The organism is Cedecea davisae, assembly GCF_044095835.1.
Classification (GTDB): Bacteria; Pseudomonadota; Gammaproteobacteria; order Enterobacterales; family Enterobacteriaceae; genus Cedecea; species Cedecea davisae.
Window position 1 is genome coordinate 3,886,561 of the sequence record NZ_CP172054.1, and the last position, 115,343, is coordinate 4,001,903.

Annotated in this window: 103 protein-coding genes, 4 tRNA genes and 3 rRNA genes (2 of these 110 only partly in view); 42 read left to right on the forward strand and 68 right to left on the reverse strand. The window is 55.2% G+C overall.

Going from position 1 to position 115,343, the window contains the following annotated elements; translation table 11 throughout:
• On the reverse strand, positions 1 to 748 hold the 5' portion of the coding sequence (gene proA, locus ACG1VR_RS18585; RefSeq protein WP_395489532.1) for a glutamate-5-semialdehyde dehydrogenase. 506 nt of this gene lie to the left of the window's left edge; only the first 748 of its 1,254 coding nucleotides appear in the window; it begins with the start codon at positions 746 to 748; its stop codon lies off the left edge, out of view.
• Between the two features lie 10 nt (positions 749 to 758).
• The gene (gene proB / locus ACG1VR_RS18590; RefSeq protein ID WP_016535032.1) at positions 759 to 1,862 is read right to left on the reverse strand and encodes a glutamate 5-kinase; all 1,104 of its coding nucleotides are present in this window, start codon (positions 1,860 to 1,862) and stop codon (positions 759 to 761) included.
• Between the two features lie 298 nt (positions 1,863 to 2,160).
• Here proB and ACG1VR_RS18595 point away from each other — a divergent pair, with 298 nt between their 5' ends.
• Positions 2,161 to 3,258, forward strand: a complete 1,098-nt coding sequence (locus tag ACG1VR_RS18595) for a porin (RefSeq protein WP_016535030.1) — start codon at positions 2,161 to 2,163, stop codon at positions 3,256 to 3,258.
• 47 nt (positions 3,259 to 3,305) lie between these two features.
• On the opposite strand, the gene crl is transcribed toward ACG1VR_RS18595, so the two are convergent.
• The 3 genes from crl to gpt form a co-directional block, all read right to left on the reverse strand.
• Positions 3,306 to 3,707: a sigma factor-binding protein Crl gene (crl, locus tag ACG1VR_RS18600; RefSeq protein WP_172568286.1), complete on the reverse strand. Its 402-nt coding sequence runs from the start codon at positions 3,705 to 3,707 to the stop codon at positions 3,306 to 3,308.
• 57 nt (positions 3,708 to 3,764) lie between these two features.
• Positions 3,765 to 5,012, reverse strand: a complete 1,248-nt coding sequence (gene frsA, locus ACG1VR_RS18605) for an esterase FrsA (protein WP_279051981.1) — start codon at positions 5,010 to 5,012, stop codon at positions 3,765 to 3,767.
• A 115-nt stretch (positions 5,013 to 5,127) separates the two neighbouring features.
• A complete protein-coding gene (gpt, locus tag ACG1VR_RS18610) occupies positions 5,128 to 5,586 on the reverse strand; it encodes a xanthine phosphoribosyltransferase (RefSeq protein WP_008457349.1) in 459 nt (152 codons plus the stop codon).
• 255 nt (positions 5,587 to 5,841) lie between these two features.
• Here gpt and pepD point away from each other — a divergent pair, with 255 nt between their 5' ends.
• On the forward strand, positions 5,842 to 7,299 hold the full coding sequence (pepD, locus tag ACG1VR_RS18615; protein WP_395489533.1) for a cytosol nonspecific dipeptidase: 1,458 nt from the start codon (positions 5,842 to 5,844) through the stop codon (positions 7,297 to 7,299).
• A 117-nt stretch (positions 7,300 to 7,416) separates the two neighbouring features.
• On the opposite strand, the gene dinB is transcribed toward pepD, so the two are convergent.
• Positions 7,417 to 8,472, reverse strand: coding sequence for a DNA polymerase IV (gene dinB / locus ACG1VR_RS18620; protein ID WP_395489534.1), 1,056 nt, complete (start codon positions 8,470 to 8,472; stop codon positions 7,417 to 7,419).
• A 231-nt stretch (positions 8,473 to 8,703) separates the two neighbouring features.
• Here dinB and dpaA point away from each other — a divergent pair, with 231 nt between their 5' ends.
• Positions 8,704 to 9,444, forward strand: a complete 741-nt coding sequence (gene dpaA / locus ACG1VR_RS18625) for a peptidoglycan meso-diaminopimelic acid protein amidase (protein WP_016535025.1) — start codon at positions 8,704 to 8,706, stop codon at positions 9,442 to 9,444.
• On the opposite strand, the gene ACG1VR_RS18630 is transcribed toward dpaA, so the two are convergent.
• Both ACG1VR_RS18630 and lpcA read right to left on the reverse strand, forming a co-directional pair.
• Positions 9,415 to 10,182, reverse strand: a complete 768-nt coding sequence (locus tag ACG1VR_RS18630; RefSeq protein ID WP_016535024.1) for a class II glutamine amidotransferase — start codon at positions 10,180 to 10,182, stop codon at positions 9,415 to 9,417. The genes dpaA and ACG1VR_RS18630 overlap by 30 nt on opposite strands.
• 52 nt (positions 10,183 to 10,234) lie before the next feature.
• Complete coding sequence (gene lpcA, locus ACG1VR_RS18635; protein ID WP_172568290.1) at positions 10,235 to 10,816, reverse strand: D-sedoheptulose 7-phosphate isomerase; 582 nt, start codon at positions 10,814 to 10,816, stop codon at positions 10,235 to 10,237.
• A 229-nt stretch (positions 10,817 to 11,045) separates the two neighbouring features.
• On the opposite strand from lpcA, the gene fadE reads away from it, so the two are divergent.
• Positions 11,046 to 13,490: an acyl-CoA dehydrogenase FadE gene (fadE, locus tag ACG1VR_RS18640; protein WP_016535022.1), complete on the forward strand. Its 2,445-nt coding sequence runs from the start codon at positions 11,046 to 11,048 to the stop codon at positions 13,488 to 13,490.
• A gap of 95 nt (positions 13,491 to 13,585) precedes the next feature.
• Positions 13,586 to 14,353: an amidohydrolase gene (locus ACG1VR_RS18645; RefSeq protein WP_039897943.1), complete on the forward strand. Its 768-nt coding sequence runs from the start codon at positions 13,586 to 13,588 to the stop codon at positions 14,351 to 14,353.
• Positions 14,354 to 14,411: 58 nt separating this feature from the next.
• Here the strand turns inward: ACG1VR_RS18645 and hpxK are convergent, their stop codons facing one another.
• The 3 genes from hpxK to ACG1VR_RS18660 all read right to left on the reverse strand — a co-directional run bounded on the left by hpxK (position 14,412) and on the right by ACG1VR_RS18660 (position 17,934).
• Positions 14,412 to 15,668 carry an allantoate amidohydrolase gene (gene hpxK / locus ACG1VR_RS18650; protein WP_395489535.1) on the reverse strand — a complete coding sequence of 419 codons (1,257 nt, stop codon included), beginning with the start codon at positions 15,666 to 15,668 and terminating at the stop codon, positions 14,412 to 14,414.
• Positions 15,668 to 16,909: a pyridoxal-phosphate-dependent aminotransferase family protein gene (locus ACG1VR_RS18655; RefSeq protein ID WP_395489536.1), complete on the reverse strand. Its 1,242-nt coding sequence runs from the start codon at positions 16,907 to 16,909 to the stop codon at positions 15,668 to 15,670. The genes hpxK and ACG1VR_RS18655 overlap by 1 nt, the downstream gene beginning before the upstream one ends.
• Positions 16,910 to 17,094: 185 nt before the next feature.
• Positions 17,095 to 17,934 (reverse strand): MurR/RpiR family transcriptional regulator, encoded by an 840-nt coding sequence (locus ACG1VR_RS18660; RefSeq protein WP_395489537.1) that lies wholly within the window; start codon positions 17,932 to 17,934, stop codon positions 17,095 to 17,097.
• Positions 17,935 to 18,056: 122 nt separating this feature from the next.
• On the opposite strand from ACG1VR_RS18660, the gene ACG1VR_RS18665 reads away from it, so the two are divergent.
• The 4 genes from ACG1VR_RS18665 to hpxZ are packed head-to-tail and all read left to right on the forward strand — an operon-like array spanning position 18,057 to position 21,597.
• On the forward strand, positions 18,057 to 19,640 hold the full coding sequence (locus ACG1VR_RS18665; RefSeq protein ID WP_395489538.1) for a gamma-glutamyltransferase family protein: 1,584 nt from the start codon (positions 18,057 to 18,059) through the stop codon (positions 19,638 to 19,640).
• Positions 19,641 to 19,651: 11 nt separating this feature from the next.
• A complete protein-coding gene (gene hpxX / locus ACG1VR_RS18670; RefSeq protein WP_395491125.1) occupies positions 19,652 to 19,840 on the forward strand; it encodes an oxalurate catabolism protein HpxX in 189 nt (62 codons plus the stop codon).
• Complete coding sequence (locus ACG1VR_RS18675; RefSeq protein ID WP_395489539.1) at positions 19,837 to 21,213, forward strand: AtzE family amidohydrolase; 1,377 nt, start codon at positions 19,837 to 19,839, stop codon at positions 21,211 to 21,213. The genes hpxX and ACG1VR_RS18675 overlap by 4 nt, the downstream gene beginning before the upstream one ends.
• Positions 21,214 to 21,597 (forward strand): oxalurate catabolism protein HpxZ, encoded by a 384-nt coding sequence (hpxZ, locus tag ACG1VR_RS18680; protein WP_016535014.1) that lies wholly within the window; start codon positions 21,214 to 21,216, stop codon positions 21,595 to 21,597.
• 39 nt (positions 21,598 to 21,636) lie between these two features.
• On the opposite strand, the gene puuE is transcribed toward hpxZ, so the two are convergent.
• The 3 genes from puuE to ACG1VR_RS18695 are packed head-to-tail and all read right to left on the reverse strand — an operon-like array spanning position 21,637 to position 24,063.
• Positions 21,637 to 22,593 (reverse strand): allantoinase PuuE, encoded by a 957-nt coding sequence (gene puuE, locus ACG1VR_RS18685; RefSeq protein ID WP_395489540.1) that lies wholly within the window; start codon positions 22,591 to 22,593, stop codon positions 21,637 to 21,639.
• A 16-nt stretch (positions 22,594 to 22,609) separates the two neighbouring features.
• A complete protein-coding gene (gene hpxA / locus ACG1VR_RS18690) occupies positions 22,610 to 23,347 on the reverse strand; it encodes an allantoin racemase (RefSeq protein ID WP_395489541.1) in 738 nt (245 codons plus the stop codon).
• 2 nt (positions 23,348 to 23,349) lie between these two features.
• On the reverse strand, positions 23,350 to 24,063 hold the full coding sequence (locus tag ACG1VR_RS18695) for a GntR family transcriptional regulator (protein ID WP_016535011.1): 714 nt from the start codon (positions 24,061 to 24,063) through the stop codon (positions 23,350 to 23,352).
• Positions 24,064 to 24,205: 142 nt separating this feature from the next.
• Between ACG1VR_RS18695 and ACG1VR_RS18700 the strand changes: the two genes are divergently transcribed.
• Entirely contained in the window at positions 24,206 to 25,699 is a 1,494-nt protein-coding gene (locus ACG1VR_RS18700; protein ID WP_395489542.1) for an NCS1 family nucleobase:cation symporter-1, read from the forward strand.
• A gap of 166 nt (positions 25,700 to 25,865) precedes the next feature.
• Positions 25,866 to 26,789: a DMT family transporter gene (locus ACG1VR_RS18705; protein WP_395489543.1), complete on the forward strand. Its 924-nt coding sequence runs from the start codon at positions 25,866 to 25,868 to the stop codon at positions 26,787 to 26,789.
• Positions 26,790 to 26,907: 118 nt separating this feature from the next.
• Here ACG1VR_RS18705 and ACG1VR_RS18710 read toward each other — a convergent pair.
• Together ACG1VR_RS18710 and dnaQ are read right to left on the reverse strand one after the other, a co-directional pair.
• A tRNA-Asp gene (locus ACG1VR_RS18710) sits at positions 26,908 to 26,984 on the reverse strand.
• A gap of 134 nt (positions 26,985 to 27,118) precedes the next feature.
• Positions 27,119 to 27,850 (reverse strand): DNA polymerase III subunit epsilon, encoded by a 732-nt coding sequence (dnaQ, locus tag ACG1VR_RS18715; RefSeq protein WP_016535007.1) that lies wholly within the window; start codon positions 27,848 to 27,850, stop codon positions 27,119 to 27,121.
• A gap of 66 nt (positions 27,851 to 27,916) precedes the next feature.
• Here dnaQ and rnhA point away from each other — a divergent pair, with 66 nt between their 5' ends.
• A complete protein-coding gene (rnhA, locus tag ACG1VR_RS18720) occupies positions 27,917 to 28,393 on the forward strand; it encodes a ribonuclease HI (RefSeq protein ID WP_039897938.1) in 477 nt (158 codons plus the stop codon).
• On the opposite strand, the gene ACG1VR_RS18725 is transcribed toward rnhA, so the two are convergent.
• Positions 28,341 to 29,108 (reverse strand): class I SAM-dependent methyltransferase, encoded by a 768-nt coding sequence (locus tag ACG1VR_RS18725; RefSeq protein ID WP_395489544.1) that lies wholly within the window; start codon positions 29,106 to 29,108, stop codon positions 28,341 to 28,343. The two genes, rnhA and ACG1VR_RS18725, sit on opposite strands and share 53 nt — an antisense overlap.
• A gap of 36 nt (positions 29,109 to 29,144) precedes the next feature.
• Here ACG1VR_RS18725 and gloB point away from each other — a divergent pair, with 36 nt between their 5' ends.
• Both gloB and mltD read left to right on the forward strand, forming a co-directional pair.
• Entirely contained in the window at positions 29,145 to 29,900 is a 756-nt protein-coding gene (gene gloB / locus ACG1VR_RS18730; RefSeq protein ID WP_395489545.1) for a hydroxyacylglutathione hydrolase, read from the forward strand.
• A 70-nt stretch (positions 29,901 to 29,970) separates the two neighbouring features.
• Positions 29,971 to 31,344 (forward strand): murein transglycosylase D, encoded by a 1,374-nt coding sequence (gene mltD / locus ACG1VR_RS18735; RefSeq protein WP_016535003.1) that lies wholly within the window; start codon positions 29,971 to 29,973, stop codon positions 31,342 to 31,344.
• A 44-nt stretch (positions 31,345 to 31,388) separates the two neighbouring features.
• Here mltD and ACG1VR_RS18740 read toward each other — a convergent pair whose 3' ends face one another.
• From ACG1VR_RS18740 to ACG1VR_RS18750, 3 genes are all read right to left on the reverse strand, one after another.
• A complete protein-coding gene (locus tag ACG1VR_RS18740) occupies positions 31,389 to 32,156 on the reverse strand; it encodes a class I SAM-dependent methyltransferase (protein ID WP_016535002.1) in 768 nt (255 codons plus the stop codon).
• 71 nt (positions 32,157 to 32,227) lie between these two features.
• On the reverse strand, positions 32,228 to 33,031 hold the full coding sequence (locus ACG1VR_RS18745) for an endonuclease/exonuclease/phosphatase family protein (protein WP_039897937.1): 804 nt from the start codon (positions 33,029 to 33,031) through the stop codon (positions 32,228 to 32,230).
• A gap of 144 nt (positions 33,032 to 33,175) precedes the next feature.
• Positions 33,176 to 34,351, reverse strand: coding sequence for an MFS transporter (locus ACG1VR_RS18750; RefSeq protein WP_172568304.1), 1,176 nt, complete (start codon positions 34,349 to 34,351; stop codon positions 33,176 to 33,178).
• Positions 34,352 to 34,455: 104 nt separating this feature from the next.
• Between ACG1VR_RS18750 and yafC the strand changes: the two genes are divergently transcribed.
• Complete coding sequence (gene yafC / locus ACG1VR_RS18755; protein WP_016534999.1) at positions 34,456 to 35,358, forward strand: DNA-binding transcriptional regulator YafC; 903 nt, start codon at positions 34,456 to 34,458, stop codon at positions 35,356 to 35,358.
• Positions 35,359 to 35,364: 6 nt separating this feature from the next.
• Here the strand turns inward: yafC and dkgB are convergent, their stop codons facing one another.
• The 8 genes from dkgB to gmhB form a co-directional block, all read right to left on the reverse strand.
• The gene (gene dkgB, locus ACG1VR_RS18760; protein ID WP_016534998.1) at positions 35,365 to 36,171 is read right to left on the reverse strand and encodes a 2,5-didehydrogluconate reductase DkgB; all 807 of its coding nucleotides are present in this window, start codon (positions 36,169 to 36,171) and stop codon (positions 35,365 to 35,367) included.
• Between the two features lie 175 nt (positions 36,172 to 36,346).
• Positions 36,347 to 36,423, reverse strand: a tRNA-Asp gene (locus ACG1VR_RS18765).
• Between the two features lie 190 nt (positions 36,424 to 36,613).
• Positions 36,614 to 36,729, reverse strand: a 5S ribosomal RNA gene (gene rrf, locus ACG1VR_RS18770).
• Positions 36,730 to 36,824: 95 nt separating this feature from the next.
• A 23S ribosomal RNA gene (locus ACG1VR_RS18775) occupies positions 36,825 to 39,732 on the reverse strand.
• Positions 39,733 to 39,928: 196 nt separating this feature from the next.
• Positions 39,929 to 40,004 (reverse strand) — tRNA-Ala (locus tag ACG1VR_RS18780).
• Between the two features lie 113 nt (positions 40,005 to 40,117).
• Positions 40,118 to 40,194: transfer RNA gene (locus ACG1VR_RS18785), tRNA-Ile, on the reverse strand.
• A gap of 69 nt (positions 40,195 to 40,263) precedes the next feature.
• A 16S ribosomal RNA gene (locus ACG1VR_RS18790) occupies positions 40,264 to 41,805 on the reverse strand.
• The 16S, 23S and 5S rRNA genes sit together here with 3 tRNA genes alongside, the layout of an rRNA operon.
• 373 nt (positions 41,806 to 42,178) lie before the next feature.
• Complete coding sequence (gene gmhB, locus ACG1VR_RS18795) at positions 42,179 to 42,745, reverse strand: D-glycero-beta-D-manno-heptose 1,7-bisphosphate 7-phosphatase (protein ID WP_395489546.1); 567 nt, start codon at positions 42,743 to 42,745, stop codon at positions 42,179 to 42,181.
• Positions 42,746 to 42,933: 188 nt separating this feature from the next.
• Here gmhB and metN point away from each other — a divergent pair, with 188 nt between their 5' ends.
• The 6 genes from metN to proS all read left to right on the forward strand — a co-directional run bounded on the left by metN (position 42,934) and on the right by proS (position 48,509).
• Positions 42,934 to 43,965 (forward strand): methionine ABC transporter ATP-binding protein MetN, encoded by a 1,032-nt coding sequence (metN, locus tag ACG1VR_RS18800; RefSeq protein ID WP_016534995.1) that lies wholly within the window; start codon positions 42,934 to 42,936, stop codon positions 43,963 to 43,965.
• Entirely contained in the window at positions 43,958 to 44,611 is a 654-nt protein-coding gene (locus ACG1VR_RS18805) for a methionine ABC transporter permease MetI (RefSeq protein WP_016534994.1), read from the forward strand. The genes metN and ACG1VR_RS18805 overlap by 8 nt, the downstream gene beginning before the upstream one ends.
• Positions 44,612 to 44,641: 30 nt before the next feature.
• Positions 44,642 to 45,457, forward strand: a complete 816-nt coding sequence (locus ACG1VR_RS18810) for a MetQ/NlpA family lipoprotein (RefSeq protein ID WP_016534993.1) — start codon at positions 44,642 to 44,644, stop codon at positions 45,455 to 45,457.
• A gap of 113 nt (positions 45,458 to 45,570) precedes the next feature.
• Positions 45,571 to 45,975, forward strand: a complete 405-nt coding sequence (gene rcsF / locus ACG1VR_RS18815; protein WP_039897936.1) for an Rcs stress response system protein RcsF — start codon at positions 45,571 to 45,573, stop codon at positions 45,973 to 45,975.
• Positions 45,972 to 46,679 (forward strand): tRNA (N6-threonylcarbamoyladenosine(37)-N6)-methyltransferase TrmO, encoded by a 708-nt coding sequence (gene tsaA, locus ACG1VR_RS18820; protein WP_395489547.1) that lies wholly within the window; start codon positions 45,972 to 45,974, stop codon positions 46,677 to 46,679. Before rcsF ends, tsaA begins: the two co-directional genes overlap by 4 nt.
• A gap of 111 nt (positions 46,680 to 46,790) precedes the next feature.
• Positions 46,791 to 48,509 (forward strand): proline--tRNA ligase, encoded by a 1,719-nt coding sequence (gene proS, locus ACG1VR_RS18825; protein WP_395489548.1) that lies wholly within the window; start codon positions 46,791 to 46,793, stop codon positions 48,507 to 48,509.
• Between the two features lie 48 nt (positions 48,510 to 48,557).
• On the opposite strand, the gene nlpE is transcribed toward proS, so the two are convergent.
• The 3 genes from nlpE to ACG1VR_RS18840 are packed head-to-tail and all read right to left on the reverse strand — an operon-like array spanning position 48,558 to position 50,246.
• The gene (gene nlpE, locus ACG1VR_RS18830) at positions 48,558 to 49,247 is read right to left on the reverse strand and encodes an envelope stress response activation lipoprotein NlpE (RefSeq protein ID WP_016534989.1); all 690 of its coding nucleotides are present in this window, start codon (positions 49,245 to 49,247) and stop codon (positions 48,558 to 48,560) included.
• A 37-nt stretch (positions 49,248 to 49,284) separates the two neighbouring features.
• Positions 49,285 to 49,707, reverse strand: coding sequence for an alternative ribosome rescue aminoacyl-tRNA hydrolase ArfB (gene arfB / locus ACG1VR_RS18835; protein ID WP_016534988.1), 423 nt, complete (start codon positions 49,705 to 49,707; stop codon positions 49,285 to 49,287).
• Positions 49,704 to 50,246, reverse strand: a complete 543-nt coding sequence (locus ACG1VR_RS18840; protein ID WP_016534987.1) for a YaeQ family protein — start codon at positions 50,244 to 50,246, stop codon at positions 49,704 to 49,706. The genes arfB and ACG1VR_RS18840 overlap by 4 nt, the downstream gene beginning before the upstream one ends.
• Positions 50,247 to 50,448: 202 nt before the next feature.
• Between ACG1VR_RS18840 and ACG1VR_RS18845 the strand changes: the two genes are divergently transcribed.
• Positions 50,449 to 50,649, forward strand: a complete 201-nt coding sequence (locus tag ACG1VR_RS18845; protein WP_016534986.1) for a YaeP family protein — start codon at positions 50,449 to 50,451, stop codon at positions 50,647 to 50,649.
• Positions 50,636 to 50,896 carry a Rho-binding antiterminator gene (rof, locus tag ACG1VR_RS18850; protein ID WP_039897935.1) on the forward strand — a complete coding sequence of 87 codons (261 nt, stop codon included), beginning with the start codon at positions 50,636 to 50,638 and terminating at the stop codon, positions 50,894 to 50,896. The genes ACG1VR_RS18845 and rof overlap by 14 nt, the downstream gene beginning before the upstream one ends.
• Before the next feature lie 55 nt (positions 50,897 to 50,951).
• On the opposite strand, the gene ACG1VR_RS18855 is transcribed toward rof, so the two are convergent.
• From ACG1VR_RS18855 to rpsB, 21 genes are all read right to left on the reverse strand, one after another.
• Complete coding sequence (locus ACG1VR_RS18855; RefSeq protein WP_016534984.1) at positions 50,952 to 51,263, reverse strand: cytochrome c; 312 nt, start codon at positions 51,261 to 51,263, stop codon at positions 50,952 to 50,954.
• The gene (gene tilS, locus ACG1VR_RS18860) at positions 51,260 to 52,567 is read right to left on the reverse strand and encodes a tRNA lysidine(34) synthetase TilS (protein ID WP_395489549.1); all 1,308 of its coding nucleotides are present in this window, start codon (positions 52,565 to 52,567) and stop codon (positions 51,260 to 51,262) included. The genes ACG1VR_RS18855 and tilS overlap by 4 nt, the downstream gene beginning before the upstream one ends.
• Before the next feature lie 62 nt (positions 52,568 to 52,629).
• Entirely contained in the window at positions 52,630 to 53,019 is a 390-nt protein-coding gene (locus ACG1VR_RS18865; protein WP_016534982.1) for a VOC family protein, read from the reverse strand.
• Between the two features lie 57 nt (positions 53,020 to 53,076).
• Complete coding sequence (locus ACG1VR_RS18870) at positions 53,077 to 55,218, reverse strand: lysine decarboxylase LdcC (RefSeq protein WP_395489550.1); 2,142 nt, start codon at positions 55,216 to 55,218, stop codon at positions 53,077 to 53,079.
• Between the two features lie 117 nt (positions 55,219 to 55,335).
• A complete protein-coding gene (gene accA, locus ACG1VR_RS18875; protein WP_016534980.1) occupies positions 55,336 to 56,295 on the reverse strand; it encodes an acetyl-CoA carboxylase carboxyl transferase subunit alpha in 960 nt (319 codons plus the stop codon).
• A 12-nt stretch (positions 56,296 to 56,307) separates the two neighbouring features.
• Positions 56,308 to 59,790 (reverse strand): DNA polymerase III subunit alpha, encoded by a 3,483-nt coding sequence (gene dnaE, locus ACG1VR_RS18880; RefSeq protein ID WP_016534979.1) that lies wholly within the window; start codon positions 59,788 to 59,790, stop codon positions 56,308 to 56,310.
• Positions 59,791 to 59,825: 35 nt separating this feature from the next.
• Positions 59,826 to 60,422, reverse strand: coding sequence for a ribonuclease HII (gene rnhB / locus ACG1VR_RS18885; protein WP_395489551.1), 597 nt, complete (start codon positions 60,420 to 60,422; stop codon positions 59,826 to 59,828).
• Entirely contained in the window at positions 60,419 to 61,567 is a 1,149-nt protein-coding gene (gene lpxB, locus ACG1VR_RS18890) for a lipid-A-disaccharide synthase (RefSeq protein WP_395489552.1), read from the reverse strand. Before lpxB ends, rnhB begins: the two co-directional genes overlap by 4 nt.
• Complete coding sequence (gene lpxA / locus ACG1VR_RS18895; RefSeq protein WP_016534976.1) at positions 61,568 to 62,356, reverse strand: acyl-ACP--UDP-N-acetylglucosamine O-acyltransferase; 789 nt, start codon at positions 62,354 to 62,356, stop codon at positions 61,568 to 61,570. It abuts the gene before it with no gap.
• Between the two features lie 3 nt (positions 62,357 to 62,359).
• Complete coding sequence (gene fabZ / locus ACG1VR_RS18900) at positions 62,360 to 62,815, reverse strand: 3-hydroxyacyl-ACP dehydratase FabZ (RefSeq protein ID WP_016534975.1); 456 nt, start codon at positions 62,813 to 62,815, stop codon at positions 62,360 to 62,362.
• Between the two features lie 149 nt (positions 62,816 to 62,964).
• Entirely contained in the window at positions 62,965 to 63,990 is a 1,026-nt protein-coding gene (gene lpxD, locus ACG1VR_RS18905) for a UDP-3-O-(3-hydroxymyristoyl)glucosamine N-acyltransferase (RefSeq protein WP_016534974.1), read from the reverse strand.
• A 3-nt stretch (positions 63,991 to 63,993) separates the two neighbouring features.
• Positions 63,994 to 64,494 carry a molecular chaperone Skp gene (gene skp / locus ACG1VR_RS18910; RefSeq protein ID WP_039897933.1) on the reverse strand — a complete coding sequence of 167 codons (501 nt, stop codon included), beginning with the start codon at positions 64,492 to 64,494 and terminating at the stop codon, positions 63,994 to 63,996.
• 121 nt (positions 64,495 to 64,615) lie between these two features.
• A complete protein-coding gene (gene bamA, locus ACG1VR_RS18915) occupies positions 64,616 to 67,021 on the reverse strand; it encodes an outer membrane protein assembly factor BamA (RefSeq protein WP_016534972.1) in 2,406 nt (801 codons plus the stop codon).
• 33 nt (positions 67,022 to 67,054) lie between these two features.
• On the reverse strand, positions 67,055 to 68,407 hold the full coding sequence (gene rseP, locus ACG1VR_RS18920; RefSeq protein WP_016534971.1) for a sigma E protease regulator RseP: 1,353 nt from the start codon (positions 68,405 to 68,407) through the stop codon (positions 67,055 to 67,057).
• Between the two features lie 11 nt (positions 68,408 to 68,418).
• On the reverse strand, positions 68,419 to 69,276 hold the full coding sequence (gene cdsA / locus ACG1VR_RS18925; protein ID WP_279050129.1) for a phosphatidate cytidylyltransferase: 858 nt from the start codon (positions 69,274 to 69,276) through the stop codon (positions 68,419 to 68,421).
• 18 nt (positions 69,277 to 69,294) lie between these two features.
• On the reverse strand, positions 69,295 to 70,047 hold the full coding sequence (ispU, locus tag ACG1VR_RS18930; RefSeq protein WP_039897931.1) for a (2E,6E)-farnesyl-diphosphate-specific ditrans,polycis-undecaprenyl-diphosphate synthase: 753 nt from the start codon (positions 70,045 to 70,047) through the stop codon (positions 69,295 to 69,297).
• Positions 70,048 to 70,233: 186 nt separating this feature from the next.
• Positions 70,234 to 71,433 (reverse strand): 1-deoxy-D-xylulose-5-phosphate reductoisomerase, encoded by a 1,200-nt coding sequence (gene ispC, locus ACG1VR_RS18935; protein WP_016534968.1) that lies wholly within the window; start codon positions 71,431 to 71,433, stop codon positions 70,234 to 70,236.
• Positions 71,434 to 71,602: 169 nt separating this feature from the next.
• A complete protein-coding gene (frr, locus tag ACG1VR_RS18940; protein WP_039897930.1) occupies positions 71,603 to 72,160 on the reverse strand; it encodes a ribosome recycling factor in 558 nt (185 codons plus the stop codon).
• 139 nt (positions 72,161 to 72,299) lie between these two features.
• Positions 72,300 to 73,025, reverse strand: a complete 726-nt coding sequence (gene pyrH, locus ACG1VR_RS18945) for a UMP kinase (RefSeq protein ID WP_039897929.1) — start codon at positions 73,023 to 73,025, stop codon at positions 72,300 to 72,302.
• A 146-nt stretch (positions 73,026 to 73,171) separates the two neighbouring features.
• Positions 73,172 to 74,023 (reverse strand): translation elongation factor Ts, encoded by an 852-nt coding sequence (tsf, locus tag ACG1VR_RS18950; RefSeq protein ID WP_016534965.1) that lies wholly within the window; start codon positions 74,021 to 74,023, stop codon positions 73,172 to 73,174.
• A gap of 135 nt (positions 74,024 to 74,158) precedes the next feature.
• Entirely contained in the window at positions 74,159 to 74,884 is a 726-nt protein-coding gene (gene rpsB / locus ACG1VR_RS18955) for a 30S ribosomal protein S2 (RefSeq protein ID WP_016534964.1), read from the reverse strand.
• A 312-nt stretch (positions 74,885 to 75,196) separates the two neighbouring features.
• Here rpsB and map point away from each other — a divergent pair, with 312 nt between their 5' ends.
• The 4 genes from map to ACG1VR_RS18975 all read left to right on the forward strand — a co-directional run bounded on the left by map (position 75,197) and on the right by ACG1VR_RS18975 (position 80,147).
• A complete protein-coding gene (gene map / locus ACG1VR_RS18960) occupies positions 75,197 to 75,991 on the forward strand; it encodes a type I methionyl aminopeptidase (protein WP_016534963.1) in 795 nt (264 codons plus the stop codon).
• Between the two features lie 64 nt (positions 75,992 to 76,055).
• Positions 76,056 to 78,728: a bifunctional uridylyltransferase/uridylyl-removing protein GlnD gene (glnD, locus tag ACG1VR_RS18965; RefSeq protein ID WP_395489553.1), complete on the forward strand. Its 2,673-nt coding sequence runs from the start codon at positions 76,056 to 76,058 to the stop codon at positions 78,726 to 78,728.
• Between the two features lie 95 nt (positions 78,729 to 78,823).
• On the forward strand, positions 78,824 to 79,648 hold the full coding sequence (dapD, locus tag ACG1VR_RS18970) for a 2,3,4,5-tetrahydropyridine-2,6-dicarboxylate N-succinyltransferase (RefSeq protein ID WP_016534961.1): 825 nt from the start codon (positions 78,824 to 78,826) through the stop codon (positions 79,646 to 79,648).
• A 109-nt stretch (positions 79,649 to 79,757) separates the two neighbouring features.
• Positions 79,758 to 80,147: a DUF3461 family protein gene (locus ACG1VR_RS18975; protein ID WP_016534960.1), complete on the forward strand. Its 390-nt coding sequence runs from the start codon at positions 79,758 to 79,760 to the stop codon at positions 80,145 to 80,147.
• A gap of 57 nt (positions 80,148 to 80,204) precedes the next feature.
• On the opposite strand, the gene degP is transcribed toward ACG1VR_RS18975, so the two are convergent.
• The gene (gene degP / locus ACG1VR_RS18980; protein ID WP_016534959.1) at positions 80,205 to 81,650 is read right to left on the reverse strand and encodes a serine endoprotease DegP; all 1,446 of its coding nucleotides are present in this window, start codon (positions 81,648 to 81,650) and stop codon (positions 80,205 to 80,207) included.
• Positions 81,651 to 81,789: 139 nt separating this feature from the next.
• Positions 81,790 to 83,304 carry a dGTPase gene (gene dgt, locus ACG1VR_RS18985; protein ID WP_395489554.1) on the reverse strand — a complete coding sequence of 505 codons (1,515 nt, stop codon included), beginning with the start codon at positions 83,302 to 83,304 and terminating at the stop codon, positions 81,790 to 81,792.
• Positions 83,305 to 83,398: 94 nt separating this feature from the next.
• Between dgt and mtnN the strand changes: the two genes are divergently transcribed.
• The 3 genes from mtnN to ACG1VR_RS19000 are packed head-to-tail and all read left to right on the forward strand — an operon-like array spanning position 83,399 to position 85,533.
• A complete protein-coding gene (gene mtnN, locus ACG1VR_RS18990; protein WP_172570328.1) occupies positions 83,399 to 84,097 on the forward strand; it encodes a 5'-methylthioadenosine/S-adenosylhomocysteine nucleosidase in 699 nt (232 codons plus the stop codon).
• Positions 84,090 to 84,890 carry a vitamin B12 ABC transporter substrate-binding protein BtuF gene (btuF, locus tag ACG1VR_RS18995; protein ID WP_395489555.1) on the forward strand — a complete coding sequence of 267 codons (801 nt, stop codon included), beginning with the start codon at positions 84,090 to 84,092 and terminating at the stop codon, positions 84,888 to 84,890. The genes mtnN and btuF overlap by 8 nt, the downstream gene beginning before the upstream one ends.
• A gap of 22 nt (positions 84,891 to 84,912) precedes the next feature.
• Complete coding sequence (locus ACG1VR_RS19000) at positions 84,913 to 85,533, forward strand: TRIC cation channel family protein (protein ID WP_172568318.1); 621 nt, start codon at positions 84,913 to 84,915, stop codon at positions 85,531 to 85,533.
• Between the two features lie 50 nt (positions 85,534 to 85,583).
• On the opposite strand, the gene erpA is transcribed toward ACG1VR_RS19000, so the two are convergent.
• Both erpA and clcA read right to left on the reverse strand, forming a co-directional pair.
• Complete coding sequence (gene erpA / locus ACG1VR_RS19005) at positions 85,584 to 85,928, reverse strand: iron-sulfur cluster insertion protein ErpA (protein WP_016534954.1); 345 nt, start codon at positions 85,926 to 85,928, stop codon at positions 85,584 to 85,586.
• Positions 85,929 to 86,008: 80 nt separating this feature from the next.
• On the reverse strand, positions 86,009 to 87,433 hold the full coding sequence (gene clcA, locus ACG1VR_RS19010) for a H(+)/Cl(-) exchange transporter ClcA (RefSeq protein ID WP_395489556.1): 1,425 nt from the start codon (positions 87,431 to 87,433) through the stop codon (positions 86,009 to 86,011).
• 177 nt (positions 87,434 to 87,610) lie between these two features.
• Here clcA and hemL point away from each other — a divergent pair, with 177 nt between their 5' ends.
• Positions 87,611 to 88,891, forward strand: a complete 1,281-nt coding sequence (gene hemL, locus ACG1VR_RS19015; RefSeq protein ID WP_395489557.1) for a glutamate-1-semialdehyde 2,1-aminomutase — start codon at positions 87,611 to 87,613, stop codon at positions 88,889 to 88,891.
• A 54-nt stretch (positions 88,892 to 88,945) separates the two neighbouring features.
• Here hemL and fhuB read toward each other — a convergent pair whose 3' ends face one another.
• The 6 genes from fhuB to hrpB form a co-directional block, all read right to left on the reverse strand.
• The gene (gene fhuB / locus ACG1VR_RS19020; protein ID WP_395489558.1) at positions 88,946 to 90,925 is read right to left on the reverse strand and encodes a Fe(3+)-hydroxamate ABC transporter permease FhuB; all 1,980 of its coding nucleotides are present in this window, start codon (positions 90,923 to 90,925) and stop codon (positions 88,946 to 88,948) included.
• Positions 90,922 to 91,821, reverse strand: coding sequence for a Fe(3+)-hydroxamate ABC transporter substrate-binding protein FhuD (gene fhuD, locus ACG1VR_RS19025; protein WP_395489559.1), 900 nt, complete (start codon positions 91,819 to 91,821; stop codon positions 90,922 to 90,924). The genes fhuB and fhuD overlap by 4 nt, the downstream gene beginning before the upstream one ends.
• A complete protein-coding gene (fhuC, locus tag ACG1VR_RS19030; RefSeq protein ID WP_216375189.1) occupies positions 91,821 to 92,618 on the reverse strand; it encodes a Fe3+-hydroxamate ABC transporter ATP-binding protein FhuC in 798 nt (265 codons plus the stop codon). The genes fhuD and fhuC overlap by 1 nt, the downstream gene beginning before the upstream one ends.
• 48 nt (positions 92,619 to 92,666) lie before the next feature.
• Positions 92,667 to 94,874, reverse strand: a complete 2,208-nt coding sequence (gene fhuA, locus ACG1VR_RS19035; RefSeq protein WP_395489561.1) for a ferrichrome porin FhuA — start codon at positions 94,872 to 94,874, stop codon at positions 92,667 to 92,669.
• A 217-nt stretch (positions 94,875 to 95,091) separates the two neighbouring features.
• The gene (mrcB, locus tag ACG1VR_RS19040) at positions 95,092 to 97,650 is read right to left on the reverse strand and encodes a bifunctional glycosyl transferase/transpeptidase (protein WP_016534947.1); all 2,559 of its coding nucleotides are present in this window, start codon (positions 97,648 to 97,650) and stop codon (positions 95,092 to 95,094) included.
• 172 nt (positions 97,651 to 97,822) lie between these two features.
• On the reverse strand, positions 97,823 to 100,258 hold the full coding sequence (hrpB, locus tag ACG1VR_RS19045; RefSeq protein ID WP_395489562.1) for an ATP-dependent helicase HrpB: 2,436 nt from the start codon (positions 100,256 to 100,258) through the stop codon (positions 97,823 to 97,825).
• Positions 100,259 to 100,331: 73 nt separating this feature from the next.
• On the opposite strand from hrpB, the gene thpR reads away from it, so the two are divergent.
• From thpR to panD, 9 genes are all read left to right on the forward strand, one after another.
• Positions 100,332 to 100,871: an RNA 2',3'-cyclic phosphodiesterase gene (thpR, locus tag ACG1VR_RS19050; protein ID WP_172568331.1), complete on the forward strand. Its 540-nt coding sequence runs from the start codon at positions 100,332 to 100,334 to the stop codon at positions 100,869 to 100,871.
• A complete protein-coding gene (gene sfsA / locus ACG1VR_RS19055) occupies positions 100,872 to 101,576 on the forward strand; it encodes a DNA/RNA nuclease SfsA (RefSeq protein WP_227318281.1) in 705 nt (234 codons plus the stop codon).
• Positions 101,577 to 101,767: 191 nt separating this feature from the next.
• On the forward strand, positions 101,768 to 102,223 hold the full coding sequence (gene dksA / locus ACG1VR_RS19060; protein WP_016534943.1) for an RNA polymerase-binding protein DksA: 456 nt from the start codon (positions 101,768 to 101,770) through the stop codon (positions 102,221 to 102,223).
• 73 nt (positions 102,224 to 102,296) lie between these two features.
• Positions 102,297 to 103,181, forward strand: coding sequence for a tRNA glutamyl-Q(34) synthetase GluQRS (gene gluQRS, locus ACG1VR_RS19065; RefSeq protein WP_016534942.1), 885 nt, complete (start codon positions 102,297 to 102,299; stop codon positions 103,179 to 103,181).
• Positions 103,182 to 103,237: 56 nt separating this feature from the next.
• Positions 103,238 to 104,638 (forward strand): polynucleotide adenylyltransferase PcnB, encoded by a 1,401-nt coding sequence (pcnB, locus tag ACG1VR_RS19070; RefSeq protein ID WP_209420416.1) that lies wholly within the window; start codon positions 103,238 to 103,240, stop codon positions 104,636 to 104,638.
• A complete protein-coding gene (gene folK, locus ACG1VR_RS19075; RefSeq protein ID WP_016534939.1) occupies positions 104,635 to 105,114 on the forward strand; it encodes a 2-amino-4-hydroxy-6-hydroxymethyldihydropteridine diphosphokinase in 480 nt (159 codons plus the stop codon). Before pcnB ends, folK begins: the two co-directional genes overlap by 4 nt.
• 44 nt (positions 105,115 to 105,158) lie before the next feature.
• Positions 105,159 to 105,953, forward strand: coding sequence for a 3-methyl-2-oxobutanoate hydroxymethyltransferase (panB, locus tag ACG1VR_RS19080; protein WP_172568334.1), 795 nt, complete (start codon positions 105,159 to 105,161; stop codon positions 105,951 to 105,953).
• A gap of 13 nt (positions 105,954 to 105,966) precedes the next feature.
• A complete protein-coding gene (panC, locus tag ACG1VR_RS19085; protein ID WP_172568335.1) occupies positions 105,967 to 106,821 on the forward strand; it encodes a pantoate--beta-alanine ligase in 855 nt (284 codons plus the stop codon).
• A 91-nt stretch (positions 106,822 to 106,912) separates the two neighbouring features.
• Complete coding sequence (gene panD, locus ACG1VR_RS19090; RefSeq protein ID WP_004387652.1) at positions 106,913 to 107,293, forward strand: aspartate 1-decarboxylase; 381 nt, start codon at positions 106,913 to 106,915, stop codon at positions 107,291 to 107,293.
• A gap of 90 nt (positions 107,294 to 107,383) precedes the next feature.
• Here the strand turns inward: panD and ACG1VR_RS19095 are convergent, their stop codons facing one another.
• From ACG1VR_RS19095 to ACG1VR_RS19110, 4 genes are all read right to left on the reverse strand, one after another.
• Positions 107,384 to 108,634, reverse strand: a complete 1,251-nt coding sequence (locus ACG1VR_RS19095; protein WP_039897923.1) for a polysaccharide deacetylase family protein — start codon at positions 108,632 to 108,634, stop codon at positions 107,384 to 107,386.
• Positions 108,635 to 108,727: 93 nt separating this feature from the next.
• Positions 108,728 to 109,159, reverse strand: coding sequence for a PTS galactosamine/N-acetylgalactosamine transporter subunit IIA (gene agaF, locus ACG1VR_RS19100; protein ID WP_395489563.1), 432 nt, complete (start codon positions 109,157 to 109,159; stop codon positions 108,728 to 108,730).
• A 117-nt stretch (positions 109,160 to 109,276) separates the two neighbouring features.
• Entirely contained in the window at positions 109,277 to 110,047 is a 771-nt protein-coding gene (locus ACG1VR_RS19105; RefSeq protein ID WP_395489564.1) for an ABC transporter permease, read from the reverse strand.
• Complete coding sequence (locus tag ACG1VR_RS19110) at positions 110,044 to 110,970, reverse strand: ABC transporter ATP-binding protein (RefSeq protein ID WP_016534933.1); 927 nt, start codon at positions 110,968 to 110,970, stop codon at positions 110,044 to 110,046. Before ACG1VR_RS19110 ends, ACG1VR_RS19105 begins: the two co-directional genes overlap by 4 nt.
• Before the next feature lie 98 nt (positions 110,971 to 111,068).
• On the opposite strand from ACG1VR_RS19110, the gene can reads away from it, so the two are divergent.
• Positions 111,069 to 111,749 carry a carbonate dehydratase gene (can, locus tag ACG1VR_RS19115; RefSeq protein WP_039897921.1) on the forward strand — a complete coding sequence of 227 codons (681 nt, stop codon included), beginning with the start codon at positions 111,069 to 111,071 and terminating at the stop codon, positions 111,747 to 111,749.
• Positions 111,750 to 111,810: 61 nt separating this feature from the next.
• On the opposite strand, the gene hpt is transcribed toward can, so the two are convergent.
• Positions 111,811 to 112,347: a hypoxanthine phosphoribosyltransferase gene (hpt, locus tag ACG1VR_RS19120; protein ID WP_016534930.1), complete on the reverse strand. Its 537-nt coding sequence runs from the start codon at positions 112,345 to 112,347 to the stop codon at positions 111,811 to 111,813.
• Positions 112,348 to 112,531: 184 nt separating this feature from the next.
• Positions 112,532 to 113,086, reverse strand: a complete 555-nt coding sequence (locus ACG1VR_RS19125; protein WP_395489565.1) for a YceI family protein — start codon at positions 113,084 to 113,086, stop codon at positions 112,532 to 112,534.
• Positions 113,087 to 113,403: 317 nt separating this feature from the next.
• Between ACG1VR_RS19125 and ACG1VR_RS19130 the strand changes: the two genes are divergently transcribed.
• Positions 113,404 to 115,343: the 5' portion of a glucose/quinate/shikimate family membrane-bound PQQ-dependent dehydrogenase gene (locus ACG1VR_RS19130; RefSeq protein WP_167344785.1), read on the forward strand. 451 nt of this gene lie beyond the right edge of the window; 1,940 of the gene's 2,391 nt are visible here — the first part of the coding sequence; the start codon lies at positions 113,404 to 113,406; the stop codon falls past the right edge of the window.

Here is a 115,343-nt window from a genome sequence, read left to right on the forward strand (position 1 = left end):
GGCGCTGGGTTTTAGCGTTAACGATGATTTTCAGCGCCGGTTCAAACTCTGCGGTGTCATCCACCACGATGTGGCAAACGCCAATCCCGCCGGTGATAACCGGAATAGTCGACTGCTCGCGGCAAAGCTTGTGCAGGCCAGCGCCGCCCCGTGGAATGAGCATGTCGATGTAGCGGTCGAGGCGCAGCATCTCGTTAACCAGAGCGCGATCCGGGTTTTCAATCGCCTGAACTGCCGCCTTCGGCAGACCGCAAGCTTCCAGCGCATTCTGGATCACGGCGACCGTGGCGTTATTGGTGCGCCACGTTTCTTTCCCGCCGCGCAGAATAGCGGCGTTGCCGGTTTTCAGGCACAGGGAAGCTACATCTACTGTCACGTTCGGGCGCGCTTCATAAATCACGCCCACCACGCCGAGCGGCACGCGGCGGCGTTCAATACGCAGCCCGCTGTCCAGCAGCCCGCCGTCAATCACCTGCCCTACCGGGTCGGCGAGGTTACAGACCTGGCGCACGTCATCGGCGATGCCTTTCAGGCGTGCCGGAGTGAGCAGCAGGCGGTCGAGCATTGCTTCGCTAAGGCCGTTTTTACGCGCCTCTTCCACATCCTGCTGGTTAGCCGCCAGAATTTCTTCGGCCTGGGCTTCGAGAGAGTCGGCAATCTTTTCCAGCACGCGGTTTTTCTCGCGCCCGGAGAGCAGTGCCAGCTGGTAAGAGGCCTCTTTTGCCGCTTTACCCATTTGTTCAAGCATTGCCTGCTCCTTAGTTAACAATCATGTCGTCGCGATGAACGGCCACCGGGCCGTATTCATAGCCGAGGATTTCGTCAATTTGCTGGGAGTGATGCCCGGCGATGCGGCGCAGCGCGTCGCTGTTGTAGCGGCAAACGCCGTGGGCAATGTCGCGCCCTTCCAGGCTGCGAATGCGGATCACTTCCCCGCGAGAGAAATTGCCGCTCACGCTTTTAATGCCTTTTGGCAGCAGCGAGCTTCCGCGCTCGAGAATGGCAGACAGCGCGCCGTCATCCACGGTGATTTCACCCGCAGGCGGAGCGCCAAAGATCCAGCGTTTACGGTTTTCCAGCGGAGACTGCTGGGCGTGGAAACGTGTGCCAACCGGCGTCCCGGCCATCACGTCGCCAATTACGCCGGGCTTGCTGCCAGCGGCGATGATAACGTCTATGCCCGCGCGGCAGGCAACGTCCGCGGCCTGCAATTTGGTGCCCATACCGCCCGTTCCCAGGCCGGACACGCTGTCCCCGGCGATGGCGCGCAGCGCGTCGTCTATGCCGTGAACTTCTTTGATCAATTCCGCTTCCGGGTTATTACGCGGGTCGGCGGTGTACAGCCCCTGCTGGTCGGTCAGCAGCAGCAGTTTGTCGGCTCCGGCCAGAATAGCGGCCAGGGCAGAAAGGTTGTCGTTATCGCCTACTTTGATTTCCGCCGTCGCCACCGCGTCGTTTTCATTAATGACCGGCACAATGTTGTTGTCCAGCAAGGCTCTTAGCGTGTCGCGGGCATTAAGGAAACGTTCACGGTCTTCCATGTCGGCGCGGGTCAGCAGCATCTGCCCTACGTGAATGCCGTAAATAGAAAACAGCTGTTCCCAGAGCTGGATCAGGCGGCTTTGCCCCACCGCGGCCAGCAATTGCTTGGAGGCGATGGTTGCGGGGAGTTCGGGGTAACCCAAATGTTCGCGTCCGGCGGCAATCGCCCCGGAGGTAACAATAACAATACGATGCCCCGCCGCGTGCAACTGAGCACACTGGCGAACCAATTCAACAATATGGGCGCGGTTCAGGCGGCGGGAGCCACCGGTTAATACGCTGGTGCCTAGTTTTACCACCAGCGTCTGGCTGTCACTCATGATTCTCTGCCATTTTTACGAAAAGGGGGAAATTAAAAAGCCAGATGACGTTGTAACAGGAGTCACGCGGCTTGCCAACAGGCGGTGCGGGAAAAGGGCTAAGAAGGGAGAAAGGATCGCTGAATGTAGTCGATATATTTTACATTTTTATGACATACAAACTTTATTACGAATATTTAATCTTTCTCCTAAATTGTCATAAATCTTTAATCTCCGGACGATAAAACCCTTCCTGTTTTTAGCGGGAGCCCGACTCCTGGAATAATTTTGCAGGCTTTCACCATTCTTGGGATAACAAATGAAAAAGAGCACACTGGCATTAGTGGTAATGGGCATCGTTGCGGCTTCCGCGTCTCAGGCAGCCGAAGTTTACAACAAAAACGGTAACAAACTGGATCTCTACGGCCGCGTAAAAGCCGAGCACTATCTGAGCGACAACAACTCAGTAGACGGCGACGGCACCTATGCGCGTCTGGGCTTCAAAGGCGAAACTCAGATCAACAGCCAGCTGACCGGTTTTGGCCAGTGGGAATACCAGGTTGCCGCCAACAAAGTTGAAGGTGACCCAAATACCGCGAAAACCCGTCTGGCGTTTGCCGGCCTGAAAGCAGGTGACTACGGCTCATTCGACTACGGCCGTAACTACGGCGTGCTGTACAACATCGGTGCCTTCACCGATATGATGCCGGATTATGGTAACGACTCTTACACCAGAACCGACAACTTCATGACCGGCCGTACCAACGGCGTTGCGACTTACCGCAACAACAACTTCTTTGGTCTGGTAGATGGCCTGAAACTGGCTCTGCAATACCAGGGCAAAAACCAGAACGACGGCCGCGATGTGACTAAACAGAACGGCGACGGCTTCGGCACTTCTCTGACCTATGACATCGCCGATACCGGCCTGACCGTAGGCGGCGCATACGCTAACTCCGACCGTACTAACAAACAAGAATCCGGCGCTTACGGCCAGGGCACTAAAGCCGAAGCCTGGACCACCGGTATCAAGTACGACAAAAACAACGTTTACCTGGCAACAACCTACGCTGAAACACGCAACATGACGCCAATCAGCGTCCCGGGTTCTCTGGCGAACTCCGCCAGCAACGTTTCTGGTTTTGCTAATAAAAACCAGGCGTTTGAAGTGGTTGCTCAGTACCAGTTTGACTTCGGCCTGCGTCCGTCCATCGGCTACGTGCAGTCCAAAGCGAAAGATATTGAAGGCATTGGTGATGCGGACCTGACCAAATATATTGAGATCGGGACTTACTATTACTTCAACAAAAACATGTCTACCTACATCGACTACAAAATTAACCAGTTGAGCGATAGCAACAAGCTGAAGCTGAATAACGATAACGTCGTTGCTCTGGCGCTGACCTACCAGTTCTAAGTTTTAGATAAAAAAATCCCCGTTCGGTGAACGGGGATTTTTTATTTTCAGGCGGAGAGCTTTAGCTTCTTTTCAGCAAAGTTCTCGGCAGGCACCAGCCCAAGTTCGAGGCTGGCGAGTAAATCCTTCAGGCGCCCGTGGAACCCACGCAGGGTCTGCTCCAGCTTCTCATCGACTTCTTTGTCCTTCGCCGGGGTTGCCGTCCATTTGCCGTCTTTATCAAACAGGCCGAACTGCCAGGTGTAGGTAAACTGCTTTTCCTGAGCTTCCAGCACCATCCACCATCCCCAGAACTCGCGCTTCTCTGGCGCGGGCTTAACGTTAACGCAAACAGCCAGGCAATCGAAGAAGAAGCGGTTATCTTCACACTGCTCTTCCCGAATGTAAGGGCCAAGCGAGGCGAACTTTCTAATCAGTCTACTTTTCGGGTGTCCACTCGGTAACGTCATTACGATCTCCTGTTGTGAAGCATCTGTTTTAGCAAACCGCTGAGATTTAGCAAATCATTAACGTAATCTTTGTTTCATCCATCCGGTAATTTCTTGCAGCGCTTTGTCAAAGTTTCGATACACCGGGTTGAACGGGATCTCGAGTAATTTGCCGTCCGCAGATGACGAAGCGATTAAACGCGATTCTTCTTCCGGGCTGAAGGGGTCGTTGGCCCAAAAACCGGAAAGCATCGGCGTTGGGCAGCGGCGGCCAAGCAGGCCCTGGGTTTTGAGCGAGTAGCGGTTAAGCTCCACGCTCAATGCGCTGTCTGAGATGCTGGTCATGCCGAGGCGGCTGGCGAGCACGTCGATGTACATTTCCGGCACGTCGGCCTGGCGCTGTGGGTCGCTCAGCAGGCTGTGCACCACCGGTCCAAGGCAGGCCACGGCTTTAAGGCGGTTAGCTTCAAGGTAGGCAAGGCGTACCGCCACGTTGGCTCCGAAACGGAAGCCAAAGGCCGCCACGCGGGTGTGGTCGACCCACGGAATATTGGGTAACGCCCTGAGTACGTGCTGGTGCAGCAGGCTTGAGTCCTGGGTTAACTTCCACTTGGCGGAGAAGCCTACCGACGGCATGTCGATGGTTAGCATCGCAATGCCCTGGGGAGCGAAGTATTTCTCAAACAGGCTGTAATAGTCGCTTTGCAGAGCGTCCAGACCGCCGCACATCAATACCGTCGGGAACGGGCCTTCTCCCTGCTTAGGCAAATGCAGGAAGCCGCTGATGGTGCCGCCGCCTTCTACCGGGAACTCCAGCTCGCGCAGGCCGCCAGAAAGGCGTGGAGCCGCTTCCTCATAGGCGCGGTTAGCCAGGACCTGAGCCTGCTCGGCCAGTACGTCGCCCTTCAGGTGCGGGTAGGCCGCGATGCTGTAAAGATTGGCGGCCTGGAGCCAGTATTTACCGATTTTTTCTTCATCGGTTTCCTGGTTAGCACGCTGCTGCCAGAGCATCGCCTGCTTAGACCATTCGTAAATCCAGTTTCCACCGCGGTAGCCCACTACGGTATCAAACAGGTCGTCGTTGGTGCGCTCGGCTTCGGTACAGGCAATGCGCGCCTGTACTTCGAGGATTTCACGCGGGTCAACGCCTCGCCAAATCCACATCAGGCGATTGATCATGCGATACCAGTGAGGAACGTTTTTCCCGTCCAGCGCGGACTGGATTGACGGGGCCGCAGTATGCCGGGCGCGGCGCACCAGCGTCGAGGTTTCTGGGTGTTTGAATCTGGGCTTAAAGAGAGTTTCGCTTAGATTGGCCTGCGACATCGTTTCACTGCCTCCATGAATACGAGAAACGCCGCTATTGTAGCCCTGATGCCGCCTAAATAACACAAACGCCCGGCTAGCCGGGCGTAAAGGTACTCAAATAACTTATGGGGGATTAACGGCCTGCCAGAGGCGGCACAAATACCACACCCATATCCCACGGCTGCTCAATCCAGGTGTCCTGCGGGATGTCAATCACGTAGTCGTCCACCAGCGGCTGGCCAGCAGGCTTGGCGAAGATAGTGACAAAGTGAGCTTTCGGGTACATTTCACGGATAGCAACAGCGGTACCGCCGGTGTCGACCAGGTCATCAATAACGATGAAGCCTTCACCGTCACCTTCCGCACGTTTCAGTACGGTCAGCTCACGCTGGTTATCGTGGTCGTAGCTGGAGATACAAACGGTATCAACATGGCGAATTCCCAGTTCACGAGCCAGCAGCGCGCCCGGCACCAGGCCACCACGGCTAACGGCGATAATGCCTTTCCACTGTTCTGCTGGCAGCAGGCGCTGAGCCAGCTTGCGGGCGTGAATCTGCAACATGTCCCAGGTGACGACGTATTTTTCGCTCATGTGAAGTGTCCCGGCCTGTAAATAACGGCTTAAAAAGTATTCGAAGGGGTTTTGGTTGCGCGAGATTATAGAGATCTGACGCACTAAAAACCAGTGTTGCGGGCCAACGGCAGTGGTTTTTACTCGTATTCAGCCTTCACGCAACAAAAGAAAGTGGTATTCTCGGAAGATCGCGCAAGCAGAGCTTGTGATGTAAATGAACCCGGTCAAAACCGTGACCGGTATGTCAAAAAAATGACTCCAGGGAGACTCAACGTGTCTGAATTGTCTCAACTATCTCCGCAGCCGCTGTGGGATATTTTTGCCAAAATCTGTTCTATTCCGCACCCGTCCTATCATGAAGAAGAGCTGGCGGCACACATCCTGTCCTGGGCAAAAGAAAAAGGCCTGCACGTAGAGCGCGACCAGGTTGGCAACATCCTGATTCGTAAACCGGCCACCGCCGGAATGGAAAACCGCAAAGCCGTGGTTCTCCAGGCGCACCTCGACATGGTGCCGCAGAAAAACAACGACACCGTTCACGACTTCACCAAAGATCCTATCCAGCCGTACATCGACGGCGAGTGGATCAAAGCTCGCGGCACCACTCTGGGCGCGGACAACGGCATCGGCATGGCATCTGCCCTGGCGGTTCTGGCAGATGACAGCGTGGTTCACGGCCCGCTGGAAGTGCTGCTGACCATGACCGAAGAAGCCGGCATGGACGGTGCATTCGGCCTTCAGGCTGGCTGGCTGCAGGCGGATATCCTGATCAACACCGACTCCGAAGAAGAAGGTGAGATCTACATGGGCTGCGCAGGCGGCATCGACTTCATCACCACTCTGCCGCTGCAGCGCGAAGCGGTTCCGGCCGGGTTCGAAACCTTCAAGCTGACCATTAAAGGCCTGAAAGGCGGCCACTCCGGCGGAGATATTCACCTAGGCCTCGGCAACGCCAACAAGCTGCTGGCCCGCTTCCTGTTTGCCCACGTAGCAGAGCTGGACGCACGCCTGCTGGATCTGAACGGCGGTACTCTGCGCAACGCTATCCCGCGTGAAGCATTCGCTACCCTCGCGGTGCCTGCTGCTAAAGCGGCCGAGCTGAAGTCCCTGGCTAACGAGTATCTCGCTATCCTGAAAAACGAGCTGGCCGCGGTAGAGAAGAACCTGACCGTGCTGGTAGAGCCCGTAAGCTCTGACAAACAGGCGCTGACGGCAAAAAGCCGCACCAACTTCCTCGGCCTGCTGAACGCCACCCCGAACGGCGTTATTCGCAATTCCGACGAAGTAAAAGGCGTGGTAGAAACCTCCCTGAACGCGGGCGTAGTGACCATGAGCGACGACAGCGCGGAAATCATCTGCCTGATCCGCTCCCTGATCGACTCAGGTAAAGACCACGTTGTTGGCGTTCTGGAAGCGCTGGGCCAGCTGGCCGGGGCTAAAACCGAAGCGAAAGGCAGCTACCCTGGCTGGCAGCCGGACGCTAACTCTCCGGTGATGCATCTGGTGCGTGAAACCTACCAGAAGCTGTTCAACAAAACCCCGAACATTATGGTTATCCACGCAGGTCTGGAATGCGGTCTGTTCAAAAAACCGTACCCGGACATGGACATGGTTTCTATCGGGCCGACTATCACCGGGCCTCACTCTCCGGATGAGCAGGTTCACATTGAAAGCGTGGGCCAGTACTGGAAACTGCTGACCGAGTTGCTGAAAGCTATTCCGGCGAAGTAGTTTTTACCCTCACCCTAACCCTCTCCCTACAAGGGAGAAGAGGCTTTCTTTGCCTGCCTTGCCCTCATTCTTTTCCCCTTCTCCCTTCCAGGGAGAAGGCCGGGATGAGGGTTATCTTTACAGCCCCAGCAGCAGTTGCCTTTCCAGCTGCGGGTCCAGCAAAGTCACATGTAGCCCCACCAGCCGGACGCCACGTCCTCCCCTTCGCTCTTCCCAGGCTTTACGCGCGGTAGCAATCAGGTCTTCTTTATTCAGCTCCGGCCAGACGTGTTCCTGCGTGGTGAGCTGAAAGTCATTAAACTTGAGCTTTACCCCCTGGCGGGCAATGCGCAGGTCGGCACGCTCCTTAGCCAGCCTTCGCTCCAGCTCCGGGTAGAGCCGCTCGATAATGTCCTCGCACGCCTGCCATTCATGAATGTCTTCCGCCAGCGTGCGCTCCACGCCAACCGACTTTCTCTGGCGCTCGTTGCTGATTTCCCGCTCGTCTATGCCCTGGCTGCGCTCCCAAAGCACGCGACCAAACTTGCCAAAGCGCTTTAGCAGCAGCGCCAGGTCGGCTTTTTGCACGTCCGCACAGGTTCGCAGGCCTATCTCTTCCAGCCTTGCTACCGTTACCTTGCCGACGCCGGGGATTTTCCCCAGCGGCAGCGTTTCCAGGAAAGCGGGAATCTTCTCCGGGGTAATCACGTACTGCCCGTTCGGCTTATTAAGGTCGGAGGCTATTTTGGCCAGAAACTTGACCGGCGCGATGCCGGCGGAAGCCGTGAGGTTCAGCTCGTCGGAAATGGCCTGGCGAATTTCACGGGCGATGAGGGTTGCCGAGCCCTGGCAATGCTCGCTGTTGGTCACGTCCAGATAGGCTTCATCGAGAGACAACGGCTCAATCAGCGAGGTGTAGCGGGAGAAGATTTCGCGGATATGGTTTGAGGCTTCTTTATAAGCGTCGAATCTGCCCGGCAGCAGGGTGAGATGAGGGCAAAGCTTCAGCGCCATCGCCGTGGACATGGCGCTGTGCACGCCAAACTTGCGCGCGGGGTAGTTTGCGGTGCTTATCACGCCTCGCCGCTGGGCGCTGCCGCCGATAGCCAGCGGAACTTCGCGCAGGGCTGGATTATCACGCATCTCAACGGCGGCAAAAAAGCAGTCCATATCGACATGAATGATTTTGCGCATAATAACCCGCCCCGGAAAACAATACTGGATAAGTATACAGCTCATTTGGCAATGAGGAAATATCCCCTCTTTCCTGTTCATTCCAATAAAATTTGTAAACGCATCAGACTGCCGCTTGCGAAAAAAAACCACGATGCTAATGTGAGCGCAATCCTGTCCAGATTATTCTGATTTAGGGTCCCTTTAGCCGTCCTGGCTGTTAGTTGCAGGTTTATCAAGGAATCAAGCAGTATGCGTAAGATCGCACTAATGATTGCGATGCTCTCTATGCCGTTTTTCTCTTTCGCCAGCCTGCTGAATAGCAGCGGCGTCGCCGCCCCCATCGGCAAAGAAACCAGACAGCAGCTCATGGGCTCCCCGGTTTATATTCAAATCTTTAAAGAAGAGCGCACCCTTGAACTGTGGGTGAAGATGGGCGAGCAATATCAGATGCTCAACAGCTACCGCATCTGCAATTATTCAGGCGGTCTGGGGCCAAAACAGCGCCAGGGCGATTTTAAAAGTCCCGAAGGTTTTTATAGCGTTGATCGCAGTCAGCTAAAGCCGGACAGCCGCTTCTATAAAGCGATTAATATCGGCTTCCCGAACGAATTTGACCGCTCGCACGGCTATGAAGGGAAATACTTGATGATCCACGGTGCCTGCGTGTCCATTGGCTGCTACGCCATGACCGACTCCGGCATTGATGAGATTTTCCAGTTTGTGACCGGCGCTCTGATCTTCGGTCAGCCGCGCGTGCAGGTCAGTATTTTCCCGTTCCGCATGACGGACGCCAATATGGAACGCCACAAATACTCGACCTATATCAACTTCTGGAAAGGCCTGAAACCGGGCTATGACTACTTTGCTGCCAACCACCAGCCGCCAAACGTCGCGGTAGTGAGCGGCAACTATGTGATAAGCAAACCTGCGGTGGCCACGCCGGTGCAGCCACAGCTGGTCTCAAACTATAAGCTCACCGAGGCAAAATAACGCCGACTTGCCTGGCTCAATCTTGTGCCAGGTTTCGTTCGCCGTCAGCGGTTGAGTAGCAATAACAGTGACCACATCGTTCGGTGTGGTCTCTTCCTGAAAGTCGATTTCCACATCCCTGTCTAACAGCTTCGCCACGCCAAACGGTGCCCTTCGCGTTATCCAGAACAGGTTAGTCGAGCAAAACGCCATCACGTAGCGCCCGTCCGACAGCAGCATGTTAAACACGCCCTTCTCTCTCATCTGCCCTGCCAGCTCGGTAATGTAGCGGAATACCGCTTCCATATTGCCGGGCGTGCGCGGGTAGCGCTGGGTCAGCTTGTGCAGCAGCCAGCAAAACGCCTGCTCGCTGTCCGTTTCGCCTATCGGGCGGAAGCTGCCGGTCTCAAGCGAACGGTAGCCTTTCAACTGCCCGTTATGGGCGTAAGTCCAGTTGCGGCCCCACAGTTCGCGGGTAAACGGATGCGTGTTTTCCAGCGCCACCTGGCCACGGTTAGCCTGGCGAATGTGCGCCACCACCGAGCAGGATTTAATCGGGTATTCCTGCACCAGGCGGGCAATGGGCGAGTTGAAGCTCGGCTGAGGATCTTTAAACGTGCGGCAGCCTTTGCCTTCATAGAAGGTAATGCCCCAGCCGTCTTTATGGGGGCCAGTTCCGCCACCGCGCTGCACCAGACCGGTAAAACTAAAGCAGATATCCGTCGGTACGTTGGCACTCATCCCGAGCAGTTCACACATCTCATCTCTCCCACAACGAACCCTCCTGCCCGCCGGACAGGAGGATTTCGGGCTAAGCCTTGACCATTTCTTTTTCGATTAACTGAATCAGGATGTGGATCACTTTAATGTGGATCTCCTGAATGCGGTCCGCGTAGCCAAAATGCGGCACGCGAATTTCGATATCCGCCGTTCCCGCCATTTTGCCGCCGTCTTTACCGGTCAGCGTGATGACCTTCATGCCTTTAGCACGCGCGGCCTCAATCGCCTTGATGACGTTGCCGGAGTTGCCGGAAGTAGAGATACCCAGCAGCACGTCGCCTTCGCGGCCAACCGCTTCAACGTAGCGGGAGAACACGTAGTCATAACCAAAGTCGTTGCTGACGCAGGAGATGTGGCTCACGTCGGAAATCGCAATCGCCGGGTAGCCAGGGCGGTTCTCACGGTAGCGGCCTGTCAGCTCTTCAGCGAAGTGCATGGCGTCGCAGTGCGAGCCGCCGTTACCGCAGGACAGCACTTTGCCACCCGCTTTAAAACTGTCCGCCAGCAGCACGGCTGCGCGCTGGATGGAATGAATATTTGCTTCATCCTTCAGGAAGTTAGCCAGCGTTTCCGCCGCTTCATTTAACTCATTACGAATAAGATCCTGGTACATGAGGAAGTCCTTGAGGTTTGATTGAATTTCACCTCCGGCAGTGTACCGGATAGCGCCAGGCGCGAGAAGCGCAACCCCGCGAGTTTAGCCGGGCTTTTACGATTATGTGCCGCAACAATGTGAGCGAGGTTGTAATTATTTTGTGAATGCATTGCTAAAAAATGCAACATCCACTACAACCAATACATCACAAGTGGTCAGACCTCCTACAAGCCAGGGAGCTTTCTTTATGTTAATTTTAAGTATTGTTCTTACTCTCGTCCTGCTGGGTGTGCTGTTCTATCACCAGGCAAACCTGCTGCTCGCCAGCGTGATTTTACTGGCCTGGACCGCCGCCCTCGGTGCCGCCAATATCTGGTCTTACTGGGTGCTGGTGCCGCTGGCCGTTATCCTGGTGCCGCTGGTCTTTACTCCGCTGCGTAAATCACTGATTTCCGCGCCGGTGTTCCGTGGCTTCCGTAAAGTGATGCCGCCGATGTCGCGCACCGAAAAAGAAGCTATCGACGCCGGGACAACCTGGTGGGAAGGCGATCTGTTCCGCGGCAAACCAGACTGGGAAAAGCTGCACAACTATCCGCAGCCTAAGCTGACCGAGGAAGAGCAGGCCTTTATCGATGGCCCGGTTGAAGAAGCCTGCCGCATGGCAAATGACTTCCAGATAACCCATGAACTGGCCGACCTGCCTCCTGAACTGTGGGCCTACCTGAAAGAACATCGCTTCTTCGCGATGATCATTAAGAAAGAGTACGGCGGTCTTGAGTTCTCCGCCTACGCTCAGGCTCGCGTGCTGCAAAAACTGTCCGGCGTTTCCGGTATCCTGGCGATTACCGTCGGCGTGCCAAACTCCTTAGGGCCGGGCGAACTGCTGCAACATTACGGTACAGAAGAGCAAAAAGATCATTACCTGCCACGCCTGGCGCGCGGCCTGGAGATCCCTTGCTTCGCGCTGACCAGCCCGGAAGCGGGTTCCGATGCGGGCGCAATCCCGGACAGCGGCGTAGTCTGCATGGGTGAATGGCAGGGCGAACAGGTGCTGGGCATGCGCCTCACCTGGAACAAGCGCTACATTACGCTGGCGCCTATCGCCACCGTGCTTGGCCTGGCGTTTAAACTTTCCGACCCGGATCGTCTGCTGGGCGGCGAGGAAGATCTCGGCATTACCTGCGCCCTGATTCCAACCCATACTCCGGGCGTGGAAATCGGCAAGCGTCACTTCCCGCTGAACGTGCCGTTCCAGAACGGCCCAACCCGTGGGAAAGACATCTTCGTGCCAATCGACTTTATTATCGGTGGCCCGAAAATGGCCGGACAGGGCTGGCGTATGCTGGTTGAATGCCTGTCGGTTGGCCGCGGCATTACCCTGCCGTCCAACGCCACCGGCGGCCTGAAGTCCGTTGCAATGGCAACCGGCGCTTATGCGCATATTCGCCGCCAGTTCAAAATCTCTATCGGTAAAATGGAAGGGATTGAAGAGCCGCTGGCACGCATCGCCGGTAACGCCTACGTGATGGACGCCGCCGCGTCATTAATTACCTACGGAATTGTGCTCGGTGAAAAACCGGCGGTGCTGTCGGCGATTGTTAAATATCACTGTACCCACCGCGGCCAGCGCGCCATTCTCGATGCGATGGATATTGTCGGCGGGAAAGGCATCATGCTGGGAGACGGTAACTTCGTGGCCCGTGCTTACCAGGGCGCACCGATCGCTATCACCGTTGAAGGCGCAAACATTCTTACCCGCAGCATGATTATCTTCGGCCAGGGGGCGATTCGCTGCCATCCTTATGTGCTGGAAGAGATGGCCGCCGCGCAGAATAACGACGTTAACGCCTTCGACAAACTGCTGTTTAAACACATCGGCCACGTCGGCAGCAACAAGATGCGTAGCCTGTGGCTGGGTCTGACCAACGGCCTGGGAAGCAGCACTCCGGCTAAAGACGCGACCAAACGCTATTACCAGTACCTGAACCGCCTGAGCGCCAACCTCGCGCTGCTGTCGGACGTCTCCATGGCAGTGCTGGGCGGCAGCCTGAAACGCCGCGAACGCATCTCCGCTCGCCTGGGTGATGTGCTGAGCCAGCTGTATCTCGCCTCTGCGGTGCTGAAGCGCTATGAAGATGAAGGCCGTAATGAGGCGGATCTGCCGCTGGTGCACTGGGGCGTGCAGGATGCGCTGCATCAGGCCGAGCAGGCAATTGACGACCTGCTGCGCAACTTCCCGAACCGCTTTGTTGCCGGGGTGATGGGTCTGGTTATCTTCCCGCTGGGCCGCCGTTATAGCGCGCCGTCTGACGCCCTGGACCACAAGCTGGCGAAGATTATGCAGGTGCCGTCTGCAACCCGCTCCCGCATTGGCCGTGGTCAATACCTGACCCCGAGCGAGCATAACCCGGCGGGCCTGCTGGAAGCCGCTCTGCTGGATGTGATGGCAGCCGAGCCGATTCACGCTCGTATCTGCAAAGAGCTGGGGCGTAACTTGCCGTTCACCCGCCTGGATGAGCTGGCGAAGCAGTTGCTGAGCGAAGGGAAGATAACCGCCGATGAAGCGGCTATCCTGACCAAAGCCGAAGTCAGCCGCCTGCGCAGCATCAACGTTGACGAGTTTGATCCGGAGGCATTGGCGACCCAGCCGGTGAAGGTGCCGGAAAAGCACAGAAAGGTTGAAGCCGCTTAATCATCAACCCCGCGCAAGCGGGGTTTTTATTGCCAACAAAAGAGCGACTTGTCGTGCTACAGTGAAAGAATACTTCCCCTAAGAGGCTGCCGCTTGTGTCTGGTTTGAAAGTTTCCCTTCTGCAACAACCGCTGGTATGGATGGACGGTGCCGCAAACCTGCGTCACTTCGATGTGCTGCTGGAGGGCGTGCACGGGCGTAATTTAATTATTCTGCCGGAGATGTTCACCACCGGCTTTGCCATGGAAGCCGCCGTGCAGTCGATGCCAGAGCAAGAGGTGATTGACTGGATGCAGTTCAAGGCGCAGCAAACTCAGGCGATGATAGCCGGGAGCGCCGCGTTGCAAACCGAGCGCGGGCCGGTTAACCGCTTCCTGCTGGTGCAGCCGGACGGTAAAGTACATTTCTACGATAAGCGCCATCTGTTCCGCATGGCCGACGAACATCATCATTACCAGGCTGGTGAAGAGCGTGTGATTATCGAATGGCGCGGCTGGAGGATCCTGCCGCTGGTTTGCTACGATCTGCGCTTCCCGGTCTGGTCACGCAACCGCAACGATTACGATCTTGCGCTGTATGTCGCCAACTGGCCTGCCCCGCGCTCGCTTCACTGGCAAAGCCTGTTGCAGGCCCGTGCGATTGAAAATCAGGCTTACGTTGCGGGCTGTAACCGCGTCGGCACAGATGGCAACGGCCATCACTACCGCGGAGATAGCCGGATCATCAGCCCTCAGGGCGAAATTATGGCGAGCTGCGAACCGCATCAGGCGGCAAGGCTGGATGCAGATTTATCGCTGGTGGCGTTGCAGGAGTATCGGGAGAAATTCCCGGCGTGGCAGGATGCCGATCCGTTCAGCCTTTAACGGCAGGATCGTGACAGAGATAAGACCCGGCTTTTTATCGCCGGGTTTTCTTTATCTGCTATTCAGCAAGCAGGGCGACCGCGCGGGTAAAGGCCTGTACCGCCTGGGCAACATCCTGCCCGGTGACGGATTCCGCCGGGTGGTGGCTGATCCCCTTCTCACAGCGCACAAACAGCATGGCGCTCGGCCAGCGTTCGGCGATGGCGATAGCATCATGCCCCGCGCCGCTTGGCAGCAAAAGGCTCCGCCCCTGAACTTCGCTCACCGCCTGGCTCAGTTTGCTCTGGAGCTGGCTGTCGCAGGGCGTGGCCGGGATGGCGTAATAGGTTTGTGCCGCAAACTGCATGTCGCGCCTGGTGGCAATAGCCTGCCCTTCGGCCAGCAATTGATTAAGCAAACTTTCCAGAGCGCTATCCTGCGGGCTGCGAATATCCAGCGTCAGGTGAACTTCACCGGGGATAACGTTAACCGCGCCAGGCTCACAGCTCAGCGTGCCAACGGTAGCGACTAAATCCGGGCCATGCTGCCGGGTAGCCGACTCAATGTAATGCATCCACTCGGCGGCAGCGGCCAGCGCATCTTTACGCAGAGCCATTGGCACCGTCCCCGCGTGCCCTGCATGCCCGGTAAAGCGGCAGTTGAGGCGACGAGCACCGTTAATGGCCGTCACCACGCCCAGGGCCAGGTTTTCCTGTTCCAGCACCGGTCCCTGCTCGATGTGCAGCTCCAGATAGGCGCTAAAGTCCTCCGCCGGGCGCGCCGCGCTGGCAATGCGCGACGGATCAAGACCCGCAAGCGTCATCGCCTGCGCCACGCTCACGCCGCTGGCATCTTCACAGCCGAGCCAGTGTTCTGGCCAGCTACCGGTTACGCCCCGGCTGCCCAGCAGCGTCACGCCAAACCGCGTGCCTTCTTCATCGCCAAAGCCAACAATTTCTATCGCCTGCTCGAGCTGAATATCGTGCTGGTGCAGAAACGCCACCACTTCCAGGGCGCAGAGCACGCCGAGCATGCCGTCGTAGCGCCCGGCGTTGCGAACCGTATCGAGATGGGAACCCAGCAGAATCGCCTGCGCCCCTTCGTGTTTTCCCTCGTAACGCCCGCAAACATTGCCCACAGCATCCTGCCAGGTCGTCATGCTGAGCTGTTCCATCCAGCTGGCTACCAGCTGATTTGCCTGTAAGTGCTGAACGGAGAGATAGACGCGGGTCAGTTGCCCGGCGCTTTCGCTAATTGCCGCCAGCCTGTCTGCCCGGTCCATTACGCGCTGAGCGGCGACCCACGCATATTCAGCGTCCATCAGAGGGGCGGCCATTAGCTGGCTCCCTGAGCGTAAACGTTCCATGCCGCCTGCATCGCTTCACCCTGCACGGTTTTAAACCCAAGCCGGTTGAGCACCGCTTCCAGGGCGGTAAGCGTTTGCAGCACGCAGTCTTTACGGGCGTTATAGCCCATAGTGCCGATGCGCCAGATTTTGCCCTGAAGCGGGCCGAAAGAAGTGCCGATTTCGATGTGGAAGTCTTCCAGCAGCAGCTTGCGAACTTCTTCCCCATGAACCTGAGAAGGAATAGCTACGCCCAGCACGTTATTCATTTTGTGGTTTAAGTCGCCGAAGGTTTCCAGCCCCATACCCTGAATACCCGCGACCATCGCCCTGCCGTGCAGTTCGTGGCGAGCGATCCCGGTTTCCAGCCCTTCTTCCAGAATAATGCGAGCGCACTCTCGGGCGGCAAACAGCATGCTGGTGGCTTCGGTGTGGTGGTTAAGCCGCTCCGGCCCCCAGTAGTCCATCACCATGCCGAGATCGAAATAGTTGGAGTAGATCATCTCATCGTCGCCGTCCTGGTGCGCGGCGGTACGGATCCCTTCCTCTACGCATTTACGGCGGCGGATAACTTCTTCCATCTGCGGGCTAAGGGTTACCGGCGAGCTGCCGGACGGGCCGCCGAGGCATTTTTGCAGCCCAGCGGAAACCGCATCCAGCCCCCATGCATCGGTTAGCAGCTCGTTGCCGCCGAACGAAGCGGTAGCATCGGTATAGAACAGCACGCCGTGGCGACGGCAAATATCCCCCAGCTCCGCCAGCGGTTGCAGCATGGTGGTGGAAGTATCGCCCTGAACCGTCAGCAGCAGGCGAGGTTTCACCTTTTTGATGGCATCTTCAATTTGCTGCGGGCTGAAAACTTCTCCCCACGGCACTTCAATGGTGTGAACTTCGGCGCGGCAGCGGCGGGCAATCTCACACAGCAGATGGCCGAAGCGGCCAAAAACCGGCACCAGCACTTTGTCTCCGGGCCGAATAGCCGACAGCAAAATAGCCTCGATACCGGCGCGTGAAGTGCCATCTACCAGCATCGTCCATTTGTTTTCGGTACGGAAAAGCTCACGGTACAGCACCATCACTTCATTCATATAGCCCGTCATCACCGGGTCATACTGCCCGATAAGCTGGCTCGCCATGGCGCGCAATACTCGCGGATCGGCGTTGATCGGGCCAGGGCCCATCAGCAAACGGTGCGGCGGATTGATTTGTGGGAAGTGCTGAATATCAAACATGGCGGTTCCTTGAGTCTGAGATTGAAACAAAAGATTCTTATGCGTTTCTTTTGCAACTAATGTGCCAGCCGCAGGCAAATTTTTTTCCGGCTGATGCGTCGGGCCAGCGCGGAAAAAAAGAGTGAAGTAAGGATGATGAACCATTCTGGCTCACCCCGACCGTGCAACTGCACCAGGGTGGAGCATTAACGCTGTTCCAGCTCGTCCAGCTCTGTATACAATTCTGCGATATTATGGATACGCTGACGCCCGCTGGTCAATGACTCATGCAGCACCGCGTTCGCGAGTAAATTCACCAGGCTCATGGCGCTGCTATAGCTGTCGAAAGCGGAGACGCTGTCGAGCGGCGCGCTCAGGTGCCAGCGGGAATAAGCCGCCAGGCCGGAGGAAGAAGATTCGCTCAGCACCACCAGCGGTATACCGCGCTGCTGCAAACTGGCGAGCAGAGGCTTGATGATGCGCGGCCTGCGGCGAAATGCCACGGCAACCACGCAATCGTCCGGGCCGATATCCACCAGCTCTTCCGCCAGCGTCTGCCCCGGCTGCGGCAGGAGCAGCACCCCGCTGCGAATTTGCAGCAGCTGCTGGCGGAGGTGCATCGCCACCGGCCATGAATTTCGCATCCCGATGATAAACAAACGCTTTCCGCTGACCAGGGCATTAACCACCTCGGCAAACTGAGCCGAATCCAGCTGATTCACCAGATTGGTCAGATTGGCCATTTCCTGCTTGTAGTGCCTCGCCAGCAGCGTGTTGCCCTGCACCGCATCACGATTTTCCGTCAGCGGCATGCCGCTCTGGCGCAGGATTCGCAGCTCGTCGCGCATATCTTTATAACGCTCATAGCCCAAGCGTTTAAACAAGCGGCTTACGGTAGCCTTTGATACCCCGGAAAGCCGCGCCAGCTCGGCGCTGTTATAGCTAATCAGGTCGTCAAAATGATCGACAATGAACGAAGCTACGCGCTGCTCCTGCGGGGAAAATAGCGCCCATGAGGCCCGCAAACGCTCATCTAACTGTTTCATTCCGACTCCTGTAACTTTCGTTTCAGCGCAGCCTGACACAGTGAAACGATCTTCGTCAACCTGGAACATCTCTTGCTTCTGCTTTGCCTATCCGAGCGCAACATCTGCAAGAGAATAACAACATGCAAAGCAATATGGCCCCCAGCGGCATGGCGGTAGCGCCCCACCACCTGGCCAGCGAAAGCGCGCTGGCCGTTCTGCGCCAGGGCGGCGATGCCATAGAAGCTATGGTCGCCGCAGCCGCAACTATTACGGTGGTTTACCCCCATATGAACGGCATCGGCGGCGACGGCTTCTGGCTGATTGTCCCGCCGGAAGGGGACCCCATCACCCTCGACGCAAGCGGGGCGGCCGGCTCGCTGGCGACCCTGGACTTTTATGCCGGAGACACGGCAATTCCCCATCGTGGAAGCAAATCTGCATTAACGGTTCCCGGCACGCTCAGCGGCTGGGCGGAAGCATTAAAAGTTTCAGCGGAGCTTGGCGGCGGCCAGATACCGCTTTCGCGCCTGCTGGCGGATGCTATTCGCTATGCGGCAGACGGCATTCCGGTTACCGCCTCGCAGGCAAACGCGACCCAAAGCAAATACGCCGAGCTGGCCGATGTTCCCGGCTTCGCGCAAACCTTCCTGCAGCGCGGGGAGATTCCCGCCACCGGCAGCCGTTTTACGCAGCCAAAACTGGCAGAAACGCTCTCGCGCCTGACCGTAGAAGGCCTGGATAGTTTTTATCGCGGCCCGCTGGCGGCCCTGATAGCGGAGGAACTGGCGGCTTTGGGCATCCCGGTTACCGGGGAGGATCTGGCAAACCACCGGGCAAAACGCGGCAAGCCGCTTCGCCTTGAACACCAGGCCGGAGAGATTTTCAACCTCGCGCCACCCACGCAGGGGCTGGTCTCGCTGGCTATCCTCGGCATTACAGATCGCCTGCACATGGCCGAAGCCAGTGAGGCGCAAACCGTACACCGCATCGTCGAGGCGACCAAAAAAGCTTTTGCCCTGCGTGACCGCCATATTACCGATCCGCGCCATATACCCGATCCGGTTCAAAACCTGCTGGAGCCCGAGGCGCTTGATTTGCTGGCAGAGCAGGTCAGCGACCAGAGCGCTGCACCCTGGGGCAAAGGCAAAGGGCCGGGAGATACGGTCTGGATGGGCGTTATCGACGGGAACGGGCTGGCGGTGTCGTTTATTCAAAGTATTTATCACGAGTTCGGCAGCGGCGTGGTGCTGCCGAAAAGCGGCGTGCTGTGGCAAAACCGAGGCGCCTCTTTCAGCCTCGATCCGGCGCATTTACTGGCGCTGGCACCCGGCAAACAACCGTTCCATACCCTCAACCCGGCGGCGGCCCGGCTTGCCGACGGCAGAACGCTGGTTTACGGCTCGATGGGCGGCGACGGCCAGCCGCAGACCCAGGCCGCCATATTTACCCGCCACGTCATTCAGGGGGTGGATTTACAGGAAGCGGTAAGCGCCCCGCGCTGGCTGCTGGGCCGGACCTGGGGCCAGGCATCCGACAGCCTGAAACTGGAAAACCGCTTTAGCGAAGAAACCTTCGCCGCACTTCGTGCCCTCGGCCATGAAGTGGAAACCCTACCCGCTTTCAGTGAGGCCGTAGGCCACGCCGGGGCTATTGTTCGCCATACCAACGGCATGCTTGAAGGTGCGTGGGATCCGCGCAGCAACGGCAGCGCCGCAGGCTTTTGAGGAGAGGCATGATGAAACACCAACCGTTTAACTGGCCGGATTATATCGGGCTGATGGAGCAGCTGCTTGCCGTTCCGCTGGACGACGAGCGCCGCAGAGAGCTGGCGTTCCAGCTGGCACGTATTGCCGCGATGGCAGAGCCGCTGATGGCATTCCCTCTGCCCGACCGTCAGGAAGCCGCCGGAGTTTATAAATTATGACCGCACTTTCCATCCGCCAGATTCGCAAGGGGCTACAAGACAAAACGTTCTCGGCCACCGAGCTTGCTCAGCAAACGCTGGCGAAAGTTGAAGAGCTTAATCCGCAGGTTAATGCTTTTACCGGGATTACCCAGCCACGCCTGCTCGAAGAGGCCGCAGCGGTGGACCTCTCTATTTCCCGGGGAGAGACGCTACCCGCCCTTGCCGGCGTGCCCTACGCGGTAAAAAACATCTTTGATATTAAAGGGCTGACGACAATTTCCGGCGCGAGTCTGTTTGCTGAACAGGCACCAGCGCAGGAAGATGCGTTTGCCATCACCCGGTTGCAAAAGGCGGGCGGCCTGCTCGGCGGCGCGCTGAATATGGATGCTTACGCCTACGGTTTTACCACCGAAAATAGCCATTACGGCGCAACCAGAAATCCGCGCGACCTGACGCGTATTGCGGGAGGATCTTCGGGCGGCTCGGCGGCAGCCGTCGCGGCAGGTATGGTGAATTTCACCCTCGGCACCGACACTAACGGCTCCATTCGGGTGCCTTCATCGCTTAGCGGCATTGTGGGCCTGAAGCCGACGTTTGGCCGCCTGTCGCGCGGCGGCAGCCATCCGTTTGTCGCCAGTCTCGACCATATTGGGCCGATGGCCCGCAGCGTGGAAGATGTGGCGGCAGTTTACGATGTACTTCAGGGATATGACGGCAAAGATCCGTTCCAGGCGCGGCGAGACATTGAGCCCGTTTTCGACACGCTGGAAAGCACAACGGCGCTTCGCTGTGCGGTGCTGGACGGATTTTTTGAGCGCTGGTGCAATGACGATGCAAAAGAGGCGGTACTGCGCGTAGCCAAAGCGCTTCAGGCTACGGAGCATGCTTCTATGCCAGAGGCCGAACTGGCCCGCTCCTCGGCCTTTCTGCTGACGGCGGCGGAAGCAGGAAACCAATATCTTCCGGCCCTGCGAGCAAGCCCCGAGCGCTTTGAGCCTAACTCTCGTGAACGCCTGCTGGCCGGAGCCATGACGCCTTCCGTCTGGTACACCCAGGCCCAGCGCTTCCGCGCCTGGTTCCTGGAGCGCACGCTGCCGCTGTTCGACAAGTTTGATCTGCTTATCGCCCCGGCCACGCCTTGCAGCGCCACGCTTATCGGCCAGCAGACCATGAACATCAACGGCGTGGAGCTGCCGGTGAAAGCCAGTATGGGACTCTTAACTCAGCCGATTTCATTCCTCGGTTTCCCGGTGGCCAGCGTGCCGCTAGCCACAGCAGGCGGTTTGCCGATTGGCGTGCAGTTAATTGCCGCTCCATGGCGGGAAGATATTTGCCTGCAAGCCGCACGTCACCTGGAGCGCCAGGGTGTATTACAGATGAAGGTAAATTAAATGATGCGAGAAAATATTGACCGCCCGGCGATTCTGAATGAAGTCACCGCGGCCTTTTACCGCTATGAGCAGGCGCTGATAAGCAACGATGTGGCGGTGCTGGACGAGCTATTTTGGGAAGATGCCCGCACCGTACGCTTTGGCGCCACGGAGAATCTTTACGGCATCGACCAGATCCGCGCCTTCCGCAGCGGCCGCTCGCCACAGGGGCTGGATCGTCAGTTGAGAAACACCGTGATAACCACCTTCAGCGACGAACTTGCGGTGGCAAGCACCGAGTTCACCCGCGAAGGCAGCGATAAAATCGGCCGCCAGATGCAGACCTGGGTGCGCTTTCCCTCAGGCTGGAAGATTGTGGCCGCGCATGTAAGTTTGATGGGGTAGTTTTTCTCCTCCCGTCACGTCGGGAGGGGAATTAAATCACTAGCCAGCAAAAGGATGCATCTTCACCCAATGCTCGGCTATTTCCTGCCTTCTGCAAATCCACACGCCCTCGTGCTGCTGCACGTAGTCCAGAAAACGCTGTAGCGCCCGGAAGCGGCCGGGCCGCCCCAGCAGGCGGCAGTGCATGCCAATCGACATCATCTTCGGCGAGGTTTCCCCCTCTTCGTACAGCACGTCAAAGCTGTCTTTCAGGTAGGTGTAGAACTGCTCGGCGGTGTTAAAGCCCTGCGCGGTGGCGAAACGCATGTCGTTGGCGTCCAGAGTGTAGGGCACGATGAGATGCGGTTTTACGCTGCCGTCTTCGCAGGTAACTTTGCTCCAGAAAGGCAGATCATCGCCGTAGTAGTCGCTGTCGTAGAGAATGCCGCCGTGCTCCACCACCAGCCTGCGAGTGTTCGGGCTGTCGCGGCCGGTGTACCAGCCCAGCGGGCGCGAACCGAATAAGTCTTCAAGGATTTCCATCGCCTGGTGCAGGTGCTGCCGCTCGGCTGCCGGATCCATATTTTGATAGTGGATCCAGCGCCAGCCGTGGCTGACCACGTCGTAATCTGCCGCTTTAATGGCGGCGACGATTTCCGGGTTACGGGCCAGCGCCATAGCCACGCCAAATACCGTCAGGCTCAGACCACGTTTCTGAAACTCATTATGAATACGCCAGAACCCGGCGCGGGAGCCGTATTCGTAGAGCGAGTCCATCGACATATGGCGGTCGGGATAGCTGGCCGCCCCGACGATATCGGAAAGAAATTGTTCGGAACCGGGGTCGCCGTGCAGGACGTTGTTTTCCGCCCCTTCCTCAAAGTTGAGCACAAACTGAAGCGCAATACGTGCGCCATTGGGCCACTGCGCATGAGGCGGATTGCCCGCATAACCCGCGAGATCGCGCGGGTAGTTTTCGGTAAAGGGGTAACGCATAGGTTTAGCTTCGTGCTGCATATTTACTCCTTTAACCTTAGCTCAGGCGGGAAAAAGAGCCGGAAAGCGGCTTTGGGTTAGGGTATGCAAGATCGCCGAATTTGCTGGTACCGATACCGAGTGCGATAAGAGACTCCACCATTTTGACCGCAGCCGTCACGCCGTCGATAACCGGGATGCCGATTTCTTCGGTCAGCTCTTTCGCCAGGTTAGCCATGCCGCCGCAGCCCAGCACAATGGCTCCGCTGTTATCTTCTTTTTTAGCCTGAATGCAGCGCTCGCGTACCAGGCGTTGGGCAAGACCGGTGCCGTCTTCCAGCGCCAACACCGGCAAATCAATGGCGTGCAGCGCCGCACAATGGTGTTCAAAACCATACTGGCGCAATAAATGACGAGCGATGATTAGGGTGCGTGGCAGCGTGGTCACGATAGAAAAGCGCGTAGCCACCAGCGTTGCCATGTGCATGGCCGCCTCGGCAATCCCGATGACCGGACCGCTTGCCAGTTCACGCGCCGCCAGCAGCCCCGGATCGCCAAAGCAGGCAATAACATGGCCGTTTGCGCCCTGCTCTTTACCCCGTTTGATTTGCTCAAGCACGCCGATAGCCGCGATGGCTTCATCAAAATGCCCTTCAATGGACTCCACGCCTTGTTCCGGGCAAACGGCGAGAATTTTGGTGCCCGGCGCGGCCACGCTGCGGGCCGCCTCGCCAATTGTGTGGGTCATCGCCACGCTGGTATTCGGGTTGATCACTTGAATGATGGGCTGCTGCATGATTAGTCCTGTCTGGTGCCAAAGAGGCGTGCGAAGTCCGGAGTTGTTTCACCGCCGCGCTCAAAATGCAGGCTGGAAACGATATGTTCAAAGTGGTGCTGCATCGCAAGCGTTAGCGGCTCAAGCTCTTTATTGCGCAGCAGATCGATAAGGTTTTCATGATCGTCGCAGCGGCAGCCACGCTGCCACGGAGCGCCCCAGGCGGCGATCACCAAAGATGAACGGTGCGTTAACCCGGTGACCATCTCCGTCAAAACCGCGTTACCCGAAATAGCCTGGAGCTGAATATGGAATGCGGCCGAGAGGCGGATAGCCGCCGGACCGTCGCCTTCGCGGTGCGCTTTCTCTTCTTGTTGCGTTATTTTGCGCAGCGCGGCGAGGTGAGGCGCCTGAATATGTTCAAGAACATGAGGCAGGTTGGCGCATTCAATAACCGCCCGGGTCTGGAAGATAGCTTTCGACTCTTCGACGTCCGGCATGGCAACAAATGCACCACGCCCGGGCAGCATGGTGATCATTTGCACCGTTGCGAGGCGCGTGAGCACTTTGCGGATCCCGGTGCGGCTGATGCCAAAAACTTCTGCCAGCGCTTCTTCCGGCAGCTTACTGCCGGGCGGAAGTTGATGTTCAACCATCGCCGTCATCAACGATTGCCAGATAAATGCTTCTTTTTCCTGTAATTCCGCCGGGGCTGTGACCCCAAAATCACGTTTCATTCACGACTCCTGTTAGCACCCTGCCACCTCATTTTGTATACAATATCATTTATAATTGAATACAAGAAACGCAAACCTGGCCTGGTTCCTGCAATACCTTTGGCAGACATAATCCACCTTCTGTTTTATAGGAGCAGATCCCATGCCAGGTATAAAGAACAACGCAACAGCCACGAAAGAGAGTGCCAACGCAGGCTACAGCCCGCGCCTGTGCAACGATGACCTGGCCCCAACCCGCAACCAGACTTGGTCGTGGTACAACATCTTTTCGTTTTGGATGTCCGATGTACACAGCATGGGCGGCTATGTGGTTGCCGCCAGCTTCTTTACCCTCGGACTTGCCAGCTGGCAGGTGCTGATTTGCCTGCTGGCCGGGATCTGTATTGTGCAGGTGTGCGCTAACCTGGTAGCTAAACCAAGCCAGATGGCGGGCGTGCCGTATGCGGTCATTTGCCGTCAGGCGTTTGGCGTGTTTGGCGCGAATATTCCGGCGGTGATCCGCGGGCTTATCGCCTTCGCCTGGTACGGTATACAAACTTATCTGGCGGCCAACGCATTAATGCTGGTGCTGCTGAAGTTCTGGCCGACGCTTGCCCCGATGACCGGCGTTAGCTTCCTCGGCCTGTCCCAGCTTGGCTGGATTTGCTTTGGTATTATGTGGGTGCTCCAGGCGCTGGTGTTCTGGCACGGCATGAACGCTATCAAACGTTTTATCGATATTGCCGGGCCTGCGGTATACATCGTGATGATGGCGCTGGCCGGGTGGATCCTTTACCAGACCGGATTCGACGGTATTTCCTTCACCTTAGCCAGCAAGCATCTTAGCTCCGGCGAGCAGATATGGCAGATGATCACCGCAACCGCGCTGGTGGTGTCCTACTTCTCCGGCCCGCTGCTTAACTTTGGCGACTTCTCCCGCTACGGGAAAAGCATGCAGGAGATCCGTCGCGGTAACCGCTGGGGTCTGCCGTTTAACTTCCTGCTGTTTTCCATCGTGACGGTTGTCATTGTTTCCGGTACCCAGTCGCTGTTCGGCAAAATGATCACCGACCCGATTGAAACCGTCAGCCATATTGGTAACAGCCTGGCAATGGCGATTGGCCTGCTGACCATGATAACGGCCACTATTGGGATCAATATTGTCGCGAACTTTGTTTCTCCGGCGTTCGACTTCTCTAACTGTTCACCGCAGAAAATTAGCTTCCGTGCGGGCGGGATGATTGCTGCCGTAGGTTCGGTGCTGCTGACGCCGTGGAACCTGTTCCAGTCGCCGGAACTTATTCACTACACGCTGGACGTTCTGGGATCGTTTATCGGGCCGCTGTTCGGCATCCTGCTGGCCGACTTCTACCTGGTTAAGGGCGGCACGATCCACGTCGACGATCTGTTTAACGACACGCCGAAGGGCCGCTACTGGTACAGCAAAGGCTTTAACCCAAAAGCGATTATTGCCCTGGTGCCTTCCGTTGCTGTTTGCCTGACCATCAGCTTTATTCCTTCGCTGCATGAAGTGGCAAACTTCAGTTGGTTTATCGGCGTGTTCCTGGGACTGAGCTGCTACCGCTGGCTGGCGCGCAGTGAAAAAGGCGCAGTTGCGGTTGGCTTCTCTGGCCGCGTCGCGACTTCTAAAGAGTAAAAATAAAGCCCGGGTCATCGAGATCCGGGCTTTTGGCTGGCTTGTTAATTCTCGACATACTCTTTTTCCTCTCTCCGAAGACTTTCTTGAATAGCGGGGCCCGACACGGGGTAATATATCCCTCCTCCATTCTTTCGAGCCAAATCCTGTGTCTAAGGAGCTCCCATTGCTCAGCAGTAAGAAGTCGGCCACCGAGGCTACGCCCCATTCGCCACCGGCCTGGTATGTTTTATTTCTTTTCACTCTTCCGCCCCTGCTTTGGGCGTGCAATTACATTGTGGGTAAAGCCGTTCGTAACGATATTCCCCCGGTCGGGCTGACCTTTATGAGGTGGCTGGTGGCGCTGGTCGTGATCCTGCCTTTTGCCTTCCCGTATATAAAAAGAGACTTTCGTCGTTATCGGGAGTACGCCGGGTGGATTATTGCCGTGTCGGTTACCGGCATCGTTTGCTTTAGCCTGCTGGTTTATATTGGGCTGCACCATACTTCCAGCACCAACGCCCTGCTGCTCAACTCCTGCATTCCGGTGCTGATTATGCTGTTTGGCGCGCTGTTTTTTGGCCACAAGCTCAGCATCAAGCAGGTTGTGGGCCTGGCAATTTCCTGCTGCGGCGTGCTGTTTATTATCTTTAAAGGCGATATTCACGGCCTGATGCAAATGGCGTTTTCGTCGGGCGACCTGATGCTGCTGGCGGCGATGGCGTGCTTTGCGCTTTATACGCTGTGGATACGCAAGATCCCTTCAGACATTAGCAGAATGGGGCTATTGGGCGTTCAGGTTGCTATTGCCCTGGTGGTAACGTTGCCGCTGTGGCTGCATGAAATAAGCACCGGGGCCGTGCCGGACTGGAACACGATGACCGTTTCAGCGGTGGTGTTTCTCGGCGTCTTCCCGTCGTTTGTTTCTTATCTGCTTTATGGCCGCTGCGTTGAGACGGTGGGCGCCGCCCGTGCCGGGCTGAGCATTCACCTGATCCCGGTGTTTGGCGTAGTACTGTCGCTGATTTTCCTCGGCGAGACGCTACATCTTTTCCATATCATCGGCATTGCGACTATTTTGGTTGGAGTGGCGCTGGCCAGCAGACGCTAGCGTTTATTCAGGCGGGCCCCGCGCCAAAAGGTGCGGGGCGAATATCGCAAGACGTATCCACCTGGACGGCAGAAACGACGAAGGCCTGAATCATTGCTGACTCAGGCCTTCTGAATTGTGGCGGAACGGACGGGACTCGAACCCGCGACCCCCTGCGTGACAGGCAGGTATTCTAACCGACTGAACTACCGCTCCGCGTTTTGTTCCCCGTCGGGAACGAGGCGAATATTACGGTTTGCCCCGGAAACCGTCAATGCTTTTTATCACAAAATTAACCGTTTGCTTTAAAAACCACCTGAGTGATGATTTTTAACTCATTTTAGCCATTTTTAGCTGCGCCACAGGCAGCTTCCGCCCTTCTTTTGCACCAAATCGAGGCGTGATTCATGGGCAATTAGCTCTTCATCGCTGGCGTGAATAACCCGCATGCCCGACGCCCGGCGCACAACGCGCTGTATTCCATCATTGCCCTGCTGCTGCTGAACATCCCCTTCCATAGAAAACTTCAGCGATGTCTGCCCGCCGGTCATCATCAGATAGACGTCGGAGAGGATCTGGGCATCGAGTAATGCGCCGTGCAGCGTACGTTTGCTGTTGTCTATTTCGTAGCGCGAGCAGAGTGCATCGAGGCTGTTTCGCTTGCCCGGGAACATCTTACGGGCCATCGCCAGGCTGTCGGTAATCTTACAGAAGGTTTCTGTTTTTGGGATATCGCGCCGCAGCTTGCTGAACTCGTAGTCCATAAAGCCGATATCAAACGACGCGTTGTGAATAACCAGTTCGGCACCGCGAATGTAGTCGAGGAACGAGTCGGCCACCTGGTCAAACGTCGGTTTATCTGCCAGAAACTCGTCGGCGATACCGTGAACGCCAAAGGCTTCCGGGTCCACCAGCCGGTCCGGCTTCAGGTAGACGTGGAAGTTATTGCCCGTCAGGCGGCGGTTGATAACTTCAACCGCACCAATCTCGATAATGCGATGCCCCTCGTAGTGAGCACCGATTTGGTTCATACCGGTGGTTTCGGTATCGAGGACTATCTGTCTGGTGGCTGTAGAAATCATATAGCTGTGCTCATCGCGCTCGTTTATGTCAGACTTGGCTTTTTCATCAAAGGAAGTCTACCAGAGATGCGTAAACAGGTAGAAGTTTTCACCGACGGCTCCTGCCTGGGTAACCCAGGCCCGGGCGGCTACGGTGCAATTTTACGGTACAAGCAGCACGAAAAAATTTTTAGCGAAGGGTTTCGTCTTACGACCAATAACCGCATGGAGATGATGGCCGCGATTGTTGCGCTTGAAGCCCTTATCGAGCCGTGCGATATCGTGCTGAGCACCGACAGTCAGTATGTGCGCCAGGGAATCACCCAGTGGATCCATAACTGGAAGAAACGCGGCTGGAAAACGGCTGACAAAAAACCGGTAAAGAATGTCGATCTGTGGAAGCGCCTGGATGCCGCACTGAACCAGCACGAAATCAAGTGGGAATGGGTTAAAGGCCACGCGGGCCACCCTGAAAACGAACGCTGCGACGAACTGGCCCGCAACGCTGCGTCTAATCCTGTTCGTGAGGATGTGGGTTATCAGCCGGATGCGGCTGCGCCTTAACGGTTTCACTATACTGCCGCGTCGCCCCTACCGCGGAGCGAATCTGATTTTTCGCTTTGCGGCTCTTCATCGGGTTCAGGGTCAGCGGCAGCGTGCGCTTACGCGCCACGATAACGTGCATACAGCCGAGCGCCGGTAAATGGGTGCTCAACATCTTTCCCCCCTGCCGGTGCCAGGGCAGCACCTGAAAACTCCGCCGGTACATCACTTCAAAGTTAAGCAGCGCAAGCCAGTCAAACTGACGCATAGGGGTAAACATGCGGCTATTATACGGCACGCGTTTGCGCAGGAACGGGATTGTCTTGCCCAGCCCCAGTAAACTGATAGGGTTAAAGCTGCTGAGCACAATCCAGCCGTCGTCAATCAGCACTCTGTCTACTTCACGCAGCAGGCGATGAGGGTCCGTGCACCAGGGCAACGTGTGGGCCAGCAGGCAGGCATCAACCGATTTTGCCGCGAAAGGCAAATGCAACGGATCGGCATTAACCTGTAGACTCTCTCCCTGAAGTGCCACATTGACCTGATGAGAAATAGCACAGGCTTCGGTGTCTATCTCCGCACTCAGATTGCCGATTTTCAGCAGGTGAAAACCGAACATTTTGCCAAGCCACGGGCGCAGCTGCTGGTTGAGCGCTTCCCGGTAGTATTCTCCCCAGGGCAGTTGCTCCCAGTGATGGGGGGAAGTGAGAATGTCAGGTATCCTTGCCGGTTTCATCACTACCTTCCTAATAGCCTAACGAGAGGTTGAATTATGAATCTTAACAGTATTCGCGCCTTCCAGGACAACTACATCTGGGTGCTTAATAACGAGTCGGGAAAATGCGTGATTGTCGACCCGGGTGAAGCCGCTCCCGTACTGAAAGCTATTGAGGAAAACGAGTGGCAGCCCGAGGCGATTTTGCTGACGCATCATCATGCCGACCACGTTGGCGGCGTCGTGCAGCTGAAAGAGAAATACCCGGCGATTGAAGTGTACGGTCCGGAAGAAACCCGCCTGAAAGGCGCGACCCGGATAGTAGGCGAAGGCGACAAGTTTAGCCTGTTTGGCGAGGAATATAGCGTTATAGCAACACCTGGTCACACTTTAGGCCATATCTGCTTTTTTAATTTTCCTTATCTATTCTGCGGTGACACAATGTTTTCCGGCGGCTGCGGGAGGCTATTTGAAGGCACTCCAGAGCAGATGTTCAATTCATTTCAAAAGCTTAACAAGCTCCCTGCGGAAACATTAATTTGTTGCGCACATGAGTATACGGAATCCAACATCAAGTTTGCCTTAAGTATTTTACCCGATGATGAGCAAATAGTCGGATATTACCGAAAAGTGAAGGAGTTACGCGCAAAAAACCACTCAACCTTGCCGTCCTCGCTGCAAACAGAACGCCAAATAAATGTTTTTTTACGCATGGAAGATACTGTTTTAAAAAGCAAAATCCAAAAAGAAACAAACTTGCAACAACCCCAGGAAATATTCGCCTGGTTAAGGGCAAAGAAGGACAGCTTCTGAATTTTCTGGTTGTGTTGTCGAAAAGGCAACGGTATTATCGCTCGTCTTTTAAGCAACCATTGACACACACATGAAGGCAAAAGCGATACTACTCGCCTCTGTCTTGCTTGTCGGGTGCCAGGCGTCAAAGCATGACGCTAACATTCAACAGCACGCACAGAGTCTGTCTGCAGCTGGTCAAGGTGAAGCAGGAAAGTACACGGGTCGAGCGACCTCTGCGCGATGGATGGATGATGGAACCTTCCTCGCGCAAGATCAAAACCTGTGGAACTTCATCGGCAACGAGCTAAAGATGGGGATACCGGAAAACGTCCGGATCCGCGAACAGAAACAGAAGTACCTGAGTAATAAGAGCTATCTCCACGATGTAACATTACGGGCAGAGCCGTATATGTACTGGATTGCCGGGCAGGTTAAGAAACGCAACATGCCGATGGAACTAGTACTACTACCCATAGTGGAGAGCGCTTTTGACCCCCACGCGACGTCTAGCGCGAATGCCGCAGGCATTTGGCAGATTATTCCAAGTACGGGGCGCAATTACGGTCTTAAGCAGACCAAAGCGTACGATGCACGCCGCGATGTAGTGGCTTCAACCACCGCAGCGCTGGATATGATGCAGCGTTTAAATAAGATGTTTGACGGCGACTGGTTGTTGACCGTGGCGGCGTATAACAGCGGCGAAGGCCGGGTGTTGAACGCCATTAAAGCGAATAAATCGCGGGGTAAACCTACCGATTTCTGGTCGCTTGCTCTGCCACGAGAAACAAAAGTATACGTACCGAAGATGCTGGCTTTGAGCGATATTCTCAAAAATAGCCAGAGGTACGGTGTACGTTTGCCGACGACGGATGAAAGCCGCGCGCTGGCGCGTGTTGAAGTCAACAATCCGGTTGAGTTAACGCAGGTTGCCGAAATGGCAGGCATGTCGCTAACCAATCTGAAGACCTTCAACGCCGGCGTGAAGAGTTCAACCGTTGGGAAAAGCGGCCCGCAATATGTGATGGTGCCTAAAAAGCACGCGGCACAGTTGCGTAGCTCCCTCGCCTCCGGCGAGATTGCAGATGTTCAGCCAACGTTAGTTGCGGATAACCGCAGCAGCGCGGGCGGCAACAAATCTTATAAGGTGCGTTCCGGGGATACCCTGTCCAGCATCGCTTCCCGCCTCGGCGTGAATAGCAAAGATTTGCAAAGCTGGAACAAACTGCGCGGCACGCACCTGAAAGTCGGGCAAACGCTCAGCGTGAATAATGCTGGCGCGCAGTTAGCCGACAATAGCAGCATCACCTATCAGGTGCGCAAGGGTGATTCCTTGTCGAGTATTGCTAAACGTCACGGCGTGAACATCAAAGATGTGATGCGCTGGAACAGCAGTACAGATGACCTGAAGCCTGGAGATCGGCTGACGCTGTTTGTCAGCGGTAATTCTTCACCAGAGACCTGATAAGCACTAAAAGGCACCTTACCGGTGCCTTTTTCTTTTCTGCGTTACGCCTTCCAGGCCTCCAGCATAATGATATCGCTGGTAAACGAGCCGTCCCGCTGTAATTCAAAGTAGTGTTTGACCTCATCCGAGGCGCTTTTCTGATAGGCGCGGATAGCGTCCGACAGCACTATCGGCGTTCTCATTCTGGCTATCCAGCTGGAAAACTCGAGGTTCAGACGGTCGCACAATACGCTGCGGGTCATCAGGCCTGCATCGTTAAACAGGCTCAGCCACTCGCCGCTGGAATAGTTGCGCACGTGGGAAGTATCTCGCAGCGCTTCTACCGTTTGCAGCCAGATATCCTTCACCGGATGCCCCGGAGAGGTGACGTCCATAAAGATAGCCACCCCACCCGGCTTAAGGACGCGCTTAACCTCACGCAGGGCCTGGCCGACGTCGTGCCAGTGGTGCGCCGAATAGCGGCTAATCACCACATCAAAAGTGCCCTCATCGAAAGGCAGCTCTTCCGCGTAGCCCTGACGGGTAGCGATATTGGTAATGCCGCGCGTGGTTGCGGCATCCGCGACTACGGCCAGCATTTGCTCTGATAAATCGTAAGCGACGACTGATTTAACTTTTGCGGCAGCAATAAAACTGGCGTGCCCTGCCCCGCATCCCATGTCCAGCAGAACGGCATTGGGAAAATCGTTCAGGCGAGCGCTAAGGCGCTCCAGATCTCGCCCGGAGGCATGAACCGTGCTGGTTAAATAAGCGCTGGCCTGGGAACCAAACTGCTGACCGACTTTGTCGTGATGGGATTGTGTTGTCATCGTTATGTCCTTGCGGTTAAGTAAGAAAAAGGGCAGCGCGCAGGTCTGCCCAACGGCAGACCTGACGAACCTTATTTCAGCTCAGGCTTGCCGGGACGGAATTCAACTAGTAGCGGGTTGTGATCGGAAGCGCGGGTTACCAGCACGGAGGCTTCGGTAACGTTCAGGCCACGGTAGAAGACGAAATCGAGCGGACGACCAAACGCCCGGCGGCGATGATCGTCGGTAAAGCGAACTTCACGCAGCGTCATCTCACGCGCAAAGCGGAACAGGGCATTCATACGCGGGCGGCTCCAGGCATTAAAATCACCGGCCATAATAACCGGCCCATTGTGATGCCCGATTTGATCGCCAATCGGCCCCAGTTGCTTGCTGTAGACATCTACGCCAAGGCTAAAATTGACCGCGTGGATATTAATAACCATCAGCATGCGGCCATCGGGAAGCGGGTAAACCGTCACCAGAGCAGATTTAGATAAGCGCAGGATAGGCTCGCGTTCGCGAAGCGGGCAGCAATAAACGGGATGAGCAGCAGAAAGCGTCATGACGCCAGACGGGTGCTGCGGTAACACAAAAGCGGGAACCTGGTCGGCCGCCAGATAGTTGCTGGTGGCAAACCTGACTAATTCAGGGGTAGTTTGCGCTTCCTGTAATAACACCAGTTGCGCATCTTTACCGAAAGTTTGCAGCACCGAAAGCCAGTCGGCCCGCTGCTGCTTAAAGATGTTCCACACCAGTACCCGCAAATTGCCCTGACCGGGCAACGGTTCACCGGGTGGTAATGCCTGACCAATGTTAGCAAACGAGCCGGGAGGCAAAATTCGCTCCGCTGGCTGTCCGGCTACATATCGCATGGCATAGGTATTCTTGTGCACGTTTGACTGACGACCTCTGTAACTCAAAATGCCCACAGGGCGTGGGCTATCTTTCAGTTATAGGGATTTTAGCGCAGACTTTCAACGACCATTACAAACCAATGCAATTCAGGAGCGTAAAACGCTACGCTCCTGTCGGGAGATTCAACCCATTGCTACACGAGAGCGCTTATCCAGTTTACCGCTCACGCCAATCAACAGCAGGGCGAAGACAACAATTACGGCACCGATCCACGGGGTCTGCGCCAGGCCATAGTTTTGTACCGTCTGGCCGCCAATCACAGAGCCGATAGCGATACCCACGTTAAATGCGGCGATGTTCAGTCCAGAGGCGACATCGACGGCGTTAGGCGTGAACTGTTCCGCTTTCTGTACCACGTAGACCTGCAACCCTGGTACGTTACCGAATGCAAAGATCCCCATAATCAGAATCGTAATCAACGCGCCAATATGTGAGTGGGCGGTGAACTGGAATACCAGCAGCAGCACGGCCAGAGCAGCAAAGATGAACTTTAATGCCGGAACAGCGCCGTGGCGGTCCGCCAGTTTGCCTCCCCAGATATTACCGATAGCAACGGATACGCCATAACCAAGCAAGATCCAGCTAACTGCCGAAGGTGAAAAGCCTGCAAGATCCTGCATCATCGGAGCAAGGAAGGTGAAAGCGGTAAACACGCCGCCGTAGCCCAGAGCGGTAACCAGATAGATCAGAACCAGGCGCGGGTGGGTTAATACCTGCAATTGCTCTTTAATACTCGCCAGCGCACGGTTTGGAATATCTTTTGGGATAAGGATCATGCTGCTCACCAGCGCAATCAGGCCAATTAGCGATACCGCAAGGAAAGTCTCACGCCAGCCAAAGTGCTGCCCGATGAAGGTTCCCAGCGGCACACCAGTTACCAACGCGACGGTCAGGCCGCCGAACATAATTGCGATGGCGGATGCGGCTTTCTCTTTTGGTACCAGGCTGGTAGCGATGGTAGAGCCAATAGAGAAGAACACGCCGTGAGCCAAGCCGGTAAGCAGACGCGCAACCACGAGAGTCTCATAATTAGGCGACAGCCAGGCCAGCACGTTACCGGCGGTAAACAGCGCCATCAGGCCAATAAGCAGCTGCTTACGAGGCAGTTTACCGGTCAGGGCCGTCAGCACCGGCGCACCGATAGCAACGCCCAGAGCATATATAGAGACCAGCAGCCCTGCGGAAGGCACAGAAATAGCCAGCTGATCGGCGATGGTGGGCACCAGCCCGACAAGAACAAATTCGGTAGTGCCGATTGCGAAGGCACTGATAGTCAGTGCGAGAAGCGCCAGAGGCATAATTTACTCCATAACAGGTGTCTTTTGATGACACGTAGTATGGCCGGATGTTTAAATAACAAAAATATGTAAAATCTCAATAGAATTTTGCTTGTGGAGCAACAATGAAGGCTACTTCTGAAGAACTCGCGATATTCGTTGCGGTAGTAGAAAGCGGCAGTTTTAGCCGCGCAGCGGAGCAGCTAGGCCAGGCAAACTCTGCTGTAAGCAGAGCCGTTAAGAAGCTGGAAATGAAGCTGGGCGTTAGCCTGCTTAATCGAACCACACGCCAGCTGAGCCTGACGGAAGAAGGCGAGCGTTATTTTCGTAACGTGCAGCAAATTTTGCAGGCGATGGCAGCGGCAGAAAATGAAGTTATGGAGAGCAAGCAAACGCCACGCGGACTATTACGCATTGATGCCGCTACGCCGGTGATGCTGCATTTGCTGATGCCTCTCATCAAACCTTTCCGCGAACGCTACCCGGAAATGACGCTTTCACTGGTATCGTCTGAGACGTTTATCAATCTGATTGAGCGCAAGGTGGATGTGGCTATTCGGGTGGGCACTCTCACGGACTCAAGCCTGCGTGCACGCCCACTATTTAATAGCTATCGGAAGATTATCGCTTCGCCTGATTATCTGGCAGCGCGCGGTACACCGCAAAGCGCCGAAGATCTCATCAGCCACGTTTGCCTGGGTTTTACAGAGCCTTCTTCACTTAACCGCTGGCCAGTTGCCCAGGCCGACGGTCAGCTATTAGAGATAACGCCGGGGCTGTCATCAAACAGCGGAGAAACGCTCAAGCAGCTATGCCTGACGGGTAATGGCATCGCGTGTCTGTCGGACTTTATGATCGATAGGGAGATTGAAAGCGGGGAATTTGTCGAGCTGCTGGCAGACAAGCGTTTGCCGGTAGAAATGCCGTTTAGTGCGGTATATTACAGCGATCGTGCGGTAAGTACCCGCATCCGGGCGTTTATTGATTTTCTCAGTGATGCGGTTAAACAGCCCCCGAAGGGGCCGTAGTCAGGATTAATTATCCCACTTCGGAGCAAGGCCTTCCGGGCTGACCAGGCGGTCATTACATTCGAGAGTCGCAATGGCTGCCATATCTTCTGCATCCAGCTTCAGAGTCAGCGCCTGAAGGTTACTTTCCAGGTTGGCGCGTTTGGTAGAAGAAGGGATGACTGCATAGCCTAAAGCCATCGCCCACGCCAGAATAACCTGAGCCGGAGTCGCCTGATGTTTTTGCGCAATACGAGCGATGGTTTCATCCGCCAGCGCTTTGCCGTAAGCAAGCGTCATGTAGGAAGTGATGTGGATGTTATGCTGCTTCGCCCACTCAACGACCGTGCGGTTTTGTAGGTACGGAGAGAGCTCAATCTGGTTGGTCGCGATATTCTCTGCGCCAACGGCATCAATTGCCTGCTGCATCAGTTCGACGGTGAAGTTAGAGATCCCAATCTGGCGGGTCAAACCGGCTTCTTTAGCGGCCAACAGCGCCTGCATAAATTCTGCTACCGGTACGGCATCATTCGGTGACGGCCAGTGGATCAGAGTCAAGTCAACGTAGTCAGTACGCAGCTTTGCCAGGCTCTCTTTCAGGCTTGGGATCAGCTTGTCTTTGCTGAGGTTCTCAGTCCAAATTTTTGTGGTAATGAAGAGCTCTTCGCGTGGAATTCCACTCTCTTCCAGAGCCTGACCAACGGCCGCTTCATTATCATAGATTTGCGCGGTGTCTACGGCACGGTAGCCGAGTTCCAGAGCGGTTTTAACAGATGCGATGACGACGTCGTCTTTCAGGCGGAAAGTACCAAGACCGAATGCAGGGATTGCCATTTTTATACCTCATTAAAGGGTGTGCGTTTGTATGAGGAAGATTATGGCCAGGATAACTTTGGCGAAAAAGACGAATAAATGCAGAAGATTTTTGCTCAGAAAGCAACAATATGGCTGTTTTTAGGAATTTCAGATACAAAAAAGCCCTGAGTCTAAGACTCAGGGCTTAAATAAGTGGCGGAACGGACGGGACTCGAACCCGCGACCCCCTGCGTGACAGGCAGGTATTCTAACCGACTGAACTACCGCTCCACCGAATTTCTTTACAACCACCGGTTTGTTGCCCCGGTTTACTGCTTATTTGATGCCTGGCAGTTGATGAACTTGCGTTCACCCTACGGGCCGCTGCTTCGCAGCGTTCAGACTCACCTTTCGGTTCGTCAGTCCTACTCTCTGAGAGTAGAGAACTGCCTCGTATTACTACCATTACTGCTAATTTGATGCCTGGCAGTTCCCTACTCTCGCATGGGGAGACCCCACACTACCATCGGCGCTACGGCGTTTCACTTCTGAGTTCGGCATGGGGTCAGGTGGGACCACCGCGCTACGGCCGCCAGGCAAATTCTGTTTACTGACCGTCACTTCGTGACCATCAGTCTAATCCTGAACTTCGCTGAAAATCGATTTGTCTCGCAAAACACCTTTGGTGTTGTAAGGTTAAGCCTCACGGGTCATTAGTACTGGTTAGCTCAACGTATCGCTACGCTTACACACCCAGCCTATCAACGTCGTAGTCTTCAACGTCCCTTCAGGGGAATCAAGTTCCCAGGGAGAATTCATCTCGGGGCAAGTTTCGCGCTTAGATGCTTTCAGCGCTTATCTCTTCCGCATTTAGCTACCGGGCAATGCCATTGGCATGACAACCCGAACACCAGTGATGCGTCCACTCCGGTCCTCTCGTACTAGGAGCAGCCCCCCTCAATTCTCCAGCGCCCACGGCAGATAGGGACCGAACTGTCTCACGACGTTCTAAACCCAGCTCGCGTACCACTTTAAATGGCGAACAGCCATACCCTTGGGACCTACTTCAGCCCCAGGATGTGATGAGCCGACATCGAGGTGCCAAACACCGCCGTCGATATGAACTCTTGGGCGGTATCAGCCTGTTATCCCCGGAGTACCTTTTATCCGTTGAGCGATGGCCCTTCCATTCAGAACCACCGGATCACTAAGACCTGCTTTCGCACCTGCTCGAGCCGTCACTCTCGCAGTCAAGCTAGCTTATGCCTTTGCACTAACCTCACGATGTCCGACCGTGATTAGCTAACCTTCGTGCTCCTCCGTTACGCTTTAGGAGGAGACCGCCCCAGTCAAACTACCCACCAGACACTGTCCGCAACCCGGATCACGGGTCTACGTTAGAACATCAAACATTAAAGGGTGGTATTTCAAGGTTGGCTCCACGCAGACTGGCGTCCACGCTTCAAAGCCTCCCACCTATCCTACACATCAAGGCTCAATGTTCAGTGTCAAGCTATAGTAAAGGTTCACGGGGTCTTTCCGTCTTGCCGCGGGTACACTGCATCTTCACAGCGATTTCAATTTCACTGAGTCTCGGGTGGAGACAGCCTGGCCATCATTACGCCATTCGTGCAGGTCGGAACTTACCCGACAAGGAATTTCGCTACCTTAGGACCGTTATAGTTACGGCCGCCGTTTACCGGGGCTTCGATCAAGAGCTTCTCCTTGCGGATAACCCCATCAATTAACCTTCCGGCACCGGGCAGGCGTCACACCGTATACGTCCACTTTCGTGTTTGCACAGTGCTGTGTTTTTAATAAACAGTTGCAGCCAGCTGGTATCTTCGACTGCCTTCAGCTCCACCCGCAAGGGGTTTCACCTACCGACAGCGTGCCTTCTCCCGAAGTTACGGCACCATTTTGCCTAGTTCCTTCACCCGAGTTCTCTCAAGCGCCTTGGTATTCTCTACCTGACCACCTGTGTCGGTTTGGGGTACGATTTAATGTTACCTGATGCTTAGAGGCTTTTCCTGGAAGCAGGGCATTTGTTACTTCAGCACCGTAGTGCCTCGTCATCACACCTCAGCGTTAACAAGAGTCCGGATTTACCTAAACTCTCCGCCTACATGCTTAAACCGGGACAACCGTCGCCCGGCTAACATAGCCTTCTCCGTCCCCCCTTCGCAGTAACACCAAGTACAGGAATATTAACCTGTTTCCCATCGACTACGCCTTTCGGCCTCGCCTTAGGGGTCGACTCACCCTGCCCCGATTAACGTTGGACAGGAACCCTTGGTCTTCCGGCGAGCGGGCTTTTCACCCGCTTTATCGTTACTTATGTCAGCATTCGCACTTCTGATACCTCCAGCAGACCTCACAGTCCACCTTCGACGGCTTACAGAACGCTCCCCTACCCAACAACACCTAAGTGTCGCTGCCGCAGCTTCGGTGCATGGTTTAGCCCCGTTACATCTTCCGCGCAGGCCGACTCGACCAGTGAGCTATTACGCTTTCTTTAAATGATGGCTGCTTCTAAGCCAACATCCTGGCTGTCTGTGCCTTCCCACATCGTTTCCCACTTAACCATGACTTTGGGACCTTAGCTGGCGGTCTGGGTTGTTTCCCTCTTCACGACGGACGTTAGCACCCGCCGTGTGTCTCCCGTGATAACATTCTTCGGTATTCGTAGTTTGCATCGGGTTGGTAAGCCGGGATGGCCCCCTAGCCGAAACAGTGCTCTACCCCCGAAGATGAGTTCACGAGGCGCTACCTAAATAGCTTTCGGGGAGAACCAGCTATCTCCCGGTTTGATTGGCCTTTCACCCCCAGCCACAAGTCATCCGCTAATTTTTCAACATTAGTCGGTTCGGTCCTCCAGTTAGTGTTACCCAACCTTCAACCTGCCCATGGCTAGATCACCGGGTTTCGGGTCTATACCCTGCAACTTAACGCCCAGTTAAGACTCGGTTTCCCTGCGGCTCCCCTATACGGTTAACCTTGCTACAGAATATAAGTCGCTGACCCATTATACAAAAGGTACGCAGTCACCCCATAAATGAGGCTCCCACTGCTTGTACGTACACGGTTTCAGGTTCTGTTTCACTCCCCTCGCCGGGGTTCTTTTCGCCTTTCCCTCACGGTACTGGTTCACTATCGGTCAGTCAGGAGTATTTAGCCTTGGAGGATGGTCCCCCCATATTCAGACAGGATACCACGTGTCCCGCCCTACTCTTCGAACTCACAGTATGTGCATTTTAGTGTACGGGAGTATCACCCTGTACCCTGCGACTTTCCAGACGCTTCCACTAACACACAAACTGATTCAGGTTCTGGGCTGCTCCCCGTTCGCTCGCCGCTACTGGGGGAATCTCGGTTGATTTCTTTTCCTCGGGGTACTTAGATGTTTCAGTTCCCCCGGTTCGCTTCGTTAAGCTATGTATTCACTTAACGATAGTGTGACGAATCACACTGGGTTTCCCCATTCGGAAATCGCCGGCTATAACGGTTCATATCACCTTACCGACGCTTATCGCAGATTAGCACGTCCTTCATCGCCTCTGACTGCCAGGGCATCCACCGTGTACGCTTAGTCGCTTAACCTCACAACCCGAAGATGTTTCGCTTCGAATTATGAAAATTTGAGAGACTCGAACATGTCTTAACCTCATTCTTTATTACGGAAGAATGAGACGACATGTCGTTTCAATTTTCAGCTTGTTCCGGATTGTTAAAGAGCAAATACTTCGCAGTACACCGTTGCCGGTACACTCTGAAGTAGGTTTGGTGCATGAAATGATGGTGGAGCTAAGCGGGATCGAACCGCTGACCTCCTGCGTGCAAGGCAGGCGCTCTCCCAGCTGAGCTATAGCCCCATCGATTTCGTAAAACCTTTGATTACCGTTAATTTTCATCTGGTCAAGGCGCAACTTCGCGACGCATAGTGAACTATGCGAGCCGGAGGTGCAACGCAGAACAGGGGAAAATTTGGTAGGCCTGAGTGGACTTGAACCACCGACCTCACCCTTATCAGGGGTGCGCTCTAACCACCTGAGCTACAAGCCTATAAGGTTTTACTGCTCGTTTTCTATCAGACAATCTGTGTGAGCACTACGCGGGTTTGTATCTTTTAGGTAAGGAGGTGATCCAACCGCAGGTTCCCCTACGGTTACCTTGTTACGACTTCACCCCAGTCATGAATCACAAAGTGGTAAGCGCCCTCCCGAAGGTTAAGCTACCTACTTCTTTTGCAACCCACTCCCATGGTGTGACGGGCGGTGTGTACAAGGCCCGGGAACGTATTCACCGTAGCATTCTGATCTACGATTACTAGCGATTCCGACTTCATGGAGTCGAGTTGCAGACTCCAATCCGGACTACGACGCACTTTATGAGGTCCGCTTGCTCTCGCGAGGTCGCTTCTCTTTGTATGCGCCATTGTAGCACGTGTGTAGCCCTACTCGTAAGGGCCATGATGACTTGACGTCATCCCCACCTTCCTCCAGTTTATCACTGGCAGTCTCCTTTGAGTTCCCGGCCGAACCGCTGGCAACAAAGGATAAGGGTTGCGCTCGTTGCGGGACTTAACCCAACATTTCACAACACGAGCTGACGACAGCCATGCAGCACCTGTCTCAGAGTTCCCGAAGGCACCAATCCATCTCTGGAAAGTTCTCTGGATGTCAAGAGTAGGTAAGGTTCTTCGCGTTGCATCGAATTAAACCACATGCTCCACCGCTTGTGCGGGCCCCCGTCAATTCATTTGAGTTTTAACCTTGCGGCCGTACTCCCCAGGCGGTCGACTTAACGCGTTAGCTCCGGAAGCCACGCCTCAAGGGCACAACCTCCAAGTCGACATCGTTTACGGCGTGGACTACCAGGGTATCTAATCCTGTTTGCTCCCCACGCTTTCGCACCTGAGCGTCAGTCTTTGTCCAGGGGGCCGCCTTCGCCACCGGTATTCCTCCAGATCTCTACGCATTTCACCGCTACACCTGGAATTCTACCCCCCTCTACAAGACTCAAGCTTGCCAGTTTCGAATGCAGTTCCCAGGTTGAGCCCGGGGATTTCACATCCGACTTAACAAACCGCCTGCGTGCGCTTTACGCCCAGTAATTCCGATTAACGCTTGCACCCTCCGTATTACCGCGGCTGCTGGCACGGAGTTAGCCGGTGCTTCTTCTGCGAGTAACGTCAATCACTAAGGTTATTAACCTTAATGCCTTCCTCCTCGCTGAAAGTGCTTTACAACCCGAAGGCCTTCTTCACACACGCGGCATGGCTGCATCAGGCTTGCGCCCATTGTGCAATATTCCCCACTGCTGCCTCCCGTAGGAGTCTGGACCGTGTCTCAGTTCCAGTGTGGCTGGTCATCCTCTCAGACCAGCTAGGGATCGTCGCCTAGGTGAGCCATTACCCCACCTACTAGCTAATCCCATCTGGGTTCATCCGATGGCAAGAGGCCCGAAGGTCCCCCTCTTTGGTCTTGCGACGTTATGCGGTATTAGCTACCGTTTCCAGTAGTTATCCCCCTCCATCAGGCAGATCCCCAGACATTACTCACCCGTCCGCCGCTCGTCAGCGGAGTAGCAAGCTACTCCCTGTTACCGCTCGACTTGCATGTGTTAGGCCTGCCGCCAGCGTTCAATCTGAGCCATGATCAAACTCTTCAATTTAAAAGTGTTTGATGCTCAAAGAATTAAAACTGTTTATAAAATCAGTAGTCACTCTTCAAGACTTGATATTTTTTTGCATCCGAAGATGCTTGAGATATCAATCCTGCGAGTGCCCACACAGATTGTCTGATAAATTGTTAAAGAGCAGTGAGTTACGCGCTTTCGCTTGCTAACTCGAGGTGGCGTATATTACGCTTTCCTCTTTCAGAGTCAAGCGTTTATTTTCGCTTTCGTCTGACTGACTACCGGGTTGTTAAGCCGCTTTCGAAGCCGCTTTGCCGTGTCAGTGGAGGCGCATTATAGGGAGTTCTCAGAGCCTGACAACCCCTAATTTGAAAAAACTTTCTGACCGGGTGTTTTTTAATCTAAACGCCTATTTTTGGCGCTGTTTGATGGCTTTTGGCAGGTCTGCGAGGCTATTAATCACTAAATCAGCGGCCGCTTCGCCTGCTTCCGTTACAGGTTTACCACTGCGAACCAGCACTTTGGCGCCAACCAGCGCCGCATTAGCTGCCTGCATATCTTCAATTTTGTCGCCTACCATATAAGAAGCGGCCATGTCGATATTCAGGAAGTCACGCGCAGAGATAAGCATGCCCGGCTGCGGTTTACGGCAGTCGCACACCTGGCGGAACTCTTCCACCTCGCCTTCAGGGTGATGCGGGCAATAATAGATACCGTCCAGGTCAACGCCGCGGTCGGCCAGCGACCAGTCCATCCACTCGGTGAGATTTTCGAAATCAGCCTCGGTAAACATCCCGCGGGCGATGCCGGACTGGTTTGTTACCAGCACCAGAGCGAAGCCCATCTCTTTTAACTCACGCATTGCTTCTATTACGCCATCAATGAACTCGAATCGGTCCACTTCATATACATAGCCATGATCGACATTAATAGTGCCATCGCGGTCGAGAAAAATAGCGGGTACGGACTGTGCCACTTGAGAACTCCTGAAACGGGTTAATTGTGTCTAGTATCGCATGATTTAGTAATAAGGAGAGAACAGTCCTTCACGCGCCGATTGATTTAGACGTCTGGATGCCTTAACATCCAGATCGATTACGGTAACTTCGGTCACCGGTAGCAGATAATTCCACGGCTCATACATAAACGATAATAAATAACTCAATGATTAAACTTTCAAATATCACCAAGGTGTTCCAGCAGGGCAACCGCAGCATACAGGCATTGAACAATGTCAGTCTGCACGTGCCTGCCGGGCAAATTTATGGCGTGATTGGCGCATCCGGTGCCGGTAAAAGCACTCTGATCCGCTGCGTGAACCTGCTCGAGCGCCCAACTGAAGGCTCGGTGCTGGTTGATGGCCAGGACCTGACCACGCTCTCTGAAAGCCAGTTAACCAAAGCTCGTCGCCAGATTGGCATGATCTTCCAGCACTTTAACCTGCTCTCTTCGCGCACCGTATTTGGCAACGTAGCTTTGCCGCTGGAGCTGGACAACCAGCCGAAGGAAGAGATCCAGCGTCGCGTGACCGAGCTGCTGGATTTAGTGGGGCTGAGCGAGAAACATGACGTGTGGCCGGCAAACCTTTCCGGCGGTCAGAAACAGCGTGTGGCCATTGCCCGCGCCCTGGCTAGCAACCCGAAAGTTCTGCTGTGCGATGAGGCCACCAGCGCACTCGACCCGGCAACCACCCGCTCCATTCTTGAATTACTGAAAGATATTAACCGCCGCCTTGGGCTGACTATCCTTCTTATTACTCATGAGATGGACGTTGTTAAGCGTATTTGCGACTGCGTGGCGGTTATCAGCGACGGCGAACTGATTGAACAGGACACGGTAAGCGAAGTGTTTTCCCATCCGAAAACGCCGCTGGCGCAGCAGTTTATTCAGTCCACTCTGCATCTCGACATCCCGGAAGATTATGCTCAGCGCCTTAGCGCGGAGAATAAAGACAAGGCCGTACCTTTATTACGTCTCGAGTTCACCGGCCAGTCGGTTGATGCCCCCCTGCTTTCTGAAACGGCGCGCACCTTCAACGTGAACAGCAACATTATTAGCGCGCAGATGGATTACGCTGGCGGCGTGAAGTTCGGCATTATGCTGTGCGAAATGCACGGTGAGCCAAAGGATACGCAAGCGGCTATTGCCTGGTTGCAGGAGCAACACGTTAAAGTAGAGGTACTGGGCTATGTCTGAGCCGATGATTTGGTTACTGGTGCGCGGCGTTTATGAAACGCTGGCGATGACTTTTGTTTCAGGCCTCTTTGGATTTGTGCTCGGCCTGCCGGTGGGCGTGCTGCTGTATATCACTCGCCCGGGGCAAATCAGCGCCAACGCGAAGCTTTACCGCAGCCTCTCCGCGCTGGTTAACATTTTTCGTTCCATTCCTTTCATTATCTTACTGGTCTGGATGATTCCATTTACTCGCGTCATTGTCGGGACATCAATCGGCCTGCAGGCGGCGATTGTTCCATTAACCGTTGGCGCCGCGCCGTTTATTGCCCGTATGGTTGAAAACGCCCTGCTGGAAATCCCAACCGGGTTAATTGAAGCCTCCCGCGCGATGGGCGCAACGCCGATGCAAATCATTCGTAAGGTTCTGCTGCCTGAAGCCCTGCCGGGCCTGGTGAATGCAGCTACCATTACCTTGATTACGCTGGTTGGCTATTCTGCTATGGGCGGTGCCGTGGGCGCCGGCGGTCTGGGTCAGATTGGTTATCAGTACGGTTATATCGGCTACAACGCTACCGTGATGAATACCGTGTTAGTGTTGCTGGTCGTTCTGGTGTATTTAATTCAATTCTCTGGCGATCGTATCGTCCGGGCTGTCACTCACAAATAAACACAACTGCATTCATATAAGGAAAAGGACATGGCTTTTAAATTTAAAACGCTCGCCGCGGTCGGCGCTCTGATTGGTTCTCTTGCTCTGGTGGGTTGCGGTCAGGAAGAAAAAGATCCTAACCATATTAAAGTTGGCGTTATCGCCGGTGCCGAGCAGCAAGTTGCAGAAGTTGCACAGAAAGTTGCAAAAGAGAAATACGGTCTGGACGTTGAGCTGGTGACCTTTACCGATTATGTGCTGCCGAACGAAGCGCTGAGCAAAGGCGATATCGACGTTAACGCCTTCCAGCACAAACCTTACCTCGACCAGCAGATCAAAGATCGCGGCTACAAGCTGGTTTCCGTAGGCAACACCTTTGTTTACCCAATCGCCGGCTACTCCAAGAAAATTAAATCACTTGAAGAGTTACAGCCGGGCGCTCAGGTAGCGCTGCCGAACGACCCGACTAACCTCGGACGTTCCCTGCTGCTGCTGCAGAAAGAAGGTCTGATCAAACTGAAAGACGGCGTTGGCCTGCTGCCAACCGTTCTGGACGTGACCGAGAACCCGAAAAACCTCAAGCTGGTTGAGCTGGAAGCGCCTCAGCTGCCGCGTTCTCTGGACGACGCTCAGATTGCCCTGGCGGTTATCAACACCACCTACGCCAGCCAGATTGGCCTGACGCCTGCTAAAGACGGCATCTTCGTTGAAGATAAAAACTCCCCATACGTTAACCTGATCGTTTCCCGCGAAGACAATAAAGACGCCGAAAACGTGAAAAAATTCGTTCAGGCCTACCAGTCTGACGAAGTTAACGAAGCGGCTAATAAGGTATTCAACGGCGGCGCGGTGAAAGGCTGGTAAGCTTTCATTATTCAGTTTTGCGTAAATAATTACAGGCGGGCGCAAGCCCGCCTTGTTATTTTGTTGCGAGCTTGCTTCAATGTCTTCCGTTTTACATTCATTGAGGAAATATTATGCGTGCTTTACCGATCTGTTTATTGGCATTCATGCTGAGCGGCTGTTCCATGCTAAGCAGATCCCCTGTAGAACCCGTCCAAAGCACGGCTGCAACGCCGAAGACCGAAACCGAAAAACCTAAAGCGCCCCGCCCCGCTCCGGTCAGGATCTACACCAACGCAGAAGATTTAGTCGGTAAGCCTTTCCGCGACTTAGGTGAAGTCAGCGGCGATTCCTGCCAGGCAAGTAATCAGGACTCCCCTGCAAATATCCCGACAGCGCGTAAACGCATGCAGATTAACGCCTCGAAAATGAAAGCCAATGCCGTTCTGCTACACAGCTGCGATATTACCAGCGGCGCTCCAGGATGCTACCGCCAGGCGGTTTGCGTAGGCTCAGCGCTGCAAGTTTCGGCGCAATGACCCCTTTTCAGTTTGCGCAAATTGGTGTAATTCGCTCTCCATATAAAGAAAAGTTTGCCGTACCGCGCCAGCCGGGTTTGGTGAAAGACGGCGGCGGTGAACTACACCTGCTGTCGCCCTACAACCAGGCCGATGCCGTCCGTGGGCTTGAGGCTTTCAGCCACCTGTGGCTGCTGTTCGTTTTCCATCAAACGATGGAAGGCGGCTGGCGGCCAACGGTTCGCCCTCCTCGTCTTGGCGGCAATGCGCGAATGGGCGTATTTGCTACGCGCTCAACCTTCCGCCCAAACCCCATCGGCATGTCTCTGGTTGAGTTAAAAGGGATTCGCTGCCAGAAAGATGACGTTATTCTGGAGCTGGGCAGTCTTGATTTGGTCGATGGCACGCCCATCGTGGATATCAAACCCTACCTGCCGTTTGCCGAAGCCCTGCCTGACGCTCGTGCGGGCTATGCACAGCTTGCGCCAGAGGCCGATACGCAGGTTAGCTTCACGCCAGAAGTACAGCAGCAACTGGTAAAGCTTGAATCGCGCTACCCGCATATTGCGCGTTTCATTTGCCAGGTTCTTGCTCAGGATCCCCGCCCCGCTTACCGTAAAGGCGAGGATGAGGGGAAAACTTACGCGGTGCTGCTGCTGGACTTTAACGTTCGCTGGCGCGTTACCGGGCAAGGGTTTGAGGTGTTTGCCGTCGAAGCACGTTAATTTAGCGCCCCTCTCTTTTGACATCTCTGCCACACTGGTAAACTAAACCACTTTTTTTGAAGCAGGTCGCTTAAGGCCTGTTATCCGCCGTTCAAATGGAACCGTAACAACATGCGTACTAGCCAATACCTGCTCTCCACTCTGAAGGAGACACCTGCCGACGCCGAAGTGGTCAGCCACCAGCTGATGCTGCGCGCCGGGATGATCCGCAAGCTGGCCTCGGGTTTATACACCTGGTTGCCGACCGGTTTGCGCGTCCTGAAGAAAGTCGAAAACATTGTGCGTGAAGAGATGAACAACGCCGGTGCTATCGAAATGTGCATGCCGGTTGTTCAGCCCGCCGACCTGTGGCAGGAGAGCGGACGTTGGGAGCAGTACGGCCCCGAGCTGCTGCGTTTTGTTGACCGTGGCGAGCGCCCGTTTGTACTGGGTCCAACTCACGAAGAAGTTATCACTGACTTGATTCGTAACGAGCTGAGCTCTTACAAGCAGCTGCCGCTGAACTTGTTCCAGATCCAGACCAAGTTCCGTGACGAAGTGCGTCCGCGCTTTGGCGTTATGCGTTCTCGCGAATTCCTGATGAAAGATGCCTACTCTTTCCATACTTCTCAGGAATCGCTGCAGGAAACTTACGACAAGATGTATGAAGCCTACAGCAAAATCTTCTCCCGCATGGGCCTTGATTTCCGCGCCGTGCAGGCTGATACCGGCTCCATCGGCGGCAGCGCTTCGCACGAGTTCCAGGTGTTGGCACAGAGCGGTGAAGATGACGTTATCTTCTCCGACAGCTCTGACTACGCGGCAAATATCGAGTTCGCTGAAGCGCTGGCTCCGGCGGCTGGCCGTGCGGCACCAACCGTTGAAATGAGCCAGATTGATACCCCGAATGCAAAAACCATCGCCGAGCTGGTTGAGCAATTCAATCTGCCGGTTGAGAAAACGGTTAAAACTCTGCTGGTGAAAGCCACCGAGGGCAGCGCTTACCCGCTGGTTGCTCTGCTGGTACGTGGCGATCACGAGCTGAACGAAGTCAAAGCTGAAAAACTGCCTCAGGTTGCCAGCCCGCTAACTTTTGCTACTGAAGAAGAAATCCGTGCTGTAGCGAAAGCAGGCCCGGGCTCACTTGGCCCAATCAATCTGCCAATCCCGGTGGTTATCGACCGCAGCGTAGCCGCGATGAGTGATTTTGCCGCAGGCGCTAACATCGACGGTAAGCACTTTGTCGGCATTAACTGGGAGCGTGACATTGCGCTGCCGGAAGTGGCAGACATCCGTAACGTTGTCGCTGGCGACCCAAGCCCGGACGGCAAAGGTACGCTGATGATCAAGCGCGGCATCGAAGTAGGTCACATCTTCCAGCTGGGCACCAAATACTCTGAAGCGCTGAAAGCCGCGGTACAGGGTGAAGATGGCCGCAACCAGACGCTGACCATGGGCTGCTACGGTATCGGCGTAACCCGCGTTGTCGCGGCGGCGATTGAGCAGAACTTTGACGATCGCGGCATTCTGTGGCCGGAAGCCATCGCACCGTTCAACGTTGCCATTCTGCCGATGAACATGCACAAATCCTTCCGCGTGCAGCAGCTTGCTGAAGAGCTGTACACCACGCTGCGCGCTCAGGGTATCGACGTGCTGCTGGACGACCGTAAAGAGCGTCCGGGCGTGATGTTTGCAGATATGGAGCTGATTGGTATTCCTCACACTATCGTTATCGGCGACCGTAATCTGGATAACGAAGAAGTTGAATACAAACACCGCCGTGCTGGTGAGAAACAGATGATCAAAACCAACGAGATCGTTGATTTCCTGGTGAAACAGATCAAAGGCTAACTTTGGTTGAAGCCATTAAAAAGCCCTGCATTGCAGGGCTTTTTGCTTTTAGTCGTTACACTCTTTGCCGGGCCTGAATTTTGCGCCTTTGTCGGCGACCAGCGCTTTTTGCAGTTCGCCGCTGTCAGGGGAAGCCTGAAGCGTAAAGTGGCCTTCAACCACCAGCAGAACCGGGGCGCTATTCTTACCGCGAGCCGCAGCATAGCCTCTTTCCAGTTCGGCATTATCCGCTACGGCAAAGGTCTTGCCGGTGGCGCAATCCTGGAAGACGGCTGCATCCGCCATATATTTATATTTCCCTTTCATCGGCATCGGCGTTGACGGCAGCGCCGCGTTAACCGCCTTCAACGTATAGTTGAACTGCGATTCAATCGGGTTACCTTCGCGATCCAGCATAACCAGGCTATCGCCCTTCGGATGGAAATACTGCTTTTCGCCTTCGCTATCGGTTAACACCAGTTTATCCGCGGTACGCGCCCAAGTGCCGTAACTACCGAAAGAGGCTCCTTTGCCCTGATAGCTCTGGTTCATCACCCAGGTGCCATCTTTTTCCAGGAACAGTGAAGTCTCAATTCCCTCGCAGTCCGCGCATGGGATCACGCCGCGGTAGCTTTGCTGCATAGGCGTCAACTCGGCGGCCTGAGCCGGGATCAGGGTTTGGGTTTCACTGCGGTTATTACAGCCAAACAGCGTGAACAGGCTAAGTGCCGCCAGCACCGCCAGAAAACTCTTTTTCATGCTTCTTATCCTTATGCTGTTGTCCTGAGGTTAGCCACTATTCCGGATGGCGGCTAACCTTGCCGCGTAGCGCTTTGGTTGTCGACTTCTGCGATTTGGAAGCCAGACGACGCTCTTTAGAAGCCCGCGTTGGCCTGGTGGCCCGGCGGCTTTTCTGCACTACGGTTAATTCTTGTATCAGTGAAACCAGGCGAGCCACCGCCGCTTCGCGGTTCATCTCCTGGCTTCGGTATTCCTGGGCCTTAATCACCACCACACCTTCAGGCGTGATTAAATGGTGGCTTACGGCCAGCAGACGTATCTTATACGACTCCGGCAGGCTTGAGGCAGGGATATCAAAGCGCAAGTGAATAGCCGTTGAGGTTTTATTCACATGCTGCCCGCCCGCCCCCTGGGCACGAATGGCGGTAATCGTCACTTCATTGTCCGGGATTGATACCGTCCTGGAAACGGAAATCATCGCTGCTGCCAGGCCGTAAAGTGAATTTCCAGATTATTCTCGCTGTCTGAAAGCCAGATAGCGCCGTCCTGGATGGTAGCCTGCAAATTCATGGTGCGCGTGCCGAACTCGCTCAGCTTCGCCAGCTGCTCGTCATCCAGATACCAGATAGACAGGTTTTTAAACTGGCTGAGGCGGTTTTGGTTTTGCTGCCACCAAACCTGCGCTGCCCGACTATTATAGGTAAACAATGCCACCTCGGCCGACTGACTACAGGCTTTTTTCACCCGGCGTTCTTCCGGCAGCCCAAGCTCAACCCACAAATCAATGCCCAGATGATCGTTTTTACGCCAGATCTCCGGCTCTTCTTCTGCGCTCAGCCCGCGGGTAAACTCCAGCCGCTCATCCGCATATTTAATCCACGCCAGCAGGCGCAACATCATGCGTTCCTGAGTCTCAGAAGGGTGGCGTGCCAGCGTAAGGCTGCTGTCCATAAACCGATTCCGATCGAGATCGGCCACATTCACCGTCGCCTTATAAATTGTCGCTTTTAACGCCATTACACTTCTCCATACACAGTTGGCGCCATTGTAGCGAAATCTACTGAAAAACGCTGTTATCGATTGTGGCTGCATCCCCTTGCCTTACTGATATCGGTTACATTGCTGTGGTATAGTCACCTTGCTAAACAGAGTTTATCTTCGTAGGCTTAGATTTGACCCCACGAATAGGTCTGAAGTTGGGACTCTGAGAGGAGGGTATGTGGAAAAGTATTGTGAATTGGTTCGACAACGCTATGCGGAAATTGCCAGCGGTGACTTAGGCTACATTCCTGATGCCTTAGGATGCGTATTGAAGGCTCTGAATGAAGTGGCTTCCAGCGAGGCCGTCTCAGAGTCAATCAGGGAACAGGCGGCGTATGCTGCCGCGAACTTACTGGTGAGCGATTATGTCAATGAATGATGCCTATCAACCCATCAATTGTGATGATTATGACAATCTCGAGCTCGCCTGCCAGCAGCATTTGTTACTGACGCTGGAGTTAAAAGACGGGGAGATTTTCAAAGCCAAGGCGAGCGACCTGGTTTCTCGTAAAAACGTCGAATATCTGATTGTCGATGATGCCGGTGCCTCGCGTGAAGTCCGCCTCGATAAGATTAACAGCTTCAGCCACCCTGAAATTGGCACTATCGTGGTCAGCGTTGAATAACTGTAGTAACCGCATAAACACAAAACGGGCAGCCCAGGTGGTTGCCCGTTTTGTTTTAAGGCTTCATTGAGGCGTAATACGCCGCCAGATTACTGATGTCTTCATCGGAAAGCCCGCTGACATAAGCCTTCATGATTTCTGCCTGCCCGCCGCTGCGCTCCCCTTTTTTATAGGCCTGGAGAGAATGCTCCAGATACGCCTCTTGCTGCCCGGCCAGGTTCGGGTAAAGGGGGGCGGACGCGGTGCCGCTTGCGCCGTGGCAGGCCACGCACATCATCGCTTTCTGCTCACCGGCCTCAGCATTGCCTTTTGCCAGCGCCGACAAGCTACAAATCATCAACCCCAGCAATAACACCGCCTTTTTCATTCTTCCCTTCCTTGTCGCCAGTCTATATGCCAGCATGAATTTTCTGTCGCCTGCCCTTCACGAGTGACAAACACTCCCGGAGCAGCAATCAACTGTTCGCCATAAAACAGCAGCGGAGTGATATCCCGCTGCCAGGGCGGAATGCGCAATTCCTGCCAGATTTTTTTAAGCGGACGCCCTTTATCCCGCCCAACAATATGCTGCAATCCTGAAGCCTTAAAGCGCAGGCTCACCGCTTCGCCTTCTATCGGAGCACGCACCGCAGTGCCGCTTTCCTGAAGAGAAACGGTCCCGATGCCGGGAAGAGAAAGCGGCCGATAAGGGGCGGGCCACGGATAAACGCTCTCTTTGTCTATTGCCCGCAGCGGAACCCAATAAAGCTCGCCCTGAAAGCGGCGAATTTCATACTCCCCCAGGCGAAGGCGAGGATTGGCATCCTCCCGGCTCAACGCCACTTCTTGCCACAGGCGCTGAAGCGCCGCCCGCGATGGCATAGCCGCCCGGTGATGCCCCAGCCAGCGGCGCAATAAGGCAAAACGCCGGGCTTCGCTTACCGTGCATAGCGGCTCAATAAGTAAAGCGCCCTGGGGCGACATCAGCCCGGCAAGCTGTTCGGCGAGCAGCTCATCAAGCAGCTGTTCCTGCTCGCCGCACAGGTCGGCGCTGCGGGCTACGCTGCGGGCAAAATGCGGCCAGCGCTGTTGTAGCAAAGGCACAATCCGCAGGCGCAGGAAATTGCGGTCGTATTTATCATCCCCGTTGCTCTCATCTTCTATCCAACTAAGTTGATGAGCCAGCGCCCACTCCTCAAGCTGAGCGCGCGAAGTCGCCAGCAGCGGGCGAAGCAATAGAGTATTGGCAAACGGTAATTTTGCGGGCATTGACGCTAAACCGGCAGGGCCGCTGCCGCGTTTCAAAGCCAGCAGGAAGGTTTCACACTGATCATCCAGGTGCTGGGCCGTCAGCAGCACTTCTTCGGTTAAAAGAGAGCCTGACAGCGCCTGATAACGCGCCGCCCGCGCCTCTCCCTCAATCCCCTGCCCGCCGGAAGGAAGCTGCACGTAAGCGACATCGAAAGGCACGGACCAACGGCGACATAAAGTGCGGCAATGTTCCACCCAGATATCAGCCTTCGGGCTAAGACCGTGATGGATATGCATCGCCCGGATCTCCAGCTCAGGGGCTAAAGAATCCCGCAGCGTGACCAGTTGGTGAAGCAAAACGGTCGAATCCAGCCCACCGCTGAACGCCACCAGCAGCCGGCGGTGAGGAAGCAGAAAGGACTGAAGTTCGCGGATTGTCATAGTTCGATAGTTACGAGGTATTTGCCCGGAAAGTTACCGGGCATTGAGAGCGCTGGCAAGGGCTACTGTTGATAAAGTTCCAGCGGCAAACCGTCGGGATCGCTAAAGAAGGTAAAACGCTTATCGGTGTATGGATCAATACGAACCGGCTCGCATTTTACGCCGTGGCTTTCAAGGTGCGTAATCGCCTGCTCGATATTATCGACGCTAAACGCCAGGTGACGAAGCCCGCAGGCTTCCGGGCGGCTTGGGCGAGCGGGCGGGAACGGGAAAGAAAACAGCTCAATAACGTATTGCCCGTTAAGCGCCAGGTCACCTTTCCAGGAATCTCGTTCTTTGCGATACACTTCAGCTTCAAGTGTGAATTCCAGCACATCACAATAAAACTGCTTACTGCGCTCGTAGTCCGACGCGATAATAGCGACGTGATGAATCTGTTTTAAACCCAGCATAGGATGCTCCTTAATCTATTCTGGCACGGTAACACCGCTTCATTGCAAATCAAGCACTCAGGCCTCTTTTAAGACTCGTACCCTGTAGATCCCATCGTCGCCGAGTTTTGCGCCATGAATATCTGTTTCAAAGCCGGGGTAATGCTCACCCACCGAGCAAAGCATCAGCAGGAAGTCGAGCACCGCGCGGCTCTGTTTGGTGATAACTTCCCCAGGCATCACGACCGGCACGCCGGGAGGGTAAGGCAGGATCATGTTGGCCGACACGCGCCCCAGCAACTCTTCAATCTCTACCGTTTCGACATTGCCCTTCACCTGCTGCTGCCAGGCTTCATGCGGCGTCATTCTCATTTCCGGCAGCACGTCGAACGCCCGCAGCATCAGGTCGGGCAAATTATGCTGCTTGATAAGCTTATGAATACCCTGCGCCAGCGTCTGAATACGCATGTTGCGATAGAAGTCGGGATCTTCTGCGTAGAGATCCGGCAGCATGTTTTTCACCCGCAGGTTGAGATCGTATGAGCGCTTAAACTCGGTCAGCCCGCGCAGCAGGCTCAGCGCCTTGGTTTTATCAATGCCAATGCTGAACAGAAACAGCAGGTTGTACGGCCCGGTTTTCTCAACCACCACGCCGCGCTCGTCGAGGAACTTCGCCACTAGCGCGGCCGGGATCCCCTCCTCTGCCATTTCACCCAGCTCGCTCATACCCGGCGTAAGGATCGTAACCTTGATAGGATCAAGATACATATGATCCGCATCGGCATCACGGAAACCGTGCCAGTCTTCTTCACCCGGCGCAATGGGCCAGCACTGCGCTTCATCAATACTTTCCGGCTGCCAGATATCGAAGAACCAGTCTTCCGACTCTTCACGCAGACGCTGCACTTCACGACGGAAATGAAGCGCCCGCTCTACGGAGCGGTTAATCAAACGCTTGCCGGTGTTACCACGCAGCATGGCCGCCGCCGTTTCTATCGACGCCACCAGCGGGTAGCTCGGAGAAGTCGTGGTGTGCATCATGTAGGCTTCGTTAAAAGTCTCTTCGCTGTAATCGCCTTTAATATGGATCAGCGAAGCCTGTGAAAAGGCCGCCAGCAGCTTGTGGGTAGACTGCGTTTCATAAATCACTTTCCCCGGCACGCGTTCGCCGCTCATACCGCTTTTATCCTGATAGATTGGGTGGAAGTTGGTATAAGGCACCCATGCGGAATCAAAATGAATCGACGGAACATCCAGCGTCTGTTTGATAAATTCGGTGTTGTACAGCAGGCCATCGTAGGTGGAGTTGGTGATCACCGCATGTACCGGCCATTGGGCGTCAGGCGTGGCGGCCACTTTCTTTTCGATATTTTCCCGCATAAATTCGCGCTGAGGAATACCGCCAAGGATCCCCAATGCGTTTCGCGTCGGCTTCAGCCAGATTGGCACCAGGTTGGTCATCATCAGCAGGTGCGTGAGCGATTTGTGGCAATTGCGATCCACCAGAATAGTGCTGCCGGAAGGCGCAGCATACATGCCGACGATTTTGTTGGAGGTCGAGGTGCCGTTAGTCACCATGTAGCTTTGCTCGGCGCCAAAGGTACGGGCGATGTACTCTTCCGCCTCAAGATGTGGCCCTGTGTGGTCGAGCAGCGACCCCAGCTCCGTCACCGAGATAGAGACATCGGCCTTCAGCGTGTTGCCGCCAAAGAAATCGTAGAACAGACAGCCAATCGGGCTTTTCTGGTAAGCGGTTCCCGCCATGTGACCCGGCGTGCAGAAGGTATATTTCCCTTCCTTCACATAGGTAAACAGCGCTTTGGTCAGCGGTGGCGTAATGGTGTCGAGATACTCAGCGGTGTACTGGCGAATGCGCAGGGCGATGTCGTCGGCGGCGCTCAACGCATACTCGAAGAACCACAGCGCCATGCGCATTTCGTTAACGCTGACGTCCAGCGAAGAGTGGGTATTGATAAAGGCGTACAGCGGCAGGTTTTCGTTCAGCAGGTTAATTTCACTGCATAAATCAAGGCTGTATTCGTCCCAGTCAAACACCACGCCGCAGATACGCGGGTTGTGCTCAATCAGCTTGAGGAGGTCGGTGCTGTTGGTCGGGTAAATCAGCTGAAAGCCTTGTAGCTCCAGGGCGCGATGCAGCTCCCTGATAGGCTCGTCTTTGTAAAAAACGCCGTGCGGCCCCATGACTGCAATCGTATTCAATATTCACCTCCTGGAAAATATACTTTGCTAAGCATAGCGCAATGCGATTTTCCATGAAGCGATAAATAAAAAAAGGGCCGGAAAATCCGACCCTTATCGTTATTGTTTACCCTTTATTCAAGCGTAACCGTAGCTCATCAGACGCTGATAACGACGGTTTAACAACTCTTCTTTGTTCAACACGTCTAGATCGGCCAGGTCCGCCAGCAGCTGAGCACGCAGGGAAGCAGCCATCACTTCCGGGTTGCGGTGCGCACCGCCGAGCGGTTCCGGGATAACGGTGTCGATAAGCTTCAGCTCTTTCAGACGCGGGGCAATAATGCCCATCGCTTCTGCCGCGAGCGGCGCTTTATCGGCACTTTTCCACAGAATAGAAGCACAGCCTTCCGGGGAGATAACCGAATAGGTGCTGTACTGCAGCATGTTCACTTTGTCGCCCACGCCGATAGCCAGCGCGCCGCCGGAGCCACCTTCGCCAATCACGGTGCAGATAACCGGCACCTTCAGGCGAGACATTTCACGCAGGTTACGGGCAATCGCTTCCGACTGGCCGCGCTCTTCGGCGCCAACGCCCGGGTATGCCCCCGGCGTGTCAATGAAGGTAATGATCGGCATGTTGAAACGCTCGGCCATTTCCATCAAACGCAGCGCTTTGCGGTAGCCTTCGGGAGCAGGCATACCGAAGTTACGGCGGATTTTCTCTTTAGTTTCACGCCCTTTCTGATGACCAATGATCATCACTGGACGGCCGTCCAGACGAGCGGTACCGCCAACGATAGCTTTATCGTCGGCATAGGCGCGGTCGCCCGCAAGCTCGTCAAACTCGTCAAAAGCGAGACGCAAATAATCCAGGGTGTACGGACGCTGCGGGTGACGCGCCAGTTGCGCAATCTGCCATGCGCCTAAATCAGCGAAGATCTTGCGGGTCAGCTCAACGCTTTTCTCGCGCAGACGCTGCACTTCTTCATCCAGATTAATATCCAGTTTTTCGTCCTGGCGGCTAACGGCCGTCAGGGAATCGATTTTCGCTTCCAGCTCTGCAATCGGCTGTTCGAAATCAAGGAAATTCAGACTCATAATATTCCTGTTTTAGTCAAACTCCAGTTCCACCTGCTCCGAACCAATCAGCGTGCGCAAATCGTTAAGTAACCGATCGCTAGGGGAAACACGCCACGCTGCGCCAAAGCGCAATCGAGCGCGTGCATCCGCCCTCTGATAGTAGAGATGTACTGGAATTGTCCCCGAACGATGGGGTTCCAGAGACTGACGGAGACGGTTTAAAAGCTGGTCATCAATTTGCCTGTCCGTCAGCGAGATAGCAAGCCCACGCGCGTACTTTTCACGGGCTTCGTCGATGTCCATCAGCTCGCGGGCCGTCATTTTAAGCCCTCCGCTGAAGTCATCAAAGCTGACCTGTCCGCTAACGATCAGGATACGGTCTTTTTCCAGCAGATGCTGGTATTTTTCTAGCGCATCTGTGAATAACATCACTTCCAGACGACCAGAACGGTCATCCAGCGTACAGATGCCGATGCGATTGCCCCGCTTGGTGACCATAACTCGCGAAGCAATCACCAGACCCGCAGCCGTGGTCATTTTACCACGTTCTGTCGGGTGCATCTCTTTCAGGCGCATGCCGCCGACATAGCGCTCAATTTCTTTCAGGTACTGGTTGATTGGGTGGCCGGTAAGGTACAGACCCAGGGTTTCACGCTCGCCCTCCAGCACCACCTGATCGGGCCAGGGAATGACGCTGGCATACGACTTCTCAACCTGTTCAGGCTCTTCGGCCAGCACGCCAAACATATCGGCCTGGCCAATGGCTTCGGCTTTCGCGTGCTGATCGGCTGCCTTCAAGGCATCGCCCAGGGCGTTCATCAGCGCCGCGCGGTGCGGCCCGAGGCGGTCAAACGCCCCGGACATAATCAGTTTTTCCAGTATCCGGCGGTTGAGCTTTTTAACATCGGAGCGCGCGCAAAGATCAAACAGGTCGAGGAAATGCCCGCCCTGGTTACGCGCTTCGATGATGGCTTCAATCGGCCCTTCACCCACGCCTTTAATCGCGCCGATGCCGTACACAATTTCCCCATCGTCATTGACGTGGAAATGATAAAGACCGGAGTTAATATCCGGCGACAGAACCTTCAGCCCCATGCGCCAGCACTCGTCCACCAGGCCAACAACTTTCTCGGTGTTGTCCATATCCGCGGTCATTACCGCCGCCATAAACTCGGCGGGATAGTGCGCCTTCAGCCACAGCGTCTGGTAGGAAACCAAAGCATAGGCGGCGGAGTGGGATTTGTTAAAACCGTACCCGGCAAATTTCTCTACCAGGTCGAAGATCTTCATCGCCAGCTCGCCGTCGACGCCGTTCTTCTTCGCACCCTCTTCGAAGGTGCCGCGCTGCTTGGCCATCTCTTCCGGTTTTTTCTTACCCATTGCACGACGCAGCATATCCGCGCCGCCGAGGGTATAACCAGAAAGCTCCTGGGCAATCTGCATCACCTGTTCCTGGTACAGAATGATGCCGTAAGTCGGCTCCAGAACCGGCTTCAGGCATTCATGCTGCCACTGAACATCCGGGTAAGAGATAGCTTCGCGGCCATGCTTACGGTCGATAAAGTTATCTACCATCCCCGACTGTAACGGGCCGGGGCGGAACAGGGCCACCAGAGCAATCATGTCTTCGAAACAGTCGGGCTGCAGGCGCTTAATCAGGTCTTTCATGCCGCGCGATTCAAGCTGGAATACCGCCGTGGTTTCCGAGCGTTGCAGCATGTCGAAGCTTTTCTTGTCGTCGAGCGGGATGGCGGCGATATCGATCGGCTCCAGCCCCTGTTTAGCCCGACGCGGGTTAATCATTTTCAACGCCCAGTCGATGATCGTCAGCGTACGAAGGCCGAGGAAGTCGAACTTCACCAGGCCGGCATATTCAACGTCGTTTTTGTCAAACTGGGTGACCGGATGCTGGCCCTGATCGTCACAGTAAAGCGGCGCAAAATCGGTAATTTTGGTCGGGGCGATAACCACGCCCCCTGCGTGCTTACCGGCGTTACGCGTGACGCCTTCCAGCTTACGCGCCATATCGATAAGCGCTTTAACTTCTTCGTCGGCTTCGTAGATCTCAGGTAGCTGAGGTTCGGCTTCGAACGCCTTGGCCAGCGTCATACCCGGATCGGGTGGGATCAGCTTGGAGATACGATCGACAAAGCCGTAAGGGTGCCCCAGCACGCGGCCTACGTCGCGGATTACCGCTTTCGCCGCCATGGTACCGAAGGTGATTATCTGAGAAACCGCCTCGCGGCCATACATCTCCGAAACGTGGTCGATAACCTGGTCGCGTTTTTCCATGCAGAAGTCGACGTCGAAGTCGGGCATCGAAACACGTTCAGGGTTCAGGAAGCGTTCGAACAGCAGGTCGAATTCCAGCGGATCGAGGTCGGTGATTTTCAACGCATACGCAACAAGCGAGCCGGCACCGGAACCGCGCCCCGGCCCTACCGGCACGCCGTTATCCTTCGACCACTGGATAAACTCCATAACGATCAGGAAGTAGCCAGGGAAGCCCATCTGGTTGATAACCTGAAGCTCGATATCCAGACGTTCGTCGTATTCAGGGCGTTTTTCCGCGCGGACTTCGGGGTCCGGGAACAGGAACTCGAGACGCTCTTCCAGCCCCTCTTTGGACTTCATTACCAGGAAGTCTTCGGTGCTCATTTCACCGGTCGGGAACTGCGGCAGGAAGTATTCGCCCAGACGCACGGTCACGTTACAGCGTTTGGCGATTTCCACGCTGTTTTCCAGCGCTTCCGGGATGTCCGAGAACAGCTCGCACATCTCATCTTCGCTGCGCATGTACTGCTGGGTCGAGTAATTTCGCGGGCGTTTAGGATCGTCCAGCGTGAAGCCGTCGTGGATAGCGACACGAATTTCGTGCGCGTCGAAATCACCCGGCTCGAGAAAACGAACGTCATTGGTTGCCACGACCGGCAAGCCTCGTTCATCGGCCAGCGCCACCGCCGCGTGAAGATAACTTTCTTCATCAGGACGACCGGTACGTATCAGTTCCAGATAGAAGCGATCGGCAAAATGCTGCTGGTAGAACGCCAGACACTGATCGACCAGCGGCTGGTTTCCTCTCAACAGGCTTTTGCCGATATCTCCCATACGCCCGCCGGAGAGCAGGATCAACCCTTCACCAAGCTCAATCAGCCAGTCGCGGTCGATAATCGGGCCCGCAGCTCCGTAGCCGCGCTGATAGGCGCGAGAAATCAGCAAGGTAAGGTTCTGGTAGCCTTCGTTATTGGAGGCCAGCACCGTCAAATGGCTTAACTCGTCGCCCAGAAGCTCGCTGGCAACGTTAAAATCTGCGCCAATGATCGGCTTAATGCCGGCGCCGTGGCCGGCACCGTAGAATTTCACCAGCCCGCACAGGTTGGTGAAGTCGGTGATAGCGATGGCAGGCATCCCCAGCGCCGCGGCTTTTTTTACCAGCGGCCCGGTTTTTGCCAGCCCATCAATCATGGAATAGTCACTGTGCACCCGAAGGTGAATGAAACGTGGTTCAGCCATCTCTCACCAATTACTCTGTATCAGCTACTCGCGGCTCAGGACACCAGCCCAAGCGCGCGTTTGACAGGGGCAAAGCTGCGGCGATGATGCTCGGTCGCGCCATGCTCGGCAAGCTTCTCAAGATGAAAAGCGGTTGGGTAGCCCTTGTGTTGAGCGAAACCGTACTGCGGGAAGCTTATGTCCAGCTCTGCCATTTCGCGGTCACGCGTGACTTTGGCAAGTATTGACGCCGCGCTAATTTCCGCAACCCGGCTATCGCCTTTTACCACCGCCAGAGACGGCACCGGCAGCGCCGGACAGCGGTTGCCGTCGATCAACACATATTCTGGCATGGTATGGAGGCCCGCAACGGCACGCTGCATCGCCAGCATTGTCGCATGCAGAATATTGAGCTGGTCTATCTCTTCCGGCTCGGCTCGCCCAAGGCTCCAGCTCAGCGCTTTCTCAACAATCTCGTCATACAGCGCCAGACGGCGCTTTTCTGATAATTTTTTCGAGTCCGCCAGGCCGACGATGGGTTTTGCCGGATCAAGGATAACCGCAGCGGTAACAACGGCGCCAACCAGCGGCCCGCGGCCTACTTCGTCAACCCCGGCGACCAGATGCGTGTGGGGGTAGATAAATTCCATCATTGAGCCAGCTCCAGCACGGCGTCCGCCGCCTGCTTATCCGCGTTACAACGGATCTGCTGATGCAAATCTCGGAAGGTTTCGTGCACCTGATGGCTGACCGCACCGTCTTCAAGCAGCGGCGCAAGCGCGGCCGCAAGAGCGATAGGTTCACATTCATTTTGCAGCAGCTCTTTCACCAGCTCGCGCCCTGCCAGCAGGTTAGGCAGCGAAACGTAGTCCGTTTTCACCAGGCGCTTTGCCAGCCAGAAGGTGAATGGCTTCATGCGGTAACCCACAACCATCGGGCATTTCGCCAGCATACACTCCAGAGCAGCCGTGCCTGAGGCAAGCAGCGCCGCGTCGCTGGCGATCATCGCCTCACGAGCCTTGCCGTCCAGCAGGTGAACGTGCAACTCGGGGGCAACTTCGGTTTTGATTTTTTCAAACTGCTCGCGGCGCTTCGCGTTAACCAGCGGCACCACAACTTCCAGCTCCGGCCAGCGTTTGCGCAGCAGCTGCGCGGTACGCAGGAAGTCAGCGCTGAGCATTTCGACTTCAGCACCACGGCTGCCGGGCAGCAGCGCGAGGCATTTTGCTTCAGGCGCTATACCCAACGTCGCGCGGGCGGCGTTTTTTTCAGGGTCGAGCGGCATGGCATCCGCCATGGTGTGCCCAATGAAGCGACAGGGTACGTTAAACCGGTCATAAAACGCTTTTTCGAAAGGCAGAAAAGCCAGCACCAGATCGGTCGCTCTGCCAATTTTGAAAACGCGTTTTTGCCGCCATGCCCAAACGGACGGGCTGACGTAGTGGATGGTGCGGATCCCCTGCTTCTTGAGATTGCCTTCCAGGGTGATATTGAAATCCGGCGCATCAATGCCGACGAAGACGTCTGGCTGCAGTTCGGTGAAGCGTTTGGTCAGGTCAGCACGGATATGCAGCAGGCGGCGCAGGCGGCCAAGCACTTCGACAATGCCCATTACCGCCAGCTCTTCCATCTCATACCAGGCTTCACAGCCTTCAGCCTGCATCAGCGGCCCGGCAACGCCAACAAAATGGGCATCGGGGACTCGGGCTTTCAGCTCGCGGATAAGACCTGCGCCAAGAATATCGCCGGAAGTTTCTCCGGCGACCAGGGCAATCGTGAGGGGACGACCAGGCTTCATTTAGCGAATCAGACCGCGCGTGGAGCGCGCAAAGAATTCAACAAATGCGTTCACTTCCGGATGCTGAGCGGCAATCTCAGCGATTTCCGGCTTCGCCTCTTCAAGCGTTTTGCCGCTGCGATAGAGGAGTTTATAGGCGTTACGAATAGCGTGCAGCGCCTCTTTGCTGAAACCGCGACGCTTCAGGCCTTCGATGTTCACGCCAAACGGCGTCGCATGGTTGCCCTGTGCGATAACGTAAGGTGGAACGTCCTGAGCGACGCCGGAACAGCCACCAACCATAACGTGGGCACCGATGATGCAGAACTGATGCACCGCGGTCATCCCGCCAATGATGGCGTAATCCCCGATTTGTACGTGACCCGCGAGCGTAGCGTTGTTCGCGAGGATGCAGCGGTCGCCAATCTGGCAATCATGCGCAACGTGCGCATTAACCATCAGCAGGTTATCGCTGCCCACCTTCGTTAATCCAGCGTCTTGTACCGTACCACGGTGGATAGTGACGCTTTCGCGAATGCGGTTGCGATCGCCAATTTCCACGCGAGTAGGTTCACCCGCATATTTAAGATCCTGGTTAACTTCGCCGATGGACGCGAACTGATAGATCTCATTGTCGCGGCCAATTTTAGTATGGCCATTCACGACAACGTGAGATTTCAGCACCGTGCCTTCGCCGATTTCAACATTTGGACCCACGATACAAAACGGACCAATATGGACGTTGGCACCGATAACGGCACCCTCTTCCACGATAGCTGTTGGATGAATAAAGGCGGATTTATCAATCACGTATTATGCCTCCCGGCTGCGCGCGCACATCATGGTTGCTTCGCAGACAATTTTTCCGTCAACGGTCGCAACGCCTTTGAAACGCGTCAGACCACGGCGAGTTTTCTCAAAGGTCACTTCCATAACCATTTGATCGCCAGGCACTACAGGGCGCTTGAAGCGCGCTTCATCGATACCGGCAAAGTAATACAGTTCGCCCGGCTCAAGTTTGCCGACGCTTTTAAACGCCAGAATACCGGTGGCTTGCGCCATCGCTTCCAGGATTAGGACGCCCGGGAAGATTGGCTTACCAGGGAAGTGGCCCTGGAAAAATGGCTCGTTAACGGAGACATTTTTTACTGCGCGCAGAAAACGACCTTCTTCAAAATCCAGCACGCGGTCAACCAGCAAGAACGGGTAACGGTGCGGCAGAAGCTCTAAAATCTCTTCAATGTGCAGAGTATGAGTGTCAGTAGTCAAAATACTCTTCCTGTCTAAATATTCTAAATGACAATAATAACACGGCCTGCGGCTATCGAAAGAAAGCCAGCAGGCCGCAAATCAAATCGCGCGGCTTCGCGCTTCGGCCCTTATGGCCGGTAAGCACGGCAGCGCGGGGCAGGCGACGGTCAGTCTTGTTGATTGACCTTACGTTCGATGGATTTTAAGCGTTTGCTCATTTCATCGATGTTCATCACCAGGGCAGCGGTTTTACGCCACGCTTTGTTTGGCTGCAACGGGATGCCCGAGGAATAAACGCCAGGCTCGGTGATAGGACGCATCACCATTCCCATTCCGGTCACGGTCACCTTGTCACAGATTTCCATATGGCCGTTAATCACGCTTGCGCCGCCAATCATGCAGTAACGCCCGATTTTCAGGCTGCCAGCCATGATGACGCCGCCAGCAACTGCGGTATTGTCGCCAATCACGACGTTATGTGCAATCTGGCACTGGTTATCAATGATAACACCATTGCCGATAATCGTGTCATCCAGCGCACCGCGGTCAATGGTTGTGCAGGCACCAATCTCAACGCGATCGCCAATGATGACGCGGCCAAGCTGGGGGATTTTCACCCAATTGCCGCGATCGTTGGCGTAGCCAAAGCCGTCAGATCCAATCACGGTGCTGGACTGAATCAGGCACTGGGCACCGATTTCAATCTCGTGATAAATGGAGACATTGGCCCACAGGCGGCTACCCGCGCCGATTTTGGTATTTTTACCAATAAAGCATCCAGCGCCAATCACTACGTTATCGCCCAGCTCAACGCCGGACTCGATAACGGCGTTCGCGCCGATAGAAACGTTATTACCCAGCTTCGCTGAAGCGTCAACCACCGCACTCGGGGCGATGTCACGCGCCGGCTGAGGCGTGGTATCAAGAATTTGTGCCATGCGTGCATAGGTCAGATAGGGGTTCTTCACTACCAGAGCTGCGCTTTTAGCATGAGGAAGATCGGCTTCGGTCATCACGACGGCAGAAGCCTGGCAAGCCGCCAGCTGTTCACGATAGCGAGGGTTAACCATGAACGTGATATGGCCCGCCTGGGCGGTTTGCATAGATGCGACGCCGGTGATGACGATATCGCCATCACCGTGCAATTCTGCATCCAACTGCTGGGCTAATTCAGCCAGTCGAATCGAAGGCATTACTTATTTAACCTGTTTCAGAACGTCTGCAGTGATGTCTTTTACATCGTTACCGGAATAGGCAACGGTGTTTGCATCCAGAACAACATCATAACCTTTGTCGTCAGCAACTTTCTTCACGGCAGCCTGGATACGAGTAACCAGTTTGCCACGCTCTTCGTTGGAACGACGGTTGCGATCTTGCTCAAAAGCCTGTGCTTTTTGAGAGAACGCCTGGCGCTGAGCCATCACGTCTTTTTCCATTTTGCTGCGATCTGAAGCTTTCATGGTTGAACCATCGCGCTGCAGACGCTGCATTTTGGATTGCAGATCGTTTTCCATGCCCTGCAGTTCACCGGCGCGGCCTTTGAACTCGTTTTCCAGGGTTTTAGAAACGCCGGTGCTTTGTGCCACCTGTTGGAACAGGTTGCCCATATTAACTACTGCGATGCTGGAGGCAGCCTGAGCGCCGGCTGAAGCAACCATAGCAATCCCGAGACCTGCGGCAACTAACCACTTTTTCACAATTAACTCCTTACCATCCCATAGGTGTCCGAAGACACTGTTTTTTGCGAGCACCCGCGAACTGCTAAGCGGCTAACGGGCGCTACGCTACACTGCTGTTGCGTTCCTTCGCGCGGAACAATTACCAGGTTTTACCAATGTTAAACTGGAATTGCTCTGCCTTGTCTCCATCATATTTCTTATACGGCTGGGCATAAGAGAACACCAGCGGCCCCAGAGGAGACATCCACTGCAATGCGATACCTGCAGACATACGGATGTTACTCGGCGTGCTGTAGTCAGGTATACCGGCCGCTCTGGTTGCTGCGGTATTTTCCCATTTGGTATCCCAAACGGTACCCGCATCAACGAACAGAGAGGTACGAACAGAATTCGAATACTTCTCGCTCAGGAACGGCGTCGGGGTAATCAGCTCGAGGCTGGCAACACCCATGGCGTTACCGCCCACCGCATCGTTAGAGTTACACACCTCACCAGTTCCGCAGTTACGTTGGTTAGGGCCAAAGTAAGCCGCTTTCGGGCCGATGTTGTTCGACTGGAAGCCACGCACGGTACTGGAACCACCGGCGTAGAAGTTCTCGTAGAACGGCAGCTCTTTACCGCCTAAACCATCGCCATAACCCCAACGGGTACGACCCAGCACCACCCAGGTGTGATCGTCGTTGATAGGGAAGTAGCTCGCCGTATCTAACGTCACTTTATAGAACTCGTTATCAGAGCCTGGAATGGTCACTTTACCATTCAGGTTGACGCGAGAACCGTCGGTTGGGAAGTAACCGCGGTCAAGGTTGTTGTATGTCCAACCATAGTTCAGAGTGAAGTCGTCCGCCGAGAAACTGTTGTCATTGGCGTTCATATTCGGGTGCTGACCCACAGAATCCAGGTAACGCCACATCGCTATCTGCGGCTGCATATTCGACAGGTCGTTATGCACATAGCCGAGACCAAGGCGCAGCGTATTGTATTCGTTCACCGGGAAGCCCAGCGTACTGTCTACGCCATAGCTTTTGTTGGTGTAGTCAGACAGGTCCGCATCGTCAGCTTTAAAGTCGTTATAGAAAATACGGCCGCCGAGGCTCACGCCGTCAACCGTGAAGTACGGGTCGGTGGCCGAGAGTTCTGCGTAGGTCTGGTAGTCGTTTTTGGTGCCGCTGATGCCGACGGAGTAACCTGTACCCAGCCAGTTATCCTGCTGAACGCCAACCTGGAAGCTCACGCCGCTTTCAGTGCCGTAACCGACGCCGAAGTTGAAGCTACCGGTGTTACGCTCTTTCACCTTATAGACTACGTCAACCTGGTCCGGGCTGCCCGGCACACGCTGAGTATCCACATCTACGGTTTCGAAGTAGCCCAGACGGTTCAGACGCTCTTTACCGGAGTCAACCAAGTTGCTCCCCAGCCATGCGCCTTCCATCTGGCGCATTTCACGGCGCAGAACGGAATCTTTACTGGTGTCGTTGCCTTCGAAACGGATCTTACGAACGTAGTAACGGTTACCTGAGTCGACGTTTACGTGCAGTTTAACGGTCTTATCGGCGTCATTAATTTCCGGCTGAGTCTGTACGCGCGGATACGCGTAACCATAGCGGCCCAGCAGTTTCTTAATGTCGTCTTCCATTTTGGTGACTTTGGTGCCGTTATACAGCTCACCAGGCTTCAGCTTGGTCAGGCTCTCGATTTCCGCAGAGTGGCCCGCCAGGTTGCCTTTCACATCCACGCCGGCGATTTTGTACTGCTCGCCTTCGGTGATATTAATCGTCACATAAATGCTTTTCTTATCCGGCGTCAGGCTAACCTGCGTGGAGTCGATGTTGAAACGCGCATAGCCGCGATCCAGATAGTAGCTGCGCAGGGTCTCGAGATCCCCGGCCAGCTTCTGCTTCTGGTATTTGCGATCGCCAACCACGTTCCACCACGGCACTTCATCGCGCAGCTGGAAGTGAGAGATCAGCTCATCGGTAGTAAACGCGTGGTTACCGACGATGTTGATCTGCTGGATCTTCGCGGAAACGCCTTCCTGGAATACCAGTTTCAGGTCAACACGGTTACGCGGCAGCGGCGTAACCACTGCTTTAACGCTGGCGCTGTATTTACCGACGCTGTAGTAGAAGTCTTCCAGCCCTTTCTCGATGTCGCCCAAAGTGGTGCGATCGAGAGATTCACCCACACGAACGCCGGAGGCTTCGAGGTTCTGCTTGAGCATGTCATCTTTCACCGACTTGTTGCCGGAGAAAGTGATGCTGGCAATGGTTGGGCGCTCTTTGACCTGCACCAGCAGCGTATTGCCATCACGCAGAACCCGCACGTCTTCGAAGTTGCCAGTGGCAAACAGAGCACGGATAGTATTACTGATATCCTCGTCAGAGACGGTATCGCCTGGGCGTACCGGCATACTGAGGAGGGCCGCACCGACGGCGACTCGCTGCAGGCCTTCGAAATGAATGTCTTTCACCACGAACCCGTCTGCACCGTATACGGTGGCGCTGCTAAACAGCAGCGACGCTATGAGGAGCTTTTTCATCGCCATCGTTGTTATGCGTTCTTCCTAACCTAATTCTCTCTATAAACGAGAGAAATCATTGAAAAGTGCAAGCCCCATTAACAGCACCAGCAGGATTGAGCCAATGCGATAACTGAAGTCCTGAACTCGCTCGGAAACCGGTGTGCCCTTCAGTTTCTCAACCGCCAAAAAGAGCAGGTGTCCGCCGTCAAGGACGGGCAGTGGAAACAGATTAATAATCCCTAAATTGACGCTGATAAGCGCCAGGAACATCAGGAAGTAAATCAACCCGTATTCCGCCGACATACCTGCCCCTTGAGCTATGGAGATTGGCCCACTGAGGTTGTTCAGTTTTACATCACCGGTTATTAATTTCCCCAGCATGTTGACCGTCAGCTTCATCAGTTGCCAGGTTTTATCCGTGGCTTCTGCTACAGCGGTAAACGGCCCATACTGACGCACTGTCTTGTACTCATCAGGCAGCGGGATAATTTTTGGCACTACCCCTGCGAACCCTTCGGCCTTCGCTTTACCCGGTTTTGTATCCGGTATCAGCGTCAAAGACAAGGAACTCCCCTGCCTTTCAATCTGGACGGCCAGCGCCTGCCCTGGGTTATCGCGCACCAGGTTAACAAACGTACTCCATTGAAGGAGCGGCTGACCGTTGACTTTAACGATCCTGTCTCCGGCTTGCAAACCCGCTTTACTTGCTGCCGACTGCGGCTGGACTTCATCCAGCACATTTTCAATCTGCGCACCGCGAGGCTTAAACCCGAGTGATGTTACCGGATCCTGCTTGTCTGGCTCAAACTGCCAGTTACGCAGATCGAGGGTCACATCATGCGTCTGATTGGTGCCAAACGGGGCATAAGAAACCCGCGCGCTGGCATCGCCAATTTTGCCGACCAAGGCCAAACGAACAGCATCCCAGTCAGGCGTTTCGATGCCATCTATCGCTTTTAGTTCCATACCCGCCGCAATTTGTGCTTCGGCGGCGATAGAGTTGGGGGTTATTTCGCCGATCACCGGGCGCAGGCTCGGGACGCCGATAATAAAGACCAGCCAGTAAGCAAAGATAGCGAAGATAAAATTGGCAACCGGCCCCGCAGCGATAATTGCCGCTCGCTGAGAAACCGTTTTGTTGTTGAACGCGGCGTGACGCATTTCCGGGATGACCGGCTCAACGCGTTCATCCAGCATTTTGACGTAGCCGCCCAGCGGGATAAGAGCAATGACAAACTCTGTGCCCTGGCGGTCGGTACGGCGCCACAGCGCCTTACCAAAGCCGATGGAGAAGCGTTCAACACGAACGCCGCAGCGGCGAGCAACCCAAAAATGACCAAACTCGTGCACGGTAATTAAAACACCCAGTGCAACGATAAACGCAGCCAAATTCCAGAGTATGCTCAGCATAAAACCTTCCGTTAAATCGTCCTGAATACCAGAAGCAGCAGACAGGCAAACACCGGCACCGCCGCTGTCAGACTGTCAATGCGGTCAAGAATACCACCATGTCCGGGGATCAAGTGACCACTATCTTTAATACCGGCCTCACGCTTAAACATGCTCTCGGTTAAATCACCCAAAACCGAGGCCAGCGCGGCAACGATAGAACAGGTTAGCAGAACAGCTGGCGCAACATTCAGATTCGCCCACATGCCAAACAGCAGGGAAATAACTGCGGATGTAGCCAGCCCGCCAATAAAGCCCTGCCAGGTTTTACCCGGGGACACTTTCGGTGCCAGCTTATGCTTACCAAACATCTTGCCGAAGACATAAGCACCGGAATCCGCGCCCCATACCAGCACCATCACATACAGTAGCCACACGGAGCCGCTGTAGTGGTTGATATCATAATGCCAGCTGCGCAGCGCCACCATTCCCCAGAAAAAGGGGATAATCGTCAACAGGCCGAAGACCAGACGGATCGGCTTAGAATTGCGCCAAAGTGCCGCAGAAGCGGGATAAAATAGCACCAACAGAAGTGCCGCTACCCACCAGATAAGTGATGCCCAAAGCGATACTTCTATCACCGGGAGATGCACCGTATGGCGGTATTCAGGCAGCGTAATGAGCATTACTGCAAGCAGCAGGCCGCACAGTACGGCCAGCCAAACGCGCTGTGAACGAGCAACGAAACCAGCCAGTTGCCCCCACTCCCATGCAGCCAGCATGCAGATAACCAGTGTCGCAATCGCGAATCCTACCGGCGGCAGCCAAAACAGCGCCGCGATGACAACAGGAATCATAATAAATGCGGAAATCAGGCGATACTTCAGCAAAAGCGACCCCCAACAGGCTTATTCACCACCAGGTGCTGTGCCACCAAAACGACGCTCTCGGTTTGCAAAAGCATTTAGTGCACCTTCAAAGTCTTGTTCATCGAAATCAGGCCAAAGAACATCGGTAAAATAAAGTTCAGCATAGGCAATTTGCCAGATGAGAAAGTTACTGATGCGATGTTCTCCCCCTGTCCTAATTACTAAATCAACGGGAGCCAGTTCATGCATGCAGATCTGCTGACCGAGCAGGTCTTCATCTATTTGGTCAGGGCGCAATAAGCCTTCCTGCACCTGCGACGCAAGTTGTCGCACTCCCTGAATAATATCCCAACGCCCGCCATAATTCGCGGCGATATTCAGCGTCAAACCGGTATTTTCACCGGTCAGTGCTTCAGCTTTTTTGATACGTTCTTGCAGGCGTGAGTTGAACCGACTGGTATCGCCGATTACCCGTAAGCGGACATTATGACGGTGTAAGCTTTTGACTTCACTGTCCAATGCCCACACAAAAAGCTCCATCAACGCGGTCACTTCCTGAGCCGGGCGATTCCAGTTTTCGCTACTAAAAGCGTAAAGCGTCAGCGCATCGATGCCGTTATTGGCTGCAAAACTAACAGCGCGGCGAACCGACTTTGCCCCGGCTTTATGACCGAAAACCCTCATTTTCCCCTGTCGCTTAGCCCAGCGGCCATTGCCATCCATAATAATGGCAACATGGCGAGCGCCATGAGCAGGTGAGGATTCGCTTAATTGTTGATTAGCAGACAACATAACGCGTAATGATTCCCTGAAAAGAATTAAGCGGTACTCAGGAATACTGAAGCCTTTCGCATAAAAAAGCCGTGCTGTGACACGGCTCTCCACCTAACCTTCAGTCACATCTGACGATTAAGTGGCGCAGACTATATCACTGAAGCACAAAGTGAACAAATGGCGGTACGTCGGCCGCATGAATTATCACCGGCTTGCGAGGTGCATCACTTGTTTTTTGGCTATTTCACGAGCGATTGCATCGACACTCAGCACCTCTTCCACGCTTTGCGGTTCGGTTAAGTTCATTTGCTCAAGCACACTGCGGTTTAGCACTGCGATATCGGTGAAACGCACCTGCTGATTAAGGAAAGCTTCAACCACAACTTCGTTTGCCGCATTCAGCGCCGTGGTAGCCGCCTGCCCCTGCGCGCAGGCATCGATAGCGAGCTTCAGGCATGGGTAGCGCTTAAAGTCCGGCTCCATGAAAGTCAGCGTGCCGATTTTACAAAAATCGAGTGCCTCAACGCCCGATGATACGCGGGCAGGATAGGCCATCGCATGGGCAATTGGCGTACGCATATCCGGTGCGCCAAGCTGTGCCAGCACGCTACCGTCACGGTAGCGAACCATTGAATGGATAACCGACTGCGGATGAATCAGCACTTCCATCTGTGCCGCAGAGGCGTTGAATAACCAACGCGCTTCAATATATTCGAGACCTTTGTTCATCATGGTGGCCGAATCAACGGAGATTTTGCGTCCCATCGACCAGTTCGGGTGGCTGCATGCCTGGTCAGGCGTCATTGCGGCCAGCTCGGCATACGCCGTTTCCCGGAACGGACCACCCGATCCGGTGAGAATAATGGACGATACGCCATTATCTTCGAGGCTAGCGTATCCCAGGTTCTGCTGAATTGTTTCCGGCAAACTCTGAAAAATAGCGTTATGTTCGCTGTCTATCGGCAATAACTGCGCTTTGCTGCGGGCAACGGCTTCCATAAACAGCCGCCCGCAGGTGATGAGCGACTCTTTGTTCGCCAGCAGCACCTGCTTACCCGCAGAGATAGCGGCGAGCGTAGAGGGGAGACCTGCAACGCCAACAATAGCGGCCATTACCTGGTCAACTTCATTCAGCGCGGCAACTTCACATGCCGCCTGCGAACCGGCCAACACCTCGGTTTTACTGCCCTGCTCTTTCAACTGGCGACGCAATTCAGAAGCGGCCTGCTCACTGGCCATGACCGCAAAGCGCGGCGAGAACTCCAGACATTGCTCGACCATTTTCCCAACGTTGCTACCGGCCACCAGGGCGGTTACGGCAAATTTTTCAGGATTATGACGAACGACGCTCAGCGTACTGACGCCAATAGAGCCGGTGGATCCAAGAATAGTGAGCTGCTTCATGAGTTACTCAGGGTCGTAAAATGAGGGATTAATGACGCATTAGTTTGCGGCGACGGGGGCGTATTGTCTACGCCTTTGCTCTGTGTTTATCAAAGCAAAACGCCGCTCAGCAAACGCCACGCTTCACGCGAGGGCTTACTGTGCGGCGTATTATCCACCAGAGGGTGGATTAGAACTGCATCAGCTCGGCTTCTTTTTCAGACAGAGCCGCATCCACTTTCTTAATGGCTGCATCAGTCAGTTTCTGAACGTCATCCTGGGAACGACGATCATCATCTTCGCTGATCTCTTTGTCTTTCAGCAGGGCTTTAACTTTGTCGTTAGCGTCACGGCGAACGTTACGCACGGCAACACGAGCGCCTTCGGCTTCGCCACGTACGATCTTGATCAGATCTTTACGACGTTCTTCAGTCAGCGGAGGCAGCGGAACGCGGATATCGGTGCCCGCTGAGCTTGGGTTAAGACCCAGGTCAGAAGCCATGATCGCTTTTTCAACTGCCGGGCCCAGGGAACGATCGAAAACGTTGATCTTCAGGGTACGGGTATCTTCTACGGTGACGCTGGCCAGCTGACGCAGCGGAGTTGGCGTGCCGTAGTATTCCACGACAATGCCGTCCAGCAGGCTTGGAGAAGCGCGGCCGGTGCGGATTTTGCTGATTTGGTTTTTGAATGCTTCGACGCATTTATCCATACGCACTTCAGCATCTTTTCTGATATCGCTAATCACGTTACGAATCCTTGAAAACTGGTTTAAGGCAGACCACGCTTATCATCTGCGGCAACGATGGCCGCAGGCTAAGTATAGCCCTGTTTATTCCTGGCTGTAGATAAAGCCAAATCTTACCCTGATTAAAGGGCGACTGAAATTATTCAGTGATTAAAGTGCCTTCTTTCTCACCCATTACCACACGGCGCAGCGCACCCGGCTTGTTCATATTGAACACGCGGATCGGCAGTTTGTGGTCGCGAGCAAGGGTGAAGGCGGCAAGATCCATGACTTTCAGCTCTTTATCCAGAACTTCGGTGTAGGTCAGCTGCTCGTACAGCGTCGCAGTTGGATCTTTAACCGGATCGGCGGTAAATACGCCGTCAACTTTGGTTGCTTTCAGCACAACGTCCGCTTCAATTTCGATCCCGCGCAGGCAGGCTGCGGAGTCGGTGGTGAAGAACGGGTTGCCGGTACCGGCTGCGAGGATAACGACACGGTTAGCGCGCAGCAGGCTGATGGCCTCTGCCCAGCTGTAGTTATCGCAAACGCCATTCAGTGGAATAGCGGACATCAGGCGGGCGTTCACATAGGCGCGGTGGAGCGCATCACGCATCGCCAGTCCGTTCATTACGGTCGCCAGCATGCCCATGTGGTCGCCCACGACGCGGTTCATACCGGCTTTTGCAAGACCAGCACCACGGAATAAGTTACCGCCGCCGATTACCACCCCGACCTGAATGCCAAGTTCCACCAGTTCTTTAATTTCCTGAGCCATACGGTCCAGAATACTCGCGTCAATACCGAAGCCTTCTGTACCTTGCAGAGCTTCGCCGCTCAATTTGAGCAGAATGCGTTTGTAGACGGGTTTTGCATTGGTAGCCATGTTTCTTTCCTGAGAACAGTCAACGAATGGGGGATGGTTAATTCTGGCGACATTCTGTCGCATTTCAGCCAGTTGCCTATAGGAGACGGCTGAATTTATGAGGCTGGATAAAAAGGAACCGCCGGTTGGCGGTTCCTTTTAAACCATTAAGACTGCTTGGACATGGCAGCAACTTCTGCTGCGAAGTCAGTCTCAACTTTCTCGATACCTTCACCCACTTCGAAGCGGATGAAGTTAGTGACGTCAGCGTTGTGCTCTTTCAGCAGCTGAGCAACGGTTTTGCTTGGGTCCATTACGAACGGCTGGCCGGTCAGAGAAACTTCGCCGGTGAATTTCTTCATGCGGCCTTCAACCATTTTCTCTGCGATTTCTTTCGGCTTACCGGACTGCATCGCGATGTCCAGCTGAACCTGGTATTCTTTCTCTACAACTTCTGCAGAAACGTCTTCTGGCTTAACGAACTCAGGCTTGCTTGCAGCAATGTGCATTGCCAGCTGTTTAACCAGCTCTTCATCAGCGCCTTTAGCTGCAACCAGAACACCGATACGCGCGCCGTGCTGGTAAGAACCCAGAACGTCGCCTTCCAGGGAAGAAACGCGACGGATGTTGATGTTCTCACCGATTTTAGCAACCAGTGCAACGCGCTCTTCTTCGAACTGCGCTTTCAGAACTTCAACGTCGGTGATTTTGCCAGCAACTGCTGCGTCCAGAACTTTGTTAGCAAATGCCTGGAAGCCGCCGTCTTTAGCAACGAAGTCGGTCTGGCAGTTAACTTCCAGAATCACGCCGTAGTTGCCGTTGATCTTAGTGATGATCACGCCGTCAGCAGCAACGTTGCCTGCTTTTTTAGCTGCTTTGATAGCACCGGATTTACGCATGTTCTCGATTGCCAGCTCGATGTCGCCGTTGGCTTCGGTCAGCGCTTTTTTACAATCCATCATGCCAGCGCCAGTACGCTCACGCAGCTCTTTTACCAGGGATGCGGTAATTTCAGCCATTCTAAAATCCTCGGAGATGTTGCCTGCCCGGCACGGTGGCCAAACAGACTTAAAAGTGAAAAAGGGGCCATAAAAAGGCCCCTAACCAAACTAGATACTACCTGGTTAAATAAGGGCTCTGACGAGCGTGCCTTATTATTCTGCTTCTACGAAGCTTTCTTCCGCCTGGGAAGCCAGATCCTGAGAACGGCCTTCACGAACGGTTGCAGCTACAGCGCCCAGGTACAGGCTAACAGCACGGATAGCATCGTCGTTACCAGGGATAACGAAGTCAACACCGTCCGGATCAGAGTTGGTATCAACGATAGCAAATACCGGGATACCCAGGTTGTTTGCTTCTTTGATAGCGATGTGCTCGTGATCGGCATCGATTACAAACAGTGCGTCCGGCAGGCCGCCCATGTCTTTGATACCGCCCAGGCTGTTTTCCAGCTTGTCCAGCTCACGAGTGCGCATCAGCGCTTCTTTCTTAGTCAGCTTGTCGAAAGTACCGTCTTGAGCCTGAGTTTCCAGGTCTTTCAGACGTTTGATGGACTGACGAACGGTTTTCCAGTTAGTCAGCATGCCGCCCAACCAGCGATGGTTCACGAAGAACTGATCGCAGCTGTTAGCAGACTCTTTCACCGCTTCGCTTGCAGCGCGCTTAGTACCAACGAAAAGGATTTTACCTTTGCGAGAAGCAATCTTGTTCAGTTCAGCCAGAGCTTCGTTGAACATTGGTACAGTTTTCTCAAGGTTGATGATGTGAACTTTGTTACGTGCGCCGAAGATGAAAGGCTTCATTTTCGGGTTCCAGTAACGGGTCTGGTGACCGAAGTGAACACCAGCCTTGAGCATGTCGCGCATGGAAACAGTAGCCATGTTTTAAAACCTCTATAAAAGTATGGGGTTATGCCTCCACGTATCCCATATTACCGACCCCAAAGGGCACCCCGGAATATGTGTCGATACGTGTGTGTTATTTACACAAAGTGAGAGTGTTTGGCTGTACCCGAAAAATCGGAATACAAGTCCGGCGCGCTTTATACCATAAACGGCGTCAGGACTCCAATAGTTGTTGCCGTTCTGCTCGCTCAATGATTCTCAATTTGGCAGGAAGTCGCGCCCCCTGATACCATTACGTCACTTCCCTGCTTAATTCATGTCGACAAGCTCGACATCTGCGGACCTGATATGGCTATTTCAATTAAAACACCTGAAGAAATCGAAAAAATGCGCGTCGCCGGCCGCCTGGCTGCCGAAGTGCTGGAAATGATCGAACCCCACGTTAAACCGGGCATCACTACCGGCGAGCTGGATCGCATCTGTAATGACTACATCGTCAACGAGCAGCAGGCTATTTCCGCCTGTCTGGGCTACCACGGCTTCCCGAAATCCGTTTGTATCTCCATTAACGAAGTGGTTTGCCACGGCATCCCGGACGATGAAAAAGCGCTGAAAGACGGCGACATCGTCAATATCGACGTGACGGTCATTAAAGACGAGTACCACGGCGACACCTCGAAGATGTTTATCGTCGGCAAGCCAACCATTCTCGGCGAACGCCTGTGCCGCATCACTCAGGAAAGCCTCTACCTGGCCCTGCGTATGGTGAAGCCCGGCATCCGTCTGCGCACGCTTGGCGCGGCGATTCAGAAGTTTGTTGAAGCCGAAGGTTTTTCCGTGGTGCGTGAATACTGTGGCCACGGCATTGGTCGCGTATTCCACGAAGAACCGCAGGTGCTGCACTATGATGCAGACGACGGCGGCGTGGTGCTCCAGCCGGGCATGACCTTCACCATCGAACCGATGGTAAACGCCGGTGATTACCGCATTCGCACCATGAAAGACGGCTGGACGGTGAAAACCAAAGATCGCAGCTTGTCTGCTCAATACGAGCATACTATTGTGGTGACGGAGAACGGCTGCGAGATTATGACGCTGCGTAAGGATGACACCATCCCCAACGTGATTTCGCATAACGAATGATGCCCTGACGTCAGTCAGCAATCTAAGCCGGCCCCGAGCCGGCTTTTTTTATGGGTAGCGCACAATGAGTCCAGGTTTACCAGAGCAGTTTGCCAACACCACGGAACCCGAGATTTCCGGCCAGCCGGATTATCCCAACAGTTGGCAGGAAGCCGAGCTTAATTGCGCCAGTATCAAGTCGCATTTAGACACTTTTCAAAAGTGGCTGGGCGCCGCCTTCGACAGCGGCATTTCAGCCGAGCGGCTGATTGAGGCACGCACCGAATTTATCGACCAGTTGCTACAGCGGCTGTGGATTGCCTACGGTTTTGCTGAAGTGCCGGAAGCCGCACTGGTTGCGGTTGGCGGCTATGGCCGTGCCGAACTGCACCCGCTCTCGGATATCGACCTGCTGATCCTCAGCCGCAAACGCCTGACCGACGCCCAGGCGCAAAAAATCGGCGAACTGCTGACTCTGCTATGGGACGTTAAGCTGGAAGTCGGCCACAGCGTACGCACCCTGGAAGAGTGCCTGCTTGAAGGCCTCTCAGACCTGACGGTTGCCACCAACCTTATCGAGTCGCGCCTGCTGATAGGCGACGTTGCCCTGTTCCTCGAACTGCAAAAACATATTTTCAGCGAGGGCTTCTGGCCATCGGCCAAGTTCTTTGCCGCCAAGGTCGAAGAGCAAAATGAGCGCCACCAGCGCTACCACGGCACCAGCTACAATCTCGAACCGGACATTAAAAGCAGCCCCGGCGGCCTGCGCGATATTCATACCCTGCAATGGGTGGCGCGCCGCCACTTCGGCGCAACGTCGATGGGCGAAATGGTCGATTTTGGTTTCTTAACCGAAGCCGAGCGCAAAGAGCTGGACGAGTGCCAGCATCTGCTGTGGCGCATTCGCTTTGCGCTGCATCTTGAAGTGAATCGCTACGATAACCGCCTGCTGTTTGACCGCCAGCTTAGCGTTGCCCAGCGCCTGCACTACAGCGGTGAAGGCAACGAGCCGGTCGAACGTATGATGAAGGACTTCTACCGCGTGACGCGGCGAGTCGGCGAGTTAAACCAAATGCTGTTGCAGCTGTTTGACGAAGCCATCCTGGCGCTGGACGCCAGCGAGAAGCCTCGCCCTCTGGACGATGACTTCCAGCTGCGCGGCACGCTTATCGACCTTCGCGATGAAACGCTGTTTATGCGCGAGCCGCAGGCGATTCTGCGCATGTTCTATATGATGGTGCGCAACCGCGAGATAACCGGCATTTATTCAACCACGCTGCGCCATCTGCGCCATGCCCGCCGCCACCTCACGCAGCCTCTGTGCTACATCCCGGAGGCGCGAGAGCTATTCCTTGTGATGCTCCGCCACCCCGGCGCGGTAAGTCGTGCTCTGGTGCCGATGCATCGCCACAGCGTGCTGTGGGCTTATATGCCTCAATGGTCTCACATCGTCGGCCAGATGCAGTTCGACCTGTTCCACGCCTACACGGTGGATGAGCACACCATTCGCGTCCTGCAAAAACTGGAAAGCTTCGCGAAGGAAGAAACGCGGGCCAAACACCCGCTTTGCGTCGATCTCTGGCCGCGTCTTTCGCACCCTGAGCTGATTCTGATAGCCGCCCTGTTCCACGATATCGCCAAAGGGCGAGGCGGAGATCACTCGGTTCTCGGCGCACAGGATGTGCTGAAATTTGCAGAGCTTCATGGCCTGAACTCGCGGGAAACCCAGCTCGTCGCCTGGCTGGTTCGCCAGCATCTGCTGATGTCTGTCACCGCCCAGCGCCGCGATATTCAGGATCCTGAAGTCATCAAGCAATTTGCCGAAGAAGTTCAGACGGAAAACCGACTGCGCTACCTCGTCTGCCTGACGGTCGCCGATATTTGCGCCACCAACGAAACGCTGTGGAACAGCTGGAAGCAAAGCCTGCTGCGCGAGCTCTATTTTGCCACGGAAAAACAGCTGCGCCGTGGGATGCAAAACAGCCCGGATATGCGCGAGCGCGTACGTCACCACCAGCTTCAGGCGCTGGCTTTGCTGCGCATGGACAATATTAACGAAGAGGCTCTGCATCACATCTGGGCGCGCTGCCGTGCCAACTACTTTGTGCGCCACACGCCGAACCAGATTGCCTGGCACGCCCGCCATCTGCTCAAGCACGATCTCACCCAGCCGCTGATCCTGCTTAGCCCGCAGGCGACGCGCGGCGGGACAGAGATATTTATCTGGAGCCCGGACAGGCCTTACCTGTTTGCCGCCGTTTGTGCCGAGCTGGACAGGCGCAACCTTAGCGTTCACGATGCGCAAATCTTTACCACCCGCGACGGCATGGCGATGGACACCTTTATCGTGCTCGAGCCGGACGGCAGCCCGCTCTCCATTGACCGGCATAATATTATTCGCCACAGTCTCGAGCAGGCGATAACCCAGACCAGCTGGCAGCCGCCGCAGCCTCGCCGCCAGTCGGCAAAATTGCGCCACTTTACCGTGGACACCGAGGTCAACTTCCTGCCCACCCATACCGACAGGCGAACCTTTCTTGAGCTGATTGCGCTCGATCAGCCTGGCCTGCTTGCCAGGGTCGGTGAAGTGTTCGCGGACCTGGGAATTTCGCTCTACGGGGCGAGAATTACGACAATTGGTGAGCGAGTAGAAGATTTATTTATAATCGCGACCGCCGACCGGCGTGCTCTTAATAATGTGCTCCAGCAGGAAGTGCAGCAACGGTTGACAGCGGCCCTTAATCCAAACGATAAATAACGGTCTTTTATTTTTACCTTTTAGCTTGCGGGCCACAGTCAATAGTTTTGCGGTCCGAAAGTTGAAAGGTAAGTCACAATCAGGAAATATTCATAATGCAGCAGCTACAAAATGTTATTGAATCCGCTTTCGAGCGCCGCGCCGAAATCACCCCGGCAAATGTTGATACCGTCACCCGCGAAGCGGTGAATCAGGTTATTGCCCTGCTCGACAGCGGTGCGCTGCGCGTTGCCGAAAAAATTGACGGCCAGTGGGTCACCCACCAGTGGCTGAAGAAGGCGGTTCTGCTTTCTTTCCGCATTAACGACAACAAAGTTATCGAAGGCGCCGAAAGCCGCTATTTCGATAAAGTACCGATGAAATTTGCCGACTACGACGAAGCTCGCTTCCAGAAAGAAGGCTTCCGCGTGGTTCCGCCCGCTGCGGTTCGCCAGGGCGCGTTTATCGCTCGTAACACCGTACTGATGCCTTCCTACGTCAACATCGGCGCATACGTTGATGAAGGCACCATGGTTGATACCTGGGCGACCGTAGGTTCCTGCGCGCAGATCGGTAAAAACGTTCACCTGTCCGGCGGCGTAGGCATCGGCGGCGTGCTTGAGCCGCTGCAGGCCAACCCGACCATCATCGAAGACAACTGCTTCATCGGCGCGCGTTCTGAAGTGGTGGAAGGCGTTATCGTTGAGGAAGGCTCCGTCATCTCAATGGGCGTGTACATCGGCCAGAGCACCCGTATTTATGACCGCGAAACCGGCGAAGTCCATTACGGCCGCGTACCGGCTGGCTCGGTTGTTGTTTCAGGCAACCTGCCGTCTAAAGATGGTTCTTACAGCCTGTACTGCGCGGTGATTGTTAAGAAAGTCGACGCCAAAACCCGCGGTAAAGTCGGCATCAACGAACTGCTGCGCACCATCGACTAATTTTTTGCTCTAAAAGGCGGGTTATCCCGCCTTTTTTGCATCTGGCACTAGCGGAAAAGGAATTTTCCGTTAACTCTCTAATGGTTATTGATATTTAAGGGTACCGCTTATGTACGATAATTTAAAAAGTCTGGGTATTACTAATCCTGATGAAATCGATCGTTACAGCCTCCGGCAGGAAGCCAACAACGATATCCTGAAAGTCTATTTCCAGAAGGATAAGGGCGAGTTTTTTGCCAAAAGCGTGAAGTTTAAATATCCGCGCCAGCGCAAAACCGTGGTCGCCGATGGCGTAGGCCAGGGCTACAAAGAAGTGCAGGAAATCAGCCCGAACCTGCGCTACGTGATAGATGAGCTGGATCAGCTTTGCCAGCGCGATCGTACCGAAGTCGATCTGAAACGTAAGATCCTCGAAGACCTGCGTCACCTCGAGTCGGTAGTGACCAACAAGATCAGCGAAATCGAATCCGATCTGGAAAAACTGACCCGCAATAAGTAGTTCAGTAACCTAATAAAAAGGGCCGCATTTGCGGCCCTTTTCTGTTTGACTCAAAAATTACTGCATCAGCAGGTAAATCGACGTGTCACCGCGCTGGATGCTCAACGCCATCACCGAAGGCTTGCTGTCCATCACTTTACGCAGCTCGGCAATATTGTTCACCGCCTGCTGGTTGACGCCAACAATGATGTCGCCTTTTTTCAGGCCGATACGCGCCGCCGGAGTATTTGGCTTCACGCTGGTGACCTGCACGCCTTTCTGGTCTTTACCGCCGCGGTTGCTCATCTCCGCACCTTCAATTCCGGTGAAGATTGTCGCCGCATCAACCTGGTTTTGCGTGCTCTGCTGCAGTTCCAGGCTCACTGTCACCGGCTTACCGTCGCGCAGCAGGCCAAGCGCGATTTTGCTCCCCACCGGCATCGAGCCAACTTCGGCACGCAGCGCTGCAAAGCTGCTGATAGGTTTACCGTTCAGGGACGTAATAACGTCGCCCGCTTTAATCCCCGCTTTCGCAGCAGAGGAGTTCGGCATCACCTGGCTGACAAACGCCCCGCGCTGAGCGTCGACTTTCATCGCTTTCGCCAGCTCGGAGTTCAGCTCGGTGCCCATAATCCCCAGCTCGCCGCGGCGAACCTGCCCGTACTGCACCATCTGAGCGGTGAGGTTTTTCACCATATTGCTCGGGATAGCAAAGCCGATACCGATGTTGCCGCCGTCCGGCGCAAGGATCGCAGTGTTAATCCCGATCAGCTCGCCTCTCAGGTTAACCAGCGCACCGCCGGAGTTACCGCGGTTAATCGCCGCATCGGTCTGGATAAAGTTTTCATAGTTTTCAACGTTCAGGCCGCTACGACCCAGCGCCGAAACGATACCGGAAGTCACGGTTTCACCCAGGCCATACGGGTTACCGATAGCCACGGTGTAATCCCCTACGCGCAGTGCGTCGGAGTCCGCGATTTTAATCGCCGTCAGGTTTTTCGGGTCCTGAAGCTGGATAAGCGCGATATCGGAGCGCGGGTCTTTGCCGACCACTTTGGCGTCAAATTTACGGCCATCGCTCAGCTGCACTTTAATCACGGTCGCATTATCAACAACGTGGTTATTGGTCACCACGTAGCCTTTAGCGGCATCAATAATTACGCCGGAGCCCAGCGCCATAAACTTCTGCTGCTGGCTGCCGCCGTCAGGCGCGCCTCCTTCACCGCCGCCGCCCTGGCAGAAAGGTGAGCTCTGGAACGGAGAACCGTCCTGGCAGAACGGCGAGTTATCACCGAAGAATTGCTGGAAGTTGCGCCCCATGCGCGGAGTATTTACCGTCGTGCTCCCTTCAACGTTGATACTCACCACTGAAGGCATCACCTGCTCCAGCATTGGCGCAAGGCTTGGCAGCGGCTGCGCAGCAGATGCAGAAGAGGCCGTCTCAGCGGCGGAGGCAGACATAGGACTCAGCGCCAAACCCAGACTAAGAGCCAGCGCACTCATTGCTAACGTGGTTTTTTTCATGGAATCATCTCAACTTTCAAATAACGCAAAATTGCTGTGTTGGTACCATTCAGAGTGAAGTTTACGCCCTAAGTTCAGCGCTTAAGTGGCTGGAAAAAGTAAAAATTTATTGTCCATCTTTACAAAACTCCTGCCGACTTCACTCTACCGCCATCAGGCGTCGGTACTCATCCCAGGCGTATAAATCCGTCATTCCGCTGATGTAATCCTGAATCAGCCTTACACGGAAATAGTATTCCCAAACCGAAAAATCAAGGCTGGCCGGATGCAAATCATTCACCGCCTCTACATAAGCAAGCCTATGTTTAGTTGAGAGTTTGTGGAAAAGCCTCGTTTCAATCGGTAAACGGCGCAGGCTCTCTTTGCTGACCAGCTCGGAGAAATCCTCGGTTGAAAGCTCGAGTAAGGGACTGTAAATATCAAGTAAGCCACTGATAACCCGGTAACCCTGCAACTCCAGCTGCTCCACATCAGGATGGCTGAAAACATGGCGTACCGCCACCTGCTTATACAACTCCAGCAGCCTGGCGAAAGGACTGTCGTCCTCCAGCAACGCGTGATTAAACTCGCCGGAATAGATATCCGGCAGATTGTCGATAAAGCGCTGGGCGGCATAAGGCGCCAGCTTGTTCAGCGTATTGACGCGTAGATACATAAAGAACTGATCTTCCGCGCTGCGTCGCATCTGGTTGGTGCGGGACTTCTCCCACGCATCTTTAACCACCTGCTCAAACAGGTCGCCACGCTTCTCCTCGCCCCAGGCTTCGCATAAATGCTGGTAAAGCTGCTCCACGCTAAAGATCCGTTTCTCTACCGCATCTTCAAGATCCGCCACGCAGTAGGAGATATCATCCGCCGCCTCCATTATCCAGGTCAGCGGGAAACGGCTGTACTCCCCGAGGCTCAATTCTTTACGCAGGCGGGCGATATAGCCCTCTTCCGAAAGATAAAACCCCGGCTTCTTCATCAGGTAATTATGGCTTTCCGGCGGTTTGTCGGCATACCAGGCCGGGCGGGTATATTTCAGGATGCAGCCAACCTGCGCCCAGGTCAGGTTCATGCGCAGCAGGCTGTGCACCAGGCGGATACCCTGGGCGTTGCCCTCAAAGCTGCACAAATCATGGCGCACTTTGCTGCGTAGAGTATTTAGCGACTCCTCCCCTTCACGCAGCTTTAAAAAATCCACTTTGCAGCGGTCGTCGCTGCGGGGCTGGCTCCCGGCATCTTTCGGCTGTAGCCGCTGGCGGAACCAGTCGTTGATGGCAGACTCGCCAAAATGGCCGAACGGCGGGTTGCCGATGTCGTGCATCAGGCAGGCCATTTCCACTATGCTTTCAAACGGGCCGGTTAGCTCATCGAGACCATACTTCTCCAGCGCCTTCTGCTCTTTCAGCCGCCCGAGGATCTCTTTGGCGATATAGCGGCCGACCTGCTGGACCTCCATCGAGTGGGTCAGTCGCGTGCGCACGGCAGCGTTGCGTTCGAGCGGGAAAACCTGCGTTTTTTGCTGCAATCGGCGGATAGCAGGCGAGTTGATTATCCTGCCGCGGTCGCTTTCAAAAATGCGCAGAATTTCATACTCGCTCTTCTCCCCTTCGGGCGAGCGGAAGCGCCGGTGCCAGTTAATTTTTCTGCGGAAGTCTATTTCGCTCATGCCCACTCCTGTTCCGTTGATAAGGAGACTGTTTGCCATGATAGACTATGCCCCGAAAATTGAGTCATGTTCCACCACATTAGCGAGTATCTCTATGAAAGCAGGCATTATTGGTGCAATGGAAGAAGAAGTTACGCTGCTGCGTGACAAAATCGAAAACCGCCATACTCTGAGCATCGCCGGTTGTGAAATTTATACCGGTACGCTGAACGGCGTTGAAGTCGCGCTGCTGAAGTCCGGCATCGGCAAAGTCTCTGCGGCCATGGGTGCTACTCTGCTGCTGGAGCACTGCAAGCCCGACGTGATTATCAATACCGGTTCCGCCGGTGGCCTGGCGCCAACGCTGAAAGTGGGCGATATCGTGGTGTCCGATGAAGTGCGCTACCACGATGCGGACGTCACCGCTTTCGGCTACGAATATGGCCAGATGGCGGGCTGCCCGGCAAGCTTCGTTGCCGATAAAAAGCTGATTGAAGCGGCTGAAACCTGCATTAAAGAGCTGGATTTACATGCGGTACGCGGCCTGATCGTCAGCGGCGATGCTTTTATTAACGGCTCCGTAGCGCTGGCCAAAATTCGCCATAACTTCCCTCAGGCCGTAGCGGTAGAGATGGAAGCGACGGCAATCGGCCACGTTTGCCATAACTTCAACACGCCGTTTGTTGTGGTGCGTGCCATTTCCGACGTTGCCGATCAACAGTCTCACCTCAGCTTTGAAGAGTTCCTGGCGGTTGCGGCTAAGCAGTCCACCCTGATGGTGGAAAAACTGGTTCAGCATCTGGCTCGTGGCTAACGGCATATTATGGCGAGGAGTAGCGGCCCTGCTCCTCGGCCTCCCGGCGCTGCTGCTTGCGGCGCCTCGGGTCATCTCCCTTTCTCCCGCTAACACCGAACTGGCTTTTGCCGCCGGAATAGAGCCGATTGCGGTAAGCGTTTACTCAGACTATCCGCCGCAGGCAAAAAAAATTGAACAGCTTGCCAACTGGCAGGGCCTGAATTTCGAACGCATTGTGGCGTTAAAGCCGGATGCGGTTCTGGCCTGGCGAGGCGGTAACCCGGACAGGCAGGTAAACCAGCTTATTGCGCTGGGGATCAACGTCATCTGGCTCGATCCTAAAAGCGTCGCGGACGTGGAAGCCGCATTGCGCCAGCTTGCTCCGCTCAGCCCAACGCCCGAAAAGGCGCTCCGGGCGGCAGATAAATTAGCGCAACAGTTCGCTGATTTAAAAGCCCGCTACGGAAAGACAAAAAGCAAAAGAGTTTTCCTGCAATTCAGCCAGCAGCCGCTGTTCACCACCGGCAAAGACTCTATTCAGAATGAGATAGTCGAAACCTGCGGCGGGCAAAATATCTTTGCCGACAGCCGGGTTCCCTGGCCGCAGGTAAGCCGCGAACAGGTGTTGGTGCGCAAACCGCAGGCAATAATTATTTCCGGCGACGCGAGCAATATTCCGGCAGTGCAGCAATTCTGGAGTAATCAGTTGAAAGTTCCGGTTATCGCCGTCGATGATGATTGGTTTACACGTTCCGGTCCGCGTATTATCCTCGCCGCAAAACAGCTCTGCGAAGAGCTGGCGAAAGATTAACGTCACGCTCTGAGGATAATAAATGCTGGTCTATTGGCTGGATATTGTCGGTACTGCGGTGTTTGCCATTTCCGGCGTTTTACTGGCCGGCAAGCTGCGCATGGACCCGTTTGGCGTCCTGGTGCTCGGAGTGGTTACGGCGGTAGGCGGCGGCACAATCCGCGATATGGCGCTGGCTAACGGCCCGGTCTTCTGGGTTAAAGATCCTACCGATTTGGTGGTCGCAATGGTGACCTGCATGCTGACCATCGTGCTGGTGCGCCAGCCGCGCCGCCTGCCGAAATGGGTGCTGCCGGTGCTGGACGCCGTGGGTCTTGCGGTATTTGTGGGCATTGGCGTGAATAAAGCTTTTCTTGCCCACGCCAGCCCGCTGGTCGCTATCTGCATGGGCGTCGTTACCGGCGTAGGCGGGGGCATTATCCGCGACGTATTAGCTCGTGAAGTCCCGATGATTCTGCGTACCGAGATCTACGCTACCGCCTGTATCATCGGCGGTATCGTTCACGCCACGGCCTACCACACCTTTGGCGTCCCGCTGGAGCAGGCAAGTATGATTGGTATGGTCGTCACGCTGGTTATCCGCCTGGCGGCAATCCGTTGGCACCTTAAACTGCCGACGTTTGCGCTAACCGACCGGCAGTAGGCATAAAAAAAGCCGCGTTTGCTACGCGGCTTTTTTATTTCAGCAACCAATCAGATGCTGAAGGAGGAACCACACCCGCAGGTGCTTTTTGCGTTCGGGTTGGTCACCACAAAGCGGGAACCTTCCAGGCCTTCGCTATAATCGACCGCGCCGCCCACCAGATATTGCAGGCTCATCGGATCCACAACCAGAGCAACACCCTGTTTCTCAATGGTCATATCGCCGTCGTTAATCTGGTCGTCAAAGGTAAAGCCATACTGGAAGCCGCTGCAACCACCACCGGTGATATAGACGCGAAGTTTCAGATTTGGGTTTTCTTCGTCTGCAATCAGACTTTTCACTTTATTGGCTGCTGCTTCGGTAAACTGCAGCGGCAGCGCTACGTCATCACTCATTTTTTGCTCCCAACAATTAACAAGTCGGGCAGAAAATAACCCGCACTTTAGCGGCATTATCTAATACCCTGGTAAATCGTTCAAGTATTCTGCCAGGCACAAGCCTGTTCATTCGCTCGCGCTTTCTCAGCTTCTTGTTTTGCCAGCGTTCTTGCCAGAATCACCGAGTATAGCGGTTTCCCGCCGAGGAATTGTGCCAACAGTGTCGCCCCAAGGCAGGTGATTATCATTGGCAGAATGAGCTGGTAATTGTCGGTCATCTCCAGCACCAGCACGATGGCGGTCAGCGGCGCACGTAATGAAGCCGCCAGCAGCGCCCCCATCCCGGCAATGGCAAAAGTCCCCATGTCGAGATGATAAGCCGGGAACCAGGCCGCGCATGCCATACCAAAAGCGGTACCCAGCAGCGTTCCCAGCGCCAGCATTGGCGCAAAGATGCCGCCCGGCGCTCCGGAGGAGAAGCACAGCAAAGTGGTTATAACGCGGGCAAAAAAGAGAAACAGCAGCATGTCGATGCTGTAATTGCCCATTGCCGCAATCGGGATCAGGCTAAAGCCGCCGCCGGAGGCCGCCTGCTGAATAAGCCCCAGTACGCCGCACAGCCCGCCTATCAAACCGCCAATCAGCACCCATTTATTGATATTGCCGCCGTGAATACGCTGGAACATATCCTGCGCGCCAATAACCATCCGGTTAAACGCCACGCCGACGATACCAAACACCATGCCAAGGATCAGGTATAGCCAAAGCGTATTCACCGGCGCATCCGCCAATTTGCCCACCTGAATCACCGTGGTTTCGGTATTGAAAATGCGAAACACGATGCTCGACATAATCACGCCGATAAACACCGCTTTTATCGAAATCAGGTTATAGCGAAACTGAGTGCGCATCTCCTCGATGATAAAAAGGATCCCGGCCAGCGGAGCGTTAAAAGCCGCAGACAAACCGGCAGCGGCGCCGGTTGCCAGCAGAGAATGACGAGCCTCCGCTCCGCGCTGGCGGAACATGTCACTAACCATGCGCCCGATATTGCCGCCCAGTTGAACCGTTGGCCCTTCGCGTCCCAGCACCATTCCCGCGCCGAGAGTGCCCATACCGCCGATAAACTTCACCGGGATAACGCGCCACCAGCGCACCGGCCGCAGTTCCTCAAGCGCCCCTTCGATTTCCGGTATCCCCGAACCGCCCGCTTCCGGCGCAAACCGACGCACCAGGTAATAGCCAACCATCGCCAGCAGCGCCGAGCTAATCAACGCCAGCGGCCACACCAGCCAGGCGCTATCGGCAACCTGCGCCAGCAGGCCAATACGGTGCTGTAGCACCCAGTTCACCGATTTCTCAAACGCCACGCCGACCAGGCCGGCGAGTATTCCAACGATAGCCGCCATCAGTAAAATCATCAGCGGCATTTTATCCTGGCCAATCAGACGGCGCAGGATGGCCCCCCTGCGCAGGCTGACGCTTTGTGGTGTTTCGGGAGAAGAAGTGTTGGCTGAATTCATCGGCTCATGCAGTTTAGTCATACAAATAAGGCGGGCATTTTACCCACTGATTACGCCAACGTCTTATTAAATTCCCTAATAAACCGTAACGTTTGATTTGGGCAAATATTTCAACGTGGCGCGGGTTTCACATAGAATAGACCGCTGTCACCATTTCCACGAATCAGGAGCCGATTCATGAGTAAGTCTGAAAACCTGTACGCCGCAGCCCGCCAGGTCATTCCCGGCGGCGTTAACTCACCGGTACGCGCCTTTACCAGCGTGGGCGGTGTGCCACTGTTTATCGAGCGTGCGGACGGGGCTTATCTGTATGACGCTGACGGTAAGGCCTATATCGATTATGTCGGTTCGTGGGGGCCAATGGTGCTCGGCCACAACCACCCGGCCATCCGCAACGCGGTCATCGAAGCCGTTGAGCGCGGCCTGAGCTTCGGCGCACCGACCGAAATGGAAGTCAAAATGGCGGAACTGGTTACAGAACTGGTGCCGACAATGGATATGGTGCGTATGGTTAACTCCGGCACCGAAGCCACCATGAGCGCCATTCGCCTGGCTCGCGGCTATACCGGCCGTGACAAAATCATCAAATTCGAAGGCTGCTACCACGGCCACGCTGACTGCCTGCTGGTAAAAGCGGGTTCCGGCGCGTTGACCCTCGGCCAGCCGAACTCACCGGGCGTGCCTGCTGATTTCGCCAAACACACGCTGACCTGCACCTATAACGATCTCTCTTCCGTGCGCGAGGCGTTTGAACAATATCCGCAGGACGTCGCCTGTATCATCGTTGAGCCGGTTGCGGGCAACATGAACTGCATCCCACCAAACGCCGACTTCCTGCCTGGCCTGCGTGCATTGTGCGACGAATTCGGCGCGCTGCTGATCATCGACGAAGTGATGACTGGCTTCCGCGTGGCGCTGGCTGGCGCTCAGTCTTACTACGATGTTGAGCCGGATCTGACCTGCCTTGGCAAAATCATCGGCGGCGGGATGCCGGTAGGCGCTTTCGGTGGCCGTCGTGAAATCATGGACGCGCTGGCTCCAACCGGCCCGGTTTACCAGGCTGGCACGCTTTCCGGTAACCCAATTGCCATGGCTGCGGGCTACGCCTGCCTGACCGAAGTTTCTCAGCCTGGCATTCACCAGACGCTGACAGAGCTGACCGAAATGCTGGCAAGCGGCCTGCTGAAAGCGGCGAAAGCTGAAAACATTCCTTTGGTGGTAAATAACGTTGGCGGTATGTTCGGCCTGTTCTTCACCGATGCAGAAACCGTGACTAACTATAAAGACGTGATGACATGCGACGTTGAGCGCTTCAAGCGTTTCTTCCACCTGATGCTGGAAGAAGGCATTTACCTCGCGCCTTCGGCGTTTGAAGCGGGCTTTATGTCCGTCGCCCACTCTAAAGAAGATATTCAGAAGACCATCGACGCCGCGCGTCGTGTGTTCGCGAAGCTGTAATCTTTACCCTCACCCCGGCCCTCTTCCCGCAAAGAAGAGGGTTCGGGTGAGGGATTACCGCCCCTGCTTTCTCAGCAGATAAACGAAGTATGGCGCGCCGATAAACGTCGCCAGCAGCCCCGCCGGAACCTGGTTCGGGAACAGAATCATCCTGCCGCACCAGTCAGCCAGAATCATCAGTATTCCCCCGAGAACCCCGGCAATCGCCACCTGCGGCATCGCTCTGCGGAAGCCAAGCATGCGTGCGATATGCGGTGCCATCAGGCCAACGAAGCTTAAAGGCCCGACGATAAGCGTCGCGGCAGCGGTCAGCGTGGAAGCCAGCAGCAGAAGCGCCAGCCGTGAAGGCGTTATCGCCATACCAACCGCGCGGGCAGTCGCCCCGCCCAGCGGCAGAATAGCCAGCCAGCGGCGGAACAGCGGCGTTATCGCCAGCAGGATAGCCATAACCACCAGCGTTCTTACCGCCTGATCTCCGGTAACGTTATAGGTCGAACCTGAGATCCAGGTTAGCAGCGTCGCCATACGCGGATCGCCGCTTGCCATCAGCATCATCAATAACATGGTGAATGCGGTGCTGAGCGCCATCCCCGCCAACAACATACGCTGCGGCGAGAAGCCTCCGCGCCCGGCGGCAATCATAATAATCAGCAGGGTGGCCGCCGCACCAAGGCTACCGGCAGGCAGCAGCCAGGCGAAGGCATTGCCCGGCACGATAAACAACATCAGCACCACGCCAAACGCCGCCCCGGAGCTAATGCCCAGCACTTCCGGACTGGCCATCGCATTGCCGGTCAGGCGCTGGATCAGGCTTCCCGCGACTGCCAGCATCACGCCTGCGGTTAACGCCGCCATCACGCGTGGCCAGCGCCACGGCAGAACATCATCAAACAGTTCGCCACTCAGCCAACGCCAGCCATGAGCATCACGGCCAAGCGCCAGCGCGGCGGCAATCGCCAACAACAGAACGCCAAAGCTGACGAGGAGCCACAGCACAACCCGCTGGCGCTCAGCCGGAATATTGTCTCCGGCGCTCATCGAAGGCGCGCCACTGGTGCGCAGGCGCGGCAGCAACCACAGCAGAATTGGCGCACCGATAAGCGCGGTAATCGTGCCGGTAGAAATTTCACCCCACACGCCTGCCAGCCAGATAACAATCTGATCGGACAGCCAGAGGATCAAGGCCCCGATGAGCGGCGCAAGGAACAGACGAGCGGCCAGGCGGCGGGCGCCCAACATTTTTGCCAGCAGCGGAGCAAACAGGCCGATAAAGCCGATAATTCCTACCGCATTGACCAACTGGGCGCTGAGAACAATAGCCAGCGCCAGAGCCGCAAGGCGAACCAGCGACAGCGCCAGACCAAGGTTACGCGCAACGCCGTCGTCCAGCCCCATCAGCGTGAGCGGCCTGAGGAGCAACAGCGTCAAGAGCAAACCGCCCAGCAGGCGCGGCCACAGAGCCTCAACGCTGCTCCAGTCCTGCTGATTCAGCGAGCCAGTGCTCCACAAGAACATGTTTTGCAGCTGATCGTGATGGAAAATAGCCAGCAGCTGGTTAACCGCCCCGCAGTAAAGGCTGAGCACCAGCCCCGCGAGGATCAGCGTCACCGGCGACATACGTTTTCCCCATGCAACGCCAAAAACCAGCAGGCCGACGAGCGCGGCTCCCATCAGGGCGGCAAACGGCTGAGCTGCCTGCGGCAGAACCCAAAGCGTGGCAACCGTTACGCCAAGCTGCGCGCCGCTGGCAACGCCAAGGGTTGTCGGCTCGGCCAGCGGGTTACGCAGCACCTGCTGGAACAGAACGCCTGTCAGCCCCAGACCTGCACCCACCAGCAGCGAAATAGTCAGCCGCGGCAGCGAGCTGTAGTGGAACAACATCTGCTGAATATTGTCGAGATCCGGCCTGGCAAAAGCGCGGCTCCACTGCGCGGAAGGCAGCACGCCGTTCATGTTGTGCAGCGTCAGCCAGAGTGCAGCAATAAACAGAATCATCAGCAGCGCCGCAGGGAAAATAAAATGGCGACGAATCATGAGATGCTCCTCAGCCCGTCATCCAGCACGCTGGCGAAATGCATCGCCGACATCGTCGTGCCGTACAGCCAGACAGCGGGAACCTGCTGAAAACGGTTCTGGCGAATAAACGGCATCGCCTTCCACAGCGGCGTGGCCGCAACCTGGCGAGCTATAGCCTCGTTTTTATGATCGAAACACAGCACATCAGCGTCTTTAATCGCCGCCAGCCGCTCTATACCAACCACCGCGGTTCCCCAGAAATTGGTTTCTTCCTGCCAGGCATTTTTCACGCCGAGCAAATCCATCACCTGCTGGAACAGGCTGTGTTTGCCGACAACCAGCGCGTGGCGGTTGTCCAGGAATGACATCAGCAGAACCGGGCGATCGCCGCGATCGGCAAAACGCGGCTTCATGCTGGCAATAAACGAGTCAAATCCGGCCAGATGACGGCTGGCGGCCTGCTGCATGCCAAGCGTGTCGCCAAGCTGAATTAAAGACTTGCGGGCAACGTCCAGCGGTTTGCCGGAGCCATCGTTAAAGTTGAATCCAAGCCCCGGCGCGATGCGGGTGATTTTCTCCGGCGACGGACCGTAGCCTGCGGAGTAGAGGATCAGAGAAGGTTTGAGCTGCGCCATCAGCTCCAGATTAGGCTCGGTGCGCAGGCCAACGTCTACCACATCTTCAGGTAACTTAGGTTCATTAACCCAGATGCGGTAGTTAGGAATATCGGCGACGCCCATCGGCGTAACGCCCAGGGCCATCATCAGCTCCACCGGCAGCCACTCAAGCGCAATGATGCGGTTCGCATCGGGCGTTGCCGCATGGGCGGCATTCATCTTCAGCAGCAGCGGTGAAAGCGCCATCGCCGCCAGAAGGCGGCGACGGGTTAACAGGAAGTCATTTATGCCGCTCATCAGTAAACAAAACTTACCGGCGCAGCGCCCGCCGGATGCGGAAGGATGCCCATCGGAATGCCGTAGATATGCTCCAGCGTCTCGCTTTGCATCAGTTCCTGCGGCGAGCCTTGAGCAATCATTTCTCCGCCGCGCAGCGCAACCAGGTTGTCGCAATAGCGTGCGGCCATATTGATATCATGCAGAACGGCAATCACCGTCAGGCCACGCTCCTGGCTAAGGCGATGAATAAGCGCGAGGACATCAACCTGGTGAGCAATATCCAGCGCGGAGGTTGGCTCATCAAGCAGCAGGCAGCGGCTATCCTGCGCTACCAGCATCGCAATCCACGCGCGCTGGCGCTCACCGCCGGAAAGGCTGTCCACCAGGCGATGGGCAAACGGCTTCAGCCCCACAAGGCTAATAGCCTCGTCGACCCGTTCACGATCGGCTACGCCAAAACGCCCCAACGCCCCGTGCCACGGATAACGACCAATCGCCACCAGTTCACGTACCGTCATCCCTTCGGCCGCGGGCAACTGCTGCGGCAGATAGGCAACCTGGCGAGCAAAAGCCTTGCTGCTCCAACTATCCAGCGGCTGCGAGTTAAGCAGAATATCCCCGTCCGACGGCTTCTGGTGGCGACCGAGCATTTTCAGCAGCGTCGATTTACCGGAACCGTTGTGGCCAATCAGGCCGGTGACTTTACCCACCGGAAAGGTGATGGAAAGCGGATGGAGTAACGTGCGCCCGGGCACGCGGAAGGTGACATCGGTGAGGCTAAAAGTGGTGTCGGGATGAAGGTGTTTATCCTGCATGGTAGCCATCTTAGTGAAGGGCACGGCGAACCGTGCCCGGGAGACAAGTTAGAAGCGGAAGGTCGCGGTGGCAACCACCTGACGCTCTGCGCCCCAATAGCATGCGTAATCGCGGTAGCAACTTGAGACATACTCGCGGTTAAACAGATTGTTGACGTTCACAGCGACGGAAGAGCCAGGTAATCCGAAACGAGCAAGATCGTATTTAACCATAGCATCAGCAACGGTATAGCTCGGCACGTTAAACGTATCATTCACCTGCGGACCGGAGGCGTAGAAGCTGGACGTTGCACCAACATAACGAGCACCAGCCCCGAAGGTGAATCCACTCAGCGCGGTCTCGTGGAAGGTGTAATCAGCCCAGAGAGAGGCCATGTTACGTGGAACTTCTGCCGGACGCTTACCCTGATACAGCGTGTCATGAGTATATTCAGCATCAGTGTATGTGTAGGAAGCGGTCAGGTTGATATTTGCGTTAACAGCGGCTTTAGCTTCCAGCTCCAGACCGCGTGAGCGAATTTCCCCACCCTGAACACTAAAGGCACTATTGGCAGGATCGACAGTTAAGTTCTTGTCTTTAGTCAGGTGATAAACGGCAGCGGTTACCGTTACCGGCATGTCTTTAGGTACGTATTTCACACCCGCTTCGTACTGTTTCCCTTTAGACGGATCAAATGGCTTACCTTGCCTGGTAGAGCCTGACACCGGTTCAAAGGATTCGCTGTAGCTTACGTAAGGGGAGATGCCATTATCGAAGAGATAATTCAGGCCACCGCGCCATGTGAATTGCTTATCGTTAACCTCAGCCAGGGTTCCTGAGGAACGCGTAAAGGTAGACGTTTTAGCAAAATCATATCGGCCACCCAGCGTCAGAACAAACCTGTTCCACTCAGCCTGATCCTGCATGTAAAGTCCCGTCTGCTGCTGACGGTTAATGACTGCATAAGGGAAGTTAGTCACAACGTTCGCATTGCCGTACTGCGGATTACTCATGCTAAGTGGGTCAGCAGAGCCATACATAGCATCAATGTCGTTACGCATACGCATGTAATCAACACCGGTCAACAGAGTATGGTCAACCGCACCAGTGGCAAATTTAGCCTGTGCCTGAGTATCTACTGAGAAGTTATTAAGATCCTCGTCAGAACGAACGTAAGCACGACTAATCTGTCCAGGAGAGATATAGCCATTTCCGTAAACGGAATCATAGAGCGTGTGAATACGTGTATAGCGAAGATTTTGGCGAACGGTCCAGGTATCGTTGAACTCGTGCGCAAAGCTATATCCAACCATTTGCTGGCGACGAGACATTTTGTTGTCTCTCTCACCTTCATTGAAATCAGTTGGTAATTTATGAGAATTGCCATTGGCATCAACGTAAGGAACAACCGTTCCCTGGCGAGGAAGCCAGCCGTAATAACCTGCCTTCGGATCGCTTTGGAAATTACTCAGGAACGTGAAATCTGTTTTGTCATCAGGACGCCAGCTAAAGGAGGGAGCAATAGCATAGCGATTTGATTTAACCATATCCTGCTGAGCATTTTCGCTGCGCCCTAATCCAGTCAGACGGTAGGAGAATTCACCGTTATCATCCAGCGCATCGCTGAAGTCGAAACCGGTCTGCCACAGGTTGTTAGTGCCCATTTTAAATTGTATTTCGTGCAGCGGCTCGGTCGTTGGGCGCTTGCTGACCATACTCACTACGCCGCCAGGATGGCTTTTACCATAAAGCACAGAAACAGGGCCACGCAGCAGCTCAACACGTTCCAGGAAATAAGGATCCATAGAAGCTTCAGAGTAGTTATCTCCCTGCAGCTTCATTCCATCCAGATATTGGTTAGTGTTAACGGTCGAAGATGTCGTGAAACCACGAATGGATACAACATCATAAGTTGAAGAACTTCCACGAGTAGAGAACACGCCAGGGGTGTAATCCAGAGCTTCTTTCACCGTCTGCGGTTGACGGGTGTCCATCTCTTCGCGGGTCACCACGGAAATAGACTGCGGCGTCTTTTCAATTGGGGTGTCGGTTTTGGTCGCGGTTGCGGAACGCTTGGCCGCAATCGTCGGTGACGGACCCCATGCGCTTTCCGCCGGTGCAGCGCTGGCAGAGACCGTAATAGTGTCTTCTTTTTGGGTGCTATTAGTGCCCGCAGCAAAGCTGCTTACGCTTACGCTTCCCACCGCCGCAGCGACAAACAGGGCAAGCTTACGGACAGGGTTTTTGGCTGGCTGACCAGTGAATGAACGCGCCATGATATTTTCTCTGATGAAGTAGTAAATGATAACGTAAACGATAATTATTATTATGCCCGCAGGATAATAGACGAAACGAATCCTGCATAGCAAGCGCTTCACATCCTCGCAATAGCTAAGGGATTAAGAAATAACCGGATGGTTTATAGGGTGTTATTGAGGTGTGAAATTTAGGATAAGGAACCCTCTCCCGGGCGGGAGAGGGTAAAGAGTCAACTTAGTTACCGCCAAACATATCTTTGATCCAACCGGCAACGCCGTCGCTCTTCTGCTCCTGAGCGGGCTGCTGTTGCTGAGGTTGCTGCTGCGGCTGCTGTTGAGGCTGCTGGCCCGCAGGAGTCTGGCTAAATGGATTAGCTGACTGCTCTTCCTGCTGGCTCTGCTGGCACAACGCATTTGGATTCGTCGTCCATACCGGCAGAATACGGTCGCCCCCGCCTCCGCACTGGAAGTAGCCCGCGCTGTTGACGCCCATATCGACGATATCTTCCGGCTCGGTCAGATCCAGAGGGATCGGCGACTGGTTCGACAGATAGCGCTGATACAGCGACATCGCGCCGCTGGCACCGTACAGTTTGGTCGGCTGGTTATTATCGCGGCCAACCCAAGTAATGGTAACTTCCCGGCCATCAATACCGGCAAACCACGTATCCACGTTGTTGTTGGTGGTCCCCGTTTTACCCGCCAAATGCAGGTTCGGGTATTTACCGCCCAGCGCACGACCCGTACCCCGAGCCACAACCTGCTGCATACCAAACAGCGTCAGGTAAGCGGCTTGAGCCGGAACGGCCTGTTCGGCCTGCGGGAAGCTCTGGTACAACACCGTGCCGTCTTCGGCAATAACGGAACGCAGCGCCGACAGCGTTGCGCGGTTACCGCCGCTGGCAATGGTCTGGAACGCCTGCGCGACCTGAATCGGCGTCAGGTTTAGTGCCCCCAGGATCATCGACGGAACCGGATTCAGCTGGTCTTTTGGCACACCGAGCTTAGTCCAGGTATCGGTAATAGCCGGTAGACCCAGCGTCATCCCGAGGTTGACGGTCGGCACGTTCATAGAACGCGTCAGGGCGTCAACCAGCATCACCTGCCCACTATATTGGTGGTTATCGTTTTGCGGCGACCATACCTGCCCGTTCGACAACTTGATGCCAATTGGGGCATCGGCAAGCCAGGTATTCAGGCGGAATGTGTCCGGCTGGCTTAGCGCCGTCAGATAGGTCGCCGGTTTTGCCAGCGAGCCGATAGAACGACGAGCCTGCAATGCGCGGTTAAAGCCCGCAAACTGCGGCTCCGCCCCGCCAACCACGGCACGAACTTCACCGGTAAAGCGGTCAACAATCACCATCGCCGCTTCCAGGTCGTTCAGCTTGCGCGAAGCGCGCAGTACCGGAACGCCTTCGGTTACGGCTTTTTCAGCCGCATCCTGAGAAACGGAGTCAAAGGTGGTAAAGATCTTCACGCCGGAGAGATCTTTCACTTTATCGCCCAGCTTGTCCTGCAACTCCTGACGCACCATCTGCATAAAGGCAGGCTGCGGGGAAATAACGCCGCCGCGCGGCTGCACGCCCAGAGGACGGGCGCTCAGCATGTCGTACAGCTCCTGGTCGATAACCTTCTGCTCTTGCAGCAGGCGCAGCACCAGGTTACGGCGCTCCAGCGCCAGCTTCGGATTACGCCACGGGTTATATAGCGACGCACCTTTGACCATGCCCACCAGCAGCGCCTGCTGATCGAGGCTCAGCTCGTCAACCGGGCGGCCGAAGTAGTAAAGACTCGCCAGCGGGAAGCCGCGAATCTGATCGTCGCCGCTCTGGCCGAGATAAACCTCGTTCAGGTACAGCTCCAGAATGCGGTCTTTGTCGTAGCGGGCGTCCATGATAATCGCCATGTACGCTTCGTTAGCTTTACGCCACAGCGTACGCTGGTTGGTCAGGAACAGGTTTTTTACCAGCTGCTGGGTCAGCGTACTGCCGCCCTGCACCGCACGCCCCGCCGTCAGGTTAGCCAGCACCGCACGGCCGATGGAATAAATGCTAATTCCGTCATGCTCATAGAAATGACGGTCTTCGGTGGCGATAAGCGTATCCACCAGCAGGTCCGGGAAGCCGGAGCGCGGCACAAACAGGCGCTGCTCGCCGTTTGGCGAAGAGAGCATGGTTATCAGGCGCGGGTCGAGGCGGAAAATCCCGAAGCTGCGGTTATTGTCCATGTTCTGGATAGATTCCAGACGCCCGCCGTCAAACACCAGGCGAGCGCGGATCTGCCCTTCTTTCCCGTCCGGGAAGTCAAACGGACGACGGATGAGCTCGATGCTGTTGCCCTGCACGGTAAACTCGCCCGGGCGAGTCATGCTCGAAACCTGGCGGTACTGGGTCGCTTCCAGCAGCTTGACCATCTCCGCCTTGTTATACGGCATATCCGGTTCAAGGTTGACCATGCGGCCGTATACCGCCGCCGGCAGTTGCCAGACTTTGCCGTCAATGCGGCTGCGGATTTGCTGATCGAGATAAACCCCGTAGATGGCAAACGCAATTGTGAAGATGATAGCCAGCTTCACCAGCAGCCAGAAGAAGCGGCGTTTTTTCGACGGGCGGCCCGATCCCTTACCCTTACCTTTTCCTTTACGCGGCGGCATTGGCTCCTCGTCTTCGTAGTCGTCATCTTCGTAATCGTCGTCATAATCCTCATCCCTGACCTGACGACGGCTCACCTTCTCTTTCGCCGGACGCGTTGCTTTTCCTTTACGTCCAATCGGCTCGCGGTCATTCCCCGCCATGCATCTTCTCCACAAAAGTTCAGGCGCCAGGGCCCGATTCTCCGTTCTTCCGCGCAATACGAAAGAAGAAATCTCTCAAAAAACAGCCAGACATTCTTATCAAAAATGTCTTTTCATGTTTGCTCCCTCTCCCTTTGGGAGAGGGTTGGGGTGAGGGCGCTGGTTGGTGCCCTCAGGAATACTTTTTCGTGCGGCGCGTCGGCGCGGTATTCGCCGGATCGTCGGGCCACACGTGTTTCGGGTAGCGCCCCTTCATCTCTTTCTGCACTTCGCGATAAGCGCCGTTCCAGAAGGCGGTTAAATCGCGGGTTATTTGCAGCGGACGCTGCGCCGGAGATAATAGCTCAAGCACCAGCGGAACGCGCCCCCCTGCAATAGAGGGCGTTTGCGCTTCGCCAAACATTTCCTGCATGCGTACCGCGAGCGCAGGAGGATTATCGCTGTGATAGCGAATCGCAATCTGGCTTCCGGTCGGCACAGTGTAATGAGTTGGCAGGGCACTATCCAGCCGTTGACGCATCGGCCAGTCGAGCAGGTTGCCCAGCGCCCTGCTGAGATCGATATTTTTCAGCGCCCGCAGAGAATGAACGCCGCGCATTTCAGGCAGCAGCCACTCTTCCAGCGTTGCCAGCAGCGATTCATCGTCAACCGCAGGCCATTTCTGTTCCGGCAGCCAGCGGGCGGCGCAGGCGAGGCGTAAACGCAGCTGCTGCGCCGGGATTGACCACTCCAGCAGATCAAGCCCGCGCTCGCGAATGCCGTTTAAAATCGCCAACTGCATCTCTTCTTCCGAAGGTTTCGCCAGCAGCTGGACTTTAACCACCAGCCTGCCGATTTGCCTGCGGCGATATGCCTTCAGCGAGCCACGCTCTTCGTCCCATTCCACCGAGTCGCTTTCCGTCAACAGCTGCGGCACGCGGGCCACCAGCTCTTCAATATCCAGCGGCAGCGCCAGCAAAATTCTCGCATCCGGCGACTGGCTTCCCTGCAACAGCAGTGGAGCAATCAGCCATTCGTGGCGCGTCATGGCATCATCCTGCTCCAGCATCGCGCCCATGCCGTTGGCCAGCTGGTAGCGCCCTTCCGCACCGCGTCGCCGGGCAATGCGGTCTGCAAAGGCGGTGGCCAGCAGCGGCATAGCCAGGGAGATATCCGCCGTGCCGCCGCGCGAGTTTATTCTTTTCAGCAGTTGAGCCGCACGCTGCCGCCAGTTAGCGTTTTTGCCGTCAAACATTACGCGTAAATCGCCACCGCCGTGAGTACGCGGTGGCTCTTCCAGAATCGCGGCCAGCAGCGCCGCCGTAGCCTGCTCATCCGCCGTTTTTGCGGCAACCAACATCGCAGCCAGACGCGGATCGTTGCCCAACTGCGCCATCTTTTGCCCGTTTGCGCTGAGCCTTTGCTGCTCATCCATCGCTCCCAGCTGGCGCAAAAGCCTGCGGGCCGCCGCAAGGTTCGCTTCAGGCGGAGTATCAAGCCAGGTCAGCTGGCTCACGTCCCGGCAGCCCCATTGCAGCAGCTCAAGCTGTAGGCCAGAAAGATCGCTTTGCAGGATTTCCGGTTCGCCCTGAGCGCTGGCCCGCTCAGCCTGCTCGGCGCTGGTCAGGTGCAGGCAAATCCCTGGCTCCAGTCGCCCGGCACGCCCTGCGCGCTGGATCATAGAAGCCTGGCTTACGCGCTGTGTTACAAGGCGAGTCAGGCCGGTGCGGACATCAAAGCGGGCGACGCGCTCAAGCGAGCCGTCCACCACCAGCCGAATACCTTCGATGGTCAGGCTGGTTTCCGCGATATTAGTCGCCAGCACGACCTTGCGGGTTCCCGCTACGGCGGGGAGAATGGCCTTACGCTGCTCGCTGAGCGGCAGAGCGCCATACAAAGGGCAGAGCTGAACGTCGCTCGCCACTCGCTCTTTCAACTGCTCCTGCACGCGCTGGATTTCGCCAACGCCCGGTAAAAATAGCAGCAGGGAGCCTTTTTCCTCGCGCAGCAAACCCGCCACGGCTATCGCCACCGCTTCGTCAAAGCGTTGATGAGCGGGCAAGGGACTAAAACGGCGCTCAACCGGGAAAGCGCGGCCCTCAGAAGTAATCACCGGCGCATCGGGCAGGCACTGCCGCAGCCGCTGGTTATCCAGGGTTGCGGACATAATCAGAATTTTCAGATCATCGCGCAGCCCGGCCTGCACGTCGAGCAGCAGCGCCAGGGCAAGATCCGCCTGCAGGCTGCGCTCATGGAATTCATCGAGGATAACCAACCCGATGCCGCTAAGTTCGGGATCTTGCTGGATCATGCGGGTTAATATCCCCTCGGTCACCACTTCCAGCCGGGTATCTGGCCCGACGCAGCTATCGGCGCGCATTCTGTAACCCACCGTTTCACCCGGCTTCTCTCCCAGCAGCTCTGCCAGCCTCTGGGCAACATTGCGGGCGGCAAGGCGGCGGGGTTCAAGCAGCAAAATCCGCCCTTCCAGCCCGCTATGCTGGAGAATTTGCAGCGGCAGCCAGGTGGATTTACCTGCGCCGGTAGGGGCATTAAGCAAAACTTGTGGGGCGTGCGCGAGTGCTTCAAGCACTTCAGGCAGCACGGCGGCGACCGGTAATGACGACACAAACGGCTCCAAAGGGTTAACATCGGCGGTCGCGCATTGTAGCATCCCGCCAAACCATAACCGAGAGACAACCATGGCCGAGAGTCGCCGCCTGTTTTTTGCCCTGACCTTACCGTCCGAAGTGCAACAGCAGATTATCCACTGGCGTGCCGCCGAATTTCCTGCCGACGCGGGGAGGCCGGTCGCGGCGGCTAACCTGCACCTGACGCTGGCATTTCTGGGAGATGTCTCTGAAGAAAAATGTCGGGCGCTAAGCCGCCTTGCCGGGCGTATTCGCCAGCCGGGTTTCAACCTGAAGCTGGACGATGCCGGGCAGTGGCTGCGCTCAAGCGTGGTGTGGATGGGGCCGCGTCAGGCACCCCGCGGCCTGCTTCAACTGGCAAATATGCTGCGCTCTCAGGCGGCCCGCAGCGGCTGCTACCAGTCTCCGCTGCCATTTCACCCCCATATCACGCTGTATCGCAACGCTATTCGCCCCGTCGCTTTACCCGCGCCGGGCTTTAGCTGGCAGTTCAGGGTGGAAGAGTTTAGCCTGTACCAGTCCATTTTTGAGCAGGGCAGAACCCGCTACCAGACGCTTGAACGCTGGCCGCTGACAAATAAGGAAGAGTAAATGGAGTTTTCCCCCGCGCTGCAGTCCGCAACGCTCATCAAGCGCTATAAACGTTTTCTGGCCGATGTGATGACAGCCGATGGCGAAACCCTGACCCTTCATTGCCCGAATACCGGGGCGATGACGGGCTGCGCCACGCCGGGAGACACCGTCTGGTACTCCACGTCCGCCAGCCCAACGCGAAAATACCCTAATACCTGGGAGCTTACCCAAACGCAAAATGGTGAGATAATTTGCGTCAATACGTTACGCGCCAACATGCTGGTTAAAGAGATGCTGGAGGCGAATCCTCCGGCGGAATTAGCGGGCTACAGCAGCGTTCAGGCCGAGGTAAAATACGGCGAAGAACGCAGCAGAATTGATTTTATGTTACAGGCGTGTAACAAGGTTAACTGCTATATTGAAGTGAAATCGGTCACGCTGTTTGACAACAAAATGGGATTTTTCCCGGATGCCGTTAGCCTGCGTGGCCAAAAGCATTTAAGAGAGTTAATGAATGTGGTTCAGCAAGGAGAGCGCGCGGTGCTACTGTTTGCGGTATTGCATTCTGCTATAAATAGCGTCTCCCCGGCCCGCCACATTGATGCAAAATATGCGCAGCTGTTGAGTGAGGCGCAGCAGCGTGGGGTTGAAATTATCGCCTGGAAGGCAGAACTTTCTGCCACAGGGATGACTCTAACTACGCCGTTGCCTGTCCATTTATGAATCACATCTGGTTAAGGACAGATAACGTATTGTCTTTTTTATAGTCGGGTCGTTTCGCAAATAAGCTTTTCTTCACACGGTTGTCAAGAGAGGAGTTTATATAATTGCCATCCTGAAAAGCATCTGCTATTTATAGCGGCCTGATTTTACCCCGACAGGGGACCGATAAGTGCGTGTTAAGGAGAAACAACATGCAAGAAGGGCAAAAGCGTAAAACATCGTCCCTGAGTATTCTCGCCATCGCTGGGGTGGAGCCGTACCAGGAGAAACCGGGCGAAGAGTATATGAACGAAGCCCAGCTGTCGCACTTCAAGCGCATTCTTGAAGCATGGCGTAATCAGCTCATGGACGAGGTCGATCGCACCGTTACACATATGCAGGATGAAGCTGCTAACTTCCCGGACCCGGTAGACCGTGCTGCCCAGGAAGAAGAGTTCAGCCTCGAACTGCGTAACCGCGATCGCGAACGTAAACTGATCAAAAAGATCGAGAAAACGCTCAAGAAAGTGGAAGACGAAGATTTCGGCTACTGCGAATCCTGCGGTGTGGAAATCGGCATTCGTCGCCTTGAAGCTCGTCCGACAGCTGATTTGTGTATCGACTGCAAAACGCTGGCAGAAATCCGCGAAAAACAAATGGCCGGCTAACGGCTCGCGTAAACGCCAGGACTCTATGGCGGGAGCTTTCTCCCGCCATATTACTTTATAGCCCCCCGAAAACATGCCTTCTCAACACTACATTGGCCGCTTTGCCCCCTCACCTTCCGGGGAGCTGCATTTTGGTTCGCTGATTGCCGCTCTCGGCAGCTACCTTCAGGCACGCGCTAAGCAGGGCCTCTGGCTGGTTCGCATTGAAGATATCGATCCGCCTCGTGAAGTCCCGGGCGCAGCCACCACGATCCTGAAACAGCTTGAGCATTACGGCCTGCACTGGGACGGCGAAGTGTTGTGGCAGTCTCAGCGCCACGAGGCCTACCGCGAAGCGCTGGCGTGGTTAAAACAGCGCGGCCTGAGCTATTACTGCACCTGCACCCGCAGCCGCATTCAGCACATTGGCGGCTATTACGACGGCCACTGCCGTACTTTGAATAACGGTCCGCAAAACGCCGCAATGCGACTGGTACAGCAAAATCCGGTGCTGAGCTTCCAGGACGGGCTGAGAGGATTACTGACCGCCGACGCCGCTTTGGCCCGCGAAGATTTTATCATTCATCGCCGCGACGGCCTGTTCGCCTATAATCTTGCTGTAGTGGTGGATGACCATTTTCAGGGCGTGACGGAGATTGTACGCGGGGCGGACTTAATTGAGCCGACGGTAAGACAAATATCGCTGTATCAACAGCTTGGCTGGCCGGTGCCGCACTATATTCACCTGCCGCTGGCGCTTAATCAGCAAGGTGCCAAGCTGTCGAAGCAGAATCATGCTCCGGCTTTACCGCAGGGCGATCCGCGCCCGGTGCTGGTTGAAGCATTGCGTTTTTTAAATCAACAAGTAGCGGCCGACTGGCAGAGCCTTAAGCTGGAAGCGCTGCTTGAACAGGCCGTGGTTAACTGGTCACTCGATAGCGTGCCGATGAATACATTATTCTCAAATGCGCCGCACTGAGCTATGATTAGCCGCTGTTTTTTTTGTCCCTATGATTGACACTGCCGAGGTGGACTATTTTTACCCGAGTCGCTAATTTTTGCCGCAAGGTGCTTAACCGCGATGACGTCGTGGTCGAGGAGAGTGAAGCTCTCCCGCACATTACTGTTATTCCGCGCGATCAGCACGCTATTTCCCGCAAAGATATCAGTGAAAATGCCCTCAAGGTGCTCTACCGTTTGAACAAAGCAGGCTACGAGGCCTATCTCGTTGGCGGCGGCGTCCGCGACCTGCTGCTGGGCAAAAAACCAAAAGATTTTGACGTCACCACCAGCGCTACGCCGGATCAGGTTCGTAAACTGTTCCGCAACTGCCGCCTGGTTGGCCGCCGCTTCCGTCTTGCTCACGTGATGTTTGGGCCGGAAATCATCGAAGTCGCGACCTTCCGTGGTCACCACGAAGAACAGGCGTCCTCCGACCGCCAGACTTCCCAGCGCGGCCAGAACGGCATGCTGCTTCGCGACAACATCTTTGGTTCCATCGAAGAAGATGCCCAGCGCCGTGACTTTACCATCAACAGCCTTTACTACAGCGTGGCCGACTTCTCGGTACGAGATTATGTTGGCGGCCTGAACGATCTGAATAACGGCATCATCCGCCTGATTGGCGACCCGGAAACGCGTTACCGCGAAGATCCGGTTCGTATGCTGCGCGCGGTGCGCTTTGCCGCCAAACTGAACATGTCGATTAGCCCGGAGACCGGCGAGCCTATTCCACGCCTGGCGACCCTGCTTAACGATGTGCCTCCGGCGCGTCTGTTCGAAGAATCACTCAAATTGTTGCAGGCGGGCTATGGGTTTGAAACCTACCGTCTGCTGCGTGAATATCAGCTGTTCCAGCCGCTGTTCCCGATTATCACCCGCTACTTTACCGAGCAGGGCGACAGCCCGATGGAACTGATCATCGCTCAGGTACTGAAGAACACCGACAACCGCATTCATAACGATATGCGCGTGAATCCGGCGTTCCTGTTCGCGGCGATGTTCTGGTATCCGCAGCTGGAGATGGCGCAAAAGATTGCCCAGGAAAGCGGCCTCGCCTATTACGATGCCTTCGCGCTGGCGATGAATGACGTGCTGGATGAAGCCTGCCGTGCGCTGGCGATTCCGAAACGCATCACTACCCTGGTGCGTGATATCTGGGGCCTACAGCTGCGCCTGTCGCGCCGCCAGGGTAAACGCGCCTGGAAGCTGATGGAGCATCCTAAGTTCCGCGCCTCTTACGACCTGCTGGCCCTGCGCGCCGAAGTGGAAAACAACCACGAGCTCCAGCGCCTGACCAAATGGTGGGGCGAGTTCCAGGTTGCCGCTCCGCCGATGCAGAAAGATATGCTCAACGATCTTGGCGATGAGCCAGCCGCCCGCCGCCGCACCCGCCGTCCGCGCAAGCGTGCGCCGCGCCGCGAAGGCAGTGCATGACCCTCGCGTATATCGCTCTGGGCAGTAATCAGGCGTCGCCGCTGGAGCAAGTCTCTTCCGCGCTCGACGCCCTCGCCGCCATTCCGCACAGCCGGGTGGTGGCGACCTCTTCGTTTTATCGCACCCCGCCTCTGGGCCCACAGGATCAGCCGGATTATCTGAACGCTGCCGTGGTGCTGGAAACCGATTTGCCGGCCGAAGCTTTGCTCGACCAGACTCAGCGTATTGAGCTGGAGCACGGGCGCGTGCGCAAAGAGGAACGCTGGGGGCCGCGTACTTTAGATCTCGATATTATGCTGTTCGGCAGCGAGGTGATTCATACCGAGCGCCTGACCGTGCCACACTACGATATGAAGAACCGCGCATTTATGCTGGTTCCTTTACTGGAAATAGCGCCAGACTGCCGTTTTCCTGACGGCCAGGCTGTTGCTGAGATACTGGCTAACCTCTCCCGGGAGGGTATTACCCGCTGGTAACCGGCGCGCCCGTATCCTGTTCAAACCTTTCTCCGGGGATGATGATGAAACCCACTACCACCTCCACCCTGCGCAAGCTCAAGCAGGACAAAAAGAAATTCGCCACCCTTACCGCCTATGACTTTAGCTTTGCCAAACTGTTTGCTGACGAAGGCGTCGGCGTGCTGCTGGTGGGCGACTCGCTGGGCATGACGGTACAGGGAAATGATTCCACGCTGCCGGTCACGGTCGAAGAGATTGCCTACCACACCCGCGCGGTTCGCCGCGGTGCGCCAAATTGCCTGCTGCTGGCAGACCTGCCTTTCATGGCTTATGCCACGCCTGAACAGGCCTTTGCCAACTCGGCTGAAGTGATGCGCGCCGGTGCTAATATGGTAAAAATCGAAGGCGGACGCTGGCTTGCTGAGACGGTGAAAATGCTGACCGAACGAGCGGTGCCGGTTTGCGGGCACCTGGGCCTGACGCCGCAGTCGGTGAATATCTTTGGCGGCTATAAGGTTCAGGGGCGAGACGAGCAGGCAGCGACGACGCTGCTGGACGATGCCCTGGCGCTGGAAGCCGCCGGCGCGCAGCTGCTGGTTCTGGAGTGCGTGCCGGTCGAACTGGCAAAACGCGTTACCGAAGCGCTTGGCATTCCGGTCATCGGTATCGGCGCGGGCAACGTCACGGACGGGCAAATTCTGGTCATGCATGATGCCTTCGGAATCACCGGCGGCCATATTCCTAAATTTGCGAAAAACTTCCTGGCCGGGACGGGTGATATCCGCGCCGCAGTGCGCCAGTACATTAGCGAAGTCGAGTCCGGCAGCTATCCGGGCAACGAACACAGTTTTTACTGACAGGAGAAGGGTTGTGCTGATTATCGAAACCGTACCGCTGCTGCGTCAGCAGATTCGCCGCTGGCGCCAGGAAGGAAAGCGCATTGCGCTGGTGCCCACTATGGGCAATCTGCACGATGGGCATATGACGCTGGTTGAAGAAGCAAAAGCCGCTGCCGATGTGGTGGTTGTAAGCATTTTCGTCAACCCGATGCAGTTTGACAGGCCCGACGATTTAGCTCGCTACCCGCGCACCCTGCAGGAAGACTGCGAGAAGCTCAACCGCCGCAAGGTCGATATGGTGTTCGCTCCGGCTCCGGCGGATGTTTACCCGCAGGGGCTTGATAGCCAAACCTTCGTTGACGTGCCGGGCATTTCCACCATGCTGGAAGGCGCCAGCCGTCCGGGTCACTTCCGCGGCGTATCTACCATCGTCAGCAAGCTGTTTAACCTGGTGCAGCCGGATGTTGCCTGCTTTGGCCAGAAGGATTACCAGCAGCTGGCGCTTATCCGCAAAATGGTGGCCGATATGGGCTACGACATCGAGATTATCGGCGTGCCAACGGTGCGGGCGAAAGACGGGCTGGCCCTTAGCTCCCGCAATGGCTATCTGAGCGCGGAGCAGCGCAAAATTGCGCCGGGGTTGAGCAAAGTGATGAACGGCCTGGCCGACAAGCTGCGCAGCGGCGAACGGGATTGCGAAGAGATGCTTATCCTCGCGGCGGCCGAGCTAAATGAAAAAGGCTTCCGCTCGGACGACCTGCAAATCCGCGATGCGGACACGCTGCTGGAGCTGTCTGAAGAGAGCAAACGCGCGGTTATCCTGATGGCGGCGTGGCTCGGCCAGGCGCGACTGATTGATAACGTTACCGTTGATTTGGCGCAGTAGACAGCCCAAATAAAAAGGGCAATACTGCCTCGAATATTCACAGCGTCGATGAATTCGGCGCTTTTTTAGCCCAGAGACAAAGGTTCAAGCTATGATTCGCACTATGCTGCAAGGCAAGTTACACCGCGTCAAAGTGACTCAGGCGGACTTGCACTACGAAGGCTCCTGCGCCATCGATCAGGACTTCCTTGAGGCGGCAGGCATTCTGGAATACGAAGCCATCGATATTTACAACGTCACCAACGGTAAGCGCTTTTCTACCTACGCTATTGCCGGTGAGCGCGGGTCTAAAATCATCTCCGTTAACGGCGCTGCGGCACACTGCGCGGACGTTGGCGATATTTTAATTATCGCAAGCTACGTGACGATGCCGGACGAGCAGGCTCGTAGCTGGCAGCCGAAGGTAGCCTATTTTGACGGTGATAATGAGATGAAACGTCTCGCGAAAGCCGTACCGGTGCAGGTAGCGTAACAACTACCTCTCACCCTAACCCTCTCCCCGTGTGGGAGAGGGGATCGAACAAACCCATCTTAGATAACGCGTTACGAAACCAGGGTCCGCTTACGACTCAGGCTGATTGGTAATCGTCCTCGACATCGTCTCCAGCGAATCCGTCCTCATAATATAAAGCCGCTTCAACAGGAACGGATTATCTCCCGGCTTCACCTTGCCGCGCACCGTCGTCACCGCCATATGGAAACCAGCGTCATTAGCCGCTTTGACCGCGGTATCGTTATAGCCGCCAAACGGGTACGAGAGATAAAGCACATGCGGATTAAATTGCGAGAGCGCGCGGCGCGAGTGCTCAAAATCAAACAGGATGTTGTGGTAGCTGCGGCTTAGCAGGATTGGGCGGCGGTAGTTATCCACCCGGTGCAGGAAGTGGGTGTGCGACTGGATATCAAACACGCTTTGAATCGCTTCCAGCTCTGAGATACTCATAAATTGCAGAGATTTAGCGTTCCACGGCTGCGGGTGGCGCTTAATACGCGACGAGATGATGTAAGCCGTAGCCTTAAAGCCATACTGCTTCAGGATAGGATACGCGTAGCGATAAACCGACTTCAGCCCGTCATCGAAGGTAATAACCACGGCGCGAGCAGGAAGGTTCATTCGGTTACGCACATAGCCTTCCAGCTGATACATCGTCAGCGTGGTGTAGCCCATATCACGCAGCCAGGTCATCTGATTACTGAAAGCAACCACCGAAGTCGTGGTAGACGTGTGGCGGAAGCGGGTATTTTCTTCGTCACGCAGAATATGATGATAAGTCAGCACCGGAATACCGTTGTCCGGCTGAGCATCCAGGCTGCTGATATAGCCAAGCCGGTTGCCGATGCGGATCTGGAACCAGGTCTGGTTTAATCGGTCTTTTAACTTGCTGAGCACCGGGTAGCGAAGGTTATCCGCCAGGGTGCCAAACGGCGTGCTGGAAGTGGATGGCTCGCTGTAAACCACCACATCACGGAAGGTAATCAGGTTCTGATTACTGAGCGGCTTATTCAGGTCGCCCAGCCGGTCTTCCACCCGCTGCTTGCCTTTGACCGGCGCGAGATGCGCTTTGTCGATAAACCCTGTGCCAAAGCCAAAATTAAATTCGTAGTAATCCGCCACCGTGGGCACCACGGCCAGAATCTGCCCTTCCTCAATTCTGCCTACGGAAATAACGCTGTCGCCAACCTGTGCCCAGATATCGGCCCCTTCGGTGGTTTGCATATATTGGGCAGGCGTAGCATGGCTGCTAAGCAGGCTGGCCCGGGCGGTAGAGATGCTGATGACCAGCATCACGCAATAAACGAGGCGAGTTAACATGGCGAATTTATTAGTCTTTGTGTCGTGAAGACGGAAGGAAGGCGTTATTTTAGCAAAAGATGCGTGAATACCAACCGGAATAAGCCAATCCCCTTAAAACGGGTGGAGCAATACAAACGGCGGGTTCTTTTGCTGCTGGTGCCAGAGGCTGGTTATCGCCTCCTCGCCCTGGTCAACGATCAGCAGGCGAAATGCCTCGCTGGACAGGGACTCCCGCTGTTCACGCATGGCGCATAGCAGCGGCAGGTTTACGCCGGAGATCACCTCGCAGTGCTCATGCTTATGGCTGAGCAAGGCGGCGGTGCGGTAAGGCGCTTCGCCGGTAATATCCGTAAGGAAGATAACGCCGTCTCCTGAGTCGCAATGATAAAGCGCATCGCACATCATGCGGCTCAGCATATTGGTGCTCATCCCTTTCCAGAAATTTACCGCGCAGCACTGCGGCTGCGGGCCAAAGCGCTTTTCCATTGCATCCAGCATCTTCTGGGCATAATCGTCGTGCCCGGCAATCACCCAACCCAGCATAAGGCGTCTCCTGTTAACCGGGCGATAGTGTGCCAGAAAGCTGAAAAAATAGCCTGATGCGTATCAATTTGGGGTGAGAAACCCCTCCCCTTTTGGGGAGGGTTGAGGAACCTGGTATTAGGTACGCAGGCCGCGTCCGCGCTGGATGAGATACCAGCACAGCAGATAAAACGCCGCGATGAAGATGATCAGCACGCCAACGGTGGTCGCCAGAGGTACGTCGCTAATCCCGAGGAAACCAAAGCGGAAGCCGCTAATCATGTAGACAATCGGGTTCAGGTGCGACAACCCCTGCCAGAACGGCGGCAGCAGCGTCAGGGAGTAGAACACTCCGCCCAGATAAGTGAGCGGCGTCAGCACGAAGGTTGGGATCAGGCTGATGTCATCAAAGGTTTTGGCAAATACCGCGTTCAGCAAGCCAGCCAGCGAGAACAGCACCGCCGTCAGTACCAGCGTCAGCGCCACGAACAGCCACGAATGGACCTGGAACGGAACGAAGAACAGCGAAACCGCCGTGACCAGAATGCCCACGCACAGGCCGCGGGCAACGCCGCCGCCGACATAGCCCGCGATGATGACATGCGTCGGCACCGGCGCAACCAGCAGTTCTTCGATATTGCGCTGGAACTTAGCGCTAAAGAACGAAGAGGCCACGTTAGCGTAGGCATTGGTGATAACCGCCATCATAATCAGGCCCGGAACGATAAACTGCATATAGGTGAAGCCGTGCATTTCGCCGATGCGGGAGCCAATCAGGTTACCGAAGATAATGAAGTACAGAGTCATGGTGATGACCGGCGGAACCAGGGTCTGGATCCAAATTCGGGCAAAGCGATGGACTTCTTTGGTCCAGATGCTTTTCAGCGCCACCCAGTAAAGCTGCATCATGACGCATCCCCTTGTTTACCGTTTACCAGCGTCACAAAGAGCTCTTCGAGACGGTTGGCCTTGTTACGCATACTTTGTACCTGTATTCCCTGAGCGCTAAGCTGGCTGAAGACGCTATTAATGCCCTGCTCGCGCAGGACTTCAACTTCGAGCGTTGAGGTGTCCACCAGGCGGTACTGGTAGCCGTCCAGCTTCGGCAGCGGGCTTTTTGGTGCCAGGTCGAGGATAAAGGTTTCCGACTTCAGCTTGGAAAGCAGCGACTTCATGGAGGTATTTTCCACCAGCTCGCCGCGCTGGATAATGCCGATGTTGCGGCACAGCATTTCGGCTTCTTCCAGATAATGCGTGGTGAGGATAATCGTAGTGCCCTTGTCGTTGAGATCTTTGAGGAAGCCCCACATTGAACGGCGCAGTTCGATGTCCACGCCGGCTGTTGGTTCATCAAGGATCAGCAGCTTCGGCTCGTGCATCAGCGCGCGGGCTATCATCAGACGGCGCTTCATCCCGCCGGATAACATGCGCGCGCGTTCGTTGCGTTTTTCCCACAGATCGAGCTGTTTTAAATACTTTTCGCTGCGAGCGATAGCTTCATTACGCTCAACGCCGTAGTAGCCAGCCTGATGTACAACTATCTGCTGTACCGTCTCAAACGGGTTAAAGTTAAATTCCTGCGGCACCAGCCCGAGCTGGCGCTTGGCGTTGACCACGTCCTTTTGCAGGTCATAGCCAAATACGCGAACCCGACCGGAGGTTTTATTCACCAGAGAACTAATAATGCCGATGGTGGTAGATTTACCGGCGCCGTTTGGGCCGAGTAACGCATAAAAGTCTCCGGCCTCAACACGAAGATCTATACCGCGCAGCGCCTGAACGCCGCCGGGATAGGTTTTCGTTAACTGTTCCAGTTCCAATGCAATTGTCATGGATATTCACTTACCTTTATTCGGTACTTGTTTAAAAAGTCGTTGAGTTACCCTATATTACCTCAACGCACTTCTCGGGTTACAGGCGTTAACCGCACATGAAAGATATTGATTCCCTTATCAGCAATAATGAACTTTGGTCCAAAATGCTGGTTGAGGAAGACCCGGGTTTCTTCGAAAGACTCTCCCAGGCACAAAAACCCCGTTTCCTCTGGATCGGCTGCTCCGATAGCCGTGTCCCGGCGGAACGCCTTACCGGCCTCGAACCGGGCGAGCTGTTTGTACATCGTAATGTCGCCAACCTGGTGGTCCACACGGACCTGAACTGCCTCTCGGTTGTTCAGTACGCGGTAGACGTCCTTGAGGTTGAGCACATCATTATTTGCGGCCATTACGGCTGCGGCGGCGTACAGGCTGCGGTAGAAAACCCGGAGCTTGGCCTGATCAACAACTGGCTGCTGCACATTCGCGATCTGTGGTTCAAGCATAGTTCGCTACTGGGGGAACTGGCACCGGAACAGCGTATGGATACGCTCTGTGAACTGAACGTCATGGAGCAGGTGTACAACATCGGCCACTCAACCATCATGCAATCCGCGTGGAAACGAGGCCAGAAGGTCACGGTTCACGGCTGGGTTTACGGTATCCACGACGGCCGCCTGCGTGACCTCGAAGTCACGGCCACCAGCCGCGAGTCGCTGGAGCAGGGTTACCGTAGCGGGATATCCAATCTAAAAAATACCCACCATAGCCACCGCAATCGCTCAGCTTTGCAGTAATTACGCAAAAAGTGGATAGCAAAAAGGGCCTTTAAAGGCCCTTTTCATTATTCAGCGGAGATTACTCACCCAGCGGCACGACTTTGCCAACGTACGGCAGGTGACGATAGCGCTGCGCGTAGTCGATGCCGTAGCCGACCACGAATTCATCCGGAATAGAGAAACCAACGTACTCAACGGTAACGTTCACTTCACGGCGGGTTGGTTTGTCCAGCAGCGTACAAATGGCCAGAGATTTTGGCTCACGCAGGCTGAGGATTTCACGCACTTTGCTCAGCGTGTTGCCGGAGTCGATGATGTCTTCCACGATAAGCACATCTTTACCGCGAATGTCTTCATCGAGATCTTTGAGGATTTTCACATCGCGCGTGGTGGACATGCCGCTGCCGTAGCTGGAAGCAGTCATAAAATCGACTTCATGGGACACCTGAACTTCACGGCACAGGTCTGCCATAAACATAAATGAACCGCGCAGCAGCCCGACCAGCACCATATCACTGCCGCTGTCGCGATAGTGTTCGGTAATCTGACGACCCAGCTCGGCGACACGGGCTTTGATCTCCGCTTCCGGGATCATCACTTCAACAGTATGTTTCATAAAAAATACAACCAACCGTTTTAAAACAACAAAGACCAATCAACCGGTGCAGGGCGAATAAAGCCTGCTGCACCCGCTGATACACATTAGTTTGTACAAACGCGCAGTACCACATCGAGGGCGGTAGTATATCAGCCAGCTATCTTCACGGCACCCCAATAACGCCAGGCCTTTTAATTCGACACTATAGCGGGGCAGCCTGAAGCGTTATGGCGATGGCAATTCGGTCATCCACTACCGCAGCAAAGCTCGTCATATTAAACGCAGAGCGCGAAATCGCGGTCGTGGCATGCAGTACCCATTCATTCTCTTGCGGGGCTTCCAGCACGGCTTCAAGAATCACCGGCTGCCGGATGTTTTTAACCGTCAAAGAACCAAAGATCCTGTAGTGATGATTTCCCAGGCCGACCACTCTGTCACTGATAAAGACCATCGTGGGATAGCGCGCCGCATCAAAAAACATATCGCTTTTAAGCTGCCATGTGAGAAGAGAATTAGAGGCTATAAGAGGGGAAACGGGAATGCTGACGTTAATCTTGTCGTTGAATTCGTTGTTCTGGTCCAATTTTATCTGGCCGGTTACACCCTTGATATCCGCCGAGGACTGCATACCGCCGAAGGCACGCCAGGACATATTGATATCGGTGTCTTGCGCAACGATTTTGTAATCGACCGGCCGGGCGCTCGCCAGCGGGCTTATGAGCAGCAGAGCAGATAAGAGAGGACCGAGCCTGGACATAATGGCAACTCCTTAACACAGGTAAAGAGTTAACGTTTCAGGGAGCCAATCTATTCGATTGTAGAGGTAAAAAAGAAGAGGATCGAAAAGCACAGAGCTCGCCAGCTTCAAAGAGACCACCGTGAGAGGTAACAATCTGATTCAAAAAGAATAAAAAAATACTTTCGCTTCTTATAGCGGCAGTAAATATCGAGATAACCCGGATACCCCTCCACTCTTTTCTCTTCCACAGAGCAAAAAAGCCATAAATGTGACGACCATCACACTTGTTAATAACTATAATTAAATGCTATCAAACCTTTATGAGTGTGATAATTGTGAAAATAAATAAAACCGGATCGCAACTATTTGTGACCCTCTCAGCCCTTTTTGCCGTACTGTGCGGGCTATATTTACTCTTTGGCGGAATATGGTTAGTGGCTATCGGTGGGTCCTGGTACTACCCGATTGCCGGACTGGTAATGCTTGGCGTTGCCTGGCTCCTGTGGAAAAGCAAGGCTGCCGCCCTGTGGCTTTATGCCGCGCTGCTGTTGTGCACCATGGCATGGGGCGTGTGGGAAGTCGGCTTCGACTTCTGGGCCTTGACCCCCCGCTGTGACGTCCTGGTGTTCTTTGGCGTCTGGCTGCTGTTGCCGTTCGTCTACCGTCGCCTGGCCGTTCCGGCTGCCGGTGCGGCAGCATCGCTGGTTGTGGCCCTGCTGATTAGCGCCGTGGTGCTGGTCTGGGCGGGCTTTAACGATCCTCAGGAAATCAACGGCACGCTGCAGCTGGATAACACACCGGCGGCCGCCACCTCGACGATTCCTGATGCCGACTGGCCTGCCTATGGGCGAAACCAGGAAGGCCAGCGCTTCTCGCCTCTAAAGCAGATTAACGACAAAAACGTCGGCCAGCTGAAGGAAGCCTGGCGCTTCCAGACCGGCGACGTGAAGCGCGCTACTGACCCGGGTGAAATCACCAACGAAGTCACCCCGATCAAAGTTCGCGACATGCTTTACCTGTGTACCGCGCATCAGCAGCTGTTCGCGCTGGATGCTGCCACGGGGAAAGAGAAGTGGAAATTTGACCCTCAGCTGAATACCGACCCGTCGTTCCAGCACGTGACCTGCCGTGGGGTTTCCTACCACGAGGCAACGGCCGATAACGCCAGCCCGGACGTGGTATCCGACTGTCCGCGTCGTATCATCCTGCCGGTTAACGATGGCCGTCTGTTTGCCATCAACGCCGATAACGGCAAGCTTTGTGAAAGCTTCGCCAATAAAGGCATTCTGAATCTGCAAACCAACCAGCCGGTCACCACCCCGGGGATGTATGAGCCAACTTCACCGCCAATCATCACCGATAAAGTGATTGTGATTGCCGGGGCGGTAACGGACAACTTCTCCACCCGTGAACCTTCTGGCGTGATCCGCGGTTTCGACGTTAACAGCGGCAAGCTGCTGTGGGCGTTCGATCCGGGCGCTAAAGATCCGAACGCAATTCCTGATGATGGACATCATTACACCCTGAACTCCCCGAACTCGTGGGCGCCTGCGGCTTATGATGCAAAGCTGGATCTGGTTTATCTCCCGATGGGCGTAACCACTCCGGATATCTGGGGCGGCAACCGCACGCCTGAGCAGGAACGCTATGCCAGCAGCATCGTTGCCCTGAACGCGACAACCGGCAAGCTGGCCTGGTCCTATCAGACCGTGCATCACGATCTTTGGGATATGGATATGCCAGCCCAGCCGACGCTTGCGGACATTACCGACAAGAGCGGCAACCGGGTTCCGGTTATCTACGCTCCGGCTAAAACCGGCAATATCTTTGTGCTGGACAGACGTGACGGCAAGCTGGTTGTACCTGCTCCGGAAAAACCGGTGCCGCAGGGCGCAGCCAAAGGCGACCATGTTTCCCCTACTCAACCGTTCTCCGAGCTGACCTTCCGGCCGAAGAAAGATTTGAGCGGCGCGGATATGTGGGGCGCAACCATGTTCGACCAGCTGGTTTGCCGCGTGATGTTCCACAGCATGCGCTATGAGGGCATCTTCACGCCGCCTTCTGAAAAAGGGACGCTGGTGTTCCCGGGCAACCTTGGGATGTTCGAATGGGGCGGTATTTCGGTCGACCCGAATAACCAGGTGGCAATGACCAACCCGATGGCGCTGCCGTTCGTTTCCAAACTGATCCCTCGCGGACCGGGCAACCCGATGGAGCCGCCAAAAGACGCGAAAGGGTCTGGCACAGAGTCCGGCGTTCAGCCTCAGTACGGCGT

Bases quoted from the DNA above. Each gene is read 5' to 3' on its own strand.
- ACG1VR_RS18855 (WP_016534984.1), bottom strand. From the start codon at position 51,263: ATGAAAAAGGCGGTGTTATTGCTGGGGTTGATGATTTGTAGCTTGTCG.
- accA (WP_016534980.1), bottom strand. From the start codon at position 56,295: ATGAGTCTGAATTTCCTTGATTTCGAACAGCCGATTGCAGAGCTGGAA.
- ACG1VR_RS19000 (WP_172568318.1), top strand. From the start codon at position 84,913: ATGCTGGTCTATTGGCTGGATATTGTCGGTACTGCGGTGTTTGCCATT.
- rof (WP_039897935.1), top strand. From the start codon at position 50,636: ATGTCAATGAATGATGCCTATCAACCCATCAATTGTGATGATTATGAC.
- fhuA (WP_395489561.1), bottom strand. From the start codon at position 94,874: ATGGCGCGTTCATTCACTGGTCAGCCAGCCAAAAACCCTGTCCGTAAG.
- hpxA (WP_395489541.1), bottom strand. From the start codon at position 23,347: ATGCAGCAGCCCATCATTCAAGTGATCAACCCGAATACCAGCGTGGCG.
- ACG1VR_RS19095 (WP_039897923.1), bottom strand. From the start codon at position 108,634: ATGTTAACTCGCCTCGTTTATTGCGTGATGCTGGTCATCAGCATCTCT.
- fadE (WP_016535022.1), top strand. From the start codon at position 11,046: ATGTTAATTTTAAGTATTGTTCTTACTCTCGTCCTGCTGGGTGTGCTG.
- ACG1VR_RS19110 (WP_016534933.1), bottom strand. From the start codon at position 110,970: ATGACAATTGCATTGGAACTGGAACAGTTAACGAAAACCTATCCCGGC.
- nlpE (WP_016534989.1), bottom strand. From the start codon at position 49,247: ATGAAAAAGAGTTTTCTGGCGGTGCTGGCGGCACTTAGCCTGTTCACG.
- ACG1VR_RS18665 (WP_395489538.1), top strand. From the start codon at position 18,057: ATGCAAAGCAATATGGCCCCCAGCGGCATGGCGGTAGCGCCCCACCAC.
- mrcB (WP_016534947.1), bottom strand. From the start codon at position 97,650: ATGGCGGGGAATGACCGCGAGCCGATTGGACGTAAAGGAAAAGCAACG.
- ACG1VR_RS18750 (WP_172568304.1), bottom strand. From the start codon at position 34,351: ATGCCTCTGGCGCTTCTCGCACTGACTATCAGTGCCTTCGCAATCGGC.
- mtnN (WP_172570328.1), top strand. From the start codon at position 83,399: ATGAAAGCAGGCATTATTGGTGCAATGGAAGAAGAAGTTACGCTGCTG.
- agaF (WP_395489563.1), bottom strand. From the start codon at position 109,159: ATGCTGGGTTGGGTGATTGCCGGGCACGACGATTATGCCCAGAAGATG.
- ACG1VR_RS18810 (WP_016534993.1), top strand. From the start codon at position 44,642: ATGGCTTTTAAATTTAAAACGCTCGCCGCGGTCGGCGCTCTGATTGGT.
- rnhB (WP_395489551.1), bottom strand. From the start codon at position 60,422: ATGATGGAATTTATCTACCCCCACACGCATCTGGTCGCCGGGGTTGAC.
- rseP (WP_016534971.1), bottom strand. From the start codon at position 68,407: ATGCTGAGCATACTCTGGAATTTGGCTGCGTTTATCGTTGCACTGGGT.
- panD (WP_004387652.1), top strand. From the start codon at position 106,913: ATGATTCGCACTATGCTGCAAGGCAAGTTACACCGCGTCAAAGTGACT.
- fhuD (WP_395489559.1), bottom strand. From the start codon at position 91,821: ATGAGCGGCATAAATGACTTCCTGTTAACCCGTCGCCGCCTTCTGGCG.
- lpcA (WP_172568290.1), bottom strand. From the start codon at position 10,816: ATGTACCAGGATCTTATTCGTAATGAGTTAAATGAAGCGGCGGAAACG.
- ACG1VR_RS18805 (WP_016534994.1), top strand. From the start codon at position 43,958: ATGTCTGAGCCGATGATTTGGTTACTGGTGCGCGGCGTTTATGAAACG.
- tilS (WP_395489549.1), bottom strand. From the start codon at position 52,567: ATGACAATCCGCGAACTTCAGTCCTTTCTGCTTCCTCACCGCCGGCTG.
- map (WP_016534963.1), top strand. From the start codon at position 75,197: ATGGCTATTTCAATTAAAACACCTGAAGAAATCGAAAAAATGCGCGTC.
- ispU (WP_039897931.1), bottom strand. From the start codon at position 70,047: ATGTTGTCTGCTAATCAACAATTAAGCGAATCCTCACCTGCTCATGGC.
- panB (WP_172568334.1), top strand. From the start codon at position 105,159: ATGAAACCCACTACCACCTCCACCCTGCGCAAGCTCAAGCAGGACAAA.
- erpA (WP_016534954.1), bottom strand. From the start codon at position 85,928: ATGAGTGATGACGTAGCGCTGCCGCTGCAGTTTACCGAAGCAGCAGCC.
- degP (WP_016534959.1), bottom strand. From the start codon at position 81,650: ATGAAAAAAACCACGTTAGCAATGAGTGCGCTGGCTCTTAGTCTGGGT.
- tsf (WP_016534965.1), bottom strand. From the start codon at position 74,023: ATGGCTGAAATTACCGCATCCCTGGTAAAAGAGCTGCGTGAGCGTACT.
- ACG1VR_RS18725 (WP_395489544.1), bottom strand. From the start codon at position 29,108: ATGAAACCGGCAAGGATACCTGACATTCTCACTTCCCCCCATCACTGG.
- yafC (WP_016534999.1), top strand. From the start codon at position 34,456: ATGAAGGCTACTTCTGAAGAACTCGCGATATTCGTTGCGGTAGTAGAA.
- ACG1VR_RS18975 (WP_016534960.1), top strand. From the start codon at position 79,758: ATGTACGATAATTTAAAAAGTCTGGGTATTACTAATCCTGATGAAATC.
- hpxX (WP_395491125.1), top strand. From the start codon at position 19,652: ATGAAACACCAACCGTTTAACTGGCCGGATTATATCGGGCTGATGGAG.
- fhuB (WP_395489558.1), bottom strand. From the start codon at position 90,925: ATGATTCGTCGCCATTTTATTTTCCCTGCGGCGCTGCTGATGATTCTG.
- dinB (WP_395489534.1), bottom strand. From the start codon at position 8,472: ATGCGCAAAATCATTCATGTCGATATGGACTGCTTTTTTGCCGCCGTT.
- ACG1VR_RS18865 (WP_016534982.1), bottom strand. From the start codon at position 53,019: ATGCTGGGTTTAAAACAGATTCATCACGTCGCTATTATCGCGTCGGAC.
- hpxK (WP_395489535.1), bottom strand. From the start codon at position 15,668: ATGGCCGCCCCTCTGATGGACGCTGAATATGCGTGGGTCGCCGCTCAG.
- tsaA (WP_395489547.1), top strand. From the start codon at position 45,972: ATGACCCCTTTTCAGTTTGCGCAAATTGGTGTAATTCGCTCTCCATAT.
- ispC (WP_016534968.1), bottom strand. From the start codon at position 71,433: ATGAAGCAGCTCACTATTCTTGGATCCACCGGCTCTATTGGCGTCAGT.
- crl (WP_172568286.1), bottom strand. From the start codon at position 3,707: ATGACGTTACCGAGTGGACACCCGAAAAGTAGACTGATTAGAAAGTTC.
- lpxD (WP_016534974.1), bottom strand. From the start codon at position 63,990: ATGCCTTCGATTCGACTGGCTGAATTAGCCCAGCAGTTGGATGCAGAA.
- mltD (WP_016535003.1), top strand. From the start codon at position 29,971: ATGAAGGCAAAAGCGATACTACTCGCCTCTGTCTTGCTTGTCGGGTGC.
- folK (WP_016534939.1), top strand. From the start codon at position 104,635: ATGACCCTCGCGTATATCGCTCTGGGCAGTAATCAGGCGTCGCCGCTG.
- clcA (WP_395489556.1), bottom strand. From the start codon at position 87,433: ATGAATTCAGCCAACACTTCTTCTCCCGAAACACCACAAAGCGTCAGC.
- metN (WP_016534995.1), top strand. From the start codon at position 42,934: ATGATTAAACTTTCAAATATCACCAAGGTGTTCCAGCAGGGCAACCGC.
- thpR (WP_172568331.1), top strand. From the start codon at position 100,332: ATGGCCGAGAGTCGCCGCCTGTTTTTTGCCCTGACCTTACCGTCCGAA.
- dkgB (WP_016534998.1), bottom strand. From the start codon at position 36,171: ATGGCAATCCCTGCATTCGGTCTTGGTACTTTCCGCCTGAAAGACGAC.
- hemL (WP_395489557.1), top strand. From the start codon at position 87,611: ATGAGTAAGTCTGAAAACCTGTACGCCGCAGCCCGCCAGGTCATTCCC.
- gloB (WP_395489545.1), top strand. From the start codon at position 29,145: ATGAATCTTAACAGTATTCGCGCCTTCCAGGACAACTACATCTGGGTG.
- ACG1VR_RS18700 (WP_395489542.1), top strand. From the start codon at position 24,206: ATGCCAGGTATAAAGAACAACGCAACAGCCACGAAAGAGAGTGCCAAC.
- dpaA (WP_016535025.1), top strand. From the start codon at position 8,704: ATGCGTAAGATCGCACTAATGATTGCGATGCTCTCTATGCCGTTTTTC.
- dksA (WP_016534943.1), top strand. From the start codon at position 101,768: ATGCAAGAAGGGCAAAAGCGTAAAACATCGTCCCTGAGTATTCTCGCC.
- can (WP_039897921.1), top strand. From the start codon at position 111,069: ATGAAAGATATTGATTCCCTTATCAGCAATAATGAACTTTGGTCCAAA.
- ACG1VR_RS18695 (WP_016535011.1), bottom strand. From the start codon at position 24,063: ATGAAACGTGATTTTGGGGTCACAGCCCCGGCGGAATTACAGGAAAAA.
- dgt (WP_395489554.1), bottom strand. From the start codon at position 83,304: ATGAGCGAAATAGACTTCCGCAGAAAAATTAACTGGCACCGGCGCTTC.
- rcsF (WP_039897936.1), top strand. From the start codon at position 45,571: ATGCGTGCTTTACCGATCTGTTTATTGGCATTCATGCTGAGCGGCTGT.
- sfsA (WP_227318281.1), top strand. From the start codon at position 100,872: ATGGAGTTTTCCCCCGCGCTGCAGTCCGCAACGCTCATCAAGCGCTAT.
- ACG1VR_RS19105 (WP_395489564.1), bottom strand. From the start codon at position 110,047: ATGATGCAGCTTTACTGGGTGGCGCTGAAAAGCATCTGGACCAAAGAA.
- pyrH (WP_039897929.1), bottom strand. From the start codon at position 73,025: ATGGCTACCAATGCAAAACCCGTCTACAAACGCATTCTGCTCAAATTG.
- dapD (WP_016534961.1), top strand. From the start codon at position 78,824: ATGCAGCAGCTACAAAATGTTATTGAATCCGCTTTCGAGCGCCGCGCC.
- dnaE (WP_016534979.1), bottom strand. From the start codon at position 59,790: ATGGCTGAACCACGTTTCATTCACCTTCGGGTGCACAGTGACTATTCC.
- rpsB (WP_016534964.1), bottom strand. From the start codon at position 74,884: ATGGCTACTGTTTCCATGCGCGACATGCTCAAGGCTGGTGTTCACTTC.
- puuE (WP_395489540.1), bottom strand. From the start codon at position 22,593: ATGCAGCACGAAGCTAAACCTATGCGTTACCCCTTTACCGAAAACTAC.
- ACG1VR_RS18630 (WP_016535024.1), bottom strand. From the start codon at position 10,182: ATGTGTGAACTGCTCGGGATGAGTGCCAACGTACCGACGGATATCTGC.
- frsA (WP_279051981.1), bottom strand. From the start codon at position 5,012: ATGTCGCAGGCCAATCTAAGCGAAACTCTCTTTAAGCCCAGATTCAAA.
- proS (WP_395489548.1), top strand. From the start codon at position 46,791: ATGCGTACTAGCCAATACCTGCTCTCCACTCTGAAGGAGACACCTGCC.
- ACG1VR_RS18595 (WP_016535030.1), top strand. From the start codon at position 2,161: ATGAAAAAGAGCACACTGGCATTAGTGGTAATGGGCATCGTTGCGGCT.
- rnhA (WP_039897938.1), top strand. From the start codon at position 27,917: ATGCGTAAACAGGTAGAAGTTTTCACCGACGGCTCCTGCCTGGGTAAC.
- ACG1VR_RS18840 (WP_016534987.1), bottom strand. From the start codon at position 50,246: ATGGCGTTAAAAGCGACAATTTATAAGGCGACGGTGAATGTGGCCGAT.
- gluQRS (WP_016534942.1), top strand. From the start codon at position 102,297: ATGCCTTCTCAACACTACATTGGCCGCTTTGCCCCCTCACCTTCCGGG.
- arfB (WP_016534988.1), bottom strand. From the start codon at position 49,707: ATGATTTCCGTTTCCAGGACGGTATCAATCCCGGACAATGAAGTGACG.
- hpxZ (WP_016535014.1), top strand. From the start codon at position 21,214: ATGATGCGAGAAAATATTGACCGCCCGGCGATTCTGAATGAAGTCACC.
- lpxB (WP_395489552.1), bottom strand. From the start codon at position 61,567: ATGAAGCCTGGTCGTCCCCTCACGATTGCCCTGGTCGCCGGAGAAACT.
- bamA (WP_016534972.1), bottom strand. From the start codon at position 67,021: ATGGCGATGAAAAAGCTCCTCATAGCGTCGCTGCTGTTTAGCAGCGCC.
- ACG1VR_RS18655 (WP_395489536.1), bottom strand. From the start codon at position 16,909: ATGTTTGATATTCAGCACTTCCCACAAATCAATCCGCCGCACCGTTTG.
- ACG1VR_RS18660 (WP_395489537.1), bottom strand. From the start codon at position 17,934: ATGAAACAGTTAGATGAGCGTTTGCGGGCCTCATGGGCGCTATTTTCC.
- gpt (WP_008457349.1), bottom strand. From the start codon at position 5,586: ATGAGCGAAAAATACGTCGTCACCTGGGACATGTTGCAGATTCACGCC.
- hpt (WP_016534930.1), bottom strand. From the start codon at position 112,347: ATGAAACATACTGTTGAAGTGATGATCCCGGAAGCGGAGATCAAAGCC.
- ACG1VR_RS19125 (WP_395489565.1), bottom strand. From the start codon at position 113,086: ATGTCCAGGCTCGGTCCTCTCTTATCTGCTCTGCTGCTCATAAGCCCG.
- glnD (WP_395489553.1), top strand. From the start codon at position 76,056: ATGAGTCCAGGTTTACCAGAGCAGTTTGCCAACACCACGGAACCCGAG.
- fhuC (WP_216375189.1), bottom strand. From the start codon at position 92,618: ATGCAGGATAAACACCTTCATCCCGACACCACTTTTAGCCTCACCGAT.
- ACG1VR_RS18675 (WP_395489539.1), top strand. From the start codon at position 19,837: ATGACCGCACTTTCCATCCGCCAGATTCGCAAGGGGCTACAAGACAAA.
- dnaQ (WP_016535007.1), bottom strand. From the start codon at position 27,850: ATGATTTCTACAGCCACCAGACAGATAGTCCTCGATACCGAAACCACC.
- proB (WP_016535032.1), bottom strand. From the start codon at position 1,862: ATGAGTGACAGCCAGACGCTGGTGGTAAAACTAGGCACCAGCGTATTA.
- ACG1VR_RS18740 (WP_016535002.1), bottom strand. From the start codon at position 32,156: ATGACAACACAATCCCATCACGACAAAGTCGGTCAGCAGTTTGGTTCC.